This window comes from Streptomyces microflavus (assembly GCF_014650075.1).
In the GTDB taxonomy this organism is placed as follows: Bacteria; Actinomycetota; Actinomycetes; order Streptomycetales; family Streptomycetaceae; genus Streptomyces; species Streptomyces microflavus.
Genome location: NZ_BMUG01000007.1, coordinates 111,777 through 223,399, shown reverse-complemented (window position 1 = coordinate 223,399; position 111,623 = coordinate 111,777). Strand labels below are relative to the sequence as shown.

Sequence of the window (111,623 nt, the reverse complement as noted above, 5' to 3'; positions counted from 1 at the left end):
ACCGTCAACCAGGACATCGAGGGCCAGGGACGGCTGATGGCCCGGCTGCTGCTGCGCGGCCTGGACCGGGACCGTACGGGGAACGGCCCGGCGCCGGACTCGGTGATCACCCCGACGACGCTGGTACGACGGGCCTCGGCGTAACGCCTGGAGCATGAGTACGGCGGGCCTCCGCCCTGAGGAGCCGGAGACCCGCCGCACCGATCGTGCCCGTACATCAACCTGCTTACACGTACGGGGTGTTCACCGTTGCGTCTACACGTACGGGATCCTGAGCACCGCCGCGTCCGTGCCCGTCTGCACCTGGGACGTGCCGTTGCCGAGCGCGTTCCAGATCTCCAGGCGGACCGTGCCGTTCTTGAGCTCGCCCAGGCTGCCGGTGGTCGCCTGCGCGCCGACGGCCTGCGTGTACTCCTCCCAGCCCGCGACCGGGTCGGTCGCGAAGTAGCGGAAGGTCTCGGTGCGGTCGAACGTGCCGTCGCCGGTCAGGTCGTAGCTGACCCTGACCTGCGGGGCGAGCCCGACCTTGGTGCCCGCGTCCACCCGGAGGCGGAACGCGGTGGCGGCCCCCGCGGAGACCTTGCCGTTGACCTGCTTCACCTGGTAGACGGTCGGGCGGTACGGGGTGCCGTCCCGGTTCAGGCCGTCGGCCGAGGCGATGGTGTCGGCGCCCGCCGGGTCGGTGGTGGCGGTGGTGAGGACGCCACCGGTCTTCAGCCGGAAGGTGTTGCCGGTGGAGGGGTTGCCCGGCTCCTCGGGCTCCTCCGGCTCCTCCGGGTCCGGATTTCCGCCGCCGGGGCCCGTGCTGGTGGCCGTCGAACGGGCCGGTACGGACAGGGTCTTGCCGTCCGAGAAGGTCACCGTGCGCGTGGTGGAGCTGTGGTTGTGGGCGGTGTAGGTGCGGGTGCCGTTCTTGGAGAAGACGGCGGAGGTGGGCAGGTCGCCGTTGACCGTCATGTCCGGGGCGCCGAGCGTGTTGAGGGTGTTGATCCAGTGGTAGGTGTGGGCCCTGGACTCACCCTGCTCGGGTTCGTAATTCCCGTTCACACTGTCGTACTTGGCCTTCGCCGACGTCGGGTCGGAGAGTGCCTCGAACTCCCAGAGGAGGTCGCGCCACTCCTGGGCCGGGCCGCCGTTCTCGCGCTCCATCTCGGCGATGTTCCGCTTGATGGCGGCCTTCTCGCGGGCCAGGTGGAGTGAACCACCCGTCACCGGGAGGACGTTGATGCCGTGGATCTCCTCCGGGTTCGCCGTCCACCAGGTGGAGTAGGAGGCGCCGCTGCCCCAGACCATGCCGACCGTGCCGTACTTGTACGAGGCGGGGAAGACCTGCTCGCTCGCGTCGAACCAGTACTGGGTGATCGCCTCGGACTCGGTCGTCAGCAGGTAACTGCCGAGGTCCCGGAGGTTGTTGTCACCGGTCGCCGCACCCCACAGCACCAGCCCGGCGCTGAGGTTGATGGACTCCGACGAGGACTCCTGGTTGTTGCCCGCCGCGAAGCCCTGGTGGCCGGAGGCCCAGCTGTGGCCCGCGTACACGTCGAAGCCGCGCAGGAAGGGGTACGCCGCGTCGGTGCGGCTCGGGTTGGCGGTGTCGCGGATCAGGTGCTTGATCATCGTGCCCCAGGCCGAGTCGGCCACCCAGGCCTGGTCGTACTGGGCGATGATCGCCGCCGCGTAGACGTAGTAGCTGTAGTGGAAGTGGTGGTCGTTGAGCTCGGTGTCGCTGCCGTACGAGGCCGGGTAGCCGGTGAGGGTCTTCCAGTCCTTGTCGTAGCTGAACTCACTGGCCCCGCCCGCGGTGAACCACTCCTGGAGCCTCCCCTTCATCAGGCCGAGGAGCTTGTCGCGGGTGGCGGTCTGGCCGATCTGGTCGGCCACGGGCACCAGCTGGGCGAGCTTGCCGAGCGCCTTGCCGGTCCAGTAGGTGTCCGAGGCCCCGGAGAAGGGGTCGGAGGCGTTGGCGACCTCGTTGAGGTAGCCGGTCAGCCGGGCCCGGTCGACGCCACTGGCGACGGGGAGCGCGGGCACCACGCCCTGGTTCTTCTGGCTGGTGGTGAAGGAGGCGGACTCGCGCACCTTCATCGTGCCGCGCGGTGAGACGTACGTGTACGGGGTCAGCGCGTCGGTCGTATGCAGCCACTGGTGGCGGTAGAGGGCCTGGAGCGTCCCGCGCTCCGTGCCCTCCCTGGCCTCCGTGGTCAGGGTGTAGGTCGCCCGCACGTTGCCGCCGGTGGTCTGCCAGGCCACCTGGGAGCCGGTGACGAAGCTGAAGGCGTACTTGCGGTAGGTCGCGAGCGCGTCCGTGGAGGGCAGCACGGCGAGCGAGAAGTAGTCCTTGGAGCCGAGCCCGGCGGTGATCGTGGTGCCGGAGATGTTCCAGTCGGAGCCGGTCGGGGCGAAGAGGGCGTAGTGGTGGCCGGCGACCGTGATGCCGACGACGTTCCCGTTGTCGGCGAAGACGGTGGGCGTGGAGGCGGTGGTGATGCGGGCGTCACCGCCGGACCCCTTGGCGTACACGAACGGCATGCCGTGGCCGATGGTGGCCCGGAAGGTGCGGGAGCCGTCCGCCCAGTACGGGGTGACCGTCCAGTCGGACCAGGCGTCGGCCTTGGTGTCGGGGGAGTTCAGGCCGGTCAGGCCGACGGTGAGGTCGGCCTTGTGGGCGTACTCGTACTGCCGGCCGTCACCGACGATCGCGGGCGTGGTCGGGTAGCCGACCTCCAGGCCGGAGGCCTTGGCCTGGTACGTGAGCGGGTGGCCGTACATGGGGGTGGAGTACGGGTTGTCGCCGTAGCGCTGGAAGGCGAGCGAGGACCACCAGTCGTTGGTCGGGACCGGCTTGTCCCGGGCGGCGGTGGTGAGCTTGGGGGTGACGGGCGCGCCGGTGTTCGTGGTGGGTCCGGACGTACCGGCGGGGCGTGCGTCGGTGTAGCTGCCGGCACCGGCGGGGATGGTGGCGGCGGCCGCTGGGGAGGCGGCGGGGCCCAGGGTGACGGCGGCCAGGGCGATGGCCAGGAGCGTCGCCGCTGCTGGTCTGGAGGCGAGTCTGGAGAGGGAGGCTTGCACGGGCAGCACCTCGATCATGGGGGGGCGAAGAGCGCATTCGAGAGCGCTCTCAAGTGCCAAGGAACGTAAAACTCCTGAAACCTAAGTGTCAAGAGAACGCACAGAGAAGGCAGTTGGGCGGTCGTCGGGTGTAACGCCAAGCTGTTATGCGTTCGAGTCTTGACGGGGAGGGGGTGGTGGGGGACGCTCCAGACGCAGGTTTTGAGAGCGCTCTCAAGGCGCTCGGTTCATCCCGAAGCCAAGGGAGGCTTCCCATGCCCATCGCCCGAGCCGCCAAGAGAGCCACCGCCCGCCTCGGCGCGGTCGTCCTCGCCGGGGCCCTCCTCGCCGCCTGTGGATCCAGCGACTCGTCGGACACCTCCGACAGCGCGGGCGGAAAGGTCACGCTCACCGTCGACCTCTTCGGGTCCTTCGGCTTCAAGGAAGCCGGGCTGTACGAGGAGTACCAGAAGCTCCACCCGAACGTGACGATCAAGCAGAGCGACACCCAGGACGAGGCGGACTACTGGAAGTCGCTCCAGACCCGCCTGGCCGGCGGCGGCGGTCTCGCGGACGTGCAAGGGGTCGAGGTGGGCCGGATCGCGTCGGTCACCCAGCAGCAGTCCGACAAGTTCCAGGACCTGAAGGAGTTCGGGGCCGACAAGCTCAAGGGCGAGTTCGCCGAGGCCAAGTGGTCGGCGGCGACCACCAAGGACGGCAAGGTCCTCGGCCTCGGCACGGACGTCGGCCCCGAGGCGATGTGCTACCGCACCGACCTCTTCAAGCAGGCCGGGCTCCCCACCGACCGCGAGGAGCTCGCCCAGAAGTGGTCCACGTGGGACGGCTACCTGGAGCTGGGCAAGGAGTACAAGAAGAAGGCCCCCGCCAAGAGCGCCTGGCTCGACAGCGTCGGCTCGCTCTACGGGATCATGATCGGCCAGGAGAAGGAGCGGTACTACGACGCCTCCGGCGAGCTGATCTACGAGAAGAACCCGGCGGTCAAGACGGCCTGGGACACCTCCGTGAAGGCGGCCGAGGCGGACCTGAGCGCCAAGCTCGACCAGTGGTCCCCGCAGTGGAACCAGGCGTTCGCCGCCGGTTCGTTCGCCACGATCCCCTGCCCGGCCTGGATGCTCGGCTACATCAAGGGCCAGGCCGGTGACGGCGGCCAGGGCAAGTGGGACATCGCCAAGCTGCCCGGCGGGGCCGGCAACTGGGGCGGCTCGTACCTCTCCATCCCGCGTGCGGCCAAGAACAAGGCGGAGGCGTACAAGCTGATCGAGTGGCTGACCGCCCCCGAGCAGCAGGCGAAGGTCTTCCAGAAGCAGGGCAACTTCCCCTCCTCGACGGGCGCCATCGCGAAGATCGCGGACGCCAAGGACGACTACTTCTCGGGCGCCCCGATCGGCCAGATCTTCGGTGACGCGGCCAAGGAGTCGCCGGTGCAGGTGCTGGGTGTGCACGACCAGAACGTCATGCAGCAGCTGACGAACGCGCTGAGCGAGGTCGAGCGCAAGGGCGTCTCGTCGGACAAGGCGTGGGAGACGGCGAAGAAGGGCGTGGCGAACGTGATCGGCTGACGCCGGCCCGCCGCTCCTCCCCTCCTCCCCGTCCTGCCCGGGGCCGGTCCACCGGTGTGCACCACGGTGGCCCGGCCCCACCCCCGTAACCCGTCACCCTCCCCCGACGGCCGGGGCCCATCCCCGTAACGCTCCTCTTCCCGCCCCCGATCCCGAAGGGCCGCATCGTGTCCCTCACCGCCACCGCGAAGGCCGGGCCCCGCAGCCCCGCCGACAGCGGACCCGGGCCCGACGACGGTCGGGCAGCCACCCTCCGGCGTACCTGGCGCAAGGCGTCCCCGTACGCCTACATCGCCCCCTTCTTCACGCTCTTCCTCGCCTTCGGCCTCTTCCCGCTCCTCTATACGGCGTTCGTCTCCCTCTACCGGGTCGAGCTCCAGACGAGCGGCGAGATGGAGTGGCGGGGCATCGCCAACTACACGGCGCTCTTCACCGACGAGTACTTCTGGATCTCGCTGCGCAACACGTTCACGATCGGCGTGCTGTCCACGGTCCCGCAGCTCGCGATGGCGCTGGGCCTCGCCCACCTGCTCAACTACAAACTCCGCGGCCGCACGTTCATCCGGACCGCGATCCTGCTCCCGTACGCGACCTCCGTCGCCGCCGCCACCCTCGTCTTCGCGCAGCTCTTCGGCCGCGACTTCGGGCTGATCAACTATGTGATCGGGCTGGTCGGCTTCGACCCGGTGGACTGGCAGACGGGGACGGTCGCCTCGCAGATCGCCGTATCGACCATCGTGATCTGGCGGTGGACGGGATACAACGCGCTGATCTACCTGGCGGGCATGCAGTCGATCCCGCACGAGCTGTACGAGGCGGCGGAGATGGACGGGGCCTCGCGCTGGAGCCAGTTCATCCACGTGACGCTGCCGGGCCTGCGCCCCACGATCATCTTCACCGTCATCATCTCGACCATCGGCGCGACCCAGCTCTTCGGTGAGCCGCTGTTGTTCGAGGGGTCGATCTCCGGCGGTATCTCGCACCAGTACCAGACCCTCGGCCTGTACATGTACGAGCAGGGCTGGGGCTTCTTCCACCTGGGCCGGGCCGCGGCCATCGCCTGGGTGATGTTCGTCCTGATCGTGGTGCTCGTCGGGGCCAACGCCCTGGTCGCGCGCCGCCGCGCACGCAAGGAGGCCGGCCGATGACCGCGCTCGCCGCACCGCCGACGGCCCCCGAAACGGGCCGCCCGCCGCAGGACCCGCCGGGCAGGCGCCTGGGCAAGGGGGGCGCGGGCCGGACGATGAAGGGCGGCTGGCTCTCGTACGTCATCCTCGGCTTCGCCCTGCTCATCTCGGCGTTCCCCTTCTACTGGACGATCGTCGCGGCCAGCCGGTCCAACGCGGACATGGCGAAGGTGCCGCCGAGCCTGCTGCCGGGCCCGAACCTGATCAAGAACTTCGAGCAGGTCCTCGAAGAGGCGAACATCGGCAAGGCGCTGCTGAACTCCCTGATCGTGTCGTCGTCGATCACCATCGGTACGGTCCTGTGCTGCACGCTCGCCGGATTCGCCTTCGCCAAGCTGAAGTTCCGGGGCCGGGGCGCGCTGCTGACGCTGACGATCGGGACGATGATGATCCCGCCGCAGCTCGGTGTGATCCCGCTCTTCATGCTGATCGCCGAACTCCAGTGGGTGAACCAGCTCCAGGCGGTCATCCTGCCGGGCCTGGTGTCGGCCTTCGGTGTCTTCTTCATGCGCCAGTACCTGGTGCAGTCGCTGCCGGACGAGCTGATCGAGGCGGCCCGCGTCGACGGCGCCTCCACGGCCCGCATCTTCTGGTCGATCGTGATCCCGATCGCGCGGCCGGGGATGGCGGTGCTCGGGATGCTGACGTTCATGACGGCGTGGAACGACTTCTTCTGGCCGATCATCGCGCTCTCCTCGCAGGAGCCGACCGTGCAGGTCGCGCTGCGGCAGCTCGGCGGCGGCTATGTCAACGACCAGTCGGTGATCATGGCCGGCACGCTGCTCGGCACGCTGCCGGTGCTGCTGGTCTTCGGCCTGCTGGGCCGGCAGATCGTCGGCGGCATCATGCAGGGCGCGGTGAAGGGCTGACCCGCACGCCATCACGCGGGACGTGTGAAGGGCCGATCCACACCCTCACGCGTGCCGCGCGAAGGGTCGGCCCACACCCTCACCCGGGCCGCGCGAAGGGCCGACCCGCACGCCCGCTCCTCCCCTCTGCTCACCCCCTCCTCCCCCTCACCCCTGGAGTGTCCGTCTCATGACAGCAGTCGATGCCCGCCCGGCGACCTCCACAGGCGCCCGCCCCGAGACCGGGACGGGACTCCGTTTCCCCGCCGGATTCCGGTGGGGCACGGCCACCGCCGCGTACCAGATCGAGGGGGCGGCCACCGAGGACGGCCGTACGCCCTCCATCTGGGACACCTTCAGCCGCACCCCCGGCAAGGTCCGCAACGGCGACACCGGTGACATCGCCGCCGACCACCTGCACCGGATGCCGGACGACGTGAAGCTGATGCGGGAACTCGGCATCACGGACTACCGGTTCTCCGTCTCCTGGCCCCGGGTCCAGCCGACGGGCCGGGGCCCGGCGGTGGAGCGCGGCCTGGACTTCTACCGCCGCCTGGTGGACGAGCTGCTGGGCGCCGGCATCAGACCGGTCGCGACGCTCTACCACTGGGACCTGCCGCAGGAGCTGGAGGACGCGGGCGGCTGGCCGGAGCGGGACACGGCACACCGGTTCGCGGAGTACGCGGGCCTGGTGGCCGGGGCGCTGGGCGACCGGGTGTCGACCTGGACGACGCTCAACGAGCCCTGGTGCGGGGCGTTCCTCGGGTACGGGAACGGGGTCCACGCCCCCGGCCGCACCAGCGACCTCGCCGCACTGCGTGCCGCGCACCACTTCAACCTGGCGCACGGAGCGGCGACCCGGGTCCTTCGGGACCGCCTCCCCGCCACGGCCGAGGTCTCCCTCACCCTGAACCTCCACGCCCTGCGCCCCCTGACGGACACCGACGCGGACCGGGACGCGGTGCGCCGGATCGACGCGGTGGCGAACCGGATCTTCCTGGACCCGGTCTTCCACGGGCGGCTGCCGCAGGACCTGGTGGCGGACACGGCGGCGGTGACGGACTGGTCGTTCGTGAAGGACGGCGACCTGGAGGTCACCTCCACCCCCATCGACTCGCTGGGCATCAACTACTACTCCCCCAGCGTGGTGTCGGCGGGCCGGTCCGAGTCCCCCTCCCCCTGGGCGGGCGCCGAGCAGCACACGGCGTTCACCCCGGCGGAGGGCCCCCGCACGGCGATGGACTGGCCGGTGGACGCGAACGGCCTGTACGAACTCCTGACCCGCCTGCGCGACGAACTCCCGGGCCTCCCGCTGCTGGTGACGGAGAACGGGGCGGCGTACGACGACTACGCGGACCCGGAGGGCCAGGTCCACGACCCGGAGCGGGTGGCGTACCTGGACGCGCACCTCGGCGCCGTACACCGGGCGATCGAGGAGGGCGTGGACGTCCGCGGGTACTTCCTGTGGTCGCTGCTGGACAACTTCGAGTGGGCGTACGGCTACAGCAAGCGCTTCGGCATCGTCCACGTGGACTTCGCGTCCCAGCGCCGGACGGTGAAGGACAGTGCGCGGTGGTACGCGGGGGTCATCGCGAGGGGCGGGCTGGAGCGGGACTGACGGGGGCGGCGGCTTGCCCGTGCCTGCGGCCCCGGGGGCGTACCCCCGGGGCCGCAGGCGGCAGGTCAGATGCCGCGGGACGTCACGCACAGCGGCTGGGTGCCCTTGATGTAGCCGCTCCCGCCGCCCATGTCCTTCCAGAAGACGGCGCACCAGCGGTCACCGTGCGCACCGTCCTGCCATCCGGACCAGTAGTGCGTGCGGTTCCTCCACTCGCCGTCCGTGCTGTTCGCGACGGTGCCGCGCGGACCGAACAGCTCCCAGTGGCCCATGCCCGTGCTGGTGGTGGCGCGCACCTCCATCTTCACGACGTCGGCGTTGTACAGGTCACCCTGGAAGTCCACACACAACGTGTGGGAGACGAAGAGGGTGGCGGACTGGCAGACCTGCCGGTCACGCGGCGCGGCCTCGGCGGCAGGGGCGGAGGCGATTCCCGCCAGGACGATTCCGGCGGCCGTCGCGGCGGCCATGCGGCGCTTCATGATGTCGTTCTTCCTTTCGGAGAGGGCGGACGGAGATTCCGGGCGGACGGAGCCACGGAGCTTCCGGGCGGACGCGTGCCGGATCAGAAGTAGACCGGGGAGCAGGCGGTGGAGATGAGGCCGCCGGATTCGTAGAGGCTGGCGCAGACGCGCGCAGCGTCGCGGGGCATCATCACCGTGACCTCGAACCGGGCTTCCTCGTCGTGCCGTCTGCCGCCCCACGAGCGGTCCCTGCTGAACATCTCCCTGTTCTGGGCGTCCAGGACCCGGACGTGGATACGCGGATTGCCCACGCCCAGGACGGAGGTGAAACGTCCCTGGATCGTGTTGAGATACCTGTGCGACTGGGCGTCCCAGCCGGCGCACAGGAGGCCCGTGACCCCCTGGAACTGGGTGCAGCCCCCGCCCGTCCCGGCACTCGCGGGCCCGGCGGACACCATGGTGGCCAGGACGGCCCCCGCACCCGCCAGGGCGAGACCGCGCCGGGTGAGCCGGACGCTCCGGTTCCGCCACGCCTTCCGACTTCCGCTTCTCTGCACGAACATGCTGTGCCTTTCGGTATTCCGGTCAGGAAAAAGCCTGTCGGGAATTTCGCGGTCCCGGGCTCGGTCGCGACCACGCCCTGGTTCCCCGCCGTCCCGACCCGTCGCGGGGACAGACAGAAGGCTCACAGCAGTCCATGACCGCTCCGTCCGGCGCGCGTGACCGGACCATGACGGTTCCTCACCAACAGGCGTCACATTGGCCGCACAGCAACTGACCCGGGCTCTTAGACTCTTGGGCTCCGCAACTACAGCATCACCGCCTGCCCACCCCCTTCCCCTCCGTGGTGGAGCCGTTCCGGGCGGCGGGGCCCCTATGACCTCTGCCACCGCTTGTGCGGCTGGAGTTGGACCGGCCTCCGGGGCGGGGTGAGGAGTGGGTCGCGGGGCACACTTGAGCGGCGAGCCGGCTGCGGTCAGCGTCGCCCGGGGTGCCGAGGCGCGCCACCGGGGGTAGACAGTGCGTCCGCGATCGGAACAATGGAGCTGCACTGCCTGCGCCACGGGCCACCCATGAGCGAGGCCGATATGTCCGTTTCTCGGGAAGTAAGGAAAAACAGCCTCCTGGCCGCATAAACCCGCAGGTCAGGAACTGTGGTCCCCGCGCGTGCGGGGTTGGTCCCGCCCCTTCCGGCGGGGCGGACAGCAGCCGTGCGTGGTCCCCGCGCGTGCGGGGTTGGTCCCCCGCCCTCGAAGGCCGTGCGGTGCAGTTCGCGGTGGTCCCCGCGCGTGCGGGGTTGGTCCCACGTTCACCCCACCGCCGACTAACCGCCCCCGTGGTCCCCGCGCGTGCGGGGTTGGTCCCCTGGAGCTCCATATCCTGCCGAGGTGGGAGCAGTGGTCCCCGCGCGTGCGGGGTTGGTCCCGTCCTCATGTCGGCAGGTAGAGGGGAGAGGGGGTGGTCCCCGCGCGTGCGGGGGTGGTCCCTCGGGCTCGCCGACCAGACGCAGGGCACCGCGGTGGTCCCCGCAATGCGGGGTTGGTCCCGTTCGCGGCATCGAGGCTCCGGCCGATCTGCCATGGTCCCCGCAGTGCGGGGTTGGCCCCTGTGGGCGCCTGACCTCGGACACACCCGGGATGCGGTTTCCGCAAGCGCGGGACACCCCGGGTCCGACCGCACACCGCCCGCACCGTCTTCCGTCGCGTCAGCCCGATGCCTCCCCTGCCTTCCGGAGGAACCGGGCCGGTCTCGCTGCGGGGTTGCTGACCCGGCATCCCTCCTCGGGGGCAAGCGCCCCGATCGAGACACGCCGGGTCAGAACTACGCCCCACCCCGTCCTGCGGCGCGGCCCGCACGTACACGGATCCGCACGCCTCGCGTCAGGAGCTCAAGGGAGTGCATGACTTGGCCACAGGCTCCCTCACCCGCACGTCCAGCGCCAGGTTCAGCTCGTCCACGAGGTCGATCGCCGCGTCCACCTCCAGGCGGAGGTACGCCGGACCCTGCGTGCCCCCGTTGAAGGTGATCATCAGCGGCAGGTCGAAGTACGTGTCCTGCCTCTGTACGTCGATGACCCGCATGACGGGACGCGCGGGGATGCGCTCGGCCCGCCAGCTGCAGTCGGGGTCGTACTTCGGTAGTGCGCCCATGGCTCTCACCTTCCGTGAAGACTTCGGATCTTTCTGTCACGAGCATCGGCGTTGCTGGCTACGCTCGGAAGGGGGTTTCTGTAGCCCTGTCCCCCCAGGACACAGGGGAGTTGGAATGCCCAAACGCGCGTCCGATTCGAGCGGGGAGGCGTCCGCCCGCAAGATGCTGCACGAGACGCTGAAGCGGCTGCGGGACCGGTCCGGGTTGAGTCTGGAGGAGCTGCACGACGAGACGACGTACGACCGGTCCTACCTGCACAAGCTGGAGACGGGGGCCCGCCTGGGCTCGCTGGAGGTCATGGCGGCGCTCGACAAGGTCTACGGCACGGGCGAGCAGCTGCAACAGCTGTGGGAGCTGGCCCGGGACGATGCCTTCGGCAGCCGGTACCAGCGGTTCATGAGGCTGGAGCGGGAAGCGACGGTCCAGTACCAGTACGCGAGCAGCACAATTCCGGGACTGCTCCAGACGAGGGCGTACGCTACGGAGGTGCTGGAGCAGGCACGCCCCCGGGACGCGGCGGCGCTGCAGGAGGATGTCGACGCGCGCATGAGCCGTCAGTCCATCCTGGAGAGCGAGGATGCCCCGTACTTCCGGGCGATGCTCGACGAAGCGGTGTTCCACCGAGCGGCCTCGCAGCCCGCCGTCTGGCTGGAACAGTTGGAGGCCCTGCTGGAGTGGCAGAAGCGGCCGAACGTGACGCTCCAGTTGCTGCCGTTCTCGGCAGGTCTGCACGATCTGATGGGTGGTTCGCTGACCGTCCTGTGGCTGGCCAACGGCAAGGCGGTGGCCTATCTGGAGGGCAGCAAGTCCGGCGAACTGGTTGAGGACTCAGGACGCGTCGAGGAGCTGCGGCTGTCCTACGATTTGCAGCGAGACAAGGCGCTCTCCCCGAAGCAGACAACCGAGTTCATCCAGCAGTTGGTCAAGGAGATCCGATCATGCCTTCCCGCCGAGCCGACCTGACTTCCGCGACCTGGCGGAAGTCCTCGTACAGCAACTCCGACGGCGGTCAGTGCGTCGAGGTGTCCGACGACTTCCCGGGCGTGGTCCCGGTCCGCGACTCGAAGCGCCCGGAGGGGCCGGCCGTCGTCTTCGGCGCCTCCGCCTGGGCGGCGTTCGTCAACGACGTGCACTGAGCCCCGCGCGTGCGGGGGTGGTCCCCACTCCCGGGACAGGTCGGCGGACCGGTACAAGTGGTCCCCGCGCGCGGGGGTGGTCCCCGCATCACGCGGTCCTCTTCCAAAGCCCAGCCGTGGTCCCCGCGCGTGCGGGGGTGGTCCCGTGCTGGTCACGACGCACACCACGTCCTGGACGTGGTCCCCGCGCACGCGGGGGTGTTTCTCACCCCACCTCGGGTGAGCAGCGCAGCATCACGCGCGTGCTGAAGCACAGCCTCCCCCGGGGCGGTAACGCGCCCGGGGGAGGCTGGAGTTGGAGGGGCCGTGCGGCCCCGGGTGAGTGCTCCGGGTCACCAGGCCCCGGGGGCCGGGGGCGGGACCACCGGCGGGCGGTCGTCGCAGGTGATGGTGTTCGGCAGCAGCCACGGGGCGAGCCAGTCCCCGGTGGTGGATCCGCCGTCGTTGCCGCCCAGGTCGGTGAGGCTGAACTCCGAACCCGTGGCGGGGAAGTTGAACGCCCCGCAGTTGTTGACGCCCACGGCCCCGACGTTCCGGGCGTCGACGTTCTCGAAGGTCGCGGAGCCCTTCGCCCGGGCGCTGACCACCGACGTCCCCGTGCCGTCGACCCGGATGTCCTTGAAGTGCACGCCCTTGATGACGTGCTTGTCCTTCACCGGCCAGTCGGTGACGAGCATGATCGCGTTGTAGGTGTTGTCGAGGAAGTCGTTGCGGGTCACCCGGATGTCGGCGTCGATGTCCTGGTCCAGCGCGAAGAACCAGATGGCCCCGAGGCCGATGTTCCAGTTCAGTTCGTACGTCCCCGAGCGCACGGTCGTGTTGTCCGTGATGTCGAGCCGGCCGCGGAACGCCTCGGCGCCGAACCGCGCGCCGACGTGCAGGGCACTGCCCTCGCGGACCGGGTCGGCGATCAGGTTGCCGGAGACGGTGTTGTCGGTGCCGCCGTAGATCGCGATGCCGTTGGCGAGGACCGGGGACTGCACGGTGTTGCGGGCGAAGGTGTTGCCGGTGTTGGCGTTCTTCTCCGCCCACATGGCGAGGCCGTCGTCCCCGGTGTTCCGTACGAAGGTGTCGGTGACCGAGGAATCCCGCACGCCACCATGGAAGTTGATGGCGTCGGCGATCTGGTCGACGATGATCGTGTCGCTGATCCGCAGGTTCTTCATCGGGCCGTCGAACCACATGCCGACCTTGGTGTGCTGGATGTGCAGGCCCGTGATGGTGGAGTCGCTCAGCGCCCCGCCGATGCCGTTGACCTGGTCGGTGTCGATGCGCTCGCGTACGTCGCCCTCGATGGCGAAGCCGGAGAGGTGGACGTTGCGGCTGCCGCCGTCCGCCGCGTCCTTGCCGTAGAAGCCGACACCCGTGTGGACCGAACCGTCGGGGGCGGGGGCGGGGAGGTCGACCTGGCGGCCCTTGATCTTCGTGTACCAGTGGCCCGCGCCCTTGATGGTGACGTCGTCGACGAGGATGTGCCGGTCCACGCGGAAGGTGCCCGGCGGGATGTAGACCTTCAGGCGGGTGCGCTTGGCGAAGGCGATGGCCTTGTCGAGGGCGTCGGCGGAGTCGCGGCGGCCGGTCGGATCGGCCCCGAACGCCAGGACGTTGGCCGCCAGGAGGTCGATCTTCGGCAGCGGTACGAGTTCGGAGTCGAGTACGTCGATGACGGTCCACGCGGCCCGGCTGCCGGCCGGTGCGGTGAGCCGGACCGTGTCGCCCGCGCGGTACGTCCTGCCGAGCAGGAGCCGCTCCTCGTCGTAGAAGTGGTTCGGCCGGAACGGCTTGGCGATGACCGGCGCCGGGGTCGTCTCGGCGGGCACGCAGGCGCACTCGGTGATCCACCAACCGGGCTGCAGGAGACCGGCGTCGGGGTCGTTGGTGAACGGGTACTGGTTGTAGAGCCAGGAGTACTGCGAGGTCAGCGTCATCGTGGAGCGCTTCGCGCCGTTCACGGCGACGTCCAGTGGTGCGGTGATCCCGCCGCCGCCCGGCGCGTCCGGGATGCTGTAGCGCACGGTGATCGCGTTGGCGGAGCGCGGCAGCGTGAACTCGACGTGCTCGCCGGGTCCCAGCTTCACCGCCTTCCGCCCTGACGCCTCGGCGGGCAGCGTGTACGGGGTGCGGTCCGGCCCGATGACCGTGCCGTTCGTCGCCGCGCTCTCCGCCTCCTGCTCGACGAAGGGGACGTCGGCGCCCCGCCCCTCGACCAGCGCGGGATCGAGCGCCGCGCGCGTCACCGGCGTTGCGGGCGGGGTCCGTTGGCCCTCCGCGCCGGAAGCCGTGGGGGCTCCGGCGAGGACGCCCAGCCCCAGGGCGGCGGCCGTCAGCGCGGCGATCGTGATGTTCCGTGGCATCGCAGGCCCGTTTCTCTCGGAAGGTGAGGTGACAGTAGGGCGGCCCGCGAAGCCACACAAGACCTTTGCCAGAAGGTTTCGCATGAATGACGCATCCGTGCGTGGTGAAGTTGAGTTCTTGCGTAAATGGGCGCCCTCAGCCGGCCCACCGCCCGGTGAGGAAGGCAAGCGCCACCAGCGCGGTCACCGGTACCGCCACGCAGAGGTGCGCCGTCCTGAACCACGGGCGGCGCAGGCTCAGCGCCGCCAGGCCGATCCACAGCGGCCACCACAGCAGCGTGGCGCGGGGGATGGACGTGTACCAGTACGAGGTTCCCAGCGCCCACAGGCTCAGTGCGACGTACACCGCCTCGGGCCAACGCCGCCGGCGTACCAGCAGTGCGACCAGCGCCAGACCCACCGCCATCGCCGCCAACTCCGCCTGGAACATGGCGGCATAGCCGGTCGTGTGTACGCCGTCGAACGCCGCGTTCCAGGTGTTGGCCCACGCCTCCCAGGGCGCGTGGAACTCCCGGTACCAGCCGCGTTCCTGCGCGTGCTTCCAGGCCATCCAGTCGCCCGTGCGGCCGTGCAGGTACCAGCTGTACGCGGCGGGCGGCAGCGCGGGCAGCGCCAGCCAGCCCACCGAGCGCCAAGCCTGTTGACTCCGGGCCGAGAGCGCGAACAGCACCGCGATCGCGGCTGCCAGGAACAGACCGCTGACCCGTACCGTCGTCGCCAGGGCGGTCAGCGCGCACGCCAACGCCCAGTGGTGGCGCCGGGCCGCCAGCCACGCGGGGAGCGCGAACGCCAGGAACAGCGCATCCGTGTAGCCGACCGCCAGGAAGACGGCGCACGGGGAGAGCAGGAAGAACAGGACCGTGCGCCGCCCGTCGACGTCCGCGGGGACGTAGGAACGGGCTATGCGGGCCAGTGCGAGTACGGCGACGGCGCCCGCGACGAACGAGATCAGCAGGCCCGCGCCCGTCCAGCTCGGGACGACGGTGTGCACGGCCCTCAGGAGGAGCGGGAAGCCGGGGAAGAAGGCCTCCCGGTTGTCCCAACCGCTCACCCACGGGCCCGCGTCGGCCGGGAAGTAGCCGTCGCGCGCTATGTGGAGGTAGTGGTTCGCATCCCACCGCTGGAACGGCGCGAGGACCGGCCCCGCATCCCGCGTATCGGAGCCCCGGGGAAAGAGCCACCGGGCGCCGTGGGCGGTGATCCAGAGGGATATACGGGTCAGGAGGTAGAGCCCGAGCACCTGCCGGTCGGCAGGGCTCAGCCAGGCAGACGCCCGGCCGAACGGGGCGGCCCGGCGCTCACGCGATCCGGACGGGACGACCGCCCGGCGCTCGCTCGGTACGGTCCGGGGCTCGGGGCTCTCTAGCCGTGGCGGGGCAGGCCGCAGCCCCGGGGGCAGGATGGACACTCGGGCACCTTTCGGGCGCGTCAGGGCATGGGGGACCGCCCGGTGAAGACGCCGGGGCACGGGGGTGGTGGGAGAGGGTCAGTCGTAAAGCCCTGCCATCAGGGCATCGATGTCGCCCCTGCGGTCGATGTGGACGATGAGGAAGCCGAAGGCGCCTCCGTCGTGGGCGGGCCCCCAGGAGCGCTGGTCCTGGTGAACGACCCCGGCGCCCCCGGCGACGTGTTGCTCGGCGTCGGCGGCTCCGTCAGCGTCCCGGCGGGCGGCGGCGGCGCGGGGGACGGGTAGCTGGGCGACGGGCTCGTGGCCGGAGGGACGGGCGACGGCGTCACCGGCAGCAAGCCGACCACGGCCGCACCGCCACCACCGACGACCAGGCACACCCCGACCGCGAGCGCGGCCATCCGACGCCGCTGGGCCCGCATGCCGCGTTCGGTGATGTTCGCGGCGGGGTCCGCCACGGAGCGGCCCTGCCCGAACTCCCCGGCCTGCCGGAACAGGGACCGCAACGGATCCTCCGACGCCGACCGGTCACGTGGTTCAGACATCAGGAGCCTCCTCCATGCGGGGGTCCTGCAGACGGTGGGCAAGCGCCGCCCGTCCGCGAACCAGATGCGTCTTGATCGTGCTCGCGGAAAGCCCGGTCTCACCGGCGATCTGCTCGACCGTGAGGTCGCACAGGTAGTGCAGGGTCAGGGTCCGCCGCTGCTGGGCGGGCAGTTCCCGGAGCGCGTCGACCAGCACCACGTGGTCCGGGTCCGGCGGCGCGACATGCTCCGCCGCGTCGCTCCCCCGGTGCCAGGCGTCCGCCGACCGCCGCCGGAAGCGCCACCGGCTCACCGCCAGCCGCCACGCGACCGTACGGATCCACGCCTCGGGCTGCCCGTCCCGCTCCAGCCGCCCCCGCCGGACCCACGCCTTGACGAACGCTTCCTGCACGACGTCCTGCGCCTCCTGGAGGTCCCCCGTCATCACGTACAACTGGCCTGTGAGACGCGCGACCGCCTGGGCGTAGAACTCTTCGAACTCCTCGACGGTCAAAAGTGGCTCCCGGATCTTTCGCTTCACCGGGTATACGCCCACCGCCGGCCATCCGGTCTACATCAACGGCGGAGCATCGGAGTGATGGTCGTCACGGAACTCAGGAGGCCAGGGCCCCGTCCAGCCGCCCCCGAGACCGGTCACACCCCCAGCCGCTTCTCCAGCAGGGTGACCCCGTACGTCCGCCCGCCGTCCCCGGCCTTCCCCGACTGCTCGCCGACCACCGTGTATCCCGCGTCCTCGTAGTAGCGGCGGAGCCGGGTGTTCGACGTCAGGCAGTCGAGCCGGCACAGCTCCCGGCTGTACGCGGCGATCCGGCGCTCGGCCTCCGCCAGCAGTACGCGGCCGGCGCCCGGCGGGGCGGTCCGCCGGTCGGTCATCAGGCGGTGGACGTAGCCCGCGACCGGCGGCTGGGCGCCCCACGCGGGCCCGTCGTCCCACCACAGCTCCCACGCCCCGGCGCTCGGCCCGCCCGGCCCTAGCGTGGCGAGCCACACCTCGCCCTCGCGCAGCCGCCCCCGGAAGTGCTCCGGGCCCAGCTCGCCGGGCTGCCACTGATCGATGCCGCGCTCGATCTGCCAGCGCGCGGCATCGTCACGGAGGCGTACGAGTTCGTCCAGATCCGCCTCGTCCGCCTGGCGGAACGACAACTGCGCGGCGGTGCCAATAGGGCTGGTGTTCGTCATGCGGCGATCCTGCCGCACGGCTGTTCCACCGCCCTCTGCCCACTCACCCTCCCGGAGCTCAAGGGGCGAGACCCGAGCGCTCTTAACAGTGATGGGGTGGATGGGTCAGTTTTCCCACCCACCCTCCCTGTCTGCGGAGTTGTGCGCGAAGTTGACTTTTCGTGACCGACTTGCCACGTACGGTCGCCAGGCTCTAGCGTTCAGGACGACAAGAGAAGAAAAAGGCAACCCCCGCCGGTGGTGGAACACCGACAGGGGTCTGACCAACAAAGATCGGACTAAAGACGATCCCCATGGCTGACATCCAGCTTAGTGCTCCCCCCTGCTTCCCGCCCGCAACTCCGCACCCCATGGCCAAGCCCGGGTACGGCAAGCGCTCCGCCCCCGACGAACGCCCGCGCGGTGAGCGCGACTTCGTCCACCTCCTCCCCCGCGACGCCGCCGTCGCCGCGTACATCGACCGGCTGCCCGACGGCTCCGACATCTCCGTGAAGACGCTGGCCAGGCACCTCCCGTACGGCCAGTGCGCCCTGAGCACCACCCTCAACCGGCTCCAGGCCGCCGGGCATCTGCGGCGCGGCAGCGAGTGCGTGATCACCGACGAGGTGATGCTCTGGGTGACCCGGACCTTCTTCTCCCGCACGGCACGCGAGGACGAGTGGTGGAACGCCTACATCCGGGGTGACGCCCCACCGGACCTGCCCCAACGGCCCACCCGTTCGCGGGCGTTCATCCTGCTCGCCGCCCTTGGGCGCAAGAACCCGGCGCTGTCCCTGTCCCACAGCGCCTGCGTGAACCTGGAACCGCAGGTCGGCGAGTGGTTCGCGCGGGGCGCGACGGAGGCGGAGCTGCTGCACGCGCTCACCGCCGGCCTGCCGCCCGTCGTCCACAGCGCCGCGAGGTTCGTCGAACGGCGTCTGCTCGACAAACTGCCGCCGGAGCGGATCCTGCCCGCACCCCGGACCGTCCTGCGCACCCTGGAGTGCGGCGAGTGCGGAGTCCCGGGCACCCCCGAAGCCCTCCTCGGCGGCCTCTGCCGACCGTGCCGGGGACCGGTCCCCGAACCGCCGGTGGGGCCACCGGGGGCCGTGCAGCCGCCTGGGGTACGGGACCGGATGAACGCGGTCCGGGCGGGCCTGGTTCCCCGATCGGAGAGGACATACCGATGATGCCCGTCGAGGACTTCGAGGCGCTTGCCCGCAGCTGCCCCGAAACCGTGACGCTTGAGCTGATCAACGGAAAACTGGAGGTCAAGGCCGTGCGTGACGGGGATCACGGCACCATCTTCATGTGGCTGCTGCGTCAGTGCTTGCGGCATCGCCCCGACCTCGACCTGCATCCGGAGCAGGGGCTGATGGTGGAGGCGCACCGGCAGGGTCGCGCCCGTCCCTACGGCGCCCTCGCCCCTCGTCGGCACTTTGCGGGACAGGGGGAGTGGGCCCCCACCAGCGGCGTCCTGATGACCGTGGACATGACCTCCTACGATGACGACCACGCGTCCGCGTGCCCATACGCGGCGGCGGGCATCCCGTTGCGCCTTCTCATCGACCGCCGGTCCGGCACTTTCGCCGTCCGCAGCGAACCCGACTCGGTCCGCTACCGGCATCAGCGCCTGTACGACTTCGGCGAAGCCGTCGCCCTCCCCCACCCCGTCTCCATCACCCTCAACACCGAGGAGCTGAAGAACTACACAGGCTGATCCGTTGCCGCCGCCAACTGCGTCGTCGCCAGCTCGCGGTACAGGTCGTCCGACGCGATCAGCTCCTCGTGCGTGCCCGCCGTGCGGACCCGGCCCTCCTCCAGGACCACGATGCGGTCGGCGTGGCGGACCGTGGAGAGGCGGTGGGCGATGACCAGCACCGTTGTCTGCTCGGCCAGTTCGAGGATGACATCGCGCAGCGCCTGCTCGTTGACCGCGTCCAATTGCGAGGTCACCTCGTCCAGGAGGAGCAGGCGGGGGCGGCGCAGCAGGGCGCGGGCGATGGCGATGCGCTGGCGTTCGCCGCCGGAGAGGGTGACGCCCCGGTGGCCGACCGCCGTGTCCAGGCCGTCGGGCAGCCGGGCGACCAGGGTGTCCAGGCGGGTACGGGCTACCGCCTCCGTCAGTCTCTCCTCCGGCGCGTCGGGGGCGGCGAAGAGGAGGTTCTCCCTCAGCGTCCCGGCCAGGACCGGCGCGTCCTGTTCCACGTACGCGATCGAGCCGCGCAGCTCCGTCAGCGGCCAGTCCCGGATGTCCCGGCCGTCGACGGTGATCGTGCCGCCGTCGTGGTCGTAGAACCGTTCCAGCAGGCTGAACACCGTCGACTTGCCCGCCCCCGACGGGCCCACCAGCGCCACCAGCCCGCCCGTCGCCACCTCGAACGTGACGCCCTTGTGGGCGGGGGCGCGCTCGTCCCCGTACCCAAAGGTCACGTCCCGGAAGGCGACCCGCAGCGGAGTCCCCTCCCCCGGTACGCTCCCGGGCCGGCCGACGGGTTCACCCGGCAGCGATTCCACCTCGTCGATCCTGCGTACGGCGGCGAGGCCGCTCTGCAGGCCCGTCCAGCCCTCGACCAGGCCGCCGATCGGGCCCATCAGGTAGAAGAGGTAGAGCAGGAACGCGATGAGTGAGGAGATCTCCAGGGAGCCCGACGCGACCCTCGCTCCGCCCACGCCCAGCACGGCCAGGAAGGCCAGTTGGATCGACATCATCATCGTCACGTCGGAGACCGAGGACCACTTCGCCACCGAGACACCCCGGTCGTGCGCATGCCGTGCCGCCTCGGCCACGGCCGCCGTCTCCCGCTCCTCGGCGCCGCTCGCCTTCACCGTACGGAAGGCCTGCAGCACCCGGTCCAGGGCCGCGCCCATCGCTCCGACGGACTCCTGTGCACGGAGCTGCGCGCGCTGGATCCGGGGCATGAGCAGTGCGGTTACGGCTCCGATTCCGACGATCACCACCAGCGTCACGCCCAGCAGCGTCAGGTCCATGTACGCCATGAACGCGACCGTTCCCAGCAGCATCAGCACGCTGTTGAACGACTCGACCAGGCCGCTGGAGAGGACCGTTCGCAGGAGGGTGGTGTCGCTGGTCACCCTTGATTGCAGATCGCCGGGGGTCAGACGGTCCACCGCCGGGACCTTCAACCGCATGATGCGGCCCACCAGTTGGTCGCGGGCGCGGAGTACGACGCCTTCTCCCGTACGGGCCATGAGGTAGCGGCCGTACGCGGAGAGGCAGGCTCCCGCGAGTACGAGGGCGGTGAGCGCGACGAGGGGGGCCACGGGCGAGCGGTCCGCGGCGAACGCGTCGACCGCGTACTTCGCCATCAGCGGCATCGCCAGCCCGGCCGCGGATCCGGCGAGCGAGAGCAGGCCCGCCCGGATGAGTACGGCCCGGTGGGGGCGGACCCGGGCGAGAAGGAGGCGGAGGGGGGTGGGGCCGGACTGCTCGGGGGCCTTTGCGGGGGGCGCTTCGGGCGCGTGGGGTGTGTCAGGCGCGTCCGCCACAGGCGCCTCCACATCCTCAGGCGGCCCGCCCTGCCCCGCCCCCGTCGTCCCCGTCCCCGTCCCTGCCACCGTGCTCACCCGGAACCCCCTCGCGTACCGTCACCACCATCAAAGGACGCAGATCGGCCGCTTCCGCCTGCTCGCCGACCGTGCGGCCCCCCGCCTGTACCCAAGCATGCGGCGAGAACGGCGGTGCCGTCCGGACCCCCGCGCACCAGTCCGGCCAGGTCCCCGACATCCGGCACGTCAGGGCGATGGCGACCGAGCGGGGCAGGCAGCCGTAACGGCCCGCGCAGCGGCGGCTGGTGGCGATGACCGCCTCGTACACCTCCAGCGTCCCGTCGTACGTCGCCGGGCTCGCGCCCCGGCTGCAGCGGGCCAGCACCCGGCGCAGGCGGCCCGGCTTGAGGCGGGCCAGGACGAACGCCGCGGCGATCGCGGCGCGCAGCCGCAGTCCGCCCGGGCCCGCGCCCCGGCGGGGCATCGTCATCTCGGTGGTCATGGGCGCAGGATCTTCGCCTCGACGAGCTGCTGCGTCAGCTGGGCGACGTCCGCCTCCGCCTCCGCGCGCTCGACGTCGAACTCGGCGACGATCCGCTCGACGGCGGCCTCGGGGGCCTGCCCGGCGGCGAGCGTTTCCACGACGATGATGCTGGTGTCGTTCAACTGCCAGTAGCTGCCGTCCTTTTCGTCGAGGAGCACGCCTCCGTACTCGGTCGTCGTGACGGCGATGCCTTTTCTGAGCTTCACGGTCATGCCTCGCTGGTCGTGGGGGTCAACTGGGAGGTGGGCCAGGCGTTCTCGGCCGTGCGCAGCCAGGTCTCCCCGGCCACGGTGGAGCTGATGGAGTGCTCGACCAGGACCGGCGAGAAGGGTTCGGCGGCGAGCCGGAGCAGGTGGCGGGCGTCGACCAGGCCGTGTTCGGCGAGCCTGGAGCCGGTCCACAACTCCGCCAGTTCCGGGGCGTGTTCGCGTAGGCCCTGGTGTTCGTCGGAGGACATGTGGTCCTTCGTCGTACGGGCCAGCAGCGCATCCGGCACCACCCCGCGCATCGCCTCGGCGAGCAGCGGCTTGTAGCGCCAGGGGCTGATCCGCTCCTCCAGGCGTACGGCGAGGGTCGCCTCCAGGACCCGGTCGTCGTAGAAGGGCGCGGCGACCGGCAGCCCGACCGTCATGCCGATGTCCTCCATCGCCTGGAAGTGCCGGGCCCCCATGCGTACGGCGTCGATGTCCACGTGCCGCCCCCGCCACGGGTGGATCGGCTCGGCGTGCTCGGCGGCGGCCCGGAACTCCTCGGTGATCAGCGCGTTCGCGTGGTCGGTGAACCAGGGGCGCAGGGACTGCCGTACGCCCCAGGAGAGCAGCGGGGTGCGGCTGAGGGGCTGGAGTTCGGCGGTGACCGCCCCGGCGATCCAGCGGGGGAAGGCGGAGCGGTCCAGCAGGGCCTTCACCGTCGGCAGGAGCGGCCAGCCGAGCTGGTGGCGCAGGCCGCTGAGGTGGTTCCAGGCGGTGAAGGGGTTGCCGTGGAAGAGGTCCTGGTAGGCGTGGGGCAGGCCGAGGAAGAGTTCGTCGCCGCCGTAGCCGGTGAGGTGGTAGCGGGAGCCGGTGGCGTGGGCGGCGCTCAGGAGGAGGTGCGCGCGGGCCCGGCCGGGGGCGACGGGGAGCGGTTCGTCGTTGAGCTCGGCGGCGGTGGCGGCCAGGTCGGCGTAGAAGTAGGGGGCCCGGTCGGCGGGGATGACGTGGTGGTCCGGGGCGGGGGCTTCCGGAGTGCTCCGGTTCGCCGCCTCCTCCACCGCCCTGCGGGCCCACGTCTCGTCCTCGCTGTAGCGGTCCCGGGCGGCCACGGTCAGCAGGGACAGGGTCTCCGGGCCGGTCGCGCGGGCGGCGAAGGTGAGGGACGTGGAGTCCATGCCGCCGGAGAGCTCGCAGCTGATCCGGTCCAGGCCGCCGACATGGGCCCGTACGGAGGCGGCGACGGCGTCCCCGACTCCTCGGGCGCCCTCCGCCAAGGAGAGTTCCGCCGGCGGGGGCTCCCACCAGCGGTACTCACGAGGGCCGGGAGCGGTGGCCGTGCCCGGTGCTGCGGCGGGCAGGGCCAGTCCGTACCCGGCCCCGGTCTCGTGCACGCCGCGCCACAGGACGCGCCGGCTCAGGGGGTGCGGCAGGAAGTCGAGCATGCGCAGGGCGAGCGCGCCGTCGTCCAGGGGTGCGCCGGTCAGGTGGGCGAGGACGGCGGGGCGGTCGGAGGCGATGGTGCCGGCCTCCGCGTGCGGGGCGTGGTAGATCCGGCGGAGCCCGGAGGCGGTGCCGCGGATCCAGGTCTCGCCGGAGAGCCGGGCGACCACGTGGTACAGGCCGGGCAGCCGGGTCAGGCGGCGCTCCAGGGCGGCCCGGTCGCGGACGCCCTCCAGGAGGCCGGAGAGCACGGCGTCGGGGACGCGGTCCGGGCCGATGAGCACCAGGGCGTCGTCGCCCCGGCGGAGGTGGCTGACCTTGCGGAACAGCGGGCGGGCCAGGACCCAGGGGCGGCCCGAGGGATGGACGACGGTCGCGTCCGGCGCGGGAAGGTGCCCGGCCACCGCGTGGCCCGCCACGCTGTCCGGCAGGACGACGAAGTAGTCACGCGGCAGACCGGGCATCTTCACCTTTCGGAAGTTCTCAAACGGCTGGCGAGGAACGGGACGGCCTAGTAGACGATGCGCCGAACCCAGTACTCCTTGTACGAGCCGACGAAGTAACCGGCGGTCTTCTTCGAGAAGTCGCCCTGCTTGAACAGCGACGGCTTCACGTAAGCCTTCTTCTGCAGCTTCATGACACCTTCCCTTCTGTGCGGTTGACGACCGTTATGCCCAACTGGTGTCTGCATAACTGGAGTTGTTCCTGTGACTGGTGTTCACCAGGTGAACACCAGGGGCATCATGTCCCGCTGCCGAACCGGTACGCATGATTCCGACTTACCGCGCAAAGTTGGCTGGATAGCGCGAGCGGGGAGGGCGGTGACCGGTCGGCACAGGGCCGCCCGGCCGTACGGCGGCCCACCGGCCCCGTTGGCATGTGCAGTCGCACACCGGCGAGGCCCGGCAGGGCAGTGGAATGGACCAATGGCCGCAAGCGGCAGCCGGACCCGGGGGTGAGCTGCCCGGAGATCCAACGGCCTTCCGCGGAACGGGAGAACCAGCCGGCCGCGCTCCCCGGGCCCCCGCCGCGGCCGCCGTCACCCGCCGATGACCGGCGCGCCACCGGCATCGGCGTACGGGCGAGGATTCGCCCTGCCGCAAGGGGAAGGGGGAAGAGTGCTGCAAGTAAACATTCGGCCAAGCCCCCCCCGGGCCCACCTGCTCGACGGCTCCTCAGCCGCGCCGCACGCCCGCCTCGCGCACCCGGTAGCCGCCCCAGGCCGCCGTTCCGGCGCCCAGCAGCAGCGGGATCATGCCGTAGCCGACCACCGTCGACGAGTGCGCGAACCACCGTCCGCCGTCGAAGACCTGGGTCGCGGTGATCGTCCCGGGGTCGTTCCTGCCGTCGTGGTCCGCGAAGAGGATCCGCGTACGCCCGATCTCCGCCGGCGCGGGCACACCGTCCACATGGGCGCGGAGCGCCTCCCGCGCGACCCGCTCGCGCTCCGCCTCGTTGGCGCGCTGCTGGGCGGGGCTCTCGCCGAAGCAGTGCCGGACGGTCTGCCCCTTCTCGGCGCGCGTGTCACGGCAGTCGATCCGGCCGAAGGTCTCCATCCGCAGGCCGGCCGGCCCCGAGAGCCCCGTACCGGTCACCACGATGAACAGCCCCGCCGCGAGCAGGGCCGTCCCCACGAGGACGAGCCAGGCGCCCTTGAGGCGCCCCCTGTCCCACCGCGCACGCCCCGGACCGCTGTTCCTGTTCCCCGCCCGCGTAGCCGTCATGGCCGTCCCGCCCCCGTTCGCGTGCCGCCCGCGTCCCCCGCGCGCCTGACAACCGTTCCCGCATTGTCCCAGGGGCGCCGGGCCCCGGGATGCCGTGCGCGTCACAGAGGTGTCGCGCGCACGCCACAGGGGCGGCACCCCCCGTGAAGGAGGTACCGCCCCTGTGGGACGTACGCAGAACTTCGATCAGCCGGAGACCGGGGCCTCCGAGGCGGATCAGAAGTCCATGTCACCGCCCGGCATGCCGCCCGGAGCGGCCGCGCCGGCCTTCTCGGGCTTGTCGGCGATGACGGCCTCGGTGGTGAGGAAGAGCGCGGCGATGGACGCGGCGTTCTGCAGAGCGGAGCGCGTGACCTTCGCCGGGTCGATGATGCCCTCGGCGATCATGTCGACGTACTCGCCGGTCGCGGCGTTGAGGCCGTGACCGATCGGCAGGTTGCGGACCTTCTCCACGACGACGCCACCCTCGAGACCACCGTTGACGGCGATCTGCTTGAGCGGGGCCTCCAGCGCGAGCTTCACGGCGTTGGCGCCGGTCGCCTCGTCACCCGTGAGGTCGAGCTTGTCGAAGACGGCCGAGGCCTGGAGCAGAGCCACGCCACCACCGGCGACGATGCCCTCCTCGACGGCGGCCTTGGCGTTGCGCACCGCGTCCTCGATGCGGTGCTTGCGCTCCTTGAGCTCCACCTCGGTGGCGGCGCCGGCCTTGATGACGGCCACGCCGCCGGCCAGCTTCGCGAGGCGCTCCTGGAGCTTCTCGCGGTCGTAGTCCGAGTCGGAGTTCTCGATCTCGGCACGGATCTGGTTGACGCGACCCTGAACCTGGTCGCTGTCACCGGCACCGTCGACGATCGTGGTCTCGTCCTTGGTGATGACGACCTTGCGGGCCCGGCCGAGCAGGTCCAGGCCGGCGTTCTCCAGCTTGAGACCGACCTCCTCGGAGATCACGGTGCCACCGGTGAGGATGGCGATGTCCGCGAGCATGGCCTTGCGGCGGTCGCCGAAGCCCGGAGCCTTGACGGCGACGGACTTGAACGTGCCCTTGATCTTGTTGACGACCAGGGTGGAGAGCGCCTCGCCCTCGACGTCCTCGGCGATGATCAGCAGGGGCTTGCCCGACTGCATGACCTTCTCCAGCAGCGGGATCAGGTCCTTGACGCTGGCGATCTTCGAGTTGACGATCAGGAGGTAGGGGTCGTCGAGCGACGCCTCCATACGCTCCATGTCGGTGGCGAAGTAGGCCGAGATGTAGCCCTTGTCGAAGCGCATACCCTCGGTGAGCTCAAGCTCCAGACCGAAGGTCTGGGACTCCTCGACGGTGATGACGCCTTCCTTGCCGACCTTGTCCATCGCCTCGGCGATCTTGGCGCCGATCTCGGTGTCGGCGGCGGAGATGGAGGCCGTGGAAGCGATCTGCTCCTTGGTCTCCACGTCCTTGGCCTGCTCCAGCAGAGCGGCGGAGACGGCCTCGACGGCCTTCTCGATGCCCCGCTTGAGGGCCATCGGGTTGGCGCCTGCGGCGACGTTGCGCAGACCCTCGCGAACGAGAGCCTGAGCCAGAACGGTGGCGGTGGTCGTACCGTCGCCGGCGACGTCGTCCGTCTTCTTGGCGACCTCCTTGACCAGCTCCGCACCGATCTTCTCGTACGGGTCCTCGAGCTCGATCTCCTTGGCGATGGAAACACCATCGTTGGTGATCGTGGGCGCGCCCCACTTCTTCTCGAGGACGACGTTACGGCCCTTGGGGCCGAGGGTGACCTTGACGGCGTCGGCGAGCTGGTTCATCCCGCGCTCGAGACCGCGCCGTGCCTCCTCGTCGAACGCGATGATCTTGGCCATGTGAAGTGGTCCTCCCGGACAGGGGTGGATTCTCCGGACCGAGAGGCGCCCGCGACGGACGGCCTGCCTGCGTGGTGGTTCCTTGCCCCACCGCGCCTGCGGGCCTCACCGGCCCGGTCCAAGTTTCTGTCACTCTCACCTGGAGAGTGCTAACGCCAATGATTAGCACTCGACCCCTGCGAGTGCAAGCGTCCCCCTCGGATGCGGCCCGGACGGGGCCGGATGTGGACCGGATATGGACAGCGCGGTCACGCCGCGCCGGGCCACGCACCGGGCCACCCGCCGGGACGCACGTAGGGCCCGATCCCCTGATCCGGGGGTCGGGCCCTGCGTGCGTGAGTAGTGACGTCGGACGGCCGCGCCGAGCTCAGCCGACGGCGAGCTTGACCATGTCGGCCTGGGGCCCCTTCTGGCCCTGCGAGATCTCGAATTCAACTCGCTGACCCTCTTCGAGGGTGCGGTACCCGTCCATCTGGATCGCGCTGTAGTGGACGAAAACATCCGCACCACCGTCGACCGCGATGAAGCCGTACCCCTTCTCCGCGTTGAACCACTTGACGGTGCCCTGAGCCATGCCTAACTCCCCTATAACTGGCCCTTGCACGGGACCGCACTTCGCGGGCCCGGGTCGGAACTCACCCTCCGACAGGAGAGGGTGTGCGGCGCCGCAGCGCGTCGACCGCGGCCGAATGTATCCGCCCAACTGCCCTCTGCAACAGGTCAATCGGACGAGAATTCTGGGCACAGGTGAACGCCCGAATATGCGGGATTGCTGAGATTTACGGGCAAGTCGGGCCAGGCAAAGGGCACTTATGCCACAAGGGGTTCACGCACTTTGGCTGCTTCTTATCGGGGCCGGGCGCATTCTCATATGCGGGCGGCACACGCAGCGAAGGGGGCTTCCCCAACTGTACCGTGCTCAACCATGCAGAATTGCCCCCTCCGCTCTGTGTGGCGGAGGGGGCAACTGCGTTCAGGAGAGGGCGCGGCGGCCCTCGGAAACGTTCCGGAGGTTCAGCAACCGCCGGCCACCGCCGGGATGATCGAGATACCGGCGCCGTCGGGCGTGACCGTCTCCAGGCCGCCCTCGAAGCGCACGTCGTCGTCGTTGACGTACACGTTGACGAAGCGGCGCAGCTTGCCCTGGTCGTCCAGGACGCGGGCCGCGATGCCCGGGTGGTCCTTCTCCAGGGACTCGATGACCTCGGAGAGCTTCGTGCCCTCCGCCGGGACCTCGGCCTGGCCGCCCGTGTAGGTGCGGAGGATGGTGGGGATGCGGACCTTGACGCTCATGGCGGACGCCTTTCTGGCTGCTGCGGTCGGGGTGGTCAGGCGGAGGCGAGGCCCGCGGCGCGGAACGCGTCCAGGCTCGGCTTGATGGTGGCCGTCGCCTGCGAGGTCGCGGAGACCGCGTCGAGCGTCTTGAGCCCGTCACCGGTGTTCAGGACGACGGTGGTGAGCGTCGGGTCGATCACGCCGGCCTCGATCAGCTTCTTCGTCACGCCGAGCGTCACCCCGCCCGCCGTCTCGCCGAAGATGCCCTCGGTGCGCGCCAGCAGCTTGATCGCGTCGACTACCTGCTCGTCGTTCACGTCGTCCACCGCGCCGCCGGTGCGGCGGGCGATGTCGAGGACGTACGGGCCGTCCGCCGGGTTGCCGATGGCCAGGGACTTGGCGATGGTGTTCGGCTTCTGGGGCCGTACGACGTCGTGGCCGGCCTTGAAGGCGGCGGAGACCGGGGAGCAGCCCTCGGCCTGGGCGCCGAAGATCTTGTACGGCTTCTCCTCGACCAGGCCGAGCTTGATGAGCTCCTGGAACCCCTTGTCGATCTTCGTCAGCTGGGAGCCGGACGCGATCGGGATGACGATCTGGTCGGGCAGCTTCCACCCGAGCTGCTCGCAGATCTCGTACGCCAGGGTCTTGGAGCCCTCGCCGTAGTACGGGCGCAGGTTGACGTTGACGAAGCCCCAGCCCTCGCCGAGCGGGTCGCCGATGAGCTCGGAGCAGAAGCGGTTGACGTCGTCGTAGTTGCCCTCGATGCCGACCAGCTCACCGCCGTACACCGCGGCCATGACGACCTTGCCCTGCTCCAGGTCGTGCGGGATGAAGACGCAGGAGCGCAGTCCGGCGCGGGCGGCGGCGGCGCCGACGGCACCGGCCAGGTTGCCCGTGGAGGAGCAGGAGAGGGTGGTGAAACCGAAGGCTCGGGCGGCCTCGACGGCGATCGCGACGACACGGTCCTTGAAGGAGTGCGTCGGGTTGCCGGAGTCGTCCTTGACGTACAGACCGCCGGTGACGCCCAGCTCACGGGCGAGGTTGTCGGCCTTGACCAGCTTGGTGAAGCCGGGGTTGATATTGGGCTTCTCCGCGACATCGGCCGGGACCGGCAGCAGCGGGGCGTAGCGCCAGATGTTGTTCGGGCCGGCCTCGATGCGCTTCCTCAGCTCCTCGGGGGAGCCGGCGGGCAGGTCGTACGCCACTTCCAGTGGCCCGAAACAGGACGCACAGGCGAAAAGGGGGCCGAGCTCGAAACGCTCGCCGCACTCGCGGCAGGAAAGCGCCGCGGCGGGACCGAGGTCGACAGAAGAAGTCGTGTTCTCTGCAATGGTCTGAACAGCCATGATGGCGGAGGCCCTTTCTCCTCATCTTCCTTGCGACGCATTTCGCCACAAGACGGAATTGGCACCTTCCCCACCGTGACCTCGCGGTCGGTAGGAGGGTTGCCGGGACTTCAACGGGCCGTTCCCTCAGTCCCTCTGGATGAGCTCTGTGGCACTGAATCTTCGATCCAGGCGTTTGTGTACGGACGGACCCCGACATGCGACGGTCATCCGCGTTGTTCAAGACTGTAACCGAAGGACCGGACGGTTGAGATAGTCGTCCGACCGGCGAGATGGATCACATCCAGCTCACACACAGCTCACACGCAGGGAGTTCAGACCGTGCTCGAAGAGGTGGAACGCTGGCTGACCAGGCGTTCCTGGTCGTCCGCCGACCGCCCGCTGGACCGGCTCACCGACGCCCCGGACTCCTCACCGCACCGCACCTCGGTGAGTGTGGTGCTGCCTGCGCTGAACGAGGCGGCCACCGTCGGCGCGATCGTGGCGACGATCCGGCGGGAGCTGATGGAGAAGGTCCGGCTGGTCGACGAGCTGGTCGTGATCGACTCCGGTTCCACCGACGCCACCGCCGCCGTCGCACGGGCCGCGGGCGCCCGGGTGGTCCACCGGGACGCCATCCTGCCCCGGATCCCGGCCCTGCCCGGCAAGGGCGAGGTGCTCTGGCGGTCGCTCCTGGTGACCAGCGGCGAGATCGTCTGCTTCATCGACGCCGACCTCAGGGACTTCTCGGCGGACTTCGTCTCGGGGACGGTCGGCCCGCTGCTCACCGACCCGACCGTGCAGTTCGTCAAGGCGATGTACGACCGTCCCTTCGGTGACAGCGCCGGTCAGGGCGGCCGCGTCACCGAACTGGTGGCACGCCCCCTGCTCAATCTGCACTGGCCGCAGCTGGCCGGCTTCGTGCAGCCGCTGGGCGGCGAGTACGCGGTGCGGCGCTCGCTGCTGGAGCGGCTGCCGTTCCCGGTCGGTTACGGAGTGGAGCTGGGGCTCCTGGTGGACGCCCTGCACACCGTGGGCCTGGACGCGCTGGGCCAGGTGGACGTCGGGGTGCGGCGCCACCGCCACCAGGACGGGCAGGCGCTGGGCCGGATGGCGGCGGCGATCTACCGCACGGCGCAGCTGCGGCTCTCCCGGGGCCATCTGGTGCGGCCGGCGCTGACGCAGTTCGAGCGGGGCGAGGAGGGGTTCGTGCCGCGCACCCATGCGGTGGACACGGAGGAGCGGCCGCCGATGCGGGAGATCGCGGAGTACGCGGAACGGTGGGCGGCGTGAGGCGCGCGGCGCTCCGGCGGCTCTGTGGCGTACGCGGGCGCGGTGGGCGGCGTGAGGTACGCGGCGCTCCGGCGGCCCCGAGGCGTACGCGGGCGCGGTGGGCCGCATGAGGCTCTGAGGCGTTTGGCGGCTTCCCTTACGGGCTAGGTTCCGCTACATGGTCTCCGAGCACGCACCCTCCTCCACTGCCCAGGTTCTCGTCGCGTCCAACCGCGGCCCGATCACGTACACGCTCGGTGAGGACGGGACGCTCGACGCCAAGCGCGGCGGGGGCGGTCTGGTCTCAGGGCTCAGCGCCGTCGACGACAAGCTGTGGGTCTGCGCGGCCCTCGGCGACGGCGACCGCGAGGCGGTGCGGCGCGGGGTCGGCGAACCGGGCGTACGGATGCTCGACATCGACGCCGAGGTCCACGCCGACGCGTACAACGGCATCGCGAACTCGGTGCTGTGGTTCGTCCACCACCTGCTGTACCAGACCCCCGTCGAGCCGGTCTTCGACGCGGAGTTCCGGCGCCAGTGGGCCTCCTACGAGACGTACAACCGGGCCTTCGCCCGGGCGCTCGCCGAAGAGGCGGGCCCCGGGGCGGCGGTCCTCGTCCAGGACTACCACCTGGCCCTGGTCCCCGGGATGCTCCGCGAGCTGCGCCCGGACCTGCGGATCGGCCACTTCTCGCACACCCCGTGGGCGCCGGTGGACTACTTCCGGCTGCTCCCCGACGACATCGGTGAGCAGCTGCTGCGCGGCATCCTCGGCGCGGACCGGGCCGCGTTCCTGACCCGGCGGTGGGCGGACGCGTTCATCAGCTGCTGTACGGAGATCCTCGGCGGGACGGGCCGCACCAGGATCGGGGTGCACGGGCTCGGGGCGGACGCGGACTTCCTGCGGCGGCGCTCGCAGGAGGCGGACGTGGACGAGCGGATGGCGGCGCTGCGGGAGCAGGTGGGCGAGGGCCGGAAGACCATCGTCCGGGTGGACCGTACCGAGCTGTCCAAGAACATCGTGCGCGGCCTGCACGCGTACCGGGCGCTGCTGGAGACCCACCCGGAGTGGCGCGAGCGCGTGGTCCACGTGGCCTTCGCCTACCCCTCGCGCCAGGACCTCGCGGTCTACCGGGACTACACGGCGGCGGTGCAGACCCTGGCCACGGAGATCAACGGGGCGTACGGCACGGAGAGCTGGACGCCGGTCGTCCTCCACGTCAAGGACGACTTCGCCCGCTCGCTCGCCGCGTACCGGCTGGCGGACGTGGCGCTGGTCAACCCGATCCGGGACGGCATGAACCTGGTCGCCAAGGAGGTCCCCGTCGTCTCCGACCACGGCTGCGCGCTGGTGCTGTCGCGGGAGGCGGGGGCGTACGAGGAGCTGGGCGAGGACGCGATCGTGGTGAACCCGTACGACGTGGTGGGCACGGCGGAGGCTCTGCACGAGGCCCTGTCGATGAGCGCCGAGGAGCGGACGGGTCGCACGAAGCGGCTGGCGGAGGCGGCGACGGCGCTCCCGCCGCAGCAGTGGTTCCTGGATCAGTTGGAGGCGCTGCGGCAGGAGTGAGCGGCTTTTAGAGGCGGTCCGCCAGGGCCGCCAGGAAGTCCACCACGGCGGCCGGGCCGGGGACCAGCAGGTCGGCCCGCTCGGCCAGTTCGGGCACCTCGGCGCTGCCGCTGCACACCAGCAGCCCGGGGATGCTGTCCGGGCCGTCGCCGCGCAGCTTCTCCACCGCGGCGAAGGCGGCGAGGTCCCCGAGGTCGTCGCCCGCGTAGAGCACGGACTCGGCGTCGACCTCGGCGACGTACGTGGCCAGGGCGACGCCCTTGTCCATGCCGGGCGGGCGCAGCTCCAGCACCTGGCGGCCCGGTTCGAGGATCAGCCCGTGCATCGCGGCCAGCTCGCCGAGGGGGCCGCGCAGGGTCTCGAAGGCCGCCTGCGGGTCCTCGGCGCGGCGGGTGTGGACGGCGACGGCCTGGCCCTTCTCCTCGATCCAGGTGCCGTGCCAGGAGTCGAACTCGTGCAGTACGCCGGGGAGTTCGGCCCGCGCGGCGGCGACGCCGGGGTGCGGGGCGGGGGCGTTCACGGTGCCGGTCGCGGCGTCCCAGCGCTCGGCGCCGTAGTGGCCGAGGACCACGAGGTGATCGAGGCCGGGGACGCCCGCGAAGCCGCCGTAGCGCACGGCGACGCCTGCGGGGCGGCCGGTGATGACGGCGACGGAGGCGACCTTCGGGGCGAGCGCGGCGAGCGCCTCCACGGCGCCGGGGTGGGCGCGGGCCCGCTCGGGGTCGGGGACGATGTCGGCGAGCGTGCCGTCGAAGTCGAGGGCGATGACCGCGCGGTCGGGCCGGGCGAGAATGGCCTCCAGGCCCTCGCGGCCGGCCGGGGTGGTCGGGGTCGGGATCGGCGGCTGTACGGAGTGGCTGCCCATGGGGTGAGCCTAGCGGGGTACGGCCGGAGGCGGGGGCCGGGCCCGACCGGGGCGCGAGCCCGAACCCGTGCCCTGGCCCACCCGGGGCTCCGCCCCGCACCCCGCTCCTCAATCGCCGGAGGGGCTGGAATTGCGAGCCCCGGTCCCGTCACGCACGGCCCGCAGAGCACACCCACCCTCCTCAAACGCCGGAGGGGCTGGAATGGTGGGCCTCGCGCCCCGTCAGAGATGGGCGCCCGCAGGTGAAAGCCGGGGCCGGCAAAATCAAGCCCCTCCGGCGTTTGAGGAGCGGGGGTTCGGGGGCAGGGCCCCCGACGTGGGCGGTCAGCGGCGGTCGCGCCTGGCCTCGCGCAGTCGGCGCAGACGGTTCACCGTGACCGGATCCTCCCGCAGCGCCCGCTCGTCCTCGATCAGCGCGTTGAGGAGCTGGAAGTAGCGGACCGGGGAGATCCCGAGCTCCTCCCGGATCGCCCGCTCCTTCGCCCCGGGCCCCGCCCAGGACCTCCGCTCCAGCGCGAGCACGGCCCGCTCCCGCACGGACAGCTCACGGTCGGCAGGCGCGGGCCCGGCAGGCCCGGACGGCTCAGGCCCGACAGGACTGGCGGGCTCGGGCTCGGACGCGGGCTCGGCGTCGGGGGCGGTCATACGACCAACCTAACCGCGCCCGCCTACTCCGCGCTCTCCGCCTTCGACGCCTCGGCCGCTATCGCCCCGAGCACCCGCTCCGGGCTCCCGCCGGGCGCGACCGCGTCGCCGATGTTCGTCTTGATCGCCTCGCTCACCGTGGCCCAGGACGTCTTGCCGAACGGGGGCAGCTGGGAGTTGGGCAGCGCCGCCAGGAACTCGCGGAGCTTCGCGTGCTTGGCGTCGGTCTCCATCTCGGCGGACGCGCTGCCGGTCACCGGGAGCAGGTCGTACTCGTCGGCGAAGGCGAGCACGTTCTCGTCCGAGTAGGCGTAGTCGAAGAACTCACCGATCGCCTTGCGGTTGCCGTTCTGCTTGAAGCCCATCATCCAGTCGGCGACGCCCATCGACCCCTTGGTCGGCCCCTCGGCGCCGGGCAGCGGCACCATGCCGACCTTGACGCCCTTGGCCTCGGCCTCCTCCATCAGCGTGGGGTGGCCGTTGAGCATGCCGACATCGCCGTTGGTGAACGCCTCGAACGCCTTGGCGCGGTCCAGCTTGCCCGGCTCGACGGGACCGGTGAGGCCCTTGCCGACGAGGTTGTCCCGCAGCCAGCTGAACGTGGCGATGTTCTGGGCCGAGTCGATGTCGTACAGGCCGACGTCGTCGACGTAACCACCGCTGTTGCTGAGCAGCCACATCAGGGTCTCGGCCTGGGACTCCTCCTGGCCGAGCGGCAGGGCGAAGGGGTACTCGACGCCCTTCGCCTTGAGCGCGGTGGCGTCCTTCTGGATGTCGTCCCAGGTCTCGGGGGCGTCGAGACCCGCCTGGCCGAAGAGCTTCTCGTTGTAGAAGAGCAGCCGGGTGCTGGCGACGAACGGGAGCCCGTACAGCGTGCCGTCGACCTTGCCCGCGTCGGTGAGGGTGGGCAGGAAGTTGGCCTGGGTGCGGATGGAGAGCATCTGGTCGGCGCTGTAGAGCTTGCCGTCCTTGGCGTAGTCGGCGTAGGCGCCGATCTGGGCGATGTCGGGGGCCTTGCCCGCCTTCACCATCTCGGCGACCTTGCGGTCGACGTCCTTCCAGGAGTAGACGCTGACATCGATCTTGATGCCGGGGTGCTCCTTCTCGAAGCCCGCCGCGACACCGCTCCAGTACTTCTCGGAGCTGTTGGCCGCACTGTTGCCGTAGTCGGCGGCGACCAGTTTCAGGGTGACGTCGCCCGTGCCGCTGTCACCTCCGCAGCCCGACAACGTTGCCGTCATACCCAGCGCGGCCACCACCGCGGTCAGAACCGTAAAGCGCCGCTGCACAGCCTCGCCCATCCTCGTCTATCACCTGGCTCACGGACGATGGCGTCGCGTCGCCGTGCGGACCTCTCGTCGGTCGGCCACGGTGCCGCCACCCGTCCTGCCACCATCCGGATGAACTGCGATTTTCCCCCACCGCCGAGGGGAGGTCTACACCACCGGCGTATCGCTTCGGCAACATATACGGACCTCGGGGGCCACAACTGGCTTACGTGCTCTGGCAGTCGGGGCCCCGAACCCGTATCTTGGTCCAGACCATTGGCTGGGCAGACCTCCGACCCGGGTGCCCATTTCGTGGCTTTACGGCAGGAAACAGTCACCCTTCACTCGTTCATCGTTTTGTATGGGTGCGCAACAAACCACGCTAGTGGACTAGACCTTTTAGGGGTCGGCGGGCGAAACTGTCTCTCGTGAGACATGTCATCGCCCTCGATGTGGGCGGCACCGGAATGAAGGCCGCGCTGGTCGGGACCGACGGCACGCTGCTCCATGAGGCGCGGCGGGCCACCGGCCGGAAGCGCGGCGCCGACGCGGTCGTCGAGACCATCCTCGCGTTCGCCGCGGATCTGCGCGCCTACGGCGAGGAGCACTTCGGCGAGGGCGCGGTCGCCGCCGGGGTCGCCGTGCCCGGCATCGTCGACGCCGAGAAGGGGATCGCGGTCTACGCCGCCAACCTGGGCTGGCGCGACGTACCGCTGCGCGCCCTGCTGGGCGAACGGCTCGGCGGGATCCCGGTCGCCCTCGGCCACGACGTCCGCACCGGCGGGCTCGCCGAGGGCCGGATCGGGGCGGGCCGGGGCGCCGACCGCTTCCTGTTCGTGCCGCTGGGCACCGGGATCGCCGGGGCCATCGGCATCGGGGGCACCATCGAGGCGGGCGCCCACGGGTACGCGGGCGAGATCGGCCACATCGTGGTGCGGCCGGACGGCCCGGACTGCGGCTGCGGCCAGCGCGGCTGTCTGGAGACCCTGGCCTCCGCCGCCGCGGTCACCCGGGCCTGGGCCGCCGCCTCCGGCGACCCCGAGGCGGACGCCGCGGACTGCGCCAAGGCCGTCGAGTCGGGCGACCCGGCGGCGATCGCCGTCTGGCGGGACGCGGTCGACGCGCTCGCCGCGGGGCTCGTCACCGCACTCACCCTGCTGGATCCCCGCACGCTCATCATCGGTGGCGGTCTCGCCGAGGCCGGGGAAACCTTGTTCACACCACTGCGTGCGGCCGTCGAGGAACGCGTCACGTTCCAGAAGCTGCCCCACATCGTCCCGGCGGCCCTCGGGGACACCGCCGGATGCCTGGGCGCGGGGCTGCTCGCCTGGGATCTACTCTCCACGGAGGTTTCCGCCTGATGGCCGGACGCGCAGCAGACAGCACGGTCCTCGCGGGCGCCCGGGTGGTCCTTCCCACCGGCACCGTGGAGAACGGCCGGGTGACCGTCGAGTCCACCCGGATCTCCGGTTCCGCACCGGAGGACGCCCGGATCGTCGACCTCACCGGCCACTGGGTGGTCCCCGGCTTCGTGGACATGCACAACCACGGCGGCGGCGGGGCCTCCTTCACCTCCGGCACCGTGGACGAGGTCCTCCACGGCATCCGTACGCACCGCGAGCACGGCACCACCACCCTGGTCGCCTCCACGGTCACCGGCGAGATGGACTTCCTCGCCCGGCGCGCCGGCATCCTCTCCGAACTGGTCGAACAGGGCGACCTGGCCGGGATCCACTTCGAGGGCCCCTTCATCTCGCCGTGCCGCAAGGGCGCCCACAGCGAGGCGCTGCTGCGCGACCCGGACCCGGCGGAGGTCCGCAAGCTGATGGACGCCGCCCGCGGCACGGCCCGGATGTTCACCCTCGCCACCGAGCTGCCCGGCGGCATCGACTCCGTACGGCTGCTCGCCGAGCACGGGATCATCGCCGCGATCGGCCACACGGACGCGACGTACGAGCAGACCGTCGAGGCGATCGACGCGGGCGCCACCGTCGCCACGCACCTGTTCAACGCGATGCCCCCGCTCGCCCACCGCGAGCCCGGTCCGATCGCCGCCCTCCTGGAGGACGACCGGATCACCGTCGAGCTGATCAACGACGGTACGCATCTGCACCCGGCGATCCTGGAGCTGGCCTACCACCACAAGGGCGCCGGCCGGGTCGCGCTGATCACCGACGCGATGGACGCGGCCGGCTTCGGCGACGGGCAGTACCAGCTCGGCCCGCTCGCCGTCTCGGTCACCGACGGGGTGGCGCGGCTGGTGGAGGGCGGCTCCATCGCAGGCTCCACCCTCACCCTGGACACCGCGTTCCGCCGGGCCGTCACCATCGACAGGATCCCCGTCGAGGACGTCGTCCGCTCCATCTCGGCCAACCCCGCCCGCCTCCTGGGCGTGGACGACCGGGTCGGTTCGCTGGAGCCGGGCAAGGACGCGGACCTGGTGGTGCTCGACGAGGACTTCGTCCTGGCGGGCGTCATGCGCAAGGGCGAGTGGATCATCGAGCCCAAGACGGCCTGAGGCCCCGGCATTCCCGGGGCCCGGCATTCCCGGGGCCCGGCATTCCCGGGGCCCGGCATTGTTGAGCACGTAACGAAGAGATGGCGGTCGGGCCCTGGGACTGGGCCCGGCCGCCCTCCCTTTGGCATGATCAACAGGCCCGTACCCACGGACCGTGGATCGACAGAGCGAGGGAGGGACCGGACCAGGTGATCCTGACCGTCACCCTGAACACCGCGCTCGACGTGACGTACACCGTCGACGCGCTCGTCCCGCACAGCAGCCACCGCGTCGGCGAGGTCTCCGAACGCCCCGGCGGCAAGGGGCTCAACGTCGCCCGGGTACTGGGGGCGCTCGGCCACGACACCGTGGTCACCGGCTTCGTCGGCGGCGCCACCGGAGGCGTCCTGCGCGACCTCCTCGCCCCGCTCCCGCCGCGCGACGCCCTCGTCCCCGTCGCCGGGAACACCCGCCGCACGCTCGCGATCACCGACCGCTCGACCGGCGACACCACCCAGCTCAACGAGCCGGGACCGCAGGTGAGCAGCGCCGAATGGGCCACCTTCCTGCGGACGTACGAGGAGCTCGTCGGCGCGGCCGACGCGGTCGCGCTCTGCGGCTCCCTGCCGCCCGGCATCCACGTCGGCGCCTACGCGGAGCTGGTCCGGATCGCCCGCGCCGCCTCCGTACCCGTGCTCCTGGACACCAGCGGCGAACCCCTGCGCCGGGGCATCGCCGCCCGCCCCGACCTGGTCAAGCCGAACGCGGACGAGCTGGCCCAGCTGACCGGCTTCCGCGAACCGCTGCGCGCCGCCGGGGACGCCCGCCGCCGCGGGGCCCACGCGGTGATCGCCTCGCTCGGGCCGGAGGGGCTGCTCGCGGTCACCCCGCAGGGCACCTGGCGCGCCGCCCCGCCCGCCGCCGTCCGCGGCAACCCGACCGGAGCGGGCGACTCCGCGGTGGCCGGGCTGCTCTCCGCCCTGGCCGAGGGGCTCGACTGGCCCGGCCGGCTGGCCCGCGCGGTGGCCCTGTCGACGGCGACGGTCCTGGCCCCGGCGGCCGGCGAGTTCGACGCGGAGGCCTATGCGGAGCTGCTGCCGCGCGTGAGCGTGGAGAGCGTGGGCGAAGCAGCCTGACTCCGGTGCTCCCTGCCCGTCCGCACACGCCGACGCCCTGACCACCTCGGGGGCGGTCAGGGCGTACGTGCGGTGGCTCGCGGTCAGCCGTTCGACTTGATGTGTCCCGACTTCAGCTCCAGCTGGTCGAGATTGGCGTCGCACTGGTCGCCCGTCTCGCAGGACAGCTTGAGGGTGTTGGAGCCCTTGTCGAGCTGGACGTACGCGTACGTGTTCGTCCAGCCCTTCTCCAGGTCGCCCTCGGCAGCCTTCGCGAAGTTCTTCATGTTGATGGAGCGAGGCTCCTGCGCGTTGACCGTCAGGGTCGTCTTCGCGTCCTTGCCGGGCACCCCGTAGGTCACGTACAGGGTGTACGGGCCGGCCTCCGGCACATCGACCGTCCAGGTGGCCGACCGGCCGACCTCGTTCAGGTTGATGTAGTTGCCGTTGGCGCCCTTGGCACCCTTGACCGTGCTGTCCAGGGAGGCGGAGCCGCCCAGCGTCAGCGTCGCCGCGTCCTGCTTCGGGAGCTCGACCGGCTTCGGTGTCTCCTCGGGCTTCTTGTCCGGCTTGCCGGACTCCTCGGCCTTGTCGGCGGGGCCCTCCGAGGACACGGCCTCGTTGTTCTTCTTGTCCTTGTCGCCGTTGTCGCCCGAGAGCAGCGCAGCGCCGATGCCGATGAGGACGACCGCGACCACGGCGACCGCCGCGATCAGCAGCGCCTTGTTGTTCGGGCCACCCCGGCCGCCGGAACCGCCGCCCGGCACGGAGCCGTGGTGCGCGGTGGGCGCGCCACCGGGGTAGGTCTCGGGGGCCGCGTACTGCGGGTTGGGCGCGTTGTACTGCTGCGCGGGCTGGCCGTAGTTCTGCTGGGGCGGGTAGCCGTACCCCTGCTGCGGCGGGACCTGCTGCTGCCCGTACTGGCGCTCGCCGACCGTCCGCACCTGGTTGTACGACGTTCTGGGCACGCCCGGCTGCGCGGCCGGACCCGGGTAGCCGTAACCGCCCTGACCGGGCGGCTGGGCGCCTGCCGCTTGTCCGTCCGCGTACAGATAGCCGAACGGATCGTCGTCCTCGGGCTTGCTCGCGCCGTTGTTTCCGGCCGTCATCCCTGGGTCACTCCTCACCATGTCGCCAGCCGTCGCCGACCGGCCGAGCCTACCTCGAACGGAGCACAGTCCGAATTGCGATCACCGGCCGGGGGCACCGGCGGGAACGGGTACGGGGTAGGGGAGGAAAGCGTTCATGAACGTCAGCCGGCCCTGCGGTGAACCTTCGACCGGGACCGCTTCTCGACGTACATCCGCTGGTCGGCGGAGCGCAGGACCTCTTCCACGCTCATCCCGCACTCGGCCCAGCCGATGCCGAAACTCGCCCCGACCCGGACGGCCCGCCCATCGACCCTTATGGGCGGAATGATGGCATTTCGCAGACGTACGGCCAGGTCAGCGGCGTCCGCCGCCCCGAGGCCGTCCGCGAGAACGACGAATTCGTCACCTCCGAGCCGGGCGACCGTGTCGCCGTCCCGGACACAGGTGGACAGCCGCCGCGCCACCTCGATGAGAACGGCGTCACCCGTGTGGTGGCCGAACCGGTCGTTGATGGACTTGAAGCCGTCGAGGTCGCAGAAGAGGACCGCGAGCCCCTTCGTCCCGTCGTCGTTCTCCGCGTCGGGGGCGACCGCGTGCACATGGTGGTCGTAGAGCCCGCCGGCAGCCGCCGCCTCCCCCTCGTACCCGTCGGCCTGGTAGCCGTGGGTGAGGGAGGACTCGACGTCCCCGTACGCCGCGTCCAGCGCCTCGATCGCGGTCGCGGCCGGCGAGTTCGGCCGCTCGCAGATCCGGGCGCTGAGCCGGGACTTCAGCTCGGCGCTGTTGGGCAGCCCGGTGAGCGCGTCGTGCGAGGCGCGGTGGGCCAGGTTCAGCTCGTGGCGCTTGCGCTCCTCTATGTCCTCGACGTGGGTGAGCAGGAAGCGCGGCCCGTCGGCGGTGTCGGCGACGACCGAGTTGCGCAGGGAGACCCAGAGGTACGTTCCGTCCCGCCGGCCGAGCCGCAGCTCCGCCCGGCCGCCCTCGGCGGAGGTGCGCAGCAGGGTGCCGATGTCCTCGGGGTGGACCAGGTCGGCGAAGGAGTACCGGCGCAGTACGGAGGCGGGGCGGCCGAGCAGCCGGCACAGGGCGTCGTTGGTGCGGAGCAGCCGGCCGTGCTGGTCGCCGCCCATCTCGGCGATGGCCATGCCGCTGGGCGCGTACTCGAAGGCCTGGCGGAAGGACTCCTCGCTGGCCCGCAGCGCCTGCTGTTCGCGTTCGAGTCTGACCAGGGCGCGCTGCATGTTTGCTCGCAAGCGAGCGTTACTGATCGCAATGGCGGCTTGGGAGGCGTACATCTGGAGCGCCTCGCGCCCCCACGCGCCGGGGCGGCGCCCGTTGCGCGGCCGGTCGACGGATATGACCCCGAGGAGGTCCCGCCCGCCCCCGGAGGCGTACATCGGGGCGTAGAGCCGGTCCAGCGGGTGCCACTCGTCCTCGAACCGGGGCTCGGGGCCCTCGGTGTGCCACTGCGGCACGTCGTCGTCGAGCAGGACCCAGCCCTCGGTGTGGGGTATGAACCGCAGCTGGTCCCAGGCCTCGCCCATGGAGAGCCGGCGCTCCCAGGAGTCGCGGGAGCCGACGCGGCCGGTGATCAGGGCCTCGGCGGCGGCGTTGCCCGCGAAGGCGGCGATGACGAGGTCGCCGTCGGGCCGGACCAGATTGACGCAGCCCAGCTCGTAGCCGAGACCGGTGACGATGCCGTCGGCCACGGTCTGCAGGGTGTCCGCCAGACTCCGCGCCGTGTTGAGATCAGCGACGGCCTGGTGCAGCTGCCGCATGGTCGCAAGGCGGACGTAGGGTTCCGACTCGGCCTCCATCGCTCGCACTCCCCGAGACCTCGACAGCAACTCCAGGTTTCATATCGACGTACTTGTTGCAGTGTCACGGCCACTGAATCACAGTGAGCTGTGCACCCGGTACACAGGGTCAGCAGAAAATGGACTCTGTGACTCAAGTCACAACAGATGGTCCAGGGGTGAGAGTGACTCTTCGGACGCTCCGTCGTTTCCCTGGCGCAAATCCGGCCGTGCGTATCCGGCCATGGTCCGGGGTCCGGACGCCCCGGTGACACGTGCGGCCGAAGTCCTAGGACCGGCCTGGTCCCCTGGCCCGATGCGGCGGCCGGGCACGCGCGGCTAGCGTTCTGTTGTGCTCCAGACGACGCCCGCCACCCCGCGCCCCGAACCCATCCCCCATGCTGAGGGGGTGAGCAACGACGAGTTCCGCGCAGCACTCGCGCGGCTGGCCGCAGGAGTGGTGCTGGTCACCGCCCAGGAGCCGCCGCTCGACGAGGAGGGCCGCGGCGAGGACGTCGGCATGACGGCCACCGCCTTCATGTCCGTGTCCCTGGATCCGCCCCTGGTGATGGTGAGCCTGCGCAACGACTCCCGGATGGACGACCTGCTCGACGAGCAGCCCCTGTGGGCCGTCTCCGTCCTGGCGGCGAGCCAGCGCCACATCGCTGGACGGTTCGCCATGAAGGGCCGGATCAGCGACCGGCTGCTCTTCGAGGACCTGGCGTACGTACGGGGCGAGGTGACGCACGCGCCCCTGATCGGCGGGGCGCTGGCGACGCTGGAGTGCCGTACGGAACAGCGCGTGGTGGCCGGTGACCACACCCTGGTGATCGGCCGGGTGCTGACGGCGGAGCTGCCCAGCCCGGACGGGGAGCCGCTGACGTACTTCAAGGGGCGCTACCGGCAGCTGGGGTGACGCTGACGTACTTCCAGGGAAGCCGCCTACAGCTGGGGTGACGTTGACGTACTTCAAGCGGCACTGCCGGCAGCTGGGGCGACACCGACGCACTTCGAGCGGGGGTGACGGGGCGTGGGCCCCGCCGTCACCAGTCCCGGCCCGAGCGGCCGCGCTTGGTGTCGCCGCGCTGCTTCTTCTCGCGCAGTCGGCGCTCGTTGATCCCGCGCGGGATCTTGCGCTTGACCCGCGGCTTGGGCGGCGGCGCCGTGGCCTCGGCCAGGAGCGCGGCCAGCCGGACGGCGGCCGTCTCGCGGTTGCGCCACTGGGAGCGGTGCTCCGAGGCGCGTACGGCGATCACCCCGCCCACCAGCCTGCCCGCCAGCCGCTCCAGCGCCCGCGCCTTCCAGACATCGGGGAGCGCGTCGGTCGCCGCCAGGTCGAAGCGCAGCTCCACCTGGGAGTCGCTGGTGTTGACGTGCTGGCCGCCGGGCCCGGAGGAGCGGGAGAAACGCCACATGAGCTCGGCCTCCGGAAGGGAGACCGAGCCGCGGATGACATAGGGCCCGGACATGACACCCATGTTCCCCGCCCCGCACCCCCTTCGTCACCTTCTTTTGCACCCGGACTCCCCTTCCTGGCCCCTCTTCGGGGTCTCATCAGGGTCTCTTCGGGTCTCATCAGGAGGAAGTTCGGCAAAGAAAGTAAAGCGAACAGGAACCTCATGGTCTGCTGACTGCGTTAGGACGGGTGACGGTAGCTTTCGTGATGGCACGAAGCCCGCACACGACGAGGAAAGGGACATCCCATGGCTGTAAGCCTGTCCAAGGGCGGCAACGTCTCGCTCACCAAGGAGGCCCCGGGCCTGACCGCCGTCACGGTCGGCCTCGGCTGGGACGTCCGCACCACCACCGGCACCGACTTCGACCTCGACGCCTCGGCGATCGCGGTCACCCCGGCGGGGAAGGTCGTCTCCGACGGCCACTTCGTCTTCTTCAACAACAAGTCGACGCCGGACCAGACCATCGTGCACACCGGTGACAACGTCACGGGTGAGGGCGAGGGCGACGACGAGCAGATCAACGTCAACCTGGCGGGTCTCCCGGCCGACGTGGACAAGATCGTCTTCCCGGTCTCCATCTACGACGCCGAGAACCGCAGCCAGAACTTCGGCCAGGTCCGGAACGCGTTCATCCGCATCCTCAACCAGGCCGGCGGCGCCGAGATCGCCCGCTACGACCTGAGCGAGGACGCCGCCACCGAGACCGCCATGGTCTTCGGCGAGCTCTACCGCAACGGTGCCGAGTGGAAGTTCCGCGCGGTCGGCCAGGGTTACGCCTCCGGCCTCAGCGGCATCGCCCGCGACTTCGGCGTCAACCTCTGACCCGAACGCACCACATCTCCACATCTGCACATCTCCACGGGAGCCCCCGGCCGCGCAGACGGCCGGGGGCTCCCGTGCGTGATGCGCCGTCAACTCACGTGTACGGCACACCAAAAGCACGCCACTCCACCGAATACCGGACACCACGGCATCCCTGTCGGACAAGAAGTGGTCAAAAACTTGTGAGGCAATTGTCGGCACACCGTCAATTTCGCTCATTCGGTGGCACGCTCTCCGCTCGTAGTCCCCCCACAGGACGACCAACGGAGAACACACATGAACCTCCACACCACCCCCCACAACTCCCGCGCCACGCGCACCACCCGCACCACCCGTCGGCTCGCAGCACTCGCGGCGGTCGCCGCGATGGTGGTCGCCGGAGTCCAGACCGGTTCCGCGGTCGCCACCCCCGGTGAGAGCGACGCCCCCTCGGCCGCACCCTCCACGGCCGCCGCGCTCGGCGTGAACCCCTCGGCCCAGCGCGCCACCGCCATCAGGTCGGCGCAGGCGGAGACCGCTCCGGTGGCGAAGGCCCTGAAGCTCGGCGCCCAGGAGAAGCTGATCGTCCGTGACGTCATCACCGACGCCAAGGGCACCGTCCACACCCGCTACGAGCGCACCTACGCCGGCCTGCCCGTCCTCGGCGGCGACCTGGTCACCCACACCGCCGCCACCGGCACGCTCAAGGGCGTCAACAAGGCGACCGACGCGAAGATAGCCGTGGCCTCGACCACGCCGAAGCTGAAGAGCACGGCGGCCGGCGCCCGCAAGGTCATCTGGGCGGGCCACGGCGGAACACCCGTCCTCGCCTTCGAGACCGTCAGGACCGGTGTGCAGAAGGACGGCACGCCGAGCCGGGTCCACACCATCACCGACGCCACGACCGGCAAGAAGCTGCACAGCTACGAGGCGGTCGAGACCGGTACCGGCAACAGCCAGTACAGCGGCGAGGTCGAGATCACCACCACGAAGACCGACGCGGGCTTCGAGCTGACCGACGGCGACCGCGGCGGCCACAAGACGTACGACCTGAACCAGGGATCGTCCGGCACCGGCGCACTCGTCACGGACGACGACGACACCTGGGGCGACGGCACCGGCGACGACCGGCAGACCGCCGCCGTCGACGCCCACTACGGCGCCGCGAAGACCTGGGACTTCTACAAGAGCGCACTCGGCCGCGACGGCATCGCGGGCGACGGCAAGGCCGCCTACTCCCGGGTCCACTACGGCAACGCGTACGTCAACGCCTTCTGGGACGACAGCTGCTTCTGCATGACCTACGGCGACGGCGAGGGCAACAAGAGCGCGCTCACCGCCATCGACGTCGCGGGCCACGAGATGACCCACGGCCTCACCTCCGCCACCGCCAACCTGGACTACGCGGGCGAGTCCGGCGGCCTCAACGAGGCGACCAGCGACATCCTCGGCACCTCGGTGGAGTTCTTCGCCGACAACGCGTCCGACGCCGGGGACTACCTCATCGGCGAGAAGATCGACATCAACGGCGACGGCACCCCGCTGCGCTACATGGACCAGCCCAGCAAGGACGGCAGCTCGGCCGACTACTGGGACGAGAACCTCGGCGACCTGGACGTCCACCACTCCTCCGGCGTCGCCAACCACTTCTTCTACCTCCTGTCCGAGGGCAGCGGAAAGAAGACGGTCAACGGCGTCGACTACGACTCCCCCACCTCCGACGGCTCGACGCTGACGGGCATCGGCCGGGAGAAGGCGTACCAGATCTGGTACAAGGCCCTCTCCGTGTACATGACCTCCACCACCGACTACGCGGGCGCGCGCGTCGCGACCGAGAAGGCGGCGACCGACCTGTTCGGCGCGGACAGCGAGGAGCTGAAGGCGGTCTCGGCCACCTGGACCGGGGTCAACGTCAAGTAACACCTGCGGTTGTGTGCGGGGAAGCCGGTCAGCCCTCCTCGGGCGGCCGGCTTTCGCCGTACAGCCAGGCGTCCCACAGCCCCGTCAGGTCCTGGCCCGTCTCCTGCTCCACGTACGCGGTGAAGTCGTCGGTCGAGGCGTTCCCGTGCCGGTGCGCCTTCGTCCACCCTCTGACCAGGGCGAAGAACGCCTTGTCGTCGTCGATCGCGAGCCGGAGCCGGTGGACGACCATGGCCCCGCGCCCGTACACCGGCGCGTCGGACAGCTCGACGGCGGTCGGCGGATCGGCGGGCGGGAAGGCCCAGTTGGCGTCGTCCTCGTACGCCTCGTCGAAGCTCTCCTGCACCGGTACGCCCTCGTGGTCGGCGGCCCAGAGCCACTCCGCGTACGTGGCGAAGCCCTCGTTGAGCCACATGTCCCGCCAGGTCGCGGGGGTGACGGAGTTGCCGAACCACTGGTGGGCCAGTTCGTGGACGAGGAGCGCGGTGTCGGGCGGGCCGGGGAAGACGGGCCGGGTCTGGGTCTCCAGGGCGTACGTCGAGTCGCCCGTGCGCTCCACGATGGCCCCGGCGGAGGTGAAGGGGTACGGGCCGAACTTCTCCGCCGACCAGGCGAGTACGTCCGGGATCCGCGCCAGCACGTCCTTGCTCGCGGCCGCCGACTCCGGGTCCACGGCGGTGAACAGCCGGATGCCGTCGGGCGTGCGCGACTGCTGCGTGGTGAACCGCCCCACGGCGACGGTCGCCAGATAGCTCGCCATGGGTTCGGCGGTCCGCCAGTGGTAAGAGGTACGGCCGCCGGCTGTGTTGCGGGACACCAGCTGCCCGTTGGAGACGGCCGTCAGCGGGTCGGGGACGGTGACCTCGATGTCGTACGTGGCCTTGTCGCTCGGGTGGTGGTTGCCGGGGAACCAGGCCATCGAACCGGTCGGCTCACCGAGGGCGACCGCGCCGTCCGCCGTCCGCAGCCAGCCCTCCTTCGACCCGTCGGGATCGGTGATGGCCTGCGGGGCGCCGGAGTAGCGCACGACGGTGGTGAACGTGCGCCCCTTGCGCAGCCGGCCCTCCACCGCCCCGCCCGGACGGATCGTCAGCTCCTTGCCCGCCCGGTTCACGGCCGCGGGCTTCCCCTCCACGGTGGCGCTCTCCACGTCGAGCCCGGCCAGGTCGAGGTGGAAGGCGCTCAGGTCCTGGGTGGCGCGGGCGGTGATCGTCGCCGTGCCGCGCAGCCGGTCGGCGGCCGGGTCGACGTCGAGCTCCAGGCCGTAGTGCGTGACGTCGTAGCCACCGTTGCCGAGCCCCGGGAAGTACGGGTCGCGCACTCCGACCGCGCCCGGGGTGCCTTCGACCCCGCCGGAGCAGCCCGCGCCGAGGAGGACGAGGGCGAGCAGGAGGGGGGCGGCGGCGGCCGGGGGGCGGTGGTTCACCGGTCGATCCTAGGCGCCGGATGCGGTACGTCGGCGGACGGGAAGGAGCCGCCCGCCCCGGGGGACGGGCGGACGGCTCTGCCTCAGAGGACGGCGATACCGAGGGGTCGGTTGCCTGCCTCCAGCCGAACCGGCTCGCTCTTCCCGTCGCTGCTCCCGTCGTTCCTCACGTCCCTTTTCGCGTCTTCAAGATCGACGACGGTGATGCCGTTCCAGTACCCGTCACGGGTGAACCCGCCGGTGACGTACGCCGTGCGGCCGTCCTCCGACACCGCCACGTCCTCGTGCGGCCCGTCCAGCGGGACGATCCGCTCCTCGCCGTCCGGGGTGCGGACGGTGAGCGAGGGGTCCTCGTCGTCCGAGCCGATCGGGCCGGTGCCGACGACGAGAAGGGTGCCGTCGGGGGCGAGGGCCGCGCCGTGCTGGTGCGTGTTCGCGGTCATGCGCTCGATCGCCACCTCGCCGGTGCGCGGGTCGAGGACCGCGAGCCGCTCCCCCTCGAACGGCAGCAGCAGCTTCCCGTCCTGGGGGCGTACGACGGCGTAGTGCGGCTTCAGCCAGGAGCCGAGCCCGCCCTCCGTCCCGTACGGTGCGACTTCCATGCGCCGGGTCTTCAGCGTCCGGGCGTCCACCGCCGTCACGTCGAAGGAGTCGTGGTCGGTGGCGTACACCTCGCGGCCGTCCGGCGAGACGTCCACGTCGAAGGGGCGGCGGCCGACCGGCGCGGTCCCGGTGACCTCGCGGCTCGCGGTGTCGATGACTTCCACCGTGCCGTTGCCGTCGGGCACGTTGACCCCGACGTAGACGTGCCGGCCGTCGGGGGCGAGGGCGATGCCCATGCCGCCGCCCCGGTACTCGCCGGTGGTGACGGGCCCGGTCTCCGTCTCGTACGGGACGAGCGCGAGCCGGGTCCGCCGCTGCGTGTCCACGACGGCGACGCCTTCGGCGGTGGCGACCCAGGCGCGGCCGTCCTCACCGACGACGAGGCCGTAGGGGGCGGTACCGACCTCGACCGAGCCGATGGCCTTGCCGCCCCGGCCCGAACCGTCGCGCCCGGGGTCGACGAAGGTCACGGTGTCGCTGCCGAAGTCGGCTACGAGGAGGGTGCCGCGGGGGGTGCGGGCGGTGCCCTGGGCGGGGGCGGGTGAGGTCTTCGGGGCGGCGGAGGCGGTGGTTCCCGGCGCGTCCGGGGCGGCTTCCGTCGTACCGGACGCGCCGGTGGTGCCGGTGGTGCCGGTCGTGCAGCCGGCGAGTACGGCGGCCGCGGCGAGCACCAGCGTGAGCCGGCGCGCGCGGGAGGTGCGAGGCGCACGAGCCGGGAGAGGCGTCGGGGGCGTACGCAAGGGAACGGCGAGGGCTGCGCGCGGGCCGCGCACGCCTCGCACGCCGGTCACGCGGCGGCCCGCAGCAGCGCGGCGAGCTCCGTGAACCCGCGCCGCTCGGCATGGGCCAGGGCCGTGACCCCGTCCCCGTCGGGCAGCCCCGGCGTGGCACCGGCCGCCAGCAGCGCCTCCACCACCTCCAGGTGCGCCCGGCCGCCGTCGCCGAGGATCACCGCCTCCAGCAGGGCGGTCCAGCCGAGCCGGTTGACGTGGTCCACGTCGATGTCGGTGAGGCGCAGCACCTCCCGTACGTAAGCGACATGGCCGCGCTCGCTCGCGGGGATGAGCGCGATGCCGCCGAACCGGTTGCGCAGGGTCAGGTCGGGCCCGGCGGGCAGCAGGACGTGCAGCATCGCGACGCTGCCGGTGACGCCGGTGGCCAGCCACGGGCTCTCCTCACGCCGGTCCTGGGCGTCCGGATCGGCCCCGGCCGCCACGAGCATCCGGGCCGCCTCCACCCGGTCGCCGTGGACGGCGAGGAGCAGCGGGGTACGGAGCTCCTCGTCGCGGGCGTCGACCCGGGCGCCGCCCTCGATCGCGGTGCGCACACCGTCGGTGTCGCCGGTGCGTGCGGCGGTGAGCAGGTCGTGATCGAGGGCGTTCATGGGTACTCCGTTCCGTGCGTGGTGCGGTGGCGGTCAGCGGGCGAGGGCCGCGACGCCCGCCTGGGCGAACTTCTCGTCGAGGTCGCCGCTGGGCGCGCCGGCTACCCCGATGCCCGCCACCGGGGCGCCCTTGACCTGCACCGGAGCGCCACCCGCGAGGAACAGGGTGCCAGGGATGTCCTTCAGGTTCGGGGTCTGCTGCAGGCGCTTGGCCAGCTCGGAGGTGGGGGCGTTCCAGGAGACGGCGGTGTACGCCTTCTTCACGGCCGACTCGGGGGACTGCGGGCCCGCTCCGTCGCCGCGCAGCGTCACGATGGTGTTGCCGTTGCGGTCGACGACGGCGACCGAGACGCGCTGGTTCTCCTTCTTCGCGGCGTCCAGCGTGGCCTGCGCGGCCTTGGTGGCGGCGGCCACGGTGAGGTGGGTGCTCTGCTGGAGGTTGCGGTTGTTCGTGTCGGCCTTGACCGCGGCGGCGGGGGCGGCGGCCGGGGCGGAAGCGCTCGCGGAGACGGCGCCGAAGGTCCCGGCCCCGAGGGCGGCGACGGCGACGGTACCGGTCAGGACACGGGTACGCAGCGACAGCTTCTTCATGGTGGCTCCTTGGTGGTTTCCGGGGCGGCCCGGTGGTTCGTCCGGGCGGTCCCGGCGTTTCGCTCTGGTATCGATCCTCCCGGCGGATCCGGGTCCGTACGGTCGACGTACCGGCTGGAAGGGACGCGCGGTACGGCCGACGCCCCCGTCAGCCGATCGGTTGATGCGGGGGTGACCGGATCGGGCCACCATGGAGGGATCCACGCAGGTCAGCACAGGTCTGCGCAGGTCAACGGGGCCCGGCGACAGGGAAGGTGAGGTACGTAAGAGGTGGACCACGGAAGTGATCCCCGGGACAGCGCTCCCCAGGACGCGGTAGGAGACGGGCCCACCGACCCCGGGCCCGCCCCCGCCTCGGACCCCGACGCCCGCTGGCTCGCGCTCCTCATGCACGCCGCGTTCTTCCTGCTGCTCGGCGCCTCGCTGACCCGGTTCCTGATGCGGCACCCCGGCGAAGCCCGTACGCCGTGGATCATCGCCCTGTCGATCACCCTGGCCGTGCTCTACCTCCTGGGCCCCGTCCTCGGCTCGCGCCCCACCCCGCGCCGGCTCACCTGGCTCGGGGTCCTCGTGGCCGTCTGGATGGTGCTGGTCGTGCTCGCGCCGAGCTTCGCGTGGTGCGCGGTGCCGCTCTTCTACACGGGGCTGCGCATCCTGCCGCCGCGTGCGGCGCTCGCCCTGGTCGCGCTGCTGACCGCGTTCGTGGTGGCCGCGCAACTGCGCCTGGCCACCGGGTTCGACCCGAACCTGGTGCTCGCCCCGCCCGCCGTGGCGGCCGTCGCGACCGCCGTGTTCGTCCATATGCAGCGCCAGGCCGTACGCCAACGGGAACTGGCGGCACGTCAGCGCGAGCTGATCGACGACCTGCTGCGGACCCGGCGCGAACTGGCCGCCACCGAGCGGCGCGAGGGGACCCTCGCCGAGCGCCAGCGGCTCTCCATGGAGATCCACGACACCCTCGCGCAGGGCCTGTCCAGCCAGCAGATGCTGCTCCAGGCCGCCGACCGCACCTGGAGCGCGGACCCGGACGCGGCCCGCCGCCATGTCCGTACGGCCACCGGCATCGCGGAACGCAACCTCGCCGAGGCCCGCCGCTTCGTCCACGACCTGGCCCCGGCCGATCTGGCGGAGGGCGGCGGCCTGGAGGCGGCCCTGCACGCGCTGGCGGCCCGCGAAACGGCCCAGGCTCAGGGGGCGCTCACCGTCCGCTGCCATGTGGAGGGCACCCCGCACGCCCCGCTGCCGGACCGGGTGCAGTCGGCCCTGCTGCGCATCGCGCAGGGGGCCCTCGCCAACGTACGGGAGCACTCCGGCGCCACCGCCGCCGGGCTGACCCTGACCCACCTGGACGACCGGGTGGTCCTGGACGTCGGCGACAACGGCCGCGGCTTCACCGTGGAATCCGGAGCCGTCCGCAGCCCCCACACCGTCCGCGGCCACGGGCTCCCCGCGATCCGCGCCCGTGTGCACCAGCTCGGCGGAACACTGACGATCGAGTCGGCGCCGGGCGAGGGCACGGTGCTCTCGGCCGAGATCCCGCTCGCACCCACCGCCCTCACCGCCCCGGAGGCCCCCGCATGACCGGCCAAGGCCAGCAGACGTCCCCCGTACGCATCCTCCTCTGCGACGACCACGTGGTCGTCCGCGCCGGCCTGCTGGCCCTCCTCGGCAGCGAACCGGACATCGAGGTCGTCGGCGAGGCGGGCAGCGGCGAAGAGGCGGTGGTGCTCGCCGCGCGCCTCACCCCGGACGTCGTCCTCATGGACCTCCAGCTCGGCGAGGGCATCGACGGCGTCGAGGCGACCCGCCGCATCGCGGCCGACGGCACGGTCCACGTCCTGGTGCTGACCACGTACGACACCGACGCCGACATCACCCGCGCCATCGAGGCGGGCGCCACCGGCTACCTGCTGAAGGCGGAACGCCCGGAGGAGCTCTTCGCCGCCATCCGCTCGGCCGCCCAGGGCCGCACCACGCTCTCGGCCCCCGTCGCCAGCCGGGTCATAGCCCGGATGCGCAGCCCCCGCCCCACCCTCACCGACCGCGAACGCGACATCCTGGCCCAGCTCTCCCAGGGCCTCGGCAACCGCGACATCGCCCGCACCCTCTTCATCAGCGAGGCCACGGTCAAGACCCACCTGGGCCGGATCTACGACAAGCTCGGCGTCGACACCCGCGCGGGCGCGGTCTCGGTGGCGAAGGAGCAGCGGCTGCTGCCGTGAACCGGGCGGGGCGGGGCCAGGACCCGCCCCGCCCGGACCTGCCGTCAGCTCTCGTCGAACACCGCATCGGCGGTAGGCGCGGTGATGGCACGCTCGAACCACACGTCGAGTACGGCGAGGTCGGTGCAGGTGGTGATGCGCTGCCGCGCTGCGTCCGGGACGGCGACACCGCGCACCGCGAGAATCCGCAGGATGCCCTCGCCGCGGCTTTCCACCCGGCCTTCCACGCGCCCCTCGTCGCGGAAGGATTCGGCGACGAAGCCGCGGAAGTGACTGAGACCAGTGCCCATCAGATTCCTCCAGAGCTCACGGGCCGGGGTAGCGCCCAAGCCCGCTTCGGTGAATTGTGGGCGAGGCAGTAGGCCCAACTGCTGAGACGAACTGACCATATGCCGGAGACTAGGGAGGTTCTGGCATATGTGTCAGGCATACCTGCTCCGGTTCACCCGATCGTGTCGGCCCGCCCCGACCGGGCATGACACCATCGATCCGTGCTCGACATCGGCTACTCCCTCTCCCGCCGCTTCCCCGACCCCCCGCAGACCGACTACCGCCGCGCGGACGTCCGCGCGCTGCGGCACGATCTGTTCTCCGGTGACGTCTACCTCGCGGACACCAAGGCGGACCGGGAGGTGTCCACAGCCTGGGGATGGGTTCCGGTGCTCGACTTCGCGTGGGCGCTGTGCGACATCATCGAGCAGATCGACCAGGACCCGCGCGGCAACCGCTCGCACCGGCGGCAGTACGCGGAGCTGGACTTCACCGAGTCCTCGGACGTCATGATCTTCGAGCGGCGCTTCGGCTGGGTCGACGTCGAGGCGGACTGGATGCCCGGCGACGAGCCCCCGCTCACCTTCGGCCACTCCCTGCTGCGCCGCGAGGCCCGCGACTTCCTGCACGACCTGATCGCCGACCTGTCCGACATGCACGACGGCCTCGCCGACAACCCCGTGATCTGGGACCTCCAGGCCCGCTTCCCCCGCATCTGACCGCCCACCCCCACGGACGCGTCACCCCTCCACCCGCACCCCGATCTGCGCCGCGAACGCCGGGGCCAGCTCCATCAGCTGTGCCGGGCTGATCACCGCGCCCGCCAGCCGCTCCACGCCCCGCGCGATGTCCAGCTCGGCCACCGTCCGCAGGTCCACGGACTCCATCCGCACCGCGCTGAAGTCGGCCCGCTTCAGCACGCAGTCCCGGAACTCCACCCGCACCAGGTGCGCGTCACCGAAATCGGGCTCCGAGAGCACGCAGCCCTCGAAGACCACGTCCTTCAGCCGGGCCTTGCGCAGGTTCAAGTAGTCGATCTTCCCGCCGCGCACCACCACCCGCTCCAGCACCGCCCCGTGCAGCTGCACCCCGCCCAGGCGCGCGTCCACCACCTCCACGTCCCGCAGCGACGCCCCCGCGAGGTCGGTGCCCACGCCCCGTACGCCCGTCAGCACCGAGTCGATGAAGCGGGCCCGCACCAGCTCCGTACGGTCGAGGGCGCAGCCGTCCAGCGCGCAGTCCATGAACCGGGCGCCCGGCCCCGAAGCGTCCGCCAGGTCCACCCCGTCGAACCGCACCCCGTCGTAGTCGCCGTCCGGCTCCAGGCCCTCGCCCCCGTACGGAACGAGTGGCGGCAGCCGCACCTCCGGGCGCCGCGCCGGCGCGATGGTGTCCTTCTTGGCCCTGGTCCTGCCCGTTCCCCTGCTCGCACTCGCTGCCATGCCCCCCATCGTGACGCACCCCACTGACAACGCCCGACGCCCGCACGCTCGCACGCCCCCCACGCCCCATGTCACATACCGCCGCCCCCGATCCGTCGCATCATCAAAGAAGCGAAGGAGTCCCAGCCATGGAGCACATCCACGTCATCGGCGGCGGCCTCGCCGGGCTCACCGCCGCGATCACCGCGGCCGAATCCGGCGCCCGGGTCACCCTGTACGAGAGCCACCGGACGCTCGGCGGCCGGGCCAGGACCGCGGAGGGCCCGTACCGCGCCAACGAGGGCCCGCACGCCCTGTACCGGGGCGGGCCGCACCACACCTGGCTGGCCCGCCGCGAGCTCCTCGGGCCCGTCCTCCCCGTACCGCCCCTCGAAGGCCTCCGCTTCCGCTTCCGGCGCTCGGGGGCCGCCCGCCGGACCCCGCCCGTGGCCCTGCTGCGGCTCGCCCGCCGCAGCGCCCGCACGGCCCCGGTGGACGGCGGCTTCCTGGACTGGGCCACCGGCCAGGTCGGCGAGGAGGGCGCCCGGGCCGCCGCGAACTTCGCCGCCGCCGCGCTCTTCCACCACGACCCCGGTGGGCTCTCGGCCCGGTTCGTCCAGGAGCGCCTGGTCCGGCTCACCTCGCTCCCGCCGGAGGCCCGCTACCCGGCCGGCGGCTGGGGCCGGCTCGTCGAGCGGCTGGCCGGCCACGCCCGCGCCATCGGGGTCACCGTCGAGACGGCCGCCCGCGTCGACACCCGTACGCTCGGCGAGCTGTCCCGTACCGGACCGGTCGTCGTCGCCACCTCCCTCGACGCCGCCCGCACCCTCCTCGACGACGCGTCCCTCACCTGGGAGAGCGGCCGCACCGTCCTCGTGGACCTGGCCGTGCGCACCCGGCGCGGCGACGCGTTCGTCGTGTCGGACCTGGACGCGCCCGGGTGGCTGGAGCGGTTCACCGCCCAGGACCCCGGTCTCGCCCCGGCCGGGGAGCAGCTGCTCCAGGGCCAGTTCCCGATCGGCCCCGACGCGCGCAGGGCGGAGGGGACCGCCCGCGCCGAGGAACTCCTCGACCTCGGCTTCCCCGGCTGGCGGGAGCGCACCACCTGGCGCAGCGAGGCCCTCGCCGACGGCCGCACCGGGGCCGTCGACCGCCCCGGCACCACCTGGCGGGACCGGCCCTCCGTCGTCCGGGGCGACGGAATCTTCCTGGCGGGCGACCAGGTCGCCGCCCCCGGGCTCCTCAGCGAGGTCTCCTTCACCAGCGGCATCGAAGCCGCGCTGCTCGCGGTGAAGGCCGCGGGACGGCGCCCCGGATCCGGGGTTGACCTCAACCGAACCTGAGGTACGAGGGTGGGGCACAGCCCGCCCCCAGGGTGGGAGCACCGTCCGCCCCCAAGAGCAGGGGGCACAGCCCGCCCCGAGACACGGGGCACAGCCCGCCCCCAAAAGAGGGGCGCCGCCCGAAGGAGCCCCTTCATGCACGCCATCCGCCTCCACGCCTTCGGCCCCGCCGAGAACCTCACGTACGAACGGACCGAGGACCCCGTCCCCGGCCCCGGTCAGGTCCGGATCGCCGTCGAGGCGGCCGGCGTGCACCTCCTGGACACCGCCCTGCGGGAAGGGGAGAGCGGCCCCTACCCGGCGCCCGTCGCCCTCCCCACCGTTCCCGGCCGCGAGGTCGCCGGAACCGTCGAGTCGCTCGGCGAGGGCACGGACAGCGGCTGGCTCGGCAAACGCGTCGTCGCCCACATCGGCACGGCACCGGGCGGCTACGCCGAACTCACCGTCACCGAGGCCGACCGGCTCCACGAGATCCCCGGGGAACTCGGCGCCGCCGAGGCCGTCGCCATGATCGGCACCGGCCGCACCACCCTCGGCATCCTCGGCTTCACCGACCTCGGCCCCGACTCCGTGGCCGTCGTCACCGCGGCGGCGGGCGGGATCGGGACCCTCCTCGTCCAGTACGCGAAGAACGCCGGGGCCACCGTGATCGCCCTGGCCGGGGGCCCGGCCAAGGTGGCCAGGGCGGAGGCGAACGGCGCCGACCTCGCCCTCGACTACACCCTCCCGAACTGGCCCGACCACGCCCGCGCCTTCCTCGACGCGACCGGCCAGTGGGCCACCGTCGTCTACGACTCCGTCGGCGGGACCACCGCCCGCAGCGCCGTCGGCCTGCTCGGCAAGGGCGGGCAGCACATCGTCTACGGCTGGTCCGGCGAGGGCCTCCGCAACGGGAAGCCGCTCACCTTCACCCCTCAGGAGCTGGCGGAGCGCGCCATCACCTCCGGCTCCGTCCTCGGGCCCCAGCTGGTCGAGCGGGGCGGCGGCCTGCGCGCCCTGGAGACCCGAGCCCTCGCCGAAGCGGCGGCGGGCCGGCTCCGCCCCGCCGTCCAGCGCTACCCGCTCGCCGAAGCGGCCGCCGCCCACCGCGCGCTGGAGACACGCGGCACGATCGGCAAGGTGGTGCTGGAGCCGTGACCGGGGTCACCGCGCCCCGGTCGCAGGGGGCATGACCGGGCTCACCGCACCCCCAGCAACCGCCGCGCGATCTCCGCATGGTCCGGGGCCAGTTCCCGCTCCCCGTCCCCGACGGCCCACACCGCGTTCTGGAGCACCCGCCCCAGCGTCCAGGCCCGCGCCCGCCCCCGGTCCCGCTCCATGCCCAGCGCCTCGGTCAGCGCGTCGAACCGCCACACCACCTCCCCGGCGTCGAACAGGTTGTCCAGCGCCGGGAACAGCTCGAACCCCGGGTCCCCCGCCAGGGGCTTGGGGTCGAGCGCCACCCACTCCCCCGCCCGCCCCGCGTCGGCCCGCCCCGCCAGGATGTTGTCGTAGTGCAGGTCCCAGTGGAGCAACCGGTCCCCCGGCTCACCCGCCACCTCCCGCACCGCCGCCGCGCAGTGCGCGAGCAGCCGCCGTTCCTCCTCGTCCGCCAGCCGTCCCACCGCTTCCGGAGCCGCCGCCAGCATCCGCTCCACCGCATCGCCCAGCGTGCGCAGCCCCTCCGGCGCGGGCACCGCCGCCAGCCGGGCCAGCACCTCACCGAGCACCGTCACCGCGCGCCGGGCGTCGGCCACCTCCCCCACGAGACGGCTCCCACCAGGAACACCCCCGCCCCCAGCAACCCCCGACAACGGCCGCCCCTCATCGAGCCGTTCCAGCAGCAGCGCCCCGGTCCCCGGGTCATGGCCGAGCACCCCCACCGCCCCGGCCCCCGCCGCACCCCACGCCCGCAGGGCGACCGGCTCACCCACCGTCTCCTCGTCCACCAACTGGAGCTTCAGCGCGGCCGGCACCCCGTCCGCCTCCCGCACCACCGGCAGGACCAGCGCGCACATGCCGTACATCGCGGCCCCGTCCCGCCGCAGCCCCCACTCCTCCAGGAACCGGCCGGCGAGGCCGGGCAGCGCGGCGACGAAGGCCCGCCCGGCCGCCCCGTTGTATGCGTACTGAGTGGCGATCAGTTCGTCCGGGATGTCAATCACGCCAAGGATCCTAGGGGCGTGCGTCAATCGGACCATGCCCCGAGAACAGCCGGGCCCCAGCGCCGACGGCAACGGCAGCACACGCACCGACGACCACCACCGCACCCGCAGCACCGCCGTACGCCACTGGATCGCCACCGCCCCCGGCACGTACGTCTGGCTGGCGGTCCTCTTCGTCACCACCGTCGTCCTGCACCGGATGTCCCCCGGCTTCGAGGAGGAGTTCCTGCGGGACCGCTCCACCAACCTCCACGAGCTGTCGCAGAACCCCGTCCGCGTCCTGATCACCAGCGCCCTGTGGATCGACGGCGGCCGCTGGCTCCCGTACGCCGTCCTGTTCACCGTCTTCCACGCCACCGCCGAACACTGGCTCGGCACGCTGCGCTGGCTCGCGGTCGCCGTCACCGCGCACGTGGTGGCCACCCTGGTCAGCGAGGGGGTGCTCGCCTGGGCCATCCGGCAGGACCACGCCCCGCAGTCGGCCGCGAACACGCTGGACGTCGGGGTGAGTTACGCGCTGGCCGGGGTGATCGCCGTCCTCACCTACCGCGTCCCGCGCCTCTGGCGGTACGCGTACGTCTTCGCCGTCCTCGTCTTCTACGGCATCCCCCTGGTCGCCGACGGCCGCACCTTCACCGACGTGGGCCACTTCACCGCCGTCCTGACCGGCCTGGCCTGCTACCCGCTCGCCCGCAGCCGACGGAAGGCACAGGAGACGGAACACCCCGCCGCGCAGTAACGTCCCGCCACACATACGCTCGGCATCACACCGGGCACGGGGCACCGACACACCGAAACACCGGCGCACTGCCACACCGGCACACCGGACAGGGACACCAGGGGCATCATGAGCACCGTCAGTACCGTCAACGGCGGCATATCGTTCTGGTACGCGCAGGAGGGCACCCCCACCCCGCGCGAACCCCTGCCCGGCGACGCGAGCGCCGACGTCTGCATCGTCGGCGGCGGTTACACCGGACTCTGGACGGCGTACTACCTGAAGAAGGCCGTCCCCTTCCTCAACATCACCGTGCTGGAGGCCAAGTTCTGCGGTTACGGGGCCTCCGGCCGTAACGGCGGCTGGCTGTACAACGGCATCGCGGGCCGCGAGCGGTACGCCAAGCTGCACGGCCACGACGCCGCCGTACGGCTCCAGAAGGCGATGAACGAGACGGTCGGCGAGGTCGTCCGGGCCGCCGCCGAGGAGAAGATCGAGGCCGACATCCACCAGGGCGGCGTCCTGGAGGTCGCCCACACCCCGGCGCAGCTGGCCAGGCTCCGGGACTTCCACAGCGTCGAGACCGCGTTCGGCGAGACCGACCGGGTCCTGCGCGGCGCCCGCGAGACCGCCGAGCGCGTCCATGTCACCGGCGCCGTCGGCTCCACCTGGACCCCGCACGGCGCCCGGCTGCACCCGGCCAAGCTGGTCAAGGGCCTCGCGGACGCCGTGGAGGCGCTCGGCGTCACCATCCACGAGTCGACCCCGGTCACCGAGATCAAGCCGAAGCACGCCGTCACCCCGTACGGCACGGTCCGCGCCCCGTACATCCTGCGCTGCACGGAGGGCTTCACGGCCGGCCTCAAGGGGCTCAAGCGGACCTGGCTCCCGATGAACTCCTCCATGATCGCCACCGAACCGCTGCCCGCCCGCATCTGGGACACCATCGGCTGGGAGGGCCGCGAGACCCTCGGCGACATGGCCCACGCCTACCTCTACGCCCAGCGCACCGCCGACGACCGCATCGCGATCGGCGGCCGCGGCTACCCCTACCGCTACGGCTCCGCCACCGACAACGACGGCCGCACCCAGCCCGCCACCATCGAGGCCCTGCGCGACCTGCTGGTCCGCCTCTTCCCCACCACGGCGGGCGTCCGCATCGACCACGCCTGGTCCGGCGTCCTCGGCGTCCCCCGCGACTGGTGCGCCACCGTCACCCTGGACCGCTCCACGGGGCTCGGCTGGGCGGGCGGGTACGTCGGCTCCGGCGTCGCCACCGCCAACCTCGCCGCCCGCACCCTGCGCGACCTGATCCAGCAGGACTCCGGCCAGGCGGGCCCGACGGACCTCACGACACTCCCCTGGGTCAATCACAAGGTCCGCCGCTGGGAGCCGGAACCCTTCCGCTGGCTCGGCGTCCACGGCCTGTACGCCGCCTACCGCGCCGCCGACCGCCGCGAGACGACCTCACCCCGCCCCGGCACCGACCCCATCGCGAAGGCGGCGGACCGCATAGCGGGCCGCCACTGAGGCCGGACTACGGCGCGGGGCGCTCCGACACCAGCACACCCACCTTGTCGATCCGGTGCTCGGGATTGCCGAGGGAGTCCCGCCAGAAGTTCCCGGCCGCGTCGTCCTCGGGGGTCGCGCAGGTGGAGATCGTGATCATCGCCCGGGTCGGCTCCGCCCCGGGCCGGCCCGGCACCTCGGCCCGCTGCTCGGCGAGGGAGCGCTCGCTGCGGAAGGAGGTCTGCCGGGTCCCGGTGATCTCGTACGTGTAGCGGGTGCCGCCCTCCGTCACGTAGACGGAATCGCCCTTGCCGAGATCCGGCAGCTCACGCAGCACGCCTCCGGCGCTCAACCGGTGTGCGGTGACGAGGTAGTTGCCGACTTCTCCCGGCCCGACCCCGCCCTCCTCACCGTACGGACTGGAAGCGACGCCCCGGTCCTGGATCCGGCTGCCGGGCGGGTCATCCGTCGTCCCCTCGTACGGCACGACGTCCAGGTCCGCGACCCCGATGGCGGGGATGGCCAGGACGGCGGTCTCGGTCCGGGGATCGGTGCGGTCGGCGGGGACGAGGGCCGCGGCGGTGTCGGCGCCGGGAGCAGTGGCGGTGGCCGTAGCCGGGGCCGTACCCGGGAGGGGAGGGGCCGGGGTCGTACGCGGCAGGGAAGGGGCCGGGGCCTTGTCGTCGGCGACCACACCGGTCTCCGCGCCCGCCTCCCGGTCCTCGGCCACCCCTGGGGAGGCGCACCCGACGGCCGCCATCAGAACGACGGCACCGGCGCAGGCCAGAGCCTTCGGAGCGGTACGAAGGCGGAGGCGGCGGAGGCGCATGGGCATCCCCATCGGTAACCGGCCCGGCCGGAAGGGGACGGGCCGCACGTTCGATCGGCCATCCCTCCCAGTACACCACCGCCCTGGCGATCCGCATGCGGGCGGGCGCGGATCTCCGGGGAACGCGGAGGGGGCCTCAGTCGCGGGGCCAGGGCCGCCCGTCGAGACGCTCGATGGAGAGGTTGAGACGGCTGAGCGAGGTCGCGAGCTGCTCCGCCTCCTCGGGCGTCCAGTCGGCCATGACCTTCGCCAGGCCCGCCAGGTTCCGGGTCCGGTCGCTGTCGAGCCGCCGCGCGCCCTCGTCGGTGATGGCGAACTTGCGGGCGATGCCCCCGTCGGGGTCCGGGATGCGCTCGACGACCCCGGCGCGGAGCATCGCGGCGGTCTGCCGGTTGAGGGTGGAGGCGTCCAGCCCGAAGGCCTCGCCGAGCTGGCCGATGGACATGGGGCCCTCGACCTCGATCCGGCTGAGGAGGATGTAGGCGCTGCGGTCGAGCCGCCACTCCACGCGCGGGGTGAGCAGGTGCATGTACCGGCCGAGCAGCATGGTCTCGCGTTCGATCCGGTCGAGGGGCATGTCCACGCGTCCGCTTCCTTCGGCTCCGGCTCGCACCGCCACGGGGAGTGCGAGCTCATGACCAGGTATATCACGATAGATATGCATGCTACATAAGCTGTGCATCGTACATATCCCATGTATCTTGCATACCTGAAGACGAACGCACCAACAGGCCCGGAAGGGCGAGAGGGAGTACCCCCGTGGAGAGTTCACCACCCGCAGCCCGCCCGGGAGGCGTGGTCGGCATCCTCGCCTTCGCCGGCATCGTGGCGGCACTCACGCAGACGCTGGTGGTGCCGCTGATCGCCCAGCTGCCGACGCTGTTCGACACCTCCGCCTCCAACGCCTCATGGGTCATCACGGCCACCCTGCTGGCCGCCGCGGTGTCCACGCCCGTGGCCGGACGGCTCGGCGACATGTACGGCAAGCGGCGCATGCTGCTCGTCTCGCTCGTCCCGCTGGTCCTCGGCTCGGTGGTCTGCGCCCTGTCGTCCTCGGTGGTCCCGATGATCGCCGGACGCGGCCTCCAGGGCCTGGGCATGGGCGTGGTGCCGCTCGGCATCAGCCTGCTGCGCGATGTCGTCCCGGCCGAGAAGCTGGGCCCGTCCATCGCGATCATGAGCGCGTCGATGGGCGTGGGCGGCGCCCTGGGCCTGCCCTTCGCGGCCGCGATCGCGGAGAACACCAGCTGGCGGGTGCTGTTCTGGGTCGTCGCCGCACTGGCCCTCGCGGTCGGCGCGCTGATCCGCACCCTGGTCCCGGCCGACCGCCCCGCCGGGGAGAGCGGTCGCTTCGACCTGCCCGGCGCCATCGGCCTCGGCAGCGCCCTGATCGCCCTGCTGCTCGCCGTCTCCAAGGGCGCCGACTGGGGCTGGGGCAGCCCCACGACGCTCGCCCTGTTCGCCGCCGCGCTCGTCCTCCTGCCCGCCTGGGGCTGGTGGGAACTGCGCCTGCGCGACCCCCTGGTCGACCTGCGGGTGACGGCCCGCCCGCAGGTCCTGATGACGAACACGGCCTCGGTCCTGGTCGGCTTCGCGATGTACGCCCAGTCCCTCGTCGTCCCCCAGCTGCTCCAGATCCCCGAGGCCACCGGCTACGGCCTCGGCCAGTCGATGCTCGCGATGGGCCTGTGGATGGCCCCGGCCGGGCTGATGATGATGGTGATGTCCCCGGTCGGCGCCAAGCTCTCCGCCGCCAAGGGCCCCAAGGTCACGCTGGCCGTCGGCAGCCTCCTCATCGCCGCCGGCTACGGCCTCTCCGTCCCCCTGATCGGCTCCGGCTCCCCGTGGAGCCTGCTGATCGTCACCCTCGTCTGCAACTCGGGCGTCGGCTTCGCCTACGGCGCCATGCCCGCCCTCATCATGAGCGCGGTGCCCCAGTCGGAGACCGCCTCGGCGAACAGCTTCAACGCCCTGATGCGCTCGATCGGCACGTCGTTCGCGGCGGCCGTGATCGGCGTGGTCCTGGCCCGGATGACGACCGACTTCGGCGGCTTCCCCCTGGCCTCCGAGAACGGCTTCCGCGTCGCGATGCTGATCGGCTGCGGGGTGGGCCTGGCAGCGGCGGTGGTCGCCGCGCTCATCCCCGTACGGACGACGAAGGCGCCGCTTCAGCCGCCCGCGGCTTCCTCACCGGCACCGGAAGCAGCACCGGAGGCGGCACCGGCGGCCAAGGCCTGACCCTCACCCGCGTACCCACACACCCCCACCCCCGCCGCCCGCCTCACGCACCGCCACCGCGCGGAAGTCGCGAGGCGGGCGGCCGGTGATCCGCTCGACGGTGCCGGTGGTCCGGTCCTCCACACCCCCCGCGATGGCAAGGTCCATGTCGGCCAGCATCGAGGCGAACGCGGCGGGCATCTCGGCGGCCAGCCGCTGGACCATCTCCTCGCGGGTGAGCCGCTGATGGACGACCGTACGCCCGGTGACCTCGGTCAGTACGGCGGCGATGTCCCCGTAACTCAGCGCCTGCGGCCCGGTGATGACCAGATCGGTGTTCGGGGCGCGGCCGTCGAGGAGGGCGCGTACGGCGACGGCGGCGATGTCCTCCGCGTCGATGAACCCGACCCGCCCCTCACCGGCGGCCGTGCGGATGACCCCGTCGGCGCGGACGGTCCGGGCGTGGAGGTGGTCACCGGTGAAGTTCTGCATGAACCAGGAGGGCCGCAGGACCGCCCACTCGTCGAAGATTCCCGGCAGCGCGGCATGCACCTGCCCCACGGCGGGCCCCCCGGCCGGAATCGCGGACGAGCTGAGCAACACCGCACGCCGCACCCCCGAGGCACGGGCGCGCCGCAGGAACGGCAGCATGACGGCAGCCGGGTCGGAGGTGCCGGGCGGCGGAATGAGATAGACCCGGTCCACCCCACCCCCCAGGACACCGTCGTACGAGGTGGGGTCGTCCCAGTCGAACCGCACCGCTTCCGCCCCTGCCACAGCCGTCGCCCGCCGACTGGCGGCCCGAACCCGCACCCCGGCGCCGAGAAGCCCGGCGACAACACGACGGCCGGTGGTCCCGGTGCCCCCGACGACAAGGGCGGCACCGGTCACAGCACTCATCGACCGCTCCCGGCTCATCGCCCACTCCCGGCAAAACCCTCGGAGAACCCCGCCACGGCAAGGGGATTCCAGTAGTCGCGATACCGGACGATGAGCCCGCGCTCAAAGGTGACGACGGCGATGTAGGACATATCAAAAGGAGCACCGGTCTCCACGACCCGTCCCACGCCACGCATCTCGACGACGACCGTCCCCGGCGCATCGGTGCGGTGGATCTCGACGTAGGGGAAGTCGTGCAGGTCGATGTGGTCGGGGTAGCCCCGCATGTACGCGGCCACGGCGTCCTTGCCCTCCAGCCGCCGCGGCCGGCCCTCCGGCGCGAAGGGGAACTCGAAGACCCCGTTCTCGTCCCAGAGGTCGACCCAACCGGGGATGTCCTTGTCCAGCAGCAGCCGCAGGCCCTGGCGGTACAGGTCCTCCGGCGCGGTGCGTGCGGTCATGGGGTGCTCCGTCCCGTACGATACGGACCAGCGGTCCGCTTAACTCGACCGACGATACGGACCAGCGGTCCGCTTTGCAACCGGAGGCCCCGCCGATGCCCGACCCCACACCTCCCACCCCCTCCACGCCCCCAACTCCCTCCGCACCGAAGGCTCGCGCGGACGCGGCCCGCAACCGGGAGGCGGTACTGGCGGCAGCCGACCGGCTCTTCGCCGAGCACGGGAGCCCGGGAACGGTCACCATGGCGGACATCGCGGCGGCCGCAGGCGTCGGCAAGGCCACCCTCTTCCGCGGCTTCGGCGACCGCACCGGCCTGATCCGCGCCCTGCACGAGACCCGGCTGGCCCCGATCCGCCAGGCAGCCGAGGAAGGCCCACCCCCACTGGGCCCCACCACACCCCCGCACGAACGCGTCCCCGCCCTCCTCGACGCGCTCCTGCGCTTCAAGCTCGACAACCGCCACCTCTCCCTGGCCCTGGAGGGCACCGGCAACGGCAGCCCGTACGCCGCGGACCACTACGCGCACTGGCACACCACCCTGCGCACCGCCCTGGCCCGGATCCCGGACCTCCCCACCCCCGACTTCACCGCCCACGCCCTCCTGGCCGCGACCCGCGCGGACCTGGTGGAACACCTGGCCGGCACAGAAGGCGTGCCCCGCGAGCAACTACGTGCGCAACTCGCGGAGTTCACAGCCCGCGTACTGGGCCCGGCGGTGCGCGGTGACTGAACACCACCCGGACAACGCCCCCACGTACGTCGCGCTCTGCAGCCACACCCACCTGTTCCCCGGCGCCCGCTGCCGCCTCCAGGGCCTGCCCGACCCCACCGCCTTCGCAGCCGCCCCGCAGCCGATCGACATCTACCTGCGCTTCTCCGACGGCGCAGCCACAGACGCCGAACTCCACACGGCCGCCCCGACGGGCTCCGTACTCACAGTCCCGGCGCACACGACCGGCGCGGGCACACCCATCGACGCCCGCACCTGGACCGTCCGCGCATGCACCGCCACAGACGAAGAGGTCGAGCTGACGCTCGGCACCCTCGGCACGCCCTGAGCCCTCACGCCCTCCCCCAGGCCGAACACAACAAGAAAGCCCAGGTCAGAAGAGCTCTGACCTGGGCTTCCCGCTGAGCCTCCTGTCGGATTCGAACCGACGACCTGCTGTTTACAAGACAGCCGCTCTGGGCCGGACTGAGCTAAGGAGGCAACGACGCACGCTGAAGAAGCGCATCGAGACGCCACAACTCTACACAGCCCCGCTCCTCCACGGACAGGCATATCGGACGGCGGTGACCTCCCACTCACCTGTTCGTTGAACGCACTGGAGTGCCATCCGAATATCAGATGGGGGAGGGGTCGTGGTCGAGGCCTCAGGGGAAGACGACCGGGTCCGCGTCACCGGCGCGGAGGCCAGGCGCGTCAAGCGCGAGGTGCTGGGCGTTCCCGACCGCATCAAGCATCAGCGGCGGGTGGCCGTACCCATGCAGCGGCGGGCACCGGAAGCCGGCAATCGCCGGCGCGCCTACCGATACCGCTGCTACCCCTCCCCTTCCCAGGCCGAGCAGCTGATCAAGACCTTCGGCGCATGCCGTTGGACCTACAACGAGGGCCTTGCCCTACGGGACAAGGCGTGGCGTGAGCACCGGGTGTCAATCGGGTTCGCCGAGTCCTGCCGGGCTCTCACGGGCTGGCGGAACGCCGAAGGGACGCGATGGCTGCAGGAGGTGTCCTCGACCGTTCTGCAGCAGGCCCTCCGGCATCTCGATGCGGCCTTTGGGCAGTTCTTCAACGGAACGACCAAGCACCCCAGACGCAAGAAGAAGAGCCGCTCCCATGACTCAGCGACCTATGTCCGCACGGGCTTCCGCTGGGTGGAGGACCCGGAGCAGCCAGGGACGGGACTGATCGCCCTGGCCAAGCAGTCCGGGCCGCTGCGGATCCGGTGGTCCCGACCCCTCCCGGCGGGGACGCGGCCCGTGAAGCTGACCGTGAGCCGTGACAGGGCGGGGCGCTTCTTCGTCTCGGTGCTGGTGGGGGAGCGGATCGACCCGCTGCCACCGGTGTTCCTGCTCGGCAGCGGTACGCCGAAGGCGGTAGGTCTGGATCTCGGGCTGGCGGCGCTGGTCACGCTGGACGACGGGGAGAAGGTGGACCATCCCCGGCTGCTGAAGAAGTACGGGGCGAGGCTCGCCGATCTTCAGCGAAACCTGCACCGCAAGGAGAGGGGATCGAGGAACAGGGAGAAGGCACGACAGGAGATCGCCAGGCTGTACGCCCTGATCGGTGATGTCCGCAGGGACGCGTTGGACCAGCTCACCACCCGCCTCGTGCGCGAGAACCAAGTGCTCGTGGTGGAGGACCTGTCCATCGCCTCTCTCGTACGGTCGCCGAAAGGGAAGGGCCGTCGGCGAAAGGCGGGGCTGAACCGCTCGATTCTGGATGCCTCGTGGGGCGAGTTGCTGAAGCAGTTGCTGTACAAGTGCGCGTGGTACGGCCGGACGCTGGTCATAGTGGACCGCTTCTTTCCTTCGACACGGCGTTGTTCAGCGTGCGGGGCGGCGGGCCCGAAGCTTGATCTGGCCGTACGCGGCTGGTCGTGCGGCGGGTGTGGTGCGGTGCACGACCGCGATGTGAACGCGGCGCGGAATCTGCGGGATGAGGGGGTGCGCATGTACGAGCTGGTGGCATCGGCGCTGCCACCAGGACGGGCCATGCCGTCAGTGATCAGGGCGTCCGAGATGCCGGGCGTGGCGTTGACGGCGTAGTCGGATCAGGGAGCCGTAAAGAAGGTGTGCCGGACCGACGGGCCGTCGGCCGTGATGCCTGTGGAGTCCGTGTGAGACCGGCGGGGGGCACCTTCAGGGTGGCGTCCAGTCGGCAGCGGACGCTGAAGCAGGAAGGTTCCCCAGAGGGGGCCGGGTCAAAAGTACGTCGCTCTGGCGTCCCCTCCCCGTTCGCGGGGCATTTTCGTGACCCAGGAGGTACTGACAGGACACATGAACGCCAGGTAGCGTCACGGCAGGTTCGCGTCTGTGGACCAGACCACTCCCTACTCGGATCGTCCGGCACGTTCCTGCCGGTGGAGGAGAAGATTCATCATGGCCAGTGTCACGTTCGACAAGGCGTCCCGCGTCTACCCCGGCTCCACGAAGCCGGCTGTGGACCAGCTCGAGATCGACATCGCGGACGGTGAGTTCCTCGTCCTCGTCGGTCCTTCCGGTTGTGGCAAGTCGACCTCCCTGCGCATGCTCGCGGGTCTTGAGGACGTCAACGGCGGCGCGATCCGTATCGGTGACCGCGATGTCACGCACCTGCCGCCGAAGGACCGGGACATCGCCATGGTGTTCCAGAACTACGCCCTGTACCCGCACATGTCCGTCGCGGACAACATGGGCTTCGCGCTGAAGATCGCCGGTATCAACAAGACCGAGATCCGGGCGAAGGTCGAAGAGGCCGCCAAGATGCTGGACCTCACCGACTACCTGGACCGGAAGCCGAAGGCGCTCTCCGGTGGTCAGCGTCAGCGTGTGGCGATGGGCCGGGCCATCGTGCGGGAGCCGCAGGTCTTCCTCATGGACGAGCCGCTGTCGAACCTCGACGCCAAGCTCCGTGTCTCCACCCGTACGCAGATCGCCTCGCTGCAGCGCCGCCTCGGCATCACCACCGTCTACGTCACCCACGACCAGGTCGAGGCCCTCACCATGGGCGACCGGGTCGCGGTGCTGAAAGACGGGCTGCTCCAGCAGGTCGACTCGCCGCGCAACATGTACGACCGCCCGGCGAACCTCTTCGTCGCCGGCTTCATCGGCTCCCCCGCGATGAACCTCGTCGAGGTCCCGATCACCGACGGTGGCGTGAAGTTCGGCAACAGCGTCGTCCCGGTCTCCCGCGAGGCGCTTACCGCCGCCGCGGACCGCGGTGACACCACCGTCACGGTCGGCATCCGCCCCGAGCACTTCGACATCGTCGAGCACGGCGGTGCCGCCGCGAAGTCCCTGTCCAAGGACTCCTCGGACGAGCCGGCCGGTCTCGCCGTCTCCGTGAACGTCGTGGAGGAGCTCGGCGCCGACGGCTTCGTCTACGGTGCCGCGCAGGTCGCCGGCAAGCACCAGGACCTCGTCGTCCGCGTCGGCGGCCGTTCCGTGCCGGAGAAGGGCACGGAGCTGCACGTCGTCCCGCGCCCGGACGAGCTGCACGTCTTCGCGACCTCGACCGGCGAGCGTCTCACCAACTGACGCCGTCACGTAGGCACGCAAACGGCCCCGCGTCCCCTTTCGAGGGGGCACGGGGCCGTTTGCGTGGCCGGTGGCGGGTTTGGGTTTCGGTGCGGGACGGCGTCAAATACCCCGGCACACAGGGCATTTCCCCCCGTCGCGTCAACCTGGCATTCGAAAGGACGCGTCGAACCATCCCCCGCGAGAGTGACGAAATGTCGTCAAGCCATCACCGACCGCTACGCTCGCTGCGTGACCCACACCGCTCGGCGCATCGGCCGATCCTTCGCCCTCGTCCTGCCCGTCGTCATGGTGCTCTCCGGGACCCTCGCGGTCACCAGCGTTCCGTGGGCGGCAACGGACAATGACTCCACGCTGCTGGCCGCCTCCTCGGAGACCGTGTCCAAGCCCGCGAAGCCCCGCGCCGCACAGGACATCCTGCGCGACAAGCTGCTTGTCGAACTGCAGGAGAAGGACCCGGGCACCGCGCTCACGGGCCTCCAGCGTGCCGTCGAGCAGCGCCCCTCGCTGGCCCGGCACTGCATGTCGATCGCCAGGGCGCTCGGCAAGGCCGCCGTTGAGCAGTACGGCCCGACGCGCGCGCAGCGCTTCTCCCGTCCCGTCTGCGACACGTCGTTCGCCTCGGGGGTCGCTCAGTTCAGCTGAGCCGCCCGAACCGTACGGATTTCGGTGGGCGGCCACAGGCACCGCATATCGTGCCTGCCATGCATACGTATCCGACGCAGGCCGTGATCCTCGCCGGTGGCCAGGGGTCACGGCTGCGGCCGTACACCGATGACCGCCCGAAGCCGATGGTCGAGATCCCGGGTACCGGGACCCCGATCATCGGCCATCAGCTTTCCTGGCTGGCCGCCGAGGGCGTCACCGACGCCGTGGTCTCCTGCGGGCATCTCGCCGAGGTGCTCCAGGAGTGGCTGGACTCCGCCGTGCTGCCGCTGCGGGTCACGACCGTGGTGGAGACGGAGCCGCTGGGCCGCGGTGGCGGGCTGAAGTACGCGGCGCAGCGGCTGCCCGATCCGGAGCAGCCCTGGTACGCCACCAACGGCGACATCTGGACGCGTTTCTCGTTGCGCGAGATGGCCGCGTTCCACGCCGAACGCGATGCCACCGCCACCCTGGCCCTCGCCCGGCCCCGGATTCCGTGGGGCGCGGTGGAGACGGACGCGTTCGGGCACATCACGGACTTCATCGAGTCGCCGCCCTCGCCGTATCTGATCAATGCGGGGGTGTACGTGTTCTCCCCCGCCTTCACGGAGATGCTGCCGGATCGGGGCGACCATGAGCGGACCACGTTCCCCCGGCTGGCCCGGGAGCGCCGGCTGGCCGGGTATCCGCTGCCCCACGGGGCGTACTGGCGGGCGATCGACACCGCGAAGGACCTGACCGAGGCGGCGCGTGAGCTGGGCGCCCAGGCGGGCTGACAACCCACCGCAGGACATGCCGCAAGGGGCGGCCCCCACCCGAAGCCGGGTGGGGGCCGCCCCTTCGTGTCCGTTCCGGGGGTCAGCCGAGGAGGCCGCCGATCGGGTTGCGGCCGCCGGAGGAGCCGCCCGATGTGGAGCCTTCGCCGCCGCCCGAGGCGGGCGGGGCTTCCGGCTCCGAGCCGCCGCCGGTGGAGCCGTCCCCGCCGGTGGAGCCGGAGGAGGTGGGTCCGGCGCTGGTGGCGGCGGGGGGCTGCTGGGGGGTGGTCTGCTGCGGGGGTTCCTGGCCGGTGCCCTGGGTCTGGCTGGGCTGGGCGCCGGTGCCGGTGCTCTGTCCGCCGCCGGAGTCACGGGTCGCGCCAGGGGTGGCCTGGCCGCCGTCGGCGGGGGTGGTGGCGGCGCCGGAGCGGGTGGGCTCAGGGCGGCGCTCCTGCTCCTGGGGGGTGCGGGAGGCCTGGCGTTCGCCGGTGGACTCCTGGGGGAGCGGCTGGCCGGGGAGGCGGTTGGTCGGGTAGTCGTTGCGGCCGGGGACGGTGACGACCTCGGCCGAACGGACGGCGCCGCCGAGGATGGAGCCGATGAGCAGGGTGAGGCCGATGACGACGCTGGCGACGACGGAGCCGCGGCGCAGGACGCGGCGGCGCAGGTCCCAGATCTCGGAGCGGGGCCCGAGCCTGCGCCAGGCTTCTCCGGCGAGCCGACCGTCGACGGAGTAGACGGGGGCGCCCGCGATGATCAGGGGGCTCCAGGCCGCCAGCAGGATGATGTCGGGGGCGTCGTACACGGCGACCGTGCGCCAGCTGACGGTCACCAGGAGGGCGGCGGAGAGCAGGGCGCCGACGGAGGCGGCGACGCGCTGCCAGAGGCCGAGGACGGTGAGGACGCCGACGACGACCTGGAGGAAGGCGACGGAGAGTCCCGCGCCGACCGGGTGGGAGAGGGCGAAGTCGCGGAGGGGTTCGGCGAGCGCCCAGGGGTGCAGCGAGGTCAGCCACTTGACCATGGAGCCGCGTTCGCCGCCGTCGAAGTAGACGGGGTCGCAGAGCTTGCCCATGCCGGCGTAGATGGAGATGAAGCCGAGGAGGACCCGCATGGGGAGCAGGACGACGCCGAGGTTCATCCGGTGGCCGGGGTAATAGGCGTGCCGTACGGGGTCGTTGCCGTGGCGCCTGGCGCGGGCCTCGGAGCTCTCCTCGTAGCCGTCGCCGTCGCGGTCGCCGGAGCCGGGGGTGTCCGGTTCGTCGTCCACGGAGTCGTACGCGCCGACGGCCTGGCGCATGGGCGGCAGGAGGGGTCCGGTGCGTCCGGTCTGCTGCGGGGCGGTCAGTACGGGGTTGGGCTGCGTCTCCTCCAGGAGCGGGATGACCTGGGTCGCGCCCGCCGCGTGGCCGTCCGCGGCACCGGCGGTGAGCGCGGTGTCGAGGTGGCCGGCGGTGGAGTTGCGTACGGCCTGGAGGAGGCCGGTGGCGCCGGGGTCGCCCGGGGCCGATCTGCCGCTCCAGACGACCGGTGCCCGCCTGCGACCGCCGCCGGCACCGCTCATGGCGGGGATGCGGGCCGTGTCCGCGGGGGCACCGCGCAGCCGTGCGCGCTGGCCCGGGGCGAGCTGCACCCGGAAGCTGGCGTGGTTGACGATGACCTGCGCGGGGTCGCTGTCCACCTTGGTCATGCTCAGGGCGGGTTGCTCGTCGAACCGAGGCGTTCTGGTGTCCACACTCATCTAACCGAGTGATGGGTGTTTAGGACACTGCCTTGACAGGCCCGATGTGTCCGAGACCCGTCAAGATCCGGCCAAACTCGGGCATCCTGGAACCCTGTTCGGCGTTCGCGCGTCAACTCGGTGGGCGGGCGAGCCCGTTACCGAGGTTGTCGGCGCGCGAACGCCGTACCGGTCCGGTGCGGCTATCCGCGGCGGCGCGCCACCTCGTAGAGCACGATGCCTGCCGCGACACCGGCGTTGAGCGACTCGGCGCCGCCCGGCATGGAGATCCGGACCCGGTAGTCGCAGGTCTCGCCGACGAGGCGGCCGAGGCCCTTGCCCTCGCTGCCGATGACGATGACGACGGGGCCGGCCAGCTCCTGGAGGTCCTCCACCGTGTGCTCGCCGTCGGCGGCGAGGCCGACGACCGTGAGGCCCGCCTTCTGGTAGCCCTCCAGCGCGCGGGTGAGGTTGGTGACCCGGGAGACCGGCGTACGAGCCGCCGTACCGGCCGAGGACTTCCACGCACCGGCGGTCATGCCGGCCGCGCGGCGCTCGGGCACGACCACGCCGTGGCCGCCGAACGCGGAGACCGAGCGGACGATCGCACCGAGGTTGCGCGGGTCCGTCACGCCGTCGAGCGCGACGATCAGCGGGTCCTCGTTGTTGTCGTACGCGGCGGCGGTGAGGTCCTCCGGGTGCGCGTACTCGTACGGCGGGACCTGGAGGACGAGGCCCTGGTGGTTCAGGCCGTTCGTCATCCGGTCCAGCTCGGGGCGCGGGGCCTCCATCAGGTTGATGTTGCCGCGATCGCCCGCGAGCTTGAGCGCGTCACGGACGCGCTCGTCGTTGTCGATGTACTGCTGGACGTACAGGGTGACGGCGGGCACACCGTCCCGCAGGGCCTCGTAGACCGGGTTGCGGCCCACGACCATCTCGGAGGTGCCCTTCACACCGCCGCGCCGGGGCGCGGGACGGCGGGCGGCGGCCTGCTTGGCCTGGGCGCCGGCGATCCGGTTCTTCTTGTGTCCCTTGCGGGCGGAGGCGGGCGGCGTGGGTCCCTTGCCTTCGAGACCACGGCGTCGCTGACCACCGCTGCCGACCTGCATGCCCTTCTTGTTGGACGTGCGGCGGTTCCTGCGCTGGCTGTTCCCGGCCATGACCTACCTGTTTCGTTGCTTTCAGACGTGCGTACGTATAAGGCAAGTGTGCCGCCCGGAGCGCCGGGCGGCACAACTGCGCTGTTCGGAGGGTGCGGCTCAGCGCGGTCCGAGCGTCCACCGGGGACCATTGGCGCTGTCCTCGATGACGAGTCCGGACTGGTTGAGCTGGTCGCGGATGGCGTCGGCGGCGGCCCAGTCCTTGCGGGCGCGGGCCGACTGCCGCTGGTCGAGGACGAGGCGTACGAGGGTGTCGACGACGCCGTGGAGGTCCTCGCCGCGGTCCCCCTCGCCCGCCCAGTGCTCGTCGAGCGGGTCGAGTCCGAGGACGCCGAGCATGGCCCGGACCTCGGCGAGGCGGGCGACGGCGGCTTCCTTGTCGTCGGCGGCGAGCGCGCTGTTGCCCTGGCGGACGGTGGTGTGGACGATCGCGAGGGCCTGCGGCACACCGAGGTCCTCGTCCATCGCCTCGGCGAAGGCGGGCGGCACCTCGGCGGCGGGTGCGACGGTCTCCCCGGCCTTCTCGGTGACGCGCTGGACGAACCCCTCGATCCGCGCGAACGCGGACTCGGCCTCGCGCAGGGACTCCTCGCTGTACTCGATCATCGACCGGTAGTGCGGGGTGCCCAGGTAGTAGCGCAGGACGATGGGGCGCCACTGCTTGACCATCTCGCTGACGAGGACGGAGTTGCCGAGCGACTTCGACATCTTCTCGCCGGCCATGGTGACCCAGCCGTTGTGCACCCAGTAGTTCGCGAACGAGTCGCCGAACGCCTTGGCCTGGGCGATCTCGTTCTCGTGGTGCGGGAAGATCAGGTCGATGCCGCCGCCGTGGATGTCGAAGGCGGAGCCCAGGTACTTGTGGGCCATCGCGGAGCACTCCAGGTGCCAGCCGGGCCGGCCGCGGCCCCACGGGGTCTCCCAGCTCGGCTCGCCGGGCTTGGCCGCCTTCCACATGGCGAAGTCCCGCTGGTCGCGCTTGCCGGTCTCGCCCTCGCCGGAGGGCTGCCGCAGGTCGTCCAGCTCCTGGTTGGAGAGCTCCAGGTAGCTGGGGAGGGACCGGACGTCGAAGTAGACGTTGCCGTCGGCCTCGTAGGCGTGGCCGCGCTCGATGAGGCCGCGCATCATCTCGATCATCTCGGTGATGTGGCCGGTGGCACGGGGCTCGTAGGTGGGCGGCAGGCAGCCCAGCGCGTCGTAGCCGTCGTTGAACGCGCGCTCGTTCTCGTAACCGATCGACCACCAGGGGCGGCCCTGCTCGGCGGACTTCTTGATGATCTTGTCGTCGATGTCGGTGACGTTCCGGATGAACGTCACGTCGTAGCCGCGGTAGGTGAACCAGCGGCGCATGATGTCGAAGTTCAGTCCGGAACGGATGTGCCCGATGTGCGGTGCGGCCTGGACGGTAGCGCCACAGAGGTAGATCGAGACACAGCCCGCTGTGAGCGGGACGAAGTCACGGATCTGCCGGGCGCTGGTGTCGTGCAGGCGAATAGTCACGCCTCAAGGGTAGTAGGCCGACACCAGTGCCCCGCGACCCTTGGGCGATCGCGGGGGCAACTTTCTGATACCGGCCTGGTCCGGGCGGCCCCGGCGGGGGCCGGGTCCGGCGTTTTCGGGGCTCCCTGAGGCCCTCTGAGGCTCCCTTGGGCTCTCAGATGCGTCCGACGACCTTGCGCGGGGTGATCCGGACCACGACCCGGGGGTCGTCCTGGCCGGAGTTCGGGTTGAACTCCGCGTACGGCTTGCCGGTGTACTTCAGCGACAGCTCGTCGATGAGCTCCTGGCCGCCCTCGGTCGTCAGCTCCGCCTGGCCGCGGATCTCGGCGTAGGCGTACGGGTTGTCGGCGGGCTGGACGACGACGGTGACGCGCGGGTCGCGGCGGAGGTTCGTCTCCTTGCGGCGGCCGACGGTGGTGGAGATCAGCACGTCGTCACCGTCGCGCGTCACCCACACCGGGGAAACCTGTGGGCTGCCGTCCGGCTGGATGGTGGCGATGTTGACGAAGACCGGGGTGTCGAGCAGGTTCTTGAGCTCGGTGGAGAGTTCGGCGGTCATGGCGTACGTCCTCCTGGTGGCCGGTGTGGTCCAGTTGTCCTACCCCCCAACCCCACGCTCCCTCAGTTGCTTCCCGCGTCACCCGTACTTCTCGCCGCGTCCCGCCGGAAGGGTGAACGCGGGGGCGGCACCGGTCGGCGGTGGGGGGCCGGTGCCGCGTGACGGGTGGTGGATGGCGGTTGACGGGTGGCGGGTGGCGGGTGGCGGTGCCGACCGTCCGCCGGAGGATCTCGGGGCGCGTTGAGCCGTACGGGTGATGGGGTCGACCCGTACGGCGGCGGAGAGCAGGGGAGCGCCCGGCACGAGGGTGACCGACGTGCCCGTCAGCGGGCGCGGTAGACCAGCGCCGTCGCGATTCCCGCGATCCCCTCGCCGCGCCCGGTGAAGCCGAGCCCGTCGGAGGTGGCCGCGGAGAGCGAGACCGGTGCGCCCACGGCGGCGGCGAGCACCTTCTGCGCCTCGTCGCGCCGCTTGCCGATCTTCGGGCGTACGCCGACGACCTGGACGGCGACGTTCCCGATCTCGTACCCCTCGGCGCGGACGATCCGGGCGGCCTCGGTGAGCAGGGTCACGCCGGCGGCGCCGGACCACTCGGGGCGGCCGGTGCCGAAGTGCTGGCCGAGGTCGCCGAGGCCGGCGGCGGAGAAGAGGGCGTTGCAGGCGGCGTGCGCGACGACGTCGGCGTCGGAGTGGCCGGCCAGGCCGGGGCCCTCGCCCTCCCACTTCAGGCCCGCGCACCACAGCTCGCGGCCCTCCTCGAAGGCGTGGATGTCGGTGCCGATCCCGACGAGCGGGATGACGGGGGTGCCGGGCGCCCCTGCGGGGTTCTCAGAAGCCATCGTTGGCCCTCCTGCGGGCGAGTACCGCTTCGGCCAGCACCAGGTCGAGCGGCCGGGTGACCTTGAACGCCTCTTCGTGTCCGGGGACGACGACGACCGGCTTCCCGAGGCGTTCGACCATGCCCGCGTCGTCCGTGGCGCCCTCGCCGTCGAGCGCGACCTCGGCGTGGGCCCGCACCAGCGTGTCCCGGTCGAAGCCCTGCGGGGTCTGCACCGCGCGCAGCCTGGCCCGTACGGGGGTGGAGAGCACCGGCTCCGGCTCCCCGGCCACCGCTGCGGGCTCGACCTCCTTGACGGTGTCGGCGAGCGGCAGGGCGGGGACGACGGCGGGCGCCCCGTTCCGTACGGCCTCGACGACCGCGTCCACCGTGTCGACCGGCACCAGGGGCCGGGCCGCGTCGTGGACCAGGACGACGGAGACGTCCTCGGGCAGCGCGTCGAGGCCGAGGCCCACGGACTCCTGCCGGGTGTCTCCGCCGGGCACGACCAGGTAGTCGGTGCGCTCGGGCAGGGCGTGCTCGTCGAGAAGGTGCTTCACCTCGGGCGCGCCGTCCGGCGGGGCGACCACCACGACGAGGGAGACGGCCCGGGAGGCCGCCATGGCGCGGACCGCGTGGATGAGCATGGGTGTGCCGCCGAGCACCCGGAGGGCCTTGGGCGCGCCCGGTCCGAGCCGTATGCCCCGGCCGGCCGCGGGGATCACCGCGGCGGTACGGAGGGGGCGTGGCCGGTCGGGCGGGGGTGGCGTCGATGACATCGATTGCACTCCGAAGGTCCGAGGGGTCCGAGGATCCGAGAGGGAAGGTCCGAAGGTTCGGCGGATCGATCCGGCGGGTCGGTCCAGCAGGTCGATCCGGCAGGTTTGTTTCCACGGGCGACATGGGTAGGGGCCCAGCAAGCCGGGCGTGACGCCCTGACTTGAACCGGGCCCCTTCCGTGACACCCGGTCGAGCGGATGTCACGGCGGCGATCAACGGTACGGCGGACGCACCACCGTCACCGGGTACAGGGATCACCGGAAGTCGGGGATTACCGGAAGTCGGGCGACCGATCCGGGTCCGGACATGCCGCAGCGCCCGACGACACACCGTGAAAACGGATGGTCAGCGGGCACCGCGGCACATTCTTGCAACCGGTGCGATCCGGTTCAGGACGCGAGGACCTCGTCAAGCAGGGCCTCGGCCTTGTCTTCGTTCGTGTTCTCCGCGAGAGCGAGCTCACTCACCAGGATCTGGCGGGCCTTGGCGAGCATGCGCTTCTCTCCGGCGGAGAGGCCGCGCTCGCGCTCACGACGCCACAGGTCACGCACGACTTCAGCGACCTTGATGACATCGCCCGAGGCGAGCTTTTCCAGATTTGCCTTGTACCGCCGGGACCAGTTCGTCGGCTCTTCGGCATACGGTGCACGAAGCACCTCGAAGACCCGGTCCAGTCCCTCCTGCCCGACCACGTCGCGCACGCCCACGAACTCCGCATTGTCCGCAGGCACACGAACCGTCAAGTCGCCCTGGGCGACCTTGAGCACCAAGTAGGTCTTGTCCACGCCTTTGATCTGGCGAGTTTCGATAGCCTCGATCAGCGCGGCCCCGTGATGGGGATAGACCACGGTGTCGCCAACCTTGAACGTCATGTGACAGGTACCCCTTCCGTGGCTATCCAGAGTAACACGAGAATCGCCTCTCCTGAATGGCGTTTTCGCAGGTCAGGGCATATCTCAGGGCTTGACAACAGCAACACGAACGTGCTGCGGAAGGCTTCCGGAAGACGGTATTCGCAGGTCGGAGCGGCTGTGCGACCGGAGGGAAACGCTCACGTCACACAGCCCGGAAGCCCCACAGAAGAGGGCGAAAGTCCCGTTTTGTCGGGTTCCAGATGGTGAACTTTACGTACTCCGTTCGGTCATCGATCACCCGTACGGATGTAAGTGCGGGTGGCCAATGAAATTGATCAAGGCCCTCCCCTCACCACACCCTCACGGCACTCTCGCGACGCCTTTCGCGGGAATGCGCCGCGGGCCGGAGGAATTGATCACCGCGATTATGTGAACGGCACGTGACGCGCCGCCCGGACCGGCGGAAGCACGGCCACCGGTCCGGCCGCGCTCCCGCCGGCCGTGGCCGCTTCGCGCTCGCCGGGGACCCTCCCGCCTGGACCCCGGGAAGAGCCGGAGCGCCTAGGGGCGGGTCGGGTGCGGGGCAGGAGGGGCGGCTCGGTAGCCTAAGGCCGCTGACACACCCTTAGGACGGCTTTACGTCACCCCTTCCCGGCCGTCCGCGGGGCGCTCAGCCCAACGCCCGACGTCCGAAAGTCCGCAGTCCGATCGTTTAGGAGTTGCCGCCGCCGTGAGCCGCAGCCTTCGACACGGCGCTCTCGCCGCCACTGCCATCGCGTTCTCGATCGTCTCCCTGTCCGCCTGCGCGGCGGGCAACAACGCCGAGACGCTCAAGGTCAGGCCGGACAACGCGGCCACCTCGGTGGGCAGCATCAAGGTCCAGAACGCGAATGTGATCACGCAGGCCGAGGCCGAGGCCGAGGGTCCCGCCGCTGTCACCGCGACGCTGTTCAACGACGGCACCGAGGCCGAGGTCCTGGAGAGCATCACGCTGCCCGGCACCGACGTCCGGGTGACGCTCCGGCCGGCGAAGGGCAAGGGCCCCGTCGAGATCCCGGCCGGCGGCCGGGTCATTCTCGGCGGCAAGGGCAACGCCTCCGCCGTGATCGACGAGGGCCGCGAGGCCACGCAGGACGGCAACGTCCAGCAGGTCGTCTTCAAGCTGAGCCGCACCGGCGACGTCGCCCTCGGCGCGAACGTCGTCCCGGCGACCGGCTACTACGAGGACTTCGGCCCCAGCGCGCGGCCCGAGGCCCCGGAGCCGAAGCCGAGCGGGACGCCCTCCGCCAGCGGCTCCGAGACCCCGTCCACCGGCGGCTCCGAGACGCCGGGCACGCCGTCCGGCGAGACCCCGGGCGCCCCGGAGTCCCCGGCGGCCGGTACGGAGCAGCAGGGCGGCACCGCGGGCTCCCAGGAGACCCCGGCGGGCTGACGCCACCCGCGTACGTACGACGGAACCGAACACGCAGACACGCGAGGGGGCGCTTCCCGGCCGGGAAGCGCCCCCTCGCGTGTCTGTGCCCCGCGGTTTACGGCTCGAACTTGTACCCGAGGCCCCGCACCGTGACGAGGTAGCGCGGCGCGCCGGGGTCGGGCTCGATCTTGGCGCGCAGCCGCTTGACGTGGACGTCGAGGGTCTTGGTGTCACCGACGTAGTCCGCGCCCCAGACCCGGTCGATGAGCTGCATGCGGGTCAGCACCCGGCCCGCGTTGCGCAGGAGCATCTCCAGGAGGTCGAACTCCTTGAGCGGGAGGTCGACCTTGCCGCCGGAGACCGTGACGACGTGCCGGTCCACGTCCATGCGGACCGGGCCCGCCTCCAGGGCGGCCGGGGTGACCTCCTCCGGCTCGCCGCGGCGGCGCAGGACGGCGCGGATGCGGGCGACGAGCTCGCGCGAGGAGAAGGGCTTGGTGACGTAGTCGTCGGCTCCTATTTCGAGCCCGACGACCTTGTCGATCTCGCTGTCCTTGGCGGTGACCATGATCACCGGAACGTTGGAGCGGCTGCGGAGCTGGCGGCACACCTCGGTGCCGGGCAGGCCGGGCAGCATCAGGTCGAGCAGGACCAGATCGGCGCCGTTGCGCTCGAACTCGTCCAGGCCGTCGGGGCCGGTCGCCGCGATCGCGACCTCGAAACCTTCCTTGCGCAGCATGTAGGACAGGGCGTCGCTGAAGGATTCCTCATCCTCGACGACAAGCACTCGGGTCACGGAAGAGCCTCCGGGGCAGGGAAGGGGTCATAGGAGTCGGTCTCGAACGGTCCCTTGTCGTCGCCGTTGACGATAAGGGGTCCGCCGGTGGTGCGTCCCCTCGCGACGCCCGATTCGGGCAGCCGGAGGGTGAAGGTGGAGCCCTGTCCCTCGGAGCTCCAGACGGTGACCTCCCCGCCGTGCGAGGCGGCCACGTGTTTGACGATGGCGAGGCCGAGACCGGTGCCACCGGTGGCCCGTGAGCGGGCCGGGTCGACGCGGTAGAACCGCTCGAAGACCCGCTCGCGGTCCTTCTCCGAGATGCCGATGCCCTGGTCGGTCACGGCGATCTCGATCAGGTCCCCGCCCGGTCCGGCGGTGCGGCGGGCCGCGATACCGACCCGGGTGCGGGCGGGACTGTAGTTGACGGCGTTCTCGACGAGGTTGCCGAGCGCTCCGACGAGCTGGCCCCGGTTGCCCCAGACCGTGAGGCCCTCGGTGCCGCCGGAGGCCATGGTGATCTGCTTGGAGCCGGCCTGCTGGCGGCAGCGGTCGATCGCCTCGGCGACGAGCACCTCCACCTTGACCGGCTCGGCGTCCTCCAGGGGGTCGTCGTTCTGCACCCGGGAGAGGTCGATGAGCTCCTGGACCAGGTTGGTCAGCCGGGTCGCCTCGATCTGCATCCGTCCGGCGAACCGCTCGACCGCCTCCGGGTCGTCGGAGGCGTCCATGACCGCCTCGGAGAGCAGCGAGAGCGCTCCCGTGGGGGTCTTGAGCTCATGGCTCACGTTGGCGACGAAGTCGCGCCGGACCGCCTCTATCCGACGGGCCTCGGTGAGGTCCTCGACCAGCAGCAGCACCAGCCGCGAGCCCAGCGGGGCGACCCGGGCGGAGACGGCGAGCGTGTCCCCCCGGCCGGTGCCGCGCCGGGGGAGGTCCAGCTCCCCCTGTCGTATCTCACCGTCGCGCCGGGTGTCGCGGGCCATGTTGAGCATCGGCTCGACGGCCAGGCGGCCGCCTCTGACCAGGCCCAGCGCATACGCGGCGGAGCTGGCCTTGACCACGCTGTCGCTCTCGTCGAGCACGACGGCGGAGGAGCTGAGCACGGAGAGGACCGTGTCCACCCCCGGCGGCAGGGCCGCGTTGCTGTCCGGCCGCAGGGACGTACGCGTGGGCCGTTTCAGGTCGCGCTCGCTCCAGCGGAACGCCAGCATGGCGATCACACCGGTACAGAGCCCGGCGATCGCTGCAGCTGCGGCGACCGCCGCGTTCACGTCCATGCTTCAAGGTTATGCGGGTGCGACGACACTCTCCCAGCCGTCCGAGTGCCATCTCGAACACTCGTCGCCCAGAGTTCACCGAGGGGATGGGGCCGGTTCACTTAGGGGGCCGGATACGGACGCGTTGCGGCCCCACCGTGTAACCGTGGGGGTCGGTCCGAGACCCCGGCCTCAGTTCTGGAACTGGAGAGGGACTTCCATGCGCGACGCTTACCACGAGGAACTCGACTCGATCGGAGAAGGCCTGGTCGAGATGGCCCGGCTGGTCGGATCGGCGATCGGACGGGCGACCACGTCCATGCTCGACGCCGACCTGAAGCTCGCGGAGAGCGTGATCGCCGGCGACCAGAAGGTCGACGACCTCCAGCACGACCTGGAGGCGCGCGCGATCGCCCTCCTCGCCCGTCAGCAGCCGGTGGCGACCGATCTGCGGATCGTGGTGACCTCGCTGCGGATGAGCGCCGACCTGGAGCGCTCGGGCGACCTCGCCCAGCACGTGGCGAAGCTGGCCCGGCTGCGCTTCCCGCAGTCGGCGGTCCCGCACGACCTGCACGCCACCATCCTGGAGATGGGGCAGCTCGCCCAGCGGCTGATGGCCAAGGCGGCCGAGGTCATCATCACCAAGGACGTCGATCTGGCGCTCCAGCTGGAGCAGGACGACGACGAGATGGACCTGCTGCACCGCACGCTCTTCCAGCACCTGATGGACGACCGCTGGAAGCACGGCATCGAGACGGCCGTCGACGTGACGCTGCTGGGCCGCTACTACGAGCGCTTCGCCGACCACGCGGTCTCGGTGGCCAAGCGCGTCGTCTACCTGGTGACGGGTGAGCACGCCGACGAGATCCAGGCGGCGACGGCGACGGCGACGCCGGTGGAGGGCTCGTAGCGGTCTGTACGGATCACGCGACGCCCTATAGGGGATCGCGTGATCCTCAGGGGTGCCGCAGGATCGCGTGATCCTCAGAGGTCCCGGCGGTGCGTGATGGCCTCACGCGCTCCCGGCGCACGCGAGTCGCACATGCGTTCCTGCCCATGTGCGCCGTTGATGCGCCCGCCGGGATGGGCATGCAATGGGGCGGGGACGGCGCCATGGCAGCCGTACGCCGTACGTGCGCTGCCTGCGAGACGTGCAGCAGGTGCCTTGCGTGCCGTACGTGCGGTACGTGCCATGTCCGTACGTCCCCGGCGGCGGCGCACCGGCGTCGGCCGCCCAGCCGTACGCCCCTGAGGAGGGACCATGGCCGATTCCCCCATGACCGAACCCCAGCTGGAGACCCCGACCGAAGTGGTGCACCTGCCCGTGCTCGGCGCCTGCGGCTGCGGCTCGGGCTGCGGGTGCGGCTGCCAGTCCGGTGCTCCGTGCCAGTGCGGCGGCTGCTCGGGCTGACCCGCGCCACTCATCCCGTACGCATGCGGACGGCGCCCGCCCGGTCGGTTCTCCGGGCGGGCGCCGTCGCCGCGTTCCCGCGTGTACGGGACTTCCCTGCACGGCTGCAGGGGTGCACGGGTGTACGGGTGCACGGGTGTACGGGGTCAGACCGCGCGTTCCACCGCCACTGCCGCCGCCGGGTCGGGCTCGGCCTGGTCCGGGCGGGCCTGAGCGGGTACGGGGGCGGGCTCGGGGACGTTCTCCTCGCCCGGGGTCTCCTCGCGGGGCAGGTTGCGCATCAGCAGCCAGTAGCCGAGGGCGGCGACCGTACCGATCACCGCGCAGGCGCCCCAGAGCCAGGCGGCGCCGTAATGGTCGATCACGAAACCGGACATCAGGGGCGCGACGAGCGCGGCCACCGACCAGGACATCGTGTACACGCCCTGGTAGCGGCCCCGGCCCTGAGCCGGTGACAGCTGCACGACCAGGCCCGTCTGGGTGGGCGCGTTGACGATCTCGGCGAGGGTCCAGACGCACACCGTCAGGGCGTACACCGCGACGGAACCGGCGAAGGCGGTGAGGCCGAAGCCGTACCCGGCGAGCACCGAGGAGATGATCAGCAGCCGCCGTGGATCGCGGTGCTGGATGAAGCGGGTGACGGGGATCTGGAGGGCCACGATCAGCACCCCGTTGACGGCGATGGCGGTGCCGAAGTCGGAGCTGGAGAGCCCGTCCGCCCCCATCGCCACCGGCAGCCCCACGTACCCCTGCTGGAAGATCAGCGACACCAGGAACGACAGCCCCACGACCCCCATGAAACGCCCGTCGCGCAGAACCGTGATGAGCCGCACCTCGTCCTTGGCCCGCTTCCCGTCGGCGGTCTTCACGGGCGTCTGCGCGGGCCGCGACTCGGGCACCTTCACGAAGACGAGGACGGCGCAGACCAGGGTCATCAGGGCCTCGCCGATGAAGCCGGCGAGGTAGCTGTACTCGGCGATGAACCCGGCCGCGGCGGACGAGACCGCGAACCCGAGGTTGATGGCCCAGTAGTTGAGCGAGAAGGCCCGCACGCGGTCCTTGGGGGGCACGATGTCCGCCATCATCGCCTGGACGGCGGGGCGCGAGGCGTTGCTCGCCATGCCGACGAGGAAGGCCACCCCCGCGATGGCGAAGGGGTGCACCATGAACCCGAGCACCGCCACGGAGACGGCCGTCGAGAGCTGCGCGATCAGCATGGTGGGCCGCCGCCCCAGCCGGTCGGTCATCACCCCGGCGCCGAGCGAGGAGATGACCCCGCCGAGCCCGTGGAGGGCGGCGACGAGACCGGCGTACGAGGCCGAGTAGCCCCGGTCCAGGGTCAGGTACAGCGCCATGAAGGTGGCGACGAAGGCCCCGAGGCGGTTGACCAGGGTGCTGAGCCAGAGCCACCAGAACTCCCGGGGCAGCCCGGAGACGGTCTCGCGGGCGGCTGTTCTGAGACCGGCGACGGACATGCGGTTCCCCCCACGGGACGTACGGACCAAGGCGCACCGGGTAAGAGTCCCGATGGCAGTCCGAACATTACGAAGCTCCGCTTCCCACCCGCCACCCGATTGACGCCGCCCGTCAATCGTCAGCGCGGCCCGCGCCCCGGCGAACCGTCAGCCGTCGGTGCGCCCGGCACCTCCACGGGTGCCCTGTCCGCTACGCGGGCGGGCGCGCGAAGGCCGCAGGGGTTCGATTACGCTCGGACTCATGGCCGACGCACCGTACAAGCTGATCCTCCTCCGCCACGGCGAGAGCGAATGGAACGCGAAGAACCTGTTCACCGGTTGGGTGGACGTCAACCTCACCGAAAAGGGCGAGAAGGAAGCAGTCCGCGGCGGTGAGCTGCTCAAGGACGCCGGTCTGCTCCCCGACGTCCTGCACACCTCCCTCCAGCGCCGCGCGATCCGCACCGCGCAGCTGGCCCTGGAGTCCGCCGACCGCCTCTGGATCCCGGTCCGCCGCTCCTGGCGCCTGAACGAGCGCCACTACGGCGCCCTCCAGGGCAAGGACAAGGCACAGACGCTGGCCGAGTTCGGCGAGGAGCAGTTCATGCTCTGGCGCCGCTCGTACGACACCCCGCCGCCGCCGCTGGCCCGCGACGACGAGTACAGCCAGTTCGACGACCCGCGCTACGCGACCCTCCCGCCGGAGGTGCGCCCGGACACGGAGTGCCTGAAGGACGTCGTCGTCCGGATGCTCCCGTACTGGTTCGACAGCATCGTCCCCGACCTCCTCACCGGCCGCACGGTCTTGGTCGCCGCCCACGGCAACAGCCTCCGCGGTCTGGTGAAGCACCTGGACGGCATCTCGGACGAGGACATCTCGGGCCTCAACATCCCGACCGGCATCCCGCTCTCCTACGAGCTCGACGCCGATTTCAAGCCGCTGAAGCCGGGCGGCACGTACCTCGACCCGGACGCGGCGAAGGCGGCCATCGAGGCCGTGAAGAACCAGGGCAAGAAGAAGTAGCTTCCTTGATCATGCCCCCGACCTGCGCATACGGCGCGGGGCGGGGGCATTTTCACGTGCCGGGCGTGCTGTAGGACTGCCAAGTTGTGGCGAGCACAGGTATTGACGGTCACTCACCGAACCCGGTCTACGCGTAGGGCCGGATGGCCACCGTGACATCCATGGTGAACGCGTTCGTCCCCGCCGCGGACGGCAGCCCCAGGGCCCGGTCGAGCACGCGCCCCAGGGGGCCGCAGCCAGTGGTGCGCGGGGCGGTGAACTCCGTGTCCTGGGCGGCGAAAGCCACGATCAAGGGGTCCCTGGATATCACCCGGGTGGGATCGGTGTCCTTGAGCACCAGGTGGACCGCCTCTTCATCGCTGCCCACCGAGCAGCCCGACGACGGCCCGGCCGGCAGCCCGTGCGCCCGGCCCAGGGCGAACTTGATGTCGAACTCGCCGCGCCGGGTGTCGTCGGACAGGAAGTCCGAGTAGCCGCCGTACTGCGGAGTCAGCGTCAGCGGGGTGCCTCCCACCCGGATCGGCGCAGCGGTCATCCTGCCGAAGACCTGGCGGAATTCACCGTCCACACGGCCTTCCGCAAAGGTGATCTTCATCGGTTCGGTGAGCGGCTCGTCGATGGCGCCCAGGCGCAGGTGCCCCGTGGCGTGCATGACCTCGCAGCGCCAGGTCCCGGGGTCCGCACCTGCGGGCAGCTCGTCGGCGGTCGGGCAGGCGGAGAAGTCGAACTCGGGCAGAGCCGGGGCCCGTTCAGCTCCATGCGCGGGTGCGGTGCCCAGCGTGAGTCCGGCAAGCAGGGCCCCCGCAGCAGCACTTGCGAAGCGGCGGAGTGCGCGGTTCAAGGTCACTCGGTTCGGGGTCATGCGTTTCAGCATTGCAGAGCTTTCTCTGCAGAGGAAGCTCTGCAGAGAAATTGCTGCCGTCCGGATAGGCTGACCCCATGACGAAAGAGCGGAGAGCGGAAGCCGCAGAGCCGCGCACGGTCGACAGCCCCGAGGTGCTCAAGGCGCTCTCGCACCCCCTGCGCCTGCGCATCCTGCGCCACCTCGGCGCGGCGGGCCCGGCCACCTCGACCACGCTGGCCGCCGCCCTCGGCGAGAACACCGGGACGCTCAGCTACCACCTGCGCATGCTGGAGCGCAGTGGCCTCATCGAGGACATCCCCGAGCGCTCCACCGGGCGGGAGCGCTGGTGGCGCGGGGTGCGCGGGCTCGACATCCGCAGGCCGCCGCAGGGTGAGCTGACGGAGGCCGAGCGCGCCATGGCGGCCGAGCTGGACCGGATGAGGATGGACGAGGACGTCGAGCTCGCCCGGCAGTTCAGCGCCGGGCAGGCGGAGTCCGAAGGCTGGATGCGGGGTTCCCGCAGCCTCACCCACCTGACGAAGGGTGAGCTGGACGCCTTCCACGACGACTATCTGGCCCTGCTCGCGCGCTATGCCCGAGGTCCCGAGGACGCCCCCGCCGACGCACGACCCGTACTCCTCCGCTGGTTCGGCCTGCCAGCCGACTGACCGGCAGCCGGCCGGCCCGTCCGTCGGCCGGGGGCTCGCTCGCGCCTCGGGGCGGCGGCCTCGTCAGTAGATGACGACTCTCCAACGCTCCACCCACACCAGCCACATCCCGCCCGATCCCCGCACCTGGACCCGGTCCTCCTCCACCTCCCAGGCGGTGCCGTAGAGCGTGGCCTCGGGGAGGTTCACCCTGACCACGTCGTGGACCTCCAGGTCGTCCGGGACCGGGCGACTCCAGGTATGCGCACATCGGTCGCAGGCGTAGCCCACCGCGTCGATCCTGTCCGACCCCGGCGTGGACAACGGGGTGCCCTCACGCACCGCCTCTGCGTAGCAACGCAGGCACGGGTCGGCGGTGTGTGCGCCTACCGATCGGGACATTGTTCGATTCTGTCCCATGAGAGCCCATAGAGTTCCGGCGCAGAGGGTCGATCTCACGCCCTCGGTTCGGCATCATGCGGAGGGCGGGCGAGCCCGGTGTGGGTCTCGTCGGGCGGGTTGCCCGGTCGGGCAACCCTTGGAGCGGATGATCTGCCACCTTCGAGGAGCTCTCATGGCCCTGGAAAAGTACTCGTACAAACCGTCGTTGCACCGCGCGGGCACCGTAGGGCATGGCCGCCGCTGTTCATGGCACGGCCTGAAGTCATGCGCGGAAGAGCCGACCAGCAGCTACCTGACGCCCATCGGGAGGATGGCCGCGTGCCCCCGCGCAGAGCGTCAGATCGAGGACCGGTACGGCAGTCCGTCCTGAGACCGGTGCCCGGGCGGCTGCCGGTCGGCAGTGACCGAGGCCTGCACCCCCAGCCCGAACTCCGGCCCCCACGCACTACGGTGACCCTCACACGCAAGGGCAAGGGAGATCGGGGAGAGCGATCATGGGCGAGTCTCTGAAGACCTTCGTCGGCGGTGCCGAGGTCGAGGTGCCCAACAGCATCCCGGACATCCGGGCCGCGCTGCCCGAGGAGAGACGCGAGGAGTTCGATCTCGCCATCAACGGGGCCGGGGTCCATGAGATCCAGGCCGTCATGCGGCACTGGATGCTGGAGGCCGTTCCCGATCCCGAGGCCGAGCAGATCCTGGACCGGCTGGCGCAGGACGAGGCCGAGAGGCGGAGCGTCGCTTGAGCTTCCGCATCTCCTACGCGCCGCCCGCCGACGACACCCTGGCCAAGATGGGCGACGGCCTGTCCTTCCGGGACGAGATGGCCCGCACCCTGGGCAGGGAGCCGTACGGGCACGCCTCCTCCGCCGTCAAGAGCGAGCGGGACCGGCGTGAGGCCACCGTCTCCGGGGCCATCGTCCTCTACTACGTCTCCCGGTCCGTGCTGACCGTCACCGTCGTACGGCTCGTACCCCTGCCCTGAAGCCTGAGCCGCCGGGCAGGGGTACGTTCATCAGCCGAGCTTCTTCGCCTGCGCCGCCACGACCTCCGTCGGCACGGGGAACTTCACGCTGCGGCCCCCCATCGCTGCCAGGTTGACCGAGTAGAACGTCGCCACGGTGCCCTCCTCGCGGAGCGCCACCAGCTTGGTCGGGACCTGGTCGTCGCCGTCGCCCATGGCGGTGACCGTCCACGCTGCGGACTCGTCGCCGCCGGTGACCTTCTCCTCGGTGACCGAGACGACCTTCTGCGGTTCACCGGCGATCGTGGCGGTGAAGCCGCCCGCGCACTCCCCCGCGGCCTTCTTCAGCGCGGCGAACGTGTCCGGACCCGCCGTCCCCTCGTACGCATGCAGCGCGATGAAGGTGGAGGTCACGTCGAAGGCCGCCTTCAGCACGTCCTCGGCGTCGCCGTCCGTCAGGTCCTCCACCGACTTCTTGGCGTCGGCCTTCTTCGGCTCACTGACGACCTTGCGCTTCGCCGTGGCGGCCGAGCCCTTCTGCGCGACGCCGTACATCGCGTGGGCGACCGGGAGGCAGGCCTCCTTGTCGACCGTGACGCCACCTTCCGGCATCTCGTCGTCCGGGCCGGTCTTGGCGATCTTGTGGCCCTCGACGTCGCCCTGCTTCAGCGACGCGGTCTCCAGCTCGGCGGCGCTGAGCGCCTTGGCCGAGGTCTTCGGCGCCGAGTCGGCGCCGTTCGCGGCACCGCCCTTGTCGTTCTTCCCGTCCTCCGCGTCGGACGAGCCGCCGCAGGCCGTGACCAGCAGGGTCAGCGAGACCGCACAGGCGGCGAGGGCGGTACGGCGTACAGCAGTGGCGCGCATGGTTCTTCTCTCCGGTTCGGGGAGCAACCGCCCCTCCCCCGTGCGGCACTTCGACGCCGTCTGGGACGGACCGTCGCAGTGACCCACACTTTATGGTCGAACCTGTGAGCGACGACCGGTCCGGCGGCCCCCCTCCCAAGATCGTGATTCCGCCGTGATCATCCTGTGAACCCACTGTGCGGTGCCGCCGCACGGGGTCTCCCTAACGTGCGCGTACACCCCGCTGCGCCTCGTACAGGTTGGCCGGCCTGACCGCCTCCGGAGTGCCGTACGCCGCCAGCCTCGTGTGCAGGTCGCCGGTGAAGTCGGGGACGTCGATCTGGCCGAACTCCCTTACCTCACTGATCCCGACCGTCGCGCTGTACGGGGCGAGGCCGTCGATCCTCATCAGCCCGGCCCGGCCGTTGGTGACCCGGATGTTCCAGTGTGTGAAGCGCGCCCCGAACAGCGGGCCCGCGCTCGCGTCGCCGCCGTGGACCCCGTTGTTGTTCACCGTGATGTCGGTGCGGACGTTGGCGAACGGCATGCCCCGGTGCGAGTCGAACGTGCCCATCTCCATCCGGCCCCGCGACCAGACGTTGTAGCTGGACAGGCCCTCGACGTTGATGCCGTGGAGCTGGGTGCCGGAGGGCGCGGGGGTGGTGCGCTCCGCGACGGTGAAGTCCTCGATCAGGTTGTCGTGCGAGCCCTCGCGGCAGTAGTACGGGTGGTGGGCGCCCCGGCCCTCCACCTTCGTACGGCGCAGGGTGCAGGCCGAAGCGCCGATCAGGCCGAAGCCGTTGTCGACGTGCCGGACCGTCACGTCGTCCGCCCAGCAGTCGTACGCGCACTGGAACGCGAGGCCGTTGTACCCCTGGTCCAGCAGGTGCGGGGCCTGCGGCTTCAGAGGCGCCTCCAGCGTCAGACCCGCCACGCCCGAACCGGTGAGCGGGGTGACCAGGGTGGTGAGGCGGGGGTCCCACGCGGCGCGGATGTCGAGCGGGAGCGGGCGTTCCAGGGTGATGCGGCGGCCATGTACGGCGGTGATGCGGACGGGCCACTCGTAGGGGACGTACGAGGTCAGCTTGGTCTTGTCCGCCCAGGTGTACGCCCGCGCACCTTCGCTCTCGCCCGCCATGTGCTGGAGCAGCGTGTGTCCGGAGTCGTCGGCGAGGCGGAGGAGGACGAGGGCGCCGGGCCTGAGCCCTCGGGCGTCGTCGACCGTGACCGTACGGTCGCCCCGGCGTGCGGGGGCCGGGACGGCGAGGGTGCGCCACGCGTCGCGGCGGTTGCCGGTCCAGCCCTCGAAGGGCCACGCCTTCGCCCGGATCGCGTCGGTGAGCGAGGCCCAACGCTCCTTCGGGCAGAGCCAGATGAGCCCGCCGGCCCAGGACCAGCTGGACTTGTCGCCGCCGTACCGGCTGCCGTAGACGCCGATCAGCTCGGTGAGGCTGCGGGTCGCGAGCAGCTTCGTGGCACCGCTGCCCGCGCCGCGCGCCACGACGCCGCTGTGGCCGATGCGGATGATGTCGTCGATGCGGTACGTCCCCGCCGGGATGGTCACCGTGCCGCCGCCCCGCTCCCCGGCCGCGACGATGGCGCGGTTGATGGCGGGGGCGGCGTCGGCCGAGCCGTCGGGGCGGGCCCCGTGGTCCCGTACGACGTCGGTGACGAAGCCGCGGGCTCCGGTCTTCCGGGAGCGGCGGCCCGGGAGGGCGGATCCGGCGCGGTAGCCGGCCCGGCCGACGAAGGGGATCTGGGGGTGGGTGTAGGGGGCCGCGGTGAACTCCCGCCAGAGGGCGGCGGAGTCGGCGGGGGCCGGCGCCCTGCGGGTCGCGGCGGCCGTGCCACTCATCGCGTGCGTCGCGGCCGCCGTACCGCTCATCGTGTGCGTCGCGGCCGCCGTACCGCTCATCGTGTGCGTCGCGGCCGCCGTGCCACTCATCGCGTGCGTCGCGGCCGCCGCCACGACCGCCGCCGCGCTGCCGAGCAGTCCGCGCCTGCTGATGTTCCCGTGGGTCGCCATGATCCGAACCACCTTCCGTTCGCATATCTGAACATGGTTCACGTCTGCGTTGGCGGTGAGCATGACATGGCTCTACGGCGCAGGGAAGGCCCTGTGCGGCGGGGTGTCCGGTACAGCTTGTGGAGCGGACCCGGCCTCAGCCGTCGGACGAGCGCTCGATCAGGTGGCTGAACGCGTCGAGGTTGCGCGTGGACTCGCCGCGCGAGACCCGCCACGCGTACTCCTTGCGGATCGAGCTCGCGAAGCCCAGTTCGAGGAGGGTGTTGAACGACTCGTCGGCCGCCTCCAGGACCGTGCCGAGCAGCCGGTCCAGCTCCTCGGGGGTGACCACGGAGAGCGGCAGCTTGCCGGCCAGGTAGACGTCACCGAGCGAGTCGATCGCGTAACTCAGGCCGAAGAGGCGGAGGTTGCGCTCCAGGAGCCAGCGGTGCACCTCGGCCTCGTTCTCGTCCGGGTGGCGGACGACGAAGGCGTTGAGGGAGAGGGAGTGCTTGCCGACGATCAGCGAACAGGTCGTCGACAGCTTGCGGGTGCCCGGCAGCGTCACCACGAAATTGCCGGGCGCGGGGCTCTCCCAGGCGAGCCCGGCCTCGTTCAGCGTCGCCTCGATGACCTGGGCCGCTGCTGTTCCATCGGGTACGTCAGCCATGCAGCGAGCGTACGTCAGCCCCCTGCGCGGGGCAGGCGCGGGCAGCGCCTCAGCCGTGGTGGGTACGCGCCCGGCGGCGGTGGTCGGCCAGCGCCGCCGTGTAGACGTCGGCCGTCGCCGAGGCCGCCGTGTCCCAGCCGAAGGACTGCGCGTGCGCCGCGGCCGCCGCCCCCATGCGCTCCACCAGCTCCGGCGCGTCCGCGAACCGCTCGATCGCGCGGGCGTACGCCTCCGGGTCGTGGCCGGGTATCAGGAAGCCGCTGACCTCGTCCCGCACCGCCACCGGCAGCCCGCCCACCGCCGCCGCGACCACCGGCGTACCGGCCGCCTGGGCCTCGATGGCGACCAGACCGAAGGACTCGCTGTACGACGGCATGACCAGCACGGACGCGGCCCGGAACCAGTCCGCGAGCCGGTCCTGGCCCACCGGCGGGTGGAACCGTACGACATCGGCGATGCCGAGGCGCGCGGCCAGCTTCTGGAGCCCCTCGGGCTTGGCGAGCCCGCTGCCGCTCGGCCCGCCGACGACGGGCACGACGATGCGGGAGCGGAGGGAGGGGTCCCGGTCCAGGAGGACGGCGACCGCGCGCAGCAGCACGTCCGGGGCCTTCAGCGGCTGGATGCGCCCCGCGAAGAGGGGGATCAGCGCGTCCTGCGGCAGGCCGAGCCGGGCCCGCGCGGCGGCGCGGGCGGATGGGGCCTCCCCTGGACGGAGCTTGTCGGAGCCCTTGGGGAAGGGGCGGAAGCGCTCCAGGTTGACGCCGGGGTGCACGACGGCGACGGCGGAGGGGTCGGCGTCGTAGAAGCGGACCAGCTCGTCGGCCTCCTCGGCGGTGTTGGCGATCAGCCGGTCGGAGGCGTGGACGATCTGGGTCTCGCCGATGACGCGCGCGGCCGGCTCGGGGGTGTCGCCCTCGGCGAGCGCGGCGTTCTTGACCTTGGCCATGGTGTGCATGGCGTGCACGAGCGGGACGCCCCAGCGCTGGGCGGCGAGCCAGCCGACCTGGCCGGAGAGCCAGTAGTGGGAGTGCACCAGGTCGTAGTAGCCGGGGCGCTGGCCGGCCCAGGCCTGCATCACACCGTGCGTGAAGGCGCAGAGCTGGGCGGGCAGGTCCTCCTTGGCGAGCCCCTCGTACGGCCCGGCGTCGACGTGCCGGACCAGGACACCGGGGGCCAGCTCGACCTCGGGGGGCAGCGAGCCGGTGGTGGCCCGGGTGAAGATCTCGACCTCGATGTTGATCGCGGCGAGGCGCTTGGCCAGCTCGACGATGTAGACGTTCATCCCGCCCGCGTCGCCCGTGCCGGGCTGGTGGAGCGGGGAGGTGTGCACGGAGAGCATCGCGATGCGCCGCGGCTTGCGGGAGGACCCGGGGAAGCCGCCGGGGAACCTGATGCGGGGCCCGGTCCGGGTGGAACCGAGCCGGGAGACGTACTGGCTCACGTCGTCGGTCCTCCTCACTCAGGGCATGCCTCGAAGGGGCGCGGGGCCCTCCGAAGGGCGAGAACAGCGGAATCCTGCCTTTCATTTCCTCTTTGCCAAATCATTACGGACGCGGGGGGAGGCGGCATCCTGCGGATACCCGTCCCTCCCTGTCGCATACGCTCACCGCATGCGCCAGCGCCCCATCGGCACCGCCACCCGCGGGACCACCAACCCGAACCGGCTGCGCCGCATGGACCGCTGGATCGCCGCCGTGCACGGCCCCGCCCTGCGCCGCGCCGACGCCCCCGTGGCCGTCGACCTCGGGTACGGGGCCGCCCCCTGGACCGCCGTCGAACTCCTGGCCCGGCTGCGTACCGCCGAACCCCGCACCGCCGTGGCGGGCATCGAGATCGACCCGGAGCGGGTCGCCGCGGCGAAGCCGTACGAGCGCGAGGGGCTCACCTTCGTCCACGGCGGCTTCGAGATCCCGCTGGAGGTGCGGCCCACGCTCATCCGGGCCGCGAACGTGCTCAGGCAGTACGACGAGGGCCAGGTCGCCGAGGTCTGGGCGCGGCTGTGCTCCCGGCTCGCCCCCGGCGGGCTCCTGGTGGAGGGGACCTGCGACGAGATCGGGCGCCGGCATGTCTGGGTGGCGCTGGGGCCCGAGGGGCCGCGCACGGTCACCTTCGCGACCCGGCTCGGCTCGCTGGAGCGCCCCTCCGATCTCGCGGAGCGGCTGCCGAAGGCGCTGATCCACCGGAACGTTCCGGGCGAGCCGGTCCACGCGTTCCTGCGCGACTTCGACCGGGCCTGGGCGGCGGCCTCCCCCTATGCGTCGCTCGGCGCCCGGCAGCGCTGGATCGCCGCGGTGCGGGCGCTGTCGGCCGACTGGCCGGTGACGGACGGCGTACGGCGGTGGCGCCAGGGCGAGGTCACGGTGGCGTGGGACGCCCTGCGGCCCGACGACCGCTGAACGATCACCCGACCGGGCGAAAGTATGCTCTTCCGGGGAACGACGGGAACGCCGACCGCGTGTCGTTCGTCCTGGGGATGGGGATCACGAGGCGCCGGACACCGACTGCCTCTGTTGCTTTACGGGACGACATGGCACGATCGCGACGTCGCCTGAACGTTACTGATGGTAAGTCAGATGCACGCTATCCGGCTTCTATTGCTTTTGTCTTGATTTCGTTCTTGCTGGGGGAGCTCGTGAACCGACGCCACTGCGCCGCCGCGGCCATCACGCTGGTCTGCGCGCTGAGCCTGCTGACCGTTCCGGTCCAGGCGATGGCCGCGCCGACGCCGGACTCGACGCCGTCGCCCTCCGCCTCCGCCCCCTCTTCGCCGGGGCCGTCGTCCGAGAAGGACCTCGAAAAGGTCCGCGAGCAGATAGAGACGCTCTACCGGCAGGCCGCAGCGGCGACGGACGCGTACAACCTCGCCGAGGAGCAGACGAAGAAGCAGTCCGGCGAGATCGTGAAGCTGGCCAAGGCGATCGTCGACGGCCAGGCCCGCATAGCCGAGTTGAAGGACCGCGCCGGCGCCCAGGCGCGCGAGCAGTACCGCAACGGCGGCCTGCCCCCCGGCGCCCAACTGGTCCTCAGCGACGACCCCCAGCTCTTCCTGGACGGCGTCAACAAGGTCCGCACCAGCCAGCAGGCGAGCAAGACGGTCCTGGCCGAGCTGAACCGGACCCAGGAGGACCTGGAGACGTACACCCAGGACGCGAGCAGCAACTGGCACAAGCTGGAGACGAACCGGGTCAAGCAGGCCAAGGCCAAGAAGAAGATCAACGCCCGGATAGCCTCGGCGGAGAAGCTCGAATCGGAGCTGGAGACGGAGGAGCGCGCCCGGCTCCGCCAGCTGGAGCAGGAAGCCGCCAACAGGGCCCAGTCCGCCTGGCTCGCCACCCGCCCCGTCCAGGACGTCGAGGCCATCAGCGGCGAGGCGAGCGCGGCCGGCAAGGCGGCCATCGCCTTCGCGACCGCGCAGATCGGCAAGCCGTACGTATGGGGGGCCACAGGCCCGGGCTCGTACGACTGCTCGGGGCTCACCATGAAGGCCTGGGCGGCGGCGGGCCGGCCGATCCCGCGCACCTCGCAGGAGCAGTGGCGGCTGCTCCCGCGCATCGACATCAAGGACATGCGCCCCGGCGACCTGATCATCTACCACGCCGACGCCAGCCATGTCGCGATGTACGTCGGCGACGGCACGATCGTCCACTCCCCGCGCCCCGGCCGCCATGTCACGCTGGCGGGCGCCGGCTCGATGAAGATCCTCGGTGTGGTCCGGCCGGACAAGTAGGGGCTCACCGACTTTTTCCCCCCTCCTGCGGAACGCGAGCTCCCTCCCGAGGAGATCCCTCCCGAGGAACTCCGTGCCGAGGAACGTGAGCGGCGCCACGTGGCAGGGGCGGGCTCGGGCGTGCGCGGGTGATGTTTGTCATGGCCTCTCCCCCGCCCCCGCCGTGCCCCATCCCGCCGGATCCGTGCCAGGACGCGGCTTATGACGGCGCATATGACAGGGGCCGGTCCCCGTGCGCCATTCCGTTCCCCCGCCGCCGACCGCTATCGTCCCCGTCTGGCGAGTCGACGACCGTCGTCCCGCCGCGCCCTCGGGGGAGGGAAGGAAACCCGTACCGATGCCCGTACCCGTGCCCGTACCGCAGCAGCGCGACGTTCCCGCTGCGGAGACCAGCCATGGCGGCGACCTCACCGTCCTGGTGATCGAGGACGACCCGGCGGGCAGCATCACGGGACCCGAACTCTCGGCAGCGGCCGGAACCCGGGTCCGTATCCGTACGGCCCGCAACCTCACCGAGGCGGGGCGGCTGCTCACCGACGACGTCGACTGCATCCTGCTGGACCTCGCGCTGCCCGTGCCGGCCGGCTCCGCCGGGGCCGCGCCCGCCGCTGCCGCGCCCGCCACCGCGTCCACCACCGCCGCACCCGGCGCCGAGCACCGCCCGGAGCCCGCCCCCGGCCGCGCCGACGAGCTGGCCGTCCTCACCCACGTACTGCGGATCGCCCCGCTCCACGCGGTCCTCGTGCTCACCGCGCAGGACGACACGGAATTGGCGGCCGAGGCGGTACGGGTCGGGGCGCAGGACTATCTGTTCCGGGGCGAGCTGGACGCGCGGGTGCTGAGCCGTGCGATCCGGTACGCCGTCGAGCGCAAGCGGGCCGACATCGCCCAGCACCAGCTGACGGAGTCCGGGCTGCGCGCCCAGGAGAACGCCCGGCTGGAACGCGGCCTCCTGCCCACCCCGCTCCTGGAGGGCTCCGACCTGAGCTTCGCCGCCCGCTACCGGCCGGGCCGCAGCCGCGCCCTCCTGGGCGGCGACTTCTACGACACCGTGCGCACCCCGGACGGCACGGTCCACGCGATGATCGGCGACGTCTGCGGGCACGGCCCGGACGAGGCGGCGCTCGGCGTCGAGCTGCGGATCGCCTGGCGGGCCCTGACCCTGGCCGGGCTCTGCGGCGACCAGCTGCTCTCCACGCTCCAGCAGGTGCTGGAGCACGAGCGGCAGAGCGAGGAGATCTTCGCGACGCTCTGCACCGTCGACATCGCCCCCGACGGGCGCCGCGCCGGACTCTGCCTGGCCGGCCACCCCGCACCGCTGCTGGCCCGCCACGGCCGGCCTGCACGGCTGCTCCCGTACGAGGACGGCGGCCCGGCGCTCGGGCTGCTGCCGCGCGCCCGGTGGCCGAGGCGCCAGGTGGAGCTGGGCGGGGAGTGGAGCCTGATGATGTACACGGACGGGCTGATCGAGGGCCGCGTCGGCGCGGGCAGCAGTCAGCGGCTGGGCCAGGACGGCATGGTCGCGATGGTCAACAGCCGGCTGGAGCAGGGGCTGACGGGCGAAGACCTGTTGGAGGCCGCGGTCGCCGAGGTGCGGGAGCTGAACGGCGGCGAGCTGACGGACGACGTGGCGGTGCTGCTGCTGGGCCGCGATCCGGAGCGGATACGGCGACGGGGCCGGAGCGCCTCGCGCCCCGGCCCCGTATCGACCGCTCCTGCTGCCGCTCCTGCCGCGAGCGCTCAGCGCCCGCCGTTGTACGGCCCGTAGGGCCCGTCACTGCTGGAACCGCCCCGGCGGCCTCCGCCGCCACCGCCCGAGACCTCCTTGAGCGCGGGCCGCACGTCGACCATGAACACGATCGACGCGACCACGCCCGCGAGCTGGAGGAAGAGCATGGGGATGAGCAGGTTCACGGCGACGGCGACGCCGAGGATGACCAGCCAGAACGACTTCTTCTTCTTGTCGGCGGCACGGTACGCGTCCTCCCGGGCGGTCGCCGCGAAGACGAAGGCGACCACGGCCAGCACCAGCATGCCCAGGTAGAGCAGCTGGAGGAGTGTGCCGAATCCTGAGAGCAACATGGTGTGTACCGCCTAGTGAGTGGATGAGCGCCCTGCGGCCAAGGTACCGGGACAACGAACCGGCCACCGGTAAAGGTGCCCGCCCCGCGCCCCGGTCACTCGTACGTACCGAACGGACCCGCAGGGTTCACTTACCGGCGGGCGGCGTGGTCTTCTTCGCGGTGGGCTTGCGCGGAGCGGGAGCCTTCTTGGCGGGCGCGGCCTTGGCCTCGGCGGGCGCGGGCTTCGTCCCGGCGGGAGCGGGCGTGGCCGGTGTGGCGGACTTCGCGGCGGGGGCCGGCTTGACCGCCGTCGGCTTGGGCTCGCTCTTCGGGGCGGGCGCGGCCTTCGGCTCGGCCTCCACGACGGCGGCGATCTCGACGATCTCGTCGGCCGTCTCGCCGCGCCAGGTCCGCACGGCCTGCTCGCCGTGGACGGCGACCTTCTCGTACGTCTCCCGGGCCCGGACCGCGTACTCGGCGGCGATGCCCACACTGCGCAGCGCCAGGTCCTGAGCGCTTTCGCCCAGCTTCTTGAGGTCGGCGGCGTCGAGCGAACCGAACACCTCGGTGACCTTCGCCTGCACGGTGGCCTGGGCCTCCTTGGCCTGCGTGGTCACCTTCTCCTGCACGACCTTGGGGTCGGTGTTGCGTACGGCCTCGAACCGCTCGGGCGCCTCGGCCCGCAGCTGCTCGATCAGCGCCGGGACCTTACGCGCCTGCTGCACGGCCAGGTCGGCGGTACCGGCGGCGAAGTAGAGGGGGGTGCGGTCGGTGAGGGTCTTGCGCAGGTCATCGGTGATGGCCATGACTGTGGTCCTCCCGGATCATCAGAACCAGCTGCTGCTAGCTGTGAGGGTTGTCGTCTTTCCTGGCATCCGCCTTGAGCGTCTCGTCCACCCCGGGCGTCTCGTCCGTCTCGTCCTGCTCGGGCACGAACCCGTTCTCGCGGCGGAAGGAGTCGTAGATCTGCAGCAGGACGTTCTTCTGCCGCTCGTTGATCGACGGATCGGCCAGAATGACCGCCCGCGTCTCCAGCTCCTCCCGCTCCCGCTCGTCGAGGATTCCCGCCCGTACGTAGAGGGTCTCGGCCGAGATCCGCAGCGCCTTGGCGACCTGCTGCAGCACTTCCGCACTGGGCTTGCGCAGGCCCCGCTCGATCTGGCTGAGATACGGGTTCGACACCCCGGCGGCCTCGGCGAGCTGCCGCAGCGAGAGCTGCGCGGCACGGCGCTGCTCCCGGAGGTACTCACCGAGATTGCCGACGTTGAGTGATGCCATGGCTCGATACTGCAACACCCATGCTAACTATTGCAAGCACATGCTTGCAAAAGTGTCGCGCGCCACGCAGGATGCGGCTGCATGACTCTCTCCTCCCGCGTCGCCATGCCGGGCCAGGTCCGGTCCGTGGCCGCCCAGGAAGCGTCCGGGCCGCTGTATGTGACCAGCTACGGGGCGAGCCCGCTGGAGACGGTCGTGACGATGATGGACTTGGGGGGCGCGACGGCCTGGCAGCGCACATACGCCGGGACGGGACGGCCGCGGTCCCGCCTTTCGGCGGACGGCACGCTCTGGATCGCGTACCCGCATCAGGGCGGCCGGACTCTGGAGGGCGTCCTCCCCGACGGATCCACCCACCGGACTGTCGTCCCGGCCCGCAGGGCCGGGGAGGAGCTCAGCGCGTTCGCCCTGCTCGACGACGGGTTCTGCATCGCCTGGGCCGGCGCGTCCCGCATGCTGCGGATGTCCGAGGACGGACAACCCGCCTCCCCCTCGCCCCGCGTCGCCCGGTACACGTGGGGCGGAGACTGCCTGTGGTCGACGCCGATCGCGCTCGGCGCCGTATCTCATCCAGGCGTGCTGGGGATGGGGGCGGATACCGGCTGGGAAGTACGCCCTCTGCGGCCCTGGGTACCGGATGAAGTGGATGTCGATCACGGGGAGCCGCTGCTGGTCTCGTGCGACAGGGTCGCGGCCAGTTTCACCGACGCACGGGGCGGGATCGGGAGGACCTTCTTCCTGGACCTGGACGGTGGCGCGATCGTCTCGGCCACCTCACCCGCTCCCACGGGCCGGAAGGCGATAGCCGGTCCGGGCGAGTTTTTGATCGGGTCCCAGGGATACGGGGAGTTCACCACTCGCCGCTACGACCGGGACGGCAGCGAAACGGCCCGGTGGGCCAGCCATGGCGCGATGCTCGTCAACAGCCGAGGCACCGTATGCGGCCCCGAGCTGGAGAACTGCCTGCCGTCGACGTCGCGGTTCCGGCAACTGGCCCCGGACAACACCCTCGTGGACGGGCCTCCGTTGACGGGCTACTACACGTCCTATCCGTCGATGGACCAGGCGGGCACAACAGTGTTCTGGCGCAACGGCAGGCTCCTCGCCGTCGACGCGGACCTGACGCCGCACGAGTTGTTCGCGATGGATGACAGCCGGAACGTCCTGGGCCGCACCCTGCTGCTGGATAACGGCCGTGTTGTCACCTCGCTGGACAGTGAGGTCGTCGCCTTCCGAACCCACCTGGGGCCGCTGGCCGAGGGGCCATGGCCGTGCGGAGACGCGAATCTTCTGGGCAACCCCGTGGTGAGCGGGTCCGGTCACCCGTAACCGAGCCGTTCCTGCCAGGCCCGGAACAGCACTGCTTCGCACAGGAGGTGCGGGGACAGCCGCCATACGAATCACCTGGACGCGCTGGTCAGGGCCTCCAGTGGATCGAAATCCCATGCGCATGAACTGGTTCGCGCTCCTATAATCGTGCGATCTCGTGGAGAGGGAGGTGGAGACAGTGAAGCTTGCTGAGGCACTGGCAGAACGTGCGGAGGCGACGCGACGCGTGGAGCAGTTGCGGGCACGCGTCGTCGGCAGTGCGCGGTACCAGGAGGGGGAGACGCCCGCCGAGGATGCCGCCCAGTTGCTGGCGGAAGCCGGTGAGGTGATGAGCGCCCTGGAAACGTTGATCCGGCGGATCAACCGGACCAATGCCACCGTGGAGATGGGTCCCGACGGCACGCTCACCGACGCCCTCGCTCGCCGGGATGTCCTGCGGTTGCGCCACTCCGTGGTCACCGCGGCGGCGGACGCGGCGGCGGGTAGCGGTGAGCGGGGATACGGCCGGCAACTCCGGTCCGAGCTGATGATGCTTTCCGCCCTCCCGGTCGCGGAACTGCGCGGTCAGGCGGATGTTCTCGCGCGGGAGATCCGCGAGGTCGACGTGCGGATCCAGCGTACGAACTGGGAGGTCGATCTGCTGGACTGAGTGGTCCAGCAGGCAGGGACGATGTGGAGCAGGTAGCTGCTTCGGAGGCGTGCACACACCGAGGGCCGGCGGTTTCCGGCCCACTCCTGGCGCGTGAAGAGCAACGCGGGGGTTCGACTCCCCATCAACAGCGCAGCTCAGCACGGTGTACAGGTAAAGGTGCACATCGCACAGCACATCACCACGTGCAGATCCGAAGCGGTGAGGGCGGGTTCGGGGCTTTCCACAGCGCAGCGTCATGGGTTACGGCGGGCCAAGGGCAACGGGGGCATGGATGCCGACGGGGAGCGTGGACGCCGACGGGCCGCCCGGAAGTCAGAGGCCGCCCAGCCACTCCGCGACAGCGGCGAAGTCCTCGTCCATGAGGCCGTGGCGGGGGTCGACCCGGTGGAGCAGGGCTCGCCCTTCGTGGTGGCTCTTCACCCAGGCCCGATCGGTGGCGGTGATCTCGTCGTCCACCCAGACGAAGGGACGGCCAGCTGCCCGGGCGACGAGGGCGCGCGTCTTCCAGTGGAGCCCGGCCGGGTCGTCCTCGGCGGAATCCTCCGGCCAGGCCATCACGGGCAGGGGCGGTAGGCCCAGCCAGGGCGCGACGCACTCGTTGGCATCGGCCATCCACGTCGTCGCCCACACCAACACACAGCCCAGCGCGGCCAGTCGTGGTCCGTGGGCGGGATTGATCCTCGTCAGCAGCGGATGTGCGGCGGCAGCACGGGGGCCCGAGACCGCGCGATACGTCGGGTAGCCCTCCGGGTACTGCTGCGGCGTGCCCCCGAACGGGATGAGGGGGCCGTCGACGTCGAGAAAGAGGAGGGGGCCCTGCCCGGCACTGGTCACGGCCGCACGTTACCGGTCCCGGTAGCCACCTTTTTGTGGGTACTGGGCAACGCCCGGCGGCGGGCCGATCCTGGTGGAGGGCGGTCGGAGGGCTGCCGGGCCAGGCGGGGTGAGGTGAGGTGGGGAAGGGGGCTTGGTGCGTCAGGACGCCGACTGGGGTTCGGTGAGCCTCTCCAGGCGGCGGTGGCCCCAGTCCGACAGGGCGTCCAGGAGTTCGGAGAGCTCCTGGCCCTGCGCCGTCAGGGAGTACGTCGTCTTCAGCGGCAGGACGTCGTGCACCTCCCGGTGCACCAGCCCGTCGGCCGCCATCTCGCGGAGCGCCTGCGTCAGCACCTTCTCGCTGAGGCCCGGGAGCTGACGGCGCAGTTCGCCCGGGCGGCGCGGGCCGGAGGCCAGTAGCCAGATCAGGCTCGTCTTCCACTTCCCGTCGATCACTGCGATCGCCGCGGTGACCCCGCAGACGTTCGGGTCCTCGGCACGGCCGCGCGTCATCTTCGCCCCGTTCGTTGAGAAAGTACCGATAGTTTTCTGGAGTTGAGCCATGTCTCTGCAGAGTAAACAGAGTGAACAGGGTGAGCAGCAGGAACAGTCTGCCGTCACCGTCATCGGGCTGGGGCCGATGGGGCGGGCCCTCGCGGGCGCGTTCCTCGATGCCGGGCTGCGGACCACCGTATGGAACCGGACGCCGGGGCGGGACCGGGAGCTGGTCGGGCGGGGTGCGGTCAGCGCCCCTTCGGCCGAGGAGGCCGTTGCCGCGAGTGGGCTGATCGTGGTCTGCGTGGTGAATTACGACGCCGTGGACGCGATCCTGCGGCGCGACGCGGTCGCCGGTGCGCTCAAGGGGCGCACGGTGGTCAACCTGACGGCCGACACCCCGGGCCGGGCCCGGGACGCGGCGGCGTGGGCGGACGGGCACGGTGTCCGCTACCTGGACGGGGCGATCATGACGCCCACCGTGACCATCGGGACCCCGGACGCCGTGCTCCTCTACAGCGGTCCCGAGGAGCTCTACCGCGAACACCGGCCCGTACTCGACGCGTTGGGCGGCAGCCACACCCACCTCGGCGAGAAGGTCTGCCGGGCCGCGGCCTACGACATCGCGCTGCTCGACATCTTCTGGACCGCGATGTCCGGCTACCACCACGCCCTGGCGGTGGCGCGGGCCGAAGGGATCACCGCCCGGGAGCTGGCGCCCTTCGCCGCGGGCATCGGTGCCATCCTTCCCGCGATCTTCGAAGAGGTCGCGGAGGAGGTGGACGACGGCACGTTCTCCGGCGAGGGCAATCCGCTCACCTCGGCGGCTTCCACCATGGCCCACGTCGTCCACCACTCCGAGGCCCATGGCGTCGACGCGGGCATCATGCGCGCGGCCGAGGGCCTCGCCCGGCAGGCCATCGGGCTCGGTCATGGGGCGGACGGGCTCCACCGGGTCGTCGAGCTCCTGGGGCGGAAGAGAGGTGAGTAAGTGATGCGTGGGGCAAGGAGGTTGGGGGTGGATACCCCGGCCGCCGCTCGTTCATACGAATGACAAGCAGCCTTCACACCCGGACGGAATGCGGGCCCGGCCGCCGCCCGTTGGCATCCGTATGGCTATTGGAGTAGCACTCAACGCGCGCGATGCCGACAACGAGATCGACGCCACCGTGGAGCTCGCCCGCGAGGCGTCGGCCGCCGGGTTGCGGTCCGCGTGGTTCGGGCAGCGCTTCGGCGCGGACTCGCCCGCGCTCGCGGGGATCGTCGGGCGGGAGGTGCCCGGCCTCCAGGTGGGGACGTCCGCCATTCCCATCTTCGGCCGCCACCCCCTGCTCGTGTCCAGCCAGGCCCAGACCGCCCAGGCCGCCACCCACGGCCGCTACCACCTCGGGCTCGCCCTTGGCGCCAGACACCTCGTCGAGGGCGGCTTCGGGATCCCCTTCGAGCGGCCCATCGCCCGGCTCCGTGAATTCCTCACCGCGCTCAGGGAGTTGACCGAGACCGGCGCCGCCGACTTCCACGGCGAGCTGCTCACCGCCACCACCCCGATCCCCGCGCGCGTCCAGGGCGCCGAGGCGGGAGTGCCGCTGCTCGTCGCCGCGATGGGGCCCCAGGCCCTCCGTGTCAGCGGGGAGCTGGCGGACGGGATCCTGCCCTATCTCGCCGGGCCGCGCGCCCTGGCCGAACACATCGTCCCGGCCGTCACCGCGGCCGCCGAGGCCGCCGGGCGGCCCGCGCCCCGAATCGTCGCGCTGGTGAACGGCGTGGTGACCGACGACGTCGACGCCGTACGGGAGCGGGTCGCCGAGCAGTTGGCGTTCTACGAGAAGATCCCGTCCTACATCCGCGCCATCGAGCTCTCCGGCGGCAGGCAGGCCGTCGATGTGGCCGTCATCGGCAACGAGAAGACGGTCGCCGCGGAGGTGCAGCGCTACCGGGACGCGGGGGCCACCGAGGTGGTCTTCGCGGGGACGGAGATCGCCGGGGACGCCGATCGGCGCCGTACCTGGGCGCTCCTCGGGGAGCTGGCCGGCTGATCCTCAGGGGTTCGGTGCCGCCCGAGGCTGCCCCGCTGCCGCATAGCGGGTCGCCAAGTGCGCGAAGGCCGAGGCGAGTTCGGGCGGGCCGATCACCTCGATGTCCGCGTCGAACCTGCCGATCGCGGCGGCCAGGCCGGGCCACGACCATGAGCCCAGGACCACGCGGCAGCGGTCCGGACCGAGCTCCTCGACGATTCCCTCGCGGGTGTGACGGAGGACCTCGGCGGCGGGGAGGGCGAGGATCACCTCCCCCCGGCAGGGCCATCCGCCGACGCCGTCCGGGCCCTGTGTGGCCCCGATGCCCCGGAATCTGGCGGTGATGAAGGCCGCCACGCTCCCGCCGGGCAGTTCACGCGGGGGGAAGCGCGGGCCGGTCGGGGTGCGCGGGGTGATCCGGTCGGCGCGGAACGTCCGCCAGTCGTCGCGGTCGAGGTCCCAGGCCACGAGGTACCAGCGTCTGCCCCAGGTGACGAGGTGGTGGGGCTCCACCCGGCGGGGCGGGGGTGGGCCCGAGTGCCGGGGCGTCTGCGGTGGCGTGCCCCTGGGAGGGGCCGGAGGTGCGGCGGCGCCCGAAGGCGCGGCGGAGCCCGGGGGCGCGGCAGGGGTGCCCTCGCACCCCTCCGAGGTGCCGACGGTCGCCCGTACCGGCCCCGACACCGGGCTGTAGTCGAAGCGCAGCACCTCACGCCCGTGCACCGCCGCCCCGATCGCCATCAGCACATCACTGTCCACCTGCGGTTCCGGCCGGATCGCCGGGCGGTCGACGGCGGTGACCCGGAGCGTGTCGACGCGGTGGCGCAGCCGGGCGGGCAGGACCTGGCGGACCGTGTTCAGCGCGCGGGCCGCCGCCTCCTCGATGCCCGCGCCTGTGGTGGTCGCGATCTGGAGCGCCACCGCCAGGGCCACGGCCTGCTCGTCGTCGAAGAGGAGCGGCGGGAGCTCCGTACCCGCGTCGAGGCGGTAACCGCCGTCCGGGCCCTTCATGGCCACGACCGGGTAGCCCAGCTCACGCAGCCGGTCCACATCGCGGCGTACGGTACGCGGGCTGACGTCCAGCCGTTCGGCCAGCAGCGCACCCGGCCAGTCCCGGCGCGCCTGGAGCAGGGAGAGCAGCGACAGCAGCCGCGCTGAAGTTTTCGGCATGACATCCATGGTGCACGGAGTAGCGGACACAACCTGTCCGCTTCTCTTGGGATGGTGGATCCGTGCCCGAGAGACGCGTACGAGCCGAGAACGCGTACGAAGCGAAAGGTCCGGTCCCCATGACTTCCCCCGAACCCACCTCACCCGCCCTCGCCCACGGCGACGAGCGCGCCGACCTCCTCGCCGAGCTGGCCGACGCGCGCGGCGCCCTGATCGGTACCGTGCGGGGGCTCAGCGACGAGCAGATCGCCGAGCGGCCGACCGTCAGCGCGCTCTGCCTGGGCGGGCTGCTCAAGCACGTCGCCTCCACCGAGGAGAGCTGGCTGCGCTTCGTGGTCGAGGGCCCTTCCGCGATGTCCTTCGAGCTGCCCGAGGGTGTGACCTGGGAGGACTTCGGGGCCGGTACCGCGAGCGCGTACCCCCAGTGGGCCATCGACCGACAGAACGACTTCCAGGTGCTGCCCGGTGAGACCCTGGCCGGCATTCTCGCGCGGTACGAGGAGGTCGCCGCCCGCACCGAGAAGGTCGTTGCCTCCCTCACCGACCTGTCCGTCACGCACCCGCTGCCCGAGGCGCCCTGGAACGAACCCGGAGCCGTACGCAGCGTCCGCCGCGTGCTGATCCACGTCATCGCCGAGACGACCCAGCACGCCGGGCACGCGGACATCCTCCGCGAGGCGATCGACGGGCAGACCTCGACGTGAGCCGTTCGCCCGTACCGGTGCTCGGGGCCCGCGCGCTCAACCGGGCCACGCTGGCACGGCAGTTGCTGCTCGACCGGGCCGACCTGCCGGCTCTCGACGCCGTCACGCACCTCTGCGGATTGCAGGCGCAGGAGCCGCAGGAGCCGTTCACGGGGCTCTGGTCACGGCTGCGCGGGTTCCGACCGGGGACTCTCGACGGCCTGTTGACCGGGCGGCACGTCGTACGGACCCACCTCATGCGGCGGACCGTGCACCTCGTCGCCGCCGCCGACGTCCTCGCCTGGCGGGGCCGCCACAACGCCATGCTGCGGCAGCGGGTGCTCGGGGTCTACCGCCGCGAGCTCGCCGGGGTCGACCTCGACGAACTCGCGGCGGCGGGGCGGGCGGTGCTGGCCGACGGCGAGCCCCGCTCGATGGCCGAGCTGGCCCGCGCGGTCGCCGACCGCTGGCCGGAGCCGGGGACGCGGCCGCTCGGCGAGATGCTCGTCGCCGGTGTCCTGCCGATGGTGCAGCTGCCGCCGCGCGGGGTGTGGCGGACGAAGGCGGGGGTGCGCAACGCCCTGGTCTCCTCCTGGCTGGGGCGCGAGGTCGACCCGCTGCCCCCGGACGACGGTTCGGACCCGGTGGGGCAGGAGCTCGTACGGCGCTACCTCGCGGCGTACGGGCCCGCCGCCACCGCCGACGTACGCGCCTGGTCCGGGCTGGCCGGGCTGCCGGGCGCGGTCGCCGCGCTCCGCGGGGAGCTGGTCACCTTCCGCGACGAGCGCGGCCGGGAACTGCTGGACCTGCCCGACGCGCCGCGCCCGGATCCCGAAACCCCGGCGCCCGTACGGTTCTTGCCGGCCTTCGACAATGCGATCCTCGGCTACGACGACCGCACCCGGATCATCGACGACGCCGACCGGGGCCTGTCGGTCGCCGGCATCCGGGTCGTCCTGGTCGACGGCCGAGTCTCCGCGACCTGGGACGTGGAGACGGAAGCGGGCGCGGACGCCCGCCGGAACACCGTGGCGGTCACTCCGCTGCGGCCGTTCTCCCGTGCCGAGCGGACCGCTGTCGGCGAGGAGGCACGGGAGCTGGCGGGCTTCCTCTCCGACGGCGAGAGCCATCGCGTACGGGTGGACTCGTCGGCGTAGCTCAGTCGGTCCCCCGGAATATGTGCTGGTCAGGGGCGTCCAGATCCTCCCCGGCCAGCAGGGCGGGCCGCACGGTCCACGGCGGACTCTCCGGGCGCGGGCGGCCGGCAGCCGTCTGCGGCAGGTACGCCGGCGGGTCCGGTGCCAGGGGTGGCAGCGGCGGGAGCGGTTGCCGTGGTGGCCGCAGCGGCGTGGGGTCGTGGTCGAGCATGACGTACTGCATGGCGCCTCCCGTGTTCATAAGGCCGCCCCGACAGGCCGACGCTGCGGGAGAGCCGCGTCGCGTGCGAGGAGGCACTCCTCCAGGAATCCGCAGACCCGCAGGTGGTACGTGCGGGCCGCCCAGCCGAGGCTGATGTTGTGGCCCGCGTCGGGCTGGTGGTCGACGCGTACCGGGGCCGACGCGAAGGGCCGGGTCAGCTCCGCCACCGCCTCCTCGTCGTGCCGCCACCACTGCTCCTGCTCGGCGAACGTGAACCGGACGGGGACCCGTACCCGTGCGGCGAGCTCCGGATACCGCTCCGGCCACGACGGGCCCTGCGCCGCCTCGATCTCCGGGACCGGGGAGAGGAGCGCCTGCCCCAGCCGGAAGGCGTCCGGCGGGTAGAGACGCAGGGCGCCCCAGTGCTTGCGCCACTCGCCCTGACCTCCGGGGCCGGGGAGTTGGTGCGGGGCGACGGCGAGGCGGTTGCCGAGCCCGGAGATGTCCAGGCCGATCAGTGCGTCACCGAAGGCGTCGGCGACCGCGTCACCGGACGGGCCACCCGATGCGTCGGCGGCTGCCAGCGCGAGCTTGCCGCCGTAGCTGTGGGCGACGAGGAACAGCCCGGCCCCGGTGGCGTACCGCGCCGAGAAGTCGGCCAGCGCGGCCCGCAGTACCGGTGCCGAGTCCTCCAGGGCCAGGCCCCGGGGCAGCCGTGCGGCGGAGAGTCCGTAACCGGGCCGGTCGACGGCGAGCACGGTGTAGCCGAGCTGGGCCCCCAGGGCGAGGAGCGAGAGACCGGGGCGGGCCCGGCTGTCGAAGTAGCCGGCGCGCATGCCTCCCCCGTGCAGGGCGACCAGGACCGCACGCGGCGCCGCGTCCACCGGCTCGGCGAGCAGGGCGGACAGGGTGAGGCCGGCGGCGTGCAGGGTGATCGCGCGGATCTGCGGTACGGGGGTGGGGGAGGCACTGGCCATGGTGGGCGCGGGGGCGGTCGGCGACAGCTGGGGCATCGGAACTCCTTTCGCACAGAGGGGTGTTGGGGGGCGAGTCCCCTATGTCGGGGCGGCTCAGCCCGTACCGCTCCCCGACGCCCGCCAGCCGCGCGGGTCCCGGTGCGGGGCCGCCCGCTCCGGGCGCCGCCAGCCGGCCGTGCGCGAGGGGCCCGCGCAGTCGTCCCCGTACGGCTCCGCCGCCGCGATCCGGCTCAGCAGTACCGCGGTCAGGGCGGCGAGGTCGGCCGCGTTGGGCTGCCCCCGCACGATCCGGAAGGTGGTGGCGGTCTCCACGCCGGGCACGGACACTGTGGCGGTCTCCACGCCGGGCACGATCACTGTGGCCGTCCCTACGCCGGGTGCGGTCGCTTTGGCGGTCTCCCCGCCGTTCGCGGTCACTGCGGCGGGTTGCCGTGCTTGCGCGACGGCAGGTCGGCGTGTTTGTGGCGCAGCATCGCCAGCGACCGGATGATGATCCGCCGGGTCTGGCGCGGGTCGATCACGTCGTCCACCAGCCCGCGTTCGGCCGCGTAGTAGGGGTGCATCAGCTCGACCTGGTACTCCTTGATCTTCTGCTGGCGCACCGCCTCCGGGTCGTCGGCGGCGTTGATCTCGCGGCGGAAGATGACGTTGGCCGCGCCCTCCGCGCCCATGACGGCGATCTCGTTCGAGGGCCAGGCGAGCGCGAGGTCGGTGCCGATGGAACGGGAGTCCATGACGATGTACGCGCCCCCGTACGCCTTGCGCAGGACCAGGGAGATCCGGGGGACGGTGGCGTTGCAGTACGCGTAGAGCAGCTTGGCGCCCCGCCGGATGATCCCGTTGTGCTCCTGGTCCACGCCCGGCAGGAAGCCCGGCACGTCGACCAGCGTGACCAGGGGGATGTTGAACGCGTCGCAGAACTGCACGAACCGCGCCGCCTTCTCGGAGGCGTTGATGTCGAGCACGCCCGCCGAGGAGATGGGCTGGTTCGCGACGATCCCCACGACCTCGCCGCCCATCCGGGACAGGGCGCAGACGATGTTGGTGGCCCAGGCCGGGTGCACCTCGAAGTAGTCGCCGTCGTCGACGAGTTCCTCGATCACGGTCCGGATGTCGTAGACCCGCTGCGGATCGTCGGGCACCAGCTCAAGCAGCCGGTCGGTGAGCCGGTCCGCCGGGTCGGTCGTCGGTCCGGCCGGGGGCAGGTCCCGGTTGTTGGCGGGCAGCAGCGACAGCAGATGGCGGACGTCCTCCATGCAGGCGCGGACGTCGTCGTACGCGAAGTGCGCCACGCCGGAGGCCGACGCGTGGACATCGGCTCCGCCCAGCCCGTTCTGGGTGATCTCCTCGCCCGTCACGGACCGCACGACGTCCGGTCCCGTGATGAACATCTGCGAGATCCCGCGCACCATGAAGACGAAGTCGGTCAGCGCCGGCGAGTAGGCGGCGCCGCCCGCGCACGGGCCGAGCATGACCGATATCTGCGGGATCACGCCGGACGCCTTGGTGTTGCGGAGGAAGATGCCGCCGTACCCGGCGAGCGCGGAGACGCCCTCCTGGATCCGGGCGCCCGCACCGTCGTTGAGCGAGACCAGCGGGGCCCCGGCGGCCAGGGCCATGTCCATGATCTTGTGGATCTTGGCCGCGTGCGCCTCGCCCAGTGCCCCTCCGAAGATCCGGAAGTCGTGTGCGTACAGGAAGACGGTCCGCCCGTGGACCGTGCCCCAGCCGGTGATGACCCCGTCCGTGTAGGGGCGCTTGTCCTCCAGGCCGAAGCCGGTGGCCCGGTGTCTGCGCAACGGCTCGACCTCGTTGAACGTGCCCTCGTCGAGGAGCAGGTCGATACGTTCGCGGGCGGTCAGTTTGCCCTTGGCGTGCTGGCGCTCGGTGGCCAGCGGATCGGGGCCCTTCCTGACCTCCTCCTTGATCAGGCCGAGCTCCTCCAGGCGCTCCATGGCCGTCCAGTGGCCACGTGCGGGCGGACGGGGGGCGGTGGCCTGGGAGGTGGCGGTCTGGGGGGCAGTGGTCTCGGGGGTGGTCTTCTCGTCGGTCGACATGGGTGCACGCTCCTCAACGTGAGCTTCGGGTGATCGTGCTGCCGGAACGTGGGCTTCGGGTGATCGTGCCGCCGGGGTTCGCACCCGGGGCGTCTTCGCCGTACGGGGCCTCTTCGCCGTACGGGGCGTCTTCCCCGTACGGGGCGTCTTCGCCGTACGGGGCGTCTTCGCCGTACGGGGCGTCTTCGCCGTACGGGAGTCCGGCGGGCAGCCACCGGACGGTGATGTGGTCCGGGCGGTCGCCGGGCACCGCGATCGCCGCCGCGTGCTCCGGCCCGGCGGGCAGGTCCAGGACCGCCCAGCGGGCGGGCCTGCGGCTGAGGTCGGAGCCCAGGTAGTCGGTGCGCGGGTGGCGGGACAGGCCGGTGCCCAGGGCCTTGAGGTACGCCTCCTTCCGGGTCCACAGCCGGCCGAAGTGCGCCCGGCGCTCGCCCGGCGGCGCGGCCGCCAGCTCCGCCTGCTCCCCGGGGTGCAGTGCGCGGGCGCACGCCTCGACGGTCTCCGGGGACGGCAGCCGCTCCACGTCGACCCCGATCACGCGCGGGGCGACCGCGACGGCGATCAGCCCCCGGCTGTGAGCCAGGGAGAAGTGCAGGGGCGGTCCGCCGCCGGCCTGGACCACGGCGGGGCGGCCGTGCGGCCCCGCGCAGCCGGGACAGGGCTCCCGTACGAACGTGAGGGCGCCGGGCGGCCGGTCGAGGTAGCGGCCCAGCAGCTGCCGCAGCGCCGTGTGCGCGGTCGCGTAGGCGGCCCGGTCGGCCGGACGCGCGAAGGAGGCCGCGCGCCGGAGCTCGGCGGCGCTGAGTCCGGGGGGCTGGGAGGCGGTGCCGAGTCCGGGGGGCCGGGGGGCGTGGCTGGGGCCGGAGGGCCAGGGGGCGTGGCTGGGGCCGGAGGGCCAGGGAGTGTGGTGGTCTGCGGGCGGACGGCCGGGGAGCGGCGGGCGTACGAGCCAGACGTCCACGTGACCGGGGGCGGGACGGGTGGGGACAGGGTCGGGGGCGGGCGCGGTGTCCATGGGTGTCCCTGGGGTCCGAGGGCCGGGGCGGGGGCGTACGTGCGGCGGGCCCGCGCTCCCCGCGGCCGGTCAGGGCGGTCCCGTACGCCGGGAGCGCAGGCCGGTGAGGGCGGTGAGCAGGCCGAGGCCGCCGACCGCGGCGACCAGGGTCAGCGCCGGGCGGCAGGCCTCGGCGAACTCGGCAGGGTCCGCCCCCGCCGGTGGCGCGGACCCGGTGAGCAGCGCGGCCACGAGGGCCACCGAGAGCGCGGCGCCCACCTGCACGGCTGTCTGGTAGAGGCCGCTGCCCGCGCCCCTTTCGGCGGGCGGGAGTTGAGAGGTCGCCTGGCTGTTCAGCGCGGCGAAGGAAAGCACGAACCCGGCTCCCACCAGCAGCATCGTGGGCAGGATTCCGGTGGCGTACGCCGGTGGCCAGGGCGTGCGCAGGAGCAGCAGGTACCCGGCGAACGGGAGGAGCGCCCCGGCGGCGATCAGACGCGGTGCGCCGAAGCGGGCGACGATCCGACCGGAGAACAGCGCGGTCACCACGAGGGGCGCGGCGGCCGGCAGAAAGGCGGCCGCGGTCCGCAGCGGGGACCAGCCCGCCAGGCTCTGGAGCTGGTGGGTCAGGACGAACAGCAGCCCCAGATAGGAGCCGTTGAGGCAGGCCGCGCCCAGCGCCGAGCGGATCATCGCGCGGCTGCGGAGGGCTTCGAAGCGGATGAGTGGGTGGGCGGAGGCGCGTTCCAGGGCGACGAAGAGGGCGAGCAGGCCTGCGGCCAGGGCCAGCAGCCCGGTCGAGCGGAGGTCGGCCCAGCCGTGCGCGGGTACGGAGGTGATGCCCTGGACCAGGGCGAGCAGGCCGGCCAGGAACGCGGCCGCGCTCGCGAAGCCGTAACGGCGGAGGGGTGGGCGGGGTGGGCGGCCCGCTCGGTTGCCGGCCGGGGGGCCGGGCGGCCGGCCGACCCGGTCGCCGGTCATGGTGCCGGGCGGTCGGCCCGCCCGGCCCCCGGCCGTGGTGCCCGGTGGCCCGCCCGTCCGATCGCCGGCCGTGGTGCCGGGCGGCCGGCCGACCCGATCCCCGTCCGTGGTGCCCGGTGGCGGCCCCCCTCCGTTCTCCTCCCCCGCCCCCGGGATCAGCCGCAGCCCCAGGACGAACAGCACCAGGACCGCCGGGGCCGGGAAGGCGAAGGTCAGCCGCCAGCTGAAGCCGGTCAGCCAGCCGGAGAGCAGAAGTCCTGCCGTGAATCCTCCGGCACCGAAGAGGGTGTACACGGAGAGGGCCCGGTTCCGCTGCGGGCCCTCGGGGAAGGCCGTCGCGATGATCGCGAGTCCGGTGGGGGCGGTCAGCGCCGCGCAGAAGCCCTTCACCACCCGGGTGGCGGTGAGGAGCGAGGGGTCCTCGGCGAGGGCGCCGACCAGTGAGGCGGCGGCGAAGCCGACGAGGGCGGCGAGGTAGACCCGGCGCCGCCCCAGCAGCGCCACGGCACGGGCGCCGAACAGCATCAGGCCGCCGAAACCGACGGCGAATCCGGTGATGGTCCACTGCATCGTGGTGAGGGGCGCACCGAGGTCCGTGCCGATCGCGGGCAGCGCCACGAGCGCCACGGACACTT

The 111,623-nt window shown here is 71.6% G+C and carries 111 protein-coding genes, 1 tRNA gene, 1 CRISPR repeat array and 1 riboswitch (2 of these 114 cut by a window edge); of the genes, 47 read left to right on the top strand and 65 right to left on the bottom strand.

Annotated elements, in window-relative coordinates; all coding sequences use genetic code 11:
• Positions 1-144, top strand: the end of a protein-coding gene (locus IE264_RS21475; protein WP_015610364.1) for a LacI family DNA-binding transcriptional regulator. The gene continues 900 nt to the left of window position 1, outside the view; the window shows 144 of its 1,044 coding nt (coding positions 901-1,044); the start codon falls outside the window, past its left edge; its stop codon occupies positions 142-144.
• 111 nt (positions 145-255) lie between these two features.
• Here the strand turns inward: IE264_RS21475 and IE264_RS21470 are convergent, their stop codons facing one another.
• Positions 256-3,087, bottom strand: a complete 2,832-nt coding sequence (locus tag IE264_RS21470) for a glycosyl hydrolase (protein ID WP_032758842.1) — start codon at positions 3,085-3,087, stop codon at positions 256-258.
• Between the two features lie 236 nt (positions 3,088-3,323).
• On the opposite strand from IE264_RS21470, the gene IE264_RS21465 reads away from it, so the two are divergent.
• The 4 genes from IE264_RS21465 to IE264_RS21450 all read left to right on the top strand — a co-directional run bounded on the left by IE264_RS21465 (position 3,324) and on the right by IE264_RS21450 (position 8,281).
• Positions 3,324-4,628 (top strand): ABC transporter substrate-binding protein, encoded by a 1,305-nt coding sequence (locus IE264_RS21465; protein ID WP_015610362.1) that lies wholly within the window; start codon positions 3,324-3,326, stop codon positions 4,626-4,628.
• A gap of 167 nt (positions 4,629-4,795) precedes the next feature.
• Positions 4,796-5,776, top strand: coding sequence for a carbohydrate ABC transporter permease (locus IE264_RS21460; protein WP_015610361.1), 981 nt, complete (start codon positions 4,796-4,798; stop codon positions 5,774-5,776).
• Positions 5,773-6,684 (top strand): carbohydrate ABC transporter permease, encoded by a 912-nt coding sequence (locus IE264_RS21455; protein WP_015610360.1) that lies wholly within the window; start codon positions 5,773-5,775, stop codon positions 6,682-6,684. Before IE264_RS21460 ends, IE264_RS21455 begins: the two co-directional genes overlap by 4 nt.
• Before the next feature lie 169 nt (positions 6,685-6,853).
• Complete coding sequence (locus IE264_RS21450) at positions 6,854-8,281, top strand: GH1 family beta-glucosidase (RefSeq protein ID WP_032758840.1); 1,428 nt, start codon at positions 6,854-6,856, stop codon at positions 8,279-8,281.
• 65 nt (positions 8,282-8,346) lie between these two features.
• Here IE264_RS21450 and IE264_RS21445 read toward each other — a convergent pair whose 3' ends face one another.
• The 3 genes from IE264_RS21445 to IE264_RS21435 form a co-directional block, all read right to left on the bottom strand.
• Complete coding sequence (locus IE264_RS21445) at positions 8,347-8,763, bottom strand: hypothetical protein (protein ID WP_032758839.1); 417 nt, start codon at positions 8,761-8,763, stop codon at positions 8,347-8,349.
• Positions 8,764-8,846: 83 nt separating this feature from the next.
• Positions 8,847-9,308: a hypothetical protein gene (locus IE264_RS21440; protein WP_015610357.1), complete on the bottom strand. Its 462-nt coding sequence runs from the start codon at positions 9,306-9,308 to the stop codon at positions 8,847-8,849.
• A 591-nt stretch (positions 9,309-9,899) separates the two neighbouring features.
• Positions 9,900-10,232: a CRISPR direct-repeat array (repeat unit 29 nt; unit sequence GTGGTCCCCGCGCGTGCGGGGTTGGTCCC).
• Positions 10,233-10,625: 393 nt separating this feature from the next.
• The gene (locus tag IE264_RS21435; RefSeq protein ID WP_032758838.1) at positions 10,626-10,895 is read right to left on the bottom strand and encodes a hypothetical protein; all 270 of its coding nucleotides are present in this window, start codon (positions 10,893-10,895) and stop codon (positions 10,626-10,628) included.
• Positions 10,896-11,010: 115 nt separating this feature from the next.
• Between IE264_RS21435 and IE264_RS21430 the strand changes: the two genes are divergently transcribed.
• Entirely contained in the window at positions 11,011-11,859 is an 849-nt protein-coding gene (locus tag IE264_RS21430; protein ID WP_032758837.1) for a helix-turn-helix domain-containing protein, read from the top strand.
• Positions 11,835-12,032, top strand: coding sequence for a DUF397 domain-containing protein (locus IE264_RS21425; protein WP_032758835.1), 198 nt, complete (start codon positions 11,835-11,837; stop codon positions 12,030-12,032). Before IE264_RS21430 ends, IE264_RS21425 begins: the two co-directional genes overlap by 25 nt.
• A gap of 332 nt (positions 12,033-12,364) precedes the next feature.
• Here the strand turns inward: IE264_RS21425 and IE264_RS21420 are convergent, their stop codons facing one another.
• From IE264_RS21420 to IE264_RS21400, 5 genes are all read right to left on the bottom strand, one after another.
• Positions 12,365-14,386: a glycosyl hydrolase family 28-related protein gene (locus tag IE264_RS21420; RefSeq protein WP_051821919.1), complete on the bottom strand. Its 2,022-nt coding sequence runs from the start codon at positions 14,384-14,386 to the stop codon at positions 12,365-12,367.
• Positions 14,387-14,522: 136 nt separating this feature from the next.
• On the bottom strand, positions 14,523-15,794 hold the full coding sequence (locus tag IE264_RS21415; protein ID WP_190167679.1) for a mannosyltransferase family protein: 1,272 nt from the start codon (positions 15,792-15,794) through the stop codon (positions 14,523-14,525).
• A gap of 98 nt (positions 15,795-15,892) precedes the next feature.
• Positions 15,893-16,339: a hypothetical protein gene (locus IE264_RS21410; RefSeq protein ID WP_190167678.1), complete on the bottom strand. Its 447-nt coding sequence runs from the start codon at positions 16,337-16,339 to the stop codon at positions 15,893-15,895.
• Complete coding sequence (locus IE264_RS21405; RefSeq protein ID WP_015610353.1) at positions 16,332-16,832, bottom strand: SigE family RNA polymerase sigma factor; 501 nt, start codon at positions 16,830-16,832, stop codon at positions 16,332-16,334. The genes IE264_RS21410 and IE264_RS21405 overlap by 8 nt, the downstream gene beginning before the upstream one ends.
• Positions 16,833-16,972: 140 nt before the next feature.
• Positions 16,973-17,518 (bottom strand): GNAT family N-acetyltransferase, encoded by a 546-nt coding sequence (locus IE264_RS21400; protein WP_032758831.1) that lies wholly within the window; start codon positions 17,516-17,518, stop codon positions 16,973-16,975.
• Between the two features lie 350 nt (positions 17,519-17,868).
• Between IE264_RS21400 and IE264_RS21395 the strand changes: the two genes are divergently transcribed.
• Together IE264_RS21395 and IE264_RS21390 are read left to right on the top strand one after the other, a co-directional pair.
• A complete protein-coding gene (locus IE264_RS21395; RefSeq protein ID WP_180288813.1) occupies positions 17,869-18,687 on the top strand; it encodes a hypothetical protein in 819 nt (272 codons plus the stop codon).
• Positions 18,684-19,217 (top strand): Uma2 family endonuclease, encoded by a 534-nt coding sequence (locus tag IE264_RS21390; protein ID WP_051821918.1) that lies wholly within the window; start codon positions 18,684-18,686, stop codon positions 19,215-19,217. Before IE264_RS21395 ends, IE264_RS21390 begins: the two co-directional genes overlap by 4 nt.
• On the opposite strand, the gene IE264_RS21385 is transcribed toward IE264_RS21390, so the two are convergent.
• The 10 genes from IE264_RS21385 to thrC form a co-directional block, all read right to left on the bottom strand.
• On the bottom strand, positions 19,205-21,085 hold the full coding sequence (locus tag IE264_RS21385; RefSeq protein ID WP_373301928.1) for an ABC transporter ATP-binding protein: 1,881 nt from the start codon (positions 21,083-21,085) through the stop codon (positions 19,205-19,207). The two genes, IE264_RS21390 and IE264_RS21385, sit on opposite strands and share 13 nt — an antisense overlap.
• A complete protein-coding gene (locus IE264_RS21380) occupies positions 21,024-21,509 on the bottom strand; it encodes a lasso peptide biosynthesis B2 protein (protein WP_032758827.1) in 486 nt (161 codons plus the stop codon). Before IE264_RS21380 ends, IE264_RS21385 begins: the two co-directional genes overlap by 62 nt.
• Entirely contained in the window at positions 21,506-21,757 is a 252-nt protein-coding gene (locus IE264_RS21375) for a lasso peptide biosynthesis PqqD family chaperone (RefSeq protein WP_032758875.1), read from the bottom strand. Before IE264_RS21375 ends, IE264_RS21380 begins: the two co-directional genes overlap by 4 nt.
• A gap of 2 nt (positions 21,758-21,759) precedes the next feature.
• A complete protein-coding gene (locus IE264_RS21370) occupies positions 21,760-23,646 on the bottom strand; it encodes an asparagine synthase-related protein (RefSeq protein WP_032758826.1) in 1,887 nt (628 codons plus the stop codon).
• 47 nt (positions 23,647-23,693) lie between these two features.
• Positions 23,694-23,819 carry a keywimysin-related RiPP gene (locus IE264_RS21365; protein WP_015610345.1) on the bottom strand — a complete coding sequence of 42 codons (126 nt, stop codon included), beginning with the start codon at positions 23,817-23,819 and terminating at the stop codon, positions 23,694-23,696.
• Positions 23,820-24,357: 538 nt separating this feature from the next.
• Positions 24,358-24,906 carry a hypothetical protein gene (locus IE264_RS21360; protein ID WP_032758825.1) on the bottom strand — a complete coding sequence of 183 codons (549 nt, stop codon included), beginning with the start codon at positions 24,904-24,906 and terminating at the stop codon, positions 24,358-24,360.
• Positions 24,907-25,122: 216 nt separating this feature from the next.
• Entirely contained in the window at positions 25,123-26,745 is a 1,623-nt protein-coding gene (groL, locus tag IE264_RS21355) for a chaperonin GroEL (protein WP_015610343.1), read from the bottom strand.
• A 367-nt stretch (positions 26,746-27,112) separates the two neighbouring features.
• The gene (locus tag IE264_RS21350) at positions 27,113-27,319 is read right to left on the bottom strand and encodes a cold-shock protein (protein WP_003967346.1); all 207 of its coding nucleotides are present in this window, start codon (positions 27,317-27,319) and stop codon (positions 27,113-27,115) included.
• Positions 27,320-27,759: 440 nt separating this feature from the next.
• Complete coding sequence (locus IE264_RS21345) at positions 27,760-28,038, bottom strand: MoaD/ThiS family protein (RefSeq protein WP_032758824.1); 279 nt, start codon at positions 28,036-28,038, stop codon at positions 27,760-27,762.
• Positions 28,039-28,073: 35 nt separating this feature from the next.
• Entirely contained in the window at positions 28,074-29,366 is a 1,293-nt protein-coding gene (gene thrC / locus IE264_RS21340; protein ID WP_015610341.1) for a threonine synthase, read from the bottom strand.
• A gap of 18 nt (positions 29,367-29,384) precedes the next feature.
• Positions 29,385-29,512: riboswitch (SAM riboswitch) on the bottom strand.
• A gap of 175 nt (positions 29,513-29,687) precedes the next feature.
• Here thrC and IE264_RS21335 point away from each other — a divergent pair.
• Positions 29,688-30,638 carry a glucosyl-3-phosphoglycerate synthase gene (locus IE264_RS21335; RefSeq protein ID WP_032758823.1) on the top strand — a complete coding sequence of 317 codons (951 nt, stop codon included), beginning with the start codon at positions 29,688-29,690 and terminating at the stop codon, positions 30,636-30,638.
• Positions 30,639-30,795: 157 nt separating this feature from the next.
• Positions 30,796-32,187, top strand: coding sequence for an alpha,alpha-trehalose-phosphate synthase (UDP-forming) (locus IE264_RS21330; protein WP_032758822.1), 1,392 nt, complete (start codon positions 30,796-30,798; stop codon positions 32,185-32,187).
• Positions 32,188-32,194: 7 nt separating this feature from the next.
• On the opposite strand, the gene otsB is transcribed toward IE264_RS21330, so the two are convergent.
• The 3 genes from otsB to IE264_RS21315 all read right to left on the bottom strand — a co-directional run bounded on the left by otsB (position 32,195) and on the right by IE264_RS21315 (position 34,998).
• Positions 32,195-33,052: a trehalose-phosphatase gene (gene otsB, locus IE264_RS21325; protein ID WP_032758820.1), complete on the bottom strand. Its 858-nt coding sequence runs from the start codon at positions 33,050-33,052 to the stop codon at positions 32,195-32,197.
• Positions 33,053-33,376: 324 nt separating this feature from the next.
• Positions 33,377-33,697 (bottom strand): DUF3263 domain-containing protein, encoded by a 321-nt coding sequence (locus IE264_RS21320; protein WP_015610337.1) that lies wholly within the window; start codon positions 33,695-33,697, stop codon positions 33,377-33,379.
• 23 nt (positions 33,698-33,720) lie between these two features.
• Complete coding sequence (locus tag IE264_RS21315) at positions 33,721-34,998, bottom strand: ABC transporter substrate-binding protein (protein WP_032758819.1); 1,278 nt, start codon at positions 34,996-34,998, stop codon at positions 33,721-33,723.
• Between the two features lie 434 nt (positions 34,999-35,432).
• Here IE264_RS21315 and IE264_RS21310 point away from each other — a divergent pair, with 434 nt between their 5' ends.
• From IE264_RS21310 to IE264_RS21300, 3 genes are all read left to right on the top strand, one after another.
• On the top strand, positions 35,433-36,326 hold the full coding sequence (locus IE264_RS21310) for an ROK family protein (RefSeq protein WP_229887688.1): 894 nt from the start codon (positions 35,433-35,435) through the stop codon (positions 36,324-36,326).
• Positions 36,326-37,483, top strand: coding sequence for an N-acetylglucosamine-6-phosphate deacetylase (gene nagA / locus IE264_RS21305; RefSeq protein WP_015610334.1), 1,158 nt, complete (start codon positions 36,326-36,328; stop codon positions 37,481-37,483). The genes IE264_RS21310 and nagA overlap by 1 nt, the downstream gene beginning before the upstream one ends.
• 188 nt (positions 37,484-37,671) lie before the next feature.
• On the top strand, positions 37,672-38,598 hold the full coding sequence (locus IE264_RS21300) for a 1-phosphofructokinase family hexose kinase (RefSeq protein WP_015610333.1): 927 nt from the start codon (positions 37,672-37,674) through the stop codon (positions 38,596-38,598).
• Positions 38,599-38,681: 83 nt separating this feature from the next.
• Here the strand turns inward: IE264_RS21300 and IE264_RS21295 are convergent, their stop codons facing one another.
• Positions 38,682-39,686 (bottom strand): carbohydrate-binding protein, encoded by a 1,005-nt coding sequence (locus IE264_RS21295; RefSeq protein ID WP_032758817.1) that lies wholly within the window; start codon positions 39,684-39,686, stop codon positions 38,682-38,684.
• A 143-nt stretch (positions 39,687-39,829) separates the two neighbouring features.
• Positions 39,830-41,485: a diguanylate cyclase CdgB gene (cdgB, locus tag IE264_RS21290; RefSeq protein WP_015610331.1), complete on the bottom strand. Its 1,656-nt coding sequence runs from the start codon at positions 41,483-41,485 to the stop codon at positions 39,830-39,832.
• Between the two features lie 388 nt (positions 41,486-41,873).
• Between cdgB and IE264_RS21285 the strand changes: the two genes are divergently transcribed.
• Entirely contained in the window at positions 41,874-42,380 is a 507-nt protein-coding gene (locus IE264_RS21285) for a flavin reductase family protein (protein WP_031124637.1), read from the top strand.
• Positions 42,381-42,507: 127 nt separating this feature from the next.
• On the opposite strand, the gene arfB is transcribed toward IE264_RS21285, so the two are convergent.
• Complete coding sequence (arfB, locus tag IE264_RS21280) at positions 42,508-42,942, bottom strand: alternative ribosome rescue aminoacyl-tRNA hydrolase ArfB (protein WP_015610329.1); 435 nt, start codon at positions 42,940-42,942, stop codon at positions 42,508-42,510.
• A 225-nt stretch (positions 42,943-43,167) separates the two neighbouring features.
• Between arfB and IE264_RS21275 the strand changes: the two genes are divergently transcribed.
• Entirely contained in the window at positions 43,168-43,743 is a 576-nt protein-coding gene (locus IE264_RS21275; RefSeq protein WP_015610328.1) for a TerD family protein, read from the top strand.
• A gap of 276 nt (positions 43,744-44,019) precedes the next feature.
• Complete coding sequence (locus IE264_RS21270; protein WP_032758816.1) at positions 44,020-45,642, top strand: M4 family metallopeptidase; 1,623 nt, start codon at positions 44,020-44,022, stop codon at positions 45,640-45,642.
• Between the two features lie 28 nt (positions 45,643-45,670).
• On the opposite strand, the gene IE264_RS21265 is transcribed toward IE264_RS21270, so the two are convergent.
• The 4 genes from IE264_RS21265 to IE264_RS21250 form a co-directional block, all read right to left on the bottom strand.
• A complete protein-coding gene (locus tag IE264_RS21265; RefSeq protein WP_032758815.1) occupies positions 45,671-47,068 on the bottom strand; it encodes a M1 family metallopeptidase in 1,398 nt (465 codons plus the stop codon).
• An 83-nt stretch (positions 47,069-47,151) separates the two neighbouring features.
• On the bottom strand, positions 47,152-48,453 hold the full coding sequence (locus tag IE264_RS21260; RefSeq protein ID WP_373301929.1) for a YncE family protein: 1,302 nt from the start codon (positions 48,451-48,453) through the stop codon (positions 47,152-47,154).
• A 5-nt stretch (positions 48,454-48,458) separates the two neighbouring features.
• Entirely contained in the window at positions 48,459-49,055 is a 597-nt protein-coding gene (locus IE264_RS21255) for an ankyrin repeat domain-containing protein (protein WP_032758813.1), read from the bottom strand.
• A gap of 33 nt (positions 49,056-49,088) precedes the next feature.
• Positions 49,089-49,646, bottom strand: a complete 558-nt coding sequence (locus tag IE264_RS21250) for a GlcG/HbpS family heme-binding protein (RefSeq protein WP_015610323.1) — start codon at positions 49,644-49,646, stop codon at positions 49,089-49,091.
• Between the two features lie 270 nt (positions 49,647-49,916).
• Between IE264_RS21250 and IE264_RS21245 the strand changes: the two genes are divergently transcribed.
• Positions 49,917-51,227: a sensor histidine kinase gene (locus IE264_RS21245; RefSeq protein WP_032758812.1), complete on the top strand. Its 1,311-nt coding sequence runs from the start codon at positions 49,917-49,919 to the stop codon at positions 51,225-51,227.
• Positions 51,224-51,868, top strand: coding sequence for a response regulator (locus IE264_RS21240; RefSeq protein WP_032758811.1), 645 nt, complete (start codon positions 51,224-51,226; stop codon positions 51,866-51,868). Before IE264_RS21245 ends, IE264_RS21240 begins: the two co-directional genes overlap by 4 nt.
• A 44-nt stretch (positions 51,869-51,912) precedes the next feature.
• Here IE264_RS21240 and IE264_RS21235 read toward each other — a convergent pair whose 3' ends face one another.
• Entirely contained in the window at positions 51,913-52,158 is a 246-nt protein-coding gene (locus IE264_RS21235; protein WP_032758810.1) for a hypothetical protein, read from the bottom strand.
• Positions 52,159-52,359: 201 nt separating this feature from the next.
• On the opposite strand from IE264_RS21235, the gene IE264_RS21230 reads away from it, so the two are divergent.
• Positions 52,360-52,857, top strand: coding sequence for a hypothetical protein (locus tag IE264_RS21230; RefSeq protein ID WP_015610318.1), 498 nt, complete (start codon positions 52,360-52,362; stop codon positions 52,855-52,857).
• A gap of 21 nt (positions 52,858-52,878) precedes the next feature.
• Here the strand turns inward: IE264_RS21230 and IE264_RS21225 are convergent, their stop codons facing one another.
• Positions 52,879-53,580, bottom strand: a complete 702-nt coding sequence (locus IE264_RS21225) for a pentapeptide repeat-containing protein (protein WP_190167677.1) — start codon at positions 53,578-53,580, stop codon at positions 52,879-52,881.
• A gap of 128 nt (positions 53,581-53,708) precedes the next feature.
• On the opposite strand from IE264_RS21225, the gene IE264_RS21220 reads away from it, so the two are divergent.
• Entirely contained in the window at positions 53,709-54,902 is a 1,194-nt protein-coding gene (locus IE264_RS21220; RefSeq protein ID WP_032758808.1) for an FAD-dependent oxidoreductase, read from the top strand.
• A gap of 135 nt (positions 54,903-55,037) precedes the next feature.
• Positions 55,038-56,039, top strand: a complete 1,002-nt coding sequence (locus IE264_RS21215) for a zinc-binding dehydrogenase (protein WP_032758807.1) — start codon at positions 55,038-55,040, stop codon at positions 56,037-56,039.
• 41 nt (positions 56,040-56,080) lie between these two features.
• On the opposite strand, the gene IE264_RS21210 is transcribed toward IE264_RS21215, so the two are convergent.
• On the bottom strand, positions 56,081-57,046 hold the full coding sequence (locus tag IE264_RS21210) for an aminoglycoside phosphotransferase family protein (RefSeq protein ID WP_032758806.1): 966 nt from the start codon (positions 57,044-57,046) through the stop codon (positions 56,081-56,083).
• 34 nt (positions 57,047-57,080) lie between these two features.
• Here IE264_RS21210 and IE264_RS21205 point away from each other — a divergent pair, with 34 nt between their 5' ends.
• A complete protein-coding gene (locus IE264_RS21205; RefSeq protein ID WP_032758804.1) occupies positions 57,081-57,785 on the top strand; it encodes a rhomboid-like protein in 705 nt (234 codons plus the stop codon).
• A gap of 108 nt (positions 57,786-57,893) precedes the next feature.
• Positions 57,894-59,294, top strand: a complete 1,401-nt coding sequence (locus IE264_RS21200) for an NAD(P)/FAD-dependent oxidoreductase (RefSeq protein ID WP_032758803.1) — start codon at positions 57,894-57,896, stop codon at positions 59,292-59,294.
• Positions 59,295-59,301: 7 nt separating this feature from the next.
• Here the strand turns inward: IE264_RS21200 and IE264_RS21195 are convergent, their stop codons facing one another.
• Both IE264_RS21195 and IE264_RS21190 read right to left on the bottom strand, forming a co-directional pair.
• Complete coding sequence (locus IE264_RS21195; RefSeq protein ID WP_032758802.1) at positions 59,302-60,102, bottom strand: class E sortase; 801 nt, start codon at positions 60,100-60,102, stop codon at positions 59,302-59,304.
• A 136-nt stretch (positions 60,103-60,238) separates the two neighbouring features.
• Positions 60,239-60,685, bottom strand: a complete 447-nt coding sequence (locus tag IE264_RS21190) for a MarR family winged helix-turn-helix transcriptional regulator (RefSeq protein WP_031124619.1) — start codon at positions 60,683-60,685, stop codon at positions 60,239-60,241.
• A 176-nt stretch (positions 60,686-60,861) separates the two neighbouring features.
• Between IE264_RS21190 and IE264_RS21185 the strand changes: the two genes are divergently transcribed.
• Positions 60,862-62,340: an MFS transporter gene (locus tag IE264_RS21185; RefSeq protein ID WP_015610309.1), complete on the top strand. Its 1,479-nt coding sequence runs from the start codon at positions 60,862-60,864 to the stop codon at positions 62,338-62,340.
• A 3-nt stretch (positions 62,341-62,343) separates the two neighbouring features.
• Here IE264_RS21185 and IE264_RS21180 read toward each other — a convergent pair whose 3' ends face one another.
• Both IE264_RS21180 and IE264_RS21175 read right to left on the bottom strand, forming a co-directional pair.
• Positions 62,344-63,219 (bottom strand): NmrA family NAD(P)-binding protein, encoded by an 876-nt coding sequence (locus IE264_RS21180; protein ID WP_032758874.1) that lies wholly within the window; start codon positions 63,217-63,219, stop codon positions 62,344-62,346.
• A 14-nt stretch (positions 63,220-63,233) separates the two neighbouring features.
• A complete protein-coding gene (locus IE264_RS21175) occupies positions 63,234-63,659 on the bottom strand; it encodes a nuclear transport factor 2 family protein (RefSeq protein WP_032758800.1) in 426 nt (141 codons plus the stop codon).
• Between the two features lie 95 nt (positions 63,660-63,754).
• Here IE264_RS21175 and IE264_RS21170 point away from each other — a divergent pair, with 95 nt between their 5' ends.
• Together IE264_RS21170 and IE264_RS21165 are read left to right on the top strand one after the other, a co-directional pair.
• Positions 63,755-64,390, top strand: a complete 636-nt coding sequence (locus IE264_RS21170; protein WP_032758799.1) for a TetR/AcrR family transcriptional regulator — start codon at positions 63,755-63,757, stop codon at positions 64,388-64,390.
• Positions 64,383-64,718, top strand: a complete 336-nt coding sequence (locus IE264_RS21165) for a hypothetical protein (protein ID WP_032758797.1) — start codon at positions 64,383-64,385, stop codon at positions 64,716-64,718. The genes IE264_RS21170 and IE264_RS21165 overlap by 8 nt, the downstream gene beginning before the upstream one ends.
• 76 nt (positions 64,719-64,794) lie before the next feature.
• Here the strand turns inward: IE264_RS21165 and IE264_RS21160 are convergent.
• Positions 64,795-64,870: transfer RNA gene (locus tag IE264_RS21160), tRNA-Thr, on the bottom strand.
• Positions 64,871-65,022: 152 nt separating this feature from the next.
• On the opposite strand from IE264_RS21160, the gene IE264_RS21155 reads away from it, so the two are divergent.
• The 4 genes from IE264_RS21155 to IE264_RS21140 all read left to right on the top strand — a co-directional run bounded on the left by IE264_RS21155 (position 65,023) and on the right by IE264_RS21140 (position 69,320).
• Positions 65,023-66,429 carry an RNA-guided endonuclease InsQ/TnpB family protein gene (locus tag IE264_RS21155; protein WP_032758796.1) on the top strand — a complete coding sequence of 469 codons (1,407 nt, stop codon included), beginning with the start codon at positions 65,023-65,025 and terminating at the stop codon, positions 66,427-66,429.
• Between the two features lie 333 nt (positions 66,430-66,762).
• Entirely contained in the window at positions 66,763-67,899 is a 1,137-nt protein-coding gene (locus IE264_RS21150; RefSeq protein WP_015610304.1) for an ABC transporter ATP-binding protein, read from the top strand.
• Between the two features lie 231 nt (positions 67,900-68,130).
• Complete coding sequence (locus IE264_RS21145; protein ID WP_015610303.1) at positions 68,131-68,544, top strand: hypothetical protein; 414 nt, start codon at positions 68,131-68,133, stop codon at positions 68,542-68,544.
• A gap of 59 nt (positions 68,545-68,603) precedes the next feature.
• Positions 68,604-69,320 (top strand): nucleotidyltransferase family protein, encoded by a 717-nt coding sequence (locus IE264_RS21140; RefSeq protein ID WP_015610302.1) that lies wholly within the window; start codon positions 68,604-68,606, stop codon positions 69,318-69,320.
• 82 nt (positions 69,321-69,402) lie between these two features.
• Here IE264_RS21140 and IE264_RS21135 read toward each other — a convergent pair whose 3' ends face one another.
• From IE264_RS21135 to IE264_RS21105, 7 genes are all read right to left on the bottom strand, one after another.
• On the bottom strand, positions 69,403-71,040 hold the full coding sequence (locus IE264_RS21135; protein WP_229887669.1) for a DoxX family membrane protein: 1,638 nt from the start codon (positions 71,038-71,040) through the stop codon (positions 69,403-69,405).
• A 182-nt stretch (positions 71,041-71,222) separates the two neighbouring features.
• Positions 71,223-72,179 (bottom strand): 23S rRNA (guanosine(2251)-2'-O)-methyltransferase RlmB, encoded by a 957-nt coding sequence (gene rlmB, locus IE264_RS21130; RefSeq protein ID WP_015610300.1) that lies wholly within the window; start codon positions 72,177-72,179, stop codon positions 71,223-71,225.
• Positions 72,180-72,278: 99 nt separating this feature from the next.
• Positions 72,279-73,679 (bottom strand): cysteine--tRNA ligase, encoded by a 1,401-nt coding sequence (gene cysS / locus IE264_RS21125; protein ID WP_015610299.1) that lies wholly within the window; start codon positions 73,677-73,679, stop codon positions 72,279-72,281.
• A gap of 154 nt (positions 73,680-73,833) precedes the next feature.
• Entirely contained in the window at positions 73,834-74,238 is a 405-nt protein-coding gene (locus tag IE264_RS21120) for a PPOX class F420-dependent oxidoreductase (protein WP_015610298.1), read from the bottom strand.
• 323 nt (positions 74,239-74,561) lie between these two features.
• Complete coding sequence (ispF, locus tag IE264_RS21115; protein ID WP_032758794.1) at positions 74,562-75,077, bottom strand: 2-C-methyl-D-erythritol 2,4-cyclodiphosphate synthase; 516 nt, start codon at positions 75,075-75,077, stop codon at positions 74,562-74,564.
• Positions 75,067-75,834 (bottom strand): 2-C-methyl-D-erythritol 4-phosphate cytidylyltransferase, encoded by a 768-nt coding sequence (gene ispD / locus IE264_RS21110; RefSeq protein WP_032758793.1) that lies wholly within the window; start codon positions 75,832-75,834, stop codon positions 75,067-75,069. The genes ispF and ispD overlap by 11 nt, the downstream gene beginning before the upstream one ends.
• 390 nt (positions 75,835-76,224) lie before the next feature.
• The gene (locus tag IE264_RS21105; RefSeq protein WP_006380568.1) at positions 76,225-76,707 is read right to left on the bottom strand and encodes a CarD family transcriptional regulator; all 483 of its coding nucleotides are present in this window, start codon (positions 76,705-76,707) and stop codon (positions 76,225-76,227) included.
• A gap of 712 nt (positions 76,708-77,419) precedes the next feature.
• Here IE264_RS21105 and IE264_RS21100 point away from each other — a divergent pair.
• Positions 77,420-78,121, top strand: coding sequence for a lipoprotein (locus tag IE264_RS21100; protein ID WP_032758792.1), 702 nt, complete (start codon positions 77,420-77,422; stop codon positions 78,119-78,121).
• Positions 78,122-78,218: 97 nt separating this feature from the next.
• On the opposite strand, the gene phoP is transcribed toward IE264_RS21100, so the two are convergent.
• Together phoP and phoR are read right to left on the bottom strand one after the other, a co-directional pair.
• Positions 78,219-78,890, bottom strand: a complete 672-nt coding sequence (gene phoP, locus IE264_RS21095; protein ID WP_007446453.1) for a two-component system response regulator PhoP — start codon at positions 78,888-78,890, stop codon at positions 78,219-78,221.
• Positions 78,891-78,895: 5 nt separating this feature from the next.
• On the bottom strand, positions 78,896-80,158 hold the full coding sequence (gene phoR, locus IE264_RS21090) for a two-component system sensor histidine kinase PhoR (RefSeq protein ID WP_015610294.1): 1,263 nt from the start codon (positions 80,156-80,158) through the stop codon (positions 78,896-78,898).
• A gap of 199 nt (positions 80,159-80,357) precedes the next feature.
• Here phoR and phoU point away from each other — a divergent pair, with 199 nt between their 5' ends.
• Both phoU and IE264_RS21080 read left to right on the top strand, forming a co-directional pair.
• Positions 80,358-81,047: a phosphate signaling complex protein PhoU gene (phoU, locus tag IE264_RS21085; RefSeq protein ID WP_032758791.1), complete on the top strand. Its 690-nt coding sequence runs from the start codon at positions 80,358-80,360 to the stop codon at positions 81,045-81,047.
• Between the two features lie 351 nt (positions 81,048-81,398).
• Positions 81,399-81,548, top strand: coding sequence for a hypothetical protein (locus IE264_RS21080; protein ID WP_015610292.1), 150 nt, complete (start codon positions 81,399-81,401; stop codon positions 81,546-81,548).
• A 146-nt stretch (positions 81,549-81,694) separates the two neighbouring features.
• Here IE264_RS21080 and IE264_RS21075 read toward each other — a convergent pair whose 3' ends face one another.
• Positions 81,695-83,023 carry an MDR family MFS transporter gene (locus tag IE264_RS21075; RefSeq protein ID WP_015610291.1) on the bottom strand — a complete coding sequence of 443 codons (1,329 nt, stop codon included), beginning with the start codon at positions 83,021-83,023 and terminating at the stop codon, positions 81,695-81,697.
• Positions 83,024-83,264: 241 nt separating this feature from the next.
• Between IE264_RS21075 and IE264_RS21070 the strand changes: the two genes are divergently transcribed.
• Entirely contained in the window at positions 83,265-84,026 is a 762-nt protein-coding gene (locus tag IE264_RS21070; RefSeq protein ID WP_031124604.1) for a phosphoglyceromutase, read from the top strand.
• A gap of 127 nt (positions 84,027-84,153) precedes the next feature.
• Here IE264_RS21070 and IE264_RS21065 read toward each other — a convergent pair whose 3' ends face one another.
• Positions 84,154-84,888, bottom strand: coding sequence for a hypothetical protein (locus IE264_RS21065; RefSeq protein ID WP_032758873.1), 735 nt, complete (start codon positions 84,886-84,888; stop codon positions 84,154-84,156).
• A gap of 77 nt (positions 84,889-84,965) precedes the next feature.
• Here IE264_RS21065 and IE264_RS21060 point away from each other — a divergent pair, with 77 nt between their 5' ends.
• The gene (locus tag IE264_RS21060) at positions 84,966-85,538 is read left to right on the top strand and encodes an ArsR/SmtB family transcription factor (RefSeq protein WP_015610288.1); all 573 of its coding nucleotides are present in this window, start codon (positions 84,966-84,968) and stop codon (positions 85,536-85,538) included.
• 63 nt (positions 85,539-85,601) lie between these two features.
• On the opposite strand, the gene IE264_RS21055 is transcribed toward IE264_RS21060, so the two are convergent.
• The gene (locus IE264_RS21055; RefSeq protein ID WP_032758790.1) at positions 85,602-85,919 is read right to left on the bottom strand and encodes a hypothetical protein; all 318 of its coding nucleotides are present in this window, start codon (positions 85,917-85,919) and stop codon (positions 85,602-85,604) included.
• A gap of 494 nt (positions 85,920-86,413) precedes the next feature.
• Between IE264_RS21055 and IE264_RS21050 the strand changes: the two genes are divergently transcribed.
• The gene (locus IE264_RS21050; RefSeq protein ID WP_015610285.1) at positions 86,414-86,662 is read left to right on the top strand and encodes a hypothetical protein; all 249 of its coding nucleotides are present in this window, start codon (positions 86,414-86,416) and stop codon (positions 86,660-86,662) included.
• Positions 86,659-86,901: a hypothetical protein gene (locus IE264_RS21045; RefSeq protein ID WP_015610284.1), complete on the top strand. Its 243-nt coding sequence runs from the start codon at positions 86,659-86,661 to the stop codon at positions 86,899-86,901. The genes IE264_RS21050 and IE264_RS21045 overlap by 4 nt, the downstream gene beginning before the upstream one ends.
• Positions 86,902-86,931: 30 nt before the next feature.
• On the opposite strand, the gene IE264_RS21040 is transcribed toward IE264_RS21045, so the two are convergent.
• From IE264_RS21040 to mshA, 4 genes are all read right to left on the bottom strand, one after another.
• Positions 86,932-87,744: a hypothetical protein gene (locus IE264_RS21040; RefSeq protein ID WP_032758789.1), complete on the bottom strand. Its 813-nt coding sequence runs from the start codon at positions 87,742-87,744 to the stop codon at positions 86,932-86,934.
• Between the two features lie 202 nt (positions 87,745-87,946).
• The gene (locus IE264_RS21035) at positions 87,947-89,749 is read right to left on the bottom strand and encodes a glycosyl hydrolase family 28-related protein (RefSeq protein ID WP_106973126.1); all 1,803 of its coding nucleotides are present in this window, start codon (positions 89,747-89,749) and stop codon (positions 87,947-87,949) included.
• Between the two features lie 136 nt (positions 89,750-89,885).
• Complete coding sequence (locus IE264_RS21030; protein ID WP_015610281.1) at positions 89,886-90,398, bottom strand: type III secretion system chaperone family protein; 513 nt, start codon at positions 90,396-90,398, stop codon at positions 89,886-89,888.
• Between the two features lie 49 nt (positions 90,399-90,447).
• Positions 90,448-91,839, bottom strand: coding sequence for a D-inositol-3-phosphate glycosyltransferase (gene mshA / locus IE264_RS21025; RefSeq protein WP_032758786.1), 1,392 nt, complete (start codon positions 91,837-91,839; stop codon positions 90,448-90,450).
• A gap of 169 nt (positions 91,840-92,008) precedes the next feature.
• Here mshA and IE264_RS21020 point away from each other — a divergent pair, with 169 nt between their 5' ends.
• From IE264_RS21020 to IE264_RS21010, 3 genes are all read left to right on the top strand, one after another.
• The gene (locus IE264_RS21020; RefSeq protein WP_032758785.1) at positions 92,009-92,794 is read left to right on the top strand and encodes a class I SAM-dependent methyltransferase; all 786 of its coding nucleotides are present in this window, start codon (positions 92,009-92,011) and stop codon (positions 92,792-92,794) included.
• 236 nt (positions 92,795-93,030) lie between these two features.
• Complete coding sequence (locus IE264_RS21015; protein ID WP_032758872.1) at positions 93,031-94,125, top strand: C40 family peptidase; 1,095 nt, start codon at positions 93,031-93,033, stop codon at positions 94,123-94,125.
• Positions 94,126-94,462: 337 nt separating this feature from the next.
• On the top strand, positions 94,463-95,893 hold the full coding sequence (locus IE264_RS21010) for a PP2C family protein-serine/threonine phosphatase (RefSeq protein WP_032758784.1): 1,431 nt from the start codon (positions 94,463-94,465) through the stop codon (positions 95,891-95,893).
• Here the strand turns inward: IE264_RS21010 and IE264_RS21005 are convergent.
• From IE264_RS21005 to IE264_RS20995, 3 genes are all read right to left on the bottom strand, one after another.
• Complete coding sequence (locus IE264_RS21005; protein ID WP_015610276.1) at positions 95,866-96,207, bottom strand: DUF2516 family protein; 342 nt, start codon at positions 96,205-96,207, stop codon at positions 95,866-95,868. The two genes, IE264_RS21010 and IE264_RS21005, sit on opposite strands and share 28 nt — an antisense overlap.
• 127 nt (positions 96,208-96,334) lie before the next feature.
• A complete protein-coding gene (locus IE264_RS21000; protein ID WP_032758783.1) occupies positions 96,335-96,994 on the bottom strand; it encodes a hypothetical protein in 660 nt (219 codons plus the stop codon).
• Between the two features lie 37 nt (positions 96,995-97,031).
• A complete protein-coding gene (locus IE264_RS20995) occupies positions 97,032-97,466 on the bottom strand; it encodes a helix-turn-helix domain-containing protein (protein WP_015610274.1) in 435 nt (144 codons plus the stop codon).
• An 81-nt stretch (positions 97,467-97,547) separates the two neighbouring features.
• Here IE264_RS20995 and IE264_RS20990 point away from each other — a divergent pair, with 81 nt between their 5' ends.
• The gene (locus tag IE264_RS20990; RefSeq protein WP_078657541.1) at positions 97,548-98,795 is read left to right on the top strand and encodes a hypothetical protein; all 1,248 of its coding nucleotides are present in this window, start codon (positions 97,548-97,550) and stop codon (positions 98,793-98,795) included.
• A gap of 178 nt (positions 98,796-98,973) precedes the next feature.
• Entirely contained in the window at positions 98,974-99,444 is a 471-nt protein-coding gene (locus IE264_RS20985) for a DIP1984 family protein (RefSeq protein ID WP_015610272.1), read from the top strand.
• Between the two features lie 315 nt (positions 99,445-99,759).
• Here the strand turns inward: IE264_RS20985 and IE264_RS20980 are convergent, their stop codons facing one another.
• Positions 99,760-100,281, bottom strand: coding sequence for an HAD domain-containing protein (locus IE264_RS20980; protein ID WP_032758782.1), 522 nt, complete (start codon positions 100,279-100,281; stop codon positions 99,760-99,762).
• Between the two features lie 141 nt (positions 100,282-100,422).
• Complete coding sequence (locus IE264_RS20975) at positions 100,423-100,773, bottom strand: winged helix-turn-helix transcriptional regulator (RefSeq protein ID WP_032758780.1); 351 nt, start codon at positions 100,771-100,773, stop codon at positions 100,423-100,425.
• A gap of 49 nt (positions 100,774-100,822) precedes the next feature.
• Between IE264_RS20975 and IE264_RS20970 the strand changes: the two genes are divergently transcribed.
• The gene (locus IE264_RS20970) at positions 100,823-101,746 is read left to right on the top strand and encodes an NAD(P)-dependent oxidoreductase (protein WP_032758779.1); all 924 of its coding nucleotides are present in this window, start codon (positions 100,823-100,825) and stop codon (positions 101,744-101,746) included.
• Positions 101,747-101,867: 121 nt separating this feature from the next.
• Positions 101,868-102,791, top strand: a complete 924-nt coding sequence (locus IE264_RS20965) for an LLM class F420-dependent oxidoreductase (RefSeq protein ID WP_032758778.1) — start codon at positions 101,868-101,870, stop codon at positions 102,789-102,791.
• 3 nt (positions 102,792-102,794) lie between these two features.
• Here the strand turns inward: IE264_RS20965 and IE264_RS20960 are convergent, their stop codons facing one another.
• Complete coding sequence (locus IE264_RS20960; protein WP_032758867.1) at positions 102,795-103,937, bottom strand: helix-turn-helix transcriptional regulator; 1,143 nt, start codon at positions 103,935-103,937, stop codon at positions 102,795-102,797.
• 119 nt (positions 103,938-104,056) lie between these two features.
• Between IE264_RS20960 and IE264_RS20955 the strand changes: the two genes are divergently transcribed.
• Together IE264_RS20955 and IE264_RS20950 are read left to right on the top strand one after the other, a co-directional pair.
• The gene (locus IE264_RS20955; RefSeq protein WP_032758777.1) at positions 104,057-104,641 is read left to right on the top strand and encodes a DinB family protein; all 585 of its coding nucleotides are present in this window, start codon (positions 104,057-104,059) and stop codon (positions 104,639-104,641) included.
• Positions 104,638-105,777 (top strand): winged helix DNA-binding domain-containing protein, encoded by a 1,140-nt coding sequence (locus IE264_RS20950; RefSeq protein ID WP_032758775.1) that lies wholly within the window; start codon positions 104,638-104,640, stop codon positions 105,775-105,777. The genes IE264_RS20955 and IE264_RS20950 overlap by 4 nt, the downstream gene beginning before the upstream one ends.
• A gap of 1 nt (position 105,778) precedes the next feature.
• On the opposite strand, the gene IE264_RS20945 is transcribed toward IE264_RS20950, so the two are convergent.
• The 6 genes from IE264_RS20945 to IE264_RS20920 form a co-directional block, all read right to left on the bottom strand.
• A complete protein-coding gene (locus IE264_RS20945; RefSeq protein ID WP_032758774.1) occupies positions 105,779-106,000 on the bottom strand; it encodes a hypothetical protein in 222 nt (73 codons plus the stop codon).
• 14 nt (positions 106,001-106,014) lie between these two features.
• Positions 106,015-106,956, bottom strand: coding sequence for an alpha/beta hydrolase (locus IE264_RS20940; protein WP_051821923.1), 942 nt, complete (start codon positions 106,954-106,956; stop codon positions 106,015-106,017).
• Between the two features lie 93 nt (positions 106,957-107,049).
• Positions 107,050-107,298 carry an acyl-CoA carboxylase subunit epsilon gene (locus IE264_RS20935; RefSeq protein WP_229887667.1) on the bottom strand — a complete coding sequence of 83 codons (249 nt, stop codon included), beginning with the start codon at positions 107,296-107,298 and terminating at the stop codon, positions 107,050-107,052.
• A gap of 71 nt (positions 107,299-107,369) precedes the next feature.
• Positions 107,370-109,013 (bottom strand): acyl-CoA carboxylase subunit beta, encoded by a 1,644-nt coding sequence (locus tag IE264_RS20930; RefSeq protein ID WP_015610261.1) that lies wholly within the window; start codon positions 109,011-109,013, stop codon positions 107,370-107,372.
• A 13-nt stretch (positions 109,014-109,026) separates the two neighbouring features.
• Positions 109,027-110,028, bottom strand: coding sequence for a 4'-phosphopantetheinyl transferase family protein (locus IE264_RS38025; protein WP_190167676.1), 1,002 nt, complete (start codon positions 110,026-110,028; stop codon positions 109,027-109,029).
• Positions 110,029-110,097: 69 nt separating this feature from the next.
• Positions 110,098-111,623, bottom strand: the 3' portion of a protein-coding gene (locus IE264_RS20920; protein WP_032758771.1) for an MFS transporter. Its footprint extends 121 nt past the window's final position; the window shows 1,526 of its 1,647 coding nt (coding positions 122-1,647); its start codon lies beyond the right edge, outside the window; its stop codon occupies positions 110,098-110,100.

Bases quoted from the DNA above. Each gene is read 5' to 3' on its own strand.
- IE264_RS21470 (WP_032758842.1), bottom strand. From the start codon at position 3,087: ATGATCGAGGTGCTGCCCGTGCAAGCCTCCCTCTCCAGACTCGCCTCC.
- IE264_RS21465 (WP_015610362.1), top strand. From the start codon at position 3,324: ATGCCCATCGCCCGAGCCGCCAAGAGAGCCACCGCCCGCCTCGGCGCG.
- IE264_RS21455 (WP_015610360.1), top strand. From the start codon at position 5,773: ATGACCGCGCTCGCCGCACCGCCGACGGCCCCCGAAACGGGCCGCCCG.
- IE264_RS21450 (WP_032758840.1), top strand. From the start codon at position 6,854: ATGACAGCAGTCGATGCCCGCCCGGCGACCTCCACAGGCGCCCGCCCC.
- IE264_RS21445 (WP_032758839.1), bottom strand. From the start codon at position 8,763: ATGAAGCGCCGCATGGCCGCCGCGACGGCCGCCGGAATCGTCCTGGCG.
- IE264_RS21440 (WP_015610357.1), bottom strand. From the start codon at position 9,308: ATGTTCGTGCAGAGAAGCGGAAGTCGGAAGGCGTGGCGGAACCGGAGC.
- IE264_RS21435 (WP_032758838.1), bottom strand. From the start codon at position 10,895: ATGGGCGCACTACCGAAGTACGACCCCGACTGCAGCTGGCGGGCCGAG.
- IE264_RS21430 (WP_032758837.1), top strand. From the start codon at position 11,011: ATGCCCAAACGCGCGTCCGATTCGAGCGGGGAGGCGTCCGCCCGCAAG.
- IE264_RS21425 (WP_032758835.1), top strand. From the start codon at position 11,835: ATGCCTTCCCGCCGAGCCGACCTGACTTCCGCGACCTGGCGGAAGTCC.
- IE264_RS21420 (WP_051821919.1), bottom strand. From the start codon at position 14,386: ATGCCACGGAACATCACGATCGCCGCGCTGACGGCCGCCGCCCTGGGG.
- IE264_RS21410 (WP_190167678.1), bottom strand. From the start codon at position 16,339: ATGTCTGAACCACGTGACCGGTCGGCGTCGGAGGATCCGTTGCGGTCC.
- IE264_RS21400 (WP_032758831.1), bottom strand. From the start codon at position 17,518: ATGACGAACACCAGCCCTATTGGCACCGCCGCGCAGTTGTCGTTCCGC.
- IE264_RS21395 (WP_180288813.1), top strand. From the start codon at position 17,869: ATGGCCAAGCCCGGGTACGGCAAGCGCTCCGCCCCCGACGAACGCCCG.
- IE264_RS21390 (WP_051821918.1), top strand. From the start codon at position 18,684: ATGATGCCCGTCGAGGACTTCGAGGCGCTTGCCCGCAGCTGCCCCGAA.
- IE264_RS21380 (WP_032758827.1), bottom strand. From the start codon at position 21,509: ATGACCACCGAGATGACGATGCCCCGCCGGGGCGCGGGCCCGGGCGGA.
- IE264_RS21370 (WP_032758826.1), bottom strand. From the start codon at position 23,646: ATGCCCGGTCTGCCGCGTGACTACTTCGTCGTCCTGCCGGACAGCGTG.
- IE264_RS21365 (WP_015610345.1), bottom strand. From the start codon at position 23,819: ATGAAGCTGCAGAAGAAGGCTTACGTGAAGCCGTCGCTGTTCAAGCAG.
- IE264_RS21360 (WP_032758825.1), bottom strand. From the start codon at position 24,906: ATGACGGCTACGCGGGCGGGGAACAGGAACAGCGGTCCGGGGCGTGCG.
- groL (WP_015610343.1), bottom strand. From the start codon at position 26,745: ATGGCCAAGATCATCGCGTTCGACGAGGAGGCACGGCGCGGTCTCGAG.
- IE264_RS21350 (WP_003967346.1), bottom strand. From the start codon at position 27,319: ATGGCTCAGGGCACCGTCAAGTGGTTCAACGCGGAGAAGGGGTACGGC.
- IE264_RS21345 (WP_032758824.1), bottom strand. From the start codon at position 28,038: ATGAGCGTCAAGGTCCGCATCCCCACCATCCTCCGCACCTACACGGGC.
- thrC (WP_015610341.1), bottom strand. From the start codon at position 29,366: ATGGCTGTTCAGACCATTGCAGAGAACACGACTTCTTCTGTCGACCTC.
- IE264_RS21330 (WP_032758822.1), top strand. From the start codon at position 30,796: ATGGTCTCCGAGCACGCACCCTCCTCCACTGCCCAGGTTCTCGTCGCG.
- otsB (WP_032758820.1), bottom strand. From the start codon at position 33,052: ATGGGCAGCCACTCCGTACAGCCGCCGATCCCGACCCCGACCACCCCG.
- IE264_RS21320 (WP_015610337.1), bottom strand. From the start codon at position 33,697: ATGACCGCCCCCGACGCCGAGCCCGCGTCCGAGCCCGAGCCCGCCAGT.
- IE264_RS21315 (WP_032758819.1), bottom strand. From the start codon at position 34,998: ATGGGCGAGGCTGTGCAGCGGCGCTTTACGGTTCTGACCGCGGTGGTG.
- IE264_RS21310 (WP_229887688.1), top strand. From the start codon at position 35,433: ATGAAGGCCGCGCTGGTCGGGACCGACGGCACGCTGCTCCATGAGGCG.
- nagA (WP_015610334.1), top strand. From the start codon at position 36,326: ATGGCCGGACGCGCAGCAGACAGCACGGTCCTCGCGGGCGCCCGGGTG.
- IE264_RS21295 (WP_032758817.1), bottom strand. From the start codon at position 39,686: ATGACGGCCGGAAACAACGGCGCGAGCAAGCCCGAGGACGACGATCCG.
- cdgB (WP_015610331.1), bottom strand. From the start codon at position 41,485: ATGGAGGCCGAGTCGGAACCCTACGTCCGCCTTGCGACCATGCGGCAG.
- arfB (WP_015610329.1), bottom strand. From the start codon at position 42,942: ATGGGTGTCATGTCCGGGCCCTATGTCATCCGCGGCTCGGTCTCCCTT.
- IE264_RS21275 (WP_015610328.1), top strand. From the start codon at position 43,168: ATGGCTGTAAGCCTGTCCAAGGGCGGCAACGTCTCGCTCACCAAGGAG.
- IE264_RS21270 (WP_032758816.1), top strand. From the start codon at position 44,020: ATGAACCTCCACACCACCCCCCACAACTCCCGCGCCACGCGCACCACC.
- IE264_RS21255 (WP_032758813.1), bottom strand. From the start codon at position 49,055: ATGAACGCCCTCGATCACGACCTGCTCACCGCCGCACGCACCGGCGAC.
- IE264_RS21250 (WP_015610323.1), bottom strand. From the start codon at position 49,646: ATGAAGAAGCTGTCGCTGCGTACCCGTGTCCTGACCGGTACCGTCGCC.
- IE264_RS21240 (WP_032758811.1), top strand. From the start codon at position 51,224: ATGACCGGCCAAGGCCAGCAGACGTCCCCCGTACGCATCCTCCTCTGC.
- IE264_RS21235 (WP_032758810.1), bottom strand. From the start codon at position 52,158: ATGGGCACTGGTCTCAGTCACTTCCGCGGCTTCGTCGCCGAATCCTTC.
- IE264_RS21225 (WP_190167677.1), bottom strand. From the start codon at position 53,580: ATGGCAGCGAGTGCGAGCAGGGGAACGGGCAGGACCAGGGCCAAGAAG.
- IE264_RS21220 (WP_032758808.1), top strand. From the start codon at position 53,709: ATGGAGCACATCCACGTCATCGGCGGCGGCCTCGCCGGGCTCACCGCC.
- IE264_RS21215 (WP_032758807.1), top strand. From the start codon at position 55,038: ATGCACGCCATCCGCCTCCACGCCTTCGGCCCCGCCGAGAACCTCACG.
- IE264_RS21205 (WP_032758804.1), top strand. From the start codon at position 57,081: ATGCCCCGAGAACAGCCGGGCCCCAGCGCCGACGGCAACGGCAGCACA.
- IE264_RS21200 (WP_032758803.1), top strand. From the start codon at position 57,894: ATGAGCACCGTCAGTACCGTCAACGGCGGCATATCGTTCTGGTACGCG.
- IE264_RS21195 (WP_032758802.1), bottom strand. From the start codon at position 60,102: ATGCGCCTCCGCCGCCTCCGCCTTCGTACCGCTCCGAAGGCTCTGGCC.
- IE264_RS21180 (WP_032758874.1), bottom strand. From the start codon at position 63,219: ATGAGTGCTGTGACCGGTGCCGCCCTTGTCGTCGGGGGCACCGGGACC.
- IE264_RS21175 (WP_032758800.1), bottom strand. From the start codon at position 63,659: ATGACCGCACGCACCGCGCCGGAGGACCTGTACCGCCAGGGCCTGCGG.
- IE264_RS21170 (WP_032758799.1), top strand. From the start codon at position 63,755: ATGCCCGACCCCACACCTCCCACCCCCTCCACGCCCCCAACTCCCTCC.
- IE264_RS21150 (WP_015610304.1), top strand. From the start codon at position 66,763: ATGGCCAGTGTCACGTTCGACAAGGCGTCCCGCGTCTACCCCGGCTCC.
- IE264_RS21140 (WP_015610302.1), top strand. From the start codon at position 68,604: ATGCATACGTATCCGACGCAGGCCGTGATCCTCGCCGGTGGCCAGGGG.
- IE264_RS21135 (WP_229887669.1), bottom strand. From the start codon at position 71,040: ATGAGTGTGGACACCAGAACGCCTCGGTTCGACGAGCAACCCGCCCTG.
- rlmB (WP_015610300.1), bottom strand. From the start codon at position 72,179: ATGGCCGGGAACAGCCAGCGCAGGAACCGCCGCACGTCCAACAAGAAG.
- IE264_RS21120 (WP_015610298.1), bottom strand. From the start codon at position 74,238: ATGACCGCCGAACTCTCCACCGAGCTCAAGAACCTGCTCGACACCCCG.
- ispF (WP_032758794.1), bottom strand. From the start codon at position 75,077: ATGGCTTCTGAGAACCCCGCAGGGGCGCCCGGCACCCCCGTCATCCCG.
- ispD (WP_032758793.1), bottom strand. From the start codon at position 75,834: ATGTCATCGACGCCACCCCCGCCCGACCGGCCACGCCCCCTCCGTACC.
- IE264_RS21105 (WP_006380568.1), bottom strand. From the start codon at position 76,707: ATGACGTTCAAGGTTGGCGACACCGTGGTCTATCCCCATCACGGGGCC.
- phoR (WP_015610294.1), bottom strand. From the start codon at position 80,158: ATGGACGTGAACGCGGCGGTCGCCGCAGCTGCAGCGATCGCCGGGCTC.
- phoU (WP_032758791.1), top strand. From the start codon at position 80,358: ATGCGCGACGCTTACCACGAGGAACTCGACTCGATCGGAGAAGGCCTG.
- IE264_RS21080 (WP_015610292.1), top strand. From the start codon at position 81,399: ATGGCCGATTCCCCCATGACCGAACCCCAGCTGGAGACCCCGACCGAA.
- IE264_RS21075 (WP_015610291.1), bottom strand. From the start codon at position 83,023: ATGTCCGTCGCCGGTCTCAGAACAGCCGCCCGCGAGACCGTCTCCGGG.
- IE264_RS21070 (WP_031124604.1), top strand. From the start codon at position 83,265: ATGGCCGACGCACCGTACAAGCTGATCCTCCTCCGCCACGGCGAGAGC.
- IE264_RS21065 (WP_032758873.1), bottom strand. From the start codon at position 84,888: ATGACCCCGAACCGAGTGACCTTGAACCGCGCACTCCGCCGCTTCGCA.
- IE264_RS21060 (WP_015610288.1), top strand. From the start codon at position 84,966: ATGACGAAAGAGCGGAGAGCGGAAGCCGCAGAGCCGCGCACGGTCGAC.
- IE264_RS21055 (WP_032758790.1), bottom strand. From the start codon at position 85,919: ATGTCCCGATCGGTAGGCGCACACACCGCCGACCCGTGCCTGCGTTGC.
- IE264_RS21050 (WP_015610285.1), top strand. From the start codon at position 86,414: ATGGGCGAGTCTCTGAAGACCTTCGTCGGCGGTGCCGAGGTCGAGGTG.
- IE264_RS21040 (WP_032758789.1), bottom strand. From the start codon at position 87,744: ATGCGCGCCACTGCTGTACGCCGTACCGCCCTCGCCGCCTGTGCGGTC.
- IE264_RS21035 (WP_106973126.1), bottom strand. From the start codon at position 89,749: ATGGCGACCCACGGGAACATCAGCAGGCGCGGACTGCTCGGCAGCGCG.
- IE264_RS21030 (WP_015610281.1), bottom strand. From the start codon at position 90,398: ATGGCTGACGTACCCGATGGAACAGCAGCGGCCCAGGTCATCGAGGCG.
- IE264_RS21020 (WP_032758785.1), top strand. From the start codon at position 92,009: ATGCGCCAGCGCCCCATCGGCACCGCCACCCGCGGGACCACCAACCCG.
- IE264_RS21010 (WP_032758784.1), top strand. From the start codon at position 94,463: ATGCCCGTACCCGTGCCCGTACCGCAGCAGCGCGACGTTCCCGCTGCG.
- IE264_RS21005 (WP_015610276.1), bottom strand. From the start codon at position 96,207: ATGTTGCTCTCAGGATTCGGCACACTCCTCCAGCTGCTCTACCTGGGC.
- IE264_RS21000 (WP_032758783.1), bottom strand. From the start codon at position 96,994: ATGGCCATCACCGATGACCTGCGCAAGACCCTCACCGACCGCACCCCC.
- IE264_RS20995 (WP_015610274.1), bottom strand. From the start codon at position 97,466: ATGGCATCACTCAACGTCGGCAATCTCGGTGAGTACCTCCGGGAGCAG.
- IE264_RS20990 (WP_078657541.1), top strand. From the start codon at position 97,548: ATGACTCTCTCCTCCCGCGTCGCCATGCCGGGCCAGGTCCGGTCCGTG.
- IE264_RS20975 (WP_032758780.1), bottom strand. From the start codon at position 100,773: ATGACGCGCGGCCGTGCCGAGGACCCGAACGTCTGCGGGGTCACCGCG.
- IE264_RS20970 (WP_032758779.1), top strand. From the start codon at position 100,823: ATGTCTCTGCAGAGTAAACAGAGTGAACAGGGTGAGCAGCAGGAACAG.
- IE264_RS20965 (WP_032758778.1), top strand. From the start codon at position 101,868: ATGGCTATTGGAGTAGCACTCAACGCGCGCGATGCCGACAACGAGATC.
- IE264_RS20960 (WP_032758867.1), bottom strand. From the start codon at position 103,937: ATGCCGAAAACTTCAGCGCGGCTGCTGTCGCTGCTCTCCCTGCTCCAG.
- IE264_RS20955 (WP_032758777.1), top strand. From the start codon at position 104,057: ATGACTTCCCCCGAACCCACCTCACCCGCCCTCGCCCACGGCGACGAG.
- IE264_RS20945 (WP_032758774.1), bottom strand. From the start codon at position 106,000: ATGCAGTACGTCATGCTCGACCACGACCCCACGCCGCTGCGGCCACCA.
- IE264_RS20940 (WP_051821923.1), bottom strand. From the start codon at position 106,956: ATGGCCAGTGCCTCCCCCACCCCCGTACCGCAGATCCGCGCGATCACC.
- IE264_RS20930 (WP_015610261.1), bottom strand. From the start codon at position 109,013: ATGTCGACCGACGAGAAGACCACCCCCGAGACCACTGCCCCCCAGACC.
- IE264_RS38025 (WP_190167676.1), bottom strand. From the start codon at position 110,028: ATGGACACCGCGCCCGCCCCCGACCCTGTCCCCACCCGTCCCGCCCCC.